This window comes from Shewanella chilikensis (assembly GCF_037953065.1).
GTDB lineage: Bacteria > Pseudomonadota > Gammaproteobacteria > Enterobacterales > Shewanellaceae > Shewanella > Shewanella chilikensis.
On record NZ_CP149966.1, the window covers coordinates 4,423,129 to 4,538,471 of the forward strand.

General features: G+C 53.1%; 96 protein-coding genes, 1 pseudogene and 1 riboswitch (2 of these 98 only partly in view). Of the genes and pseudogenes, 59 read left to right on the forward strand and 38 right to left on the reverse strand.

Features of this window, described 5'->3' with window-relative positions; all coding sequences use genetic code 11:
* Positions 1–686: the 5' portion of a GTP 3',8-cyclase MoaA gene (gene moaA, locus WKR14_RS19895; RefSeq protein ID WP_028780719.1), read on the reverse strand. The gene continues 295 nt to the left of window position 1, outside the view; 686 of the gene's 981 nt are visible here — the first part of the coding sequence; the start codon lies at positions 684–686; its stop codon lies beyond the left edge, outside the window.
* Positions 674–809, reverse strand: a riboswitch (molybdenum cofactor riboswitch). Its footprint overlaps the gene before it by 13 nt.
* Before the next feature lie 231 nt (positions 810–1,040).
* Here moaA and WKR14_RS19900 point away from each other — a divergent pair.
* From WKR14_RS19900 to WKR14_RS19910, 3 genes are all read left to right on the forward strand, one after another.
* Positions 1,041–2,690 (forward strand): electron transfer flavoprotein-ubiquinone oxidoreductase, encoded by a 1,650-nt coding sequence (locus WKR14_RS19900; RefSeq protein ID WP_165566096.1) that lies wholly within the window; start codon positions 1,041–1,043, stop codon positions 2,688–2,690.
* Between the two features lie 274 nt (positions 2,691–2,964).
* Positions 2,965–4,875 (forward strand): methyl-accepting chemotaxis protein, encoded by a 1,911-nt coding sequence (locus tag WKR14_RS19905; protein ID WP_335921950.1) that lies wholly within the window; start codon positions 2,965–2,967, stop codon positions 4,873–4,875.
* Positions 4,876–5,026: 151 nt separating this feature from the next.
* On the forward strand, positions 5,027–5,344 hold the full coding sequence (locus tag WKR14_RS19910) for a hypothetical protein (RefSeq protein WP_234555682.1): 318 nt from the start codon (positions 5,027–5,029) through the stop codon (positions 5,342–5,344).
* A 104-nt stretch (positions 5,345–5,448) separates the two neighbouring features.
* Here the strand turns inward: WKR14_RS19910 and WKR14_RS19915 are convergent, their stop codons facing one another.
* Positions 5,449–6,987, reverse strand: a complete 1,539-nt coding sequence (locus tag WKR14_RS19915; RefSeq protein WP_101055871.1) for a DUF3612 domain-containing protein — start codon at positions 6,985–6,987, stop codon at positions 5,449–5,451.
* A 94-nt stretch (positions 6,988–7,081) separates the two neighbouring features.
* Here WKR14_RS19915 and WKR14_RS19920 point away from each other — a divergent pair, with 94 nt between their 5' ends.
* On the forward strand, positions 7,082–7,687 hold the full coding sequence (locus WKR14_RS19920; protein WP_224867743.1) for a malate synthase: 606 nt from the start codon (positions 7,082–7,084) through the stop codon (positions 7,685–7,687).
* A 213-nt stretch (positions 7,688–7,900) separates the two neighbouring features.
* Positions 7,901–8,824 carry a YeiH family protein gene (locus tag WKR14_RS19925; protein WP_234555683.1) on the forward strand — a complete coding sequence of 308 codons (924 nt, stop codon included), beginning with the start codon at positions 7,901–7,903 and terminating at the stop codon, positions 8,822–8,824.
* 406 nt (positions 8,825–9,230) lie between these two features.
* On the opposite strand, the gene WKR14_RS19930 is transcribed toward WKR14_RS19925, so the two are convergent.
* A complete protein-coding gene (locus WKR14_RS19930) occupies positions 9,231–9,755 on the reverse strand; it encodes a helix-turn-helix transcriptional regulator (RefSeq protein ID WP_101055875.1) in 525 nt (174 codons plus the stop codon).
* An 84-nt stretch (positions 9,756–9,839) separates the two neighbouring features.
* Here WKR14_RS19930 and WKR14_RS19935 point away from each other — a divergent pair, with 84 nt between their 5' ends.
* The 4 genes from WKR14_RS19935 to WKR14_RS19950 are packed head-to-tail and all read left to right on the forward strand — an operon-like array spanning position 9,840 to position 15,460.
* On the forward strand, positions 9,840–11,084 hold the full coding sequence (locus tag WKR14_RS19935; RefSeq protein WP_165565927.1) for a TolC family protein: 1,245 nt from the start codon (positions 9,840–9,842) through the stop codon (positions 11,082–11,084).
* A complete protein-coding gene (locus WKR14_RS19940) occupies positions 11,081–12,103 on the forward strand; it encodes a membrane fusion-like protein (protein WP_165565926.1) in 1,023 nt (340 codons plus the stop codon). Before WKR14_RS19935 ends, WKR14_RS19940 begins: the two co-directional genes overlap by 4 nt.
* Before the next feature lies 1 nt (position 12,104).
* Positions 12,105–15,158, forward strand: a complete 3,054-nt coding sequence (locus tag WKR14_RS19945; protein WP_101055878.1) for an efflux RND transporter permease subunit — start codon at positions 12,105–12,107, stop codon at positions 15,156–15,158.
* On the forward strand, positions 15,155–15,460 hold the full coding sequence (locus tag WKR14_RS19950) for a DUF3240 family protein (RefSeq protein WP_025009174.1): 306 nt from the start codon (positions 15,155–15,157) through the stop codon (positions 15,458–15,460). The genes WKR14_RS19945 and WKR14_RS19950 overlap by 4 nt, the downstream gene beginning before the upstream one ends.
* On the opposite strand, the gene WKR14_RS19955 is transcribed toward WKR14_RS19950, so the two are convergent.
* From WKR14_RS19955 to WKR14_RS19990, 8 genes are all read right to left on the reverse strand, one after another.
* Positions 15,451–16,068 (reverse strand): paraquat-inducible protein A, encoded by a 618-nt coding sequence (locus WKR14_RS19955; protein WP_101055879.1) that lies wholly within the window; start codon positions 16,066–16,068, stop codon positions 15,451–15,453. The genes WKR14_RS19950 and WKR14_RS19955 overlap by 10 nt on opposite strands.
* Before the next feature lie 75 nt (positions 16,069–16,143).
* The gene (locus WKR14_RS19960; protein ID WP_101055880.1) at positions 16,144–17,325 is read right to left on the reverse strand and encodes an HD-GYP domain-containing protein; all 1,182 of its coding nucleotides are present in this window, start codon (positions 17,323–17,325) and stop codon (positions 16,144–16,146) included.
* Positions 17,326–17,488: 163 nt separating this feature from the next.
* On the reverse strand, positions 17,489–17,704 hold the full coding sequence (locus WKR14_RS19965; protein WP_025009171.1) for a hypothetical protein: 216 nt from the start codon (positions 17,702–17,704) through the stop codon (positions 17,489–17,491).
* Positions 17,705–18,436 carry a DNA-binding protein gene (locus tag WKR14_RS19970; RefSeq protein WP_101055881.1) on the reverse strand — a complete coding sequence of 244 codons (732 nt, stop codon included), beginning with the start codon at positions 18,434–18,436 and terminating at the stop codon, positions 17,705–17,707.
* 13 nt (positions 18,437–18,449) lie between these two features.
* Positions 18,450–19,004: a core component of ECF transporter gene (locus WKR14_RS19975; protein ID WP_234555689.1), complete on the reverse strand. Its 555-nt coding sequence runs from the start codon at positions 19,002–19,004 to the stop codon at positions 18,450–18,452.
* A complete protein-coding gene (locus WKR14_RS19980) occupies positions 18,991–19,674 on the reverse strand; it encodes an energy-coupling factor transporter transmembrane component T (RefSeq protein ID WP_101055883.1) in 684 nt (227 codons plus the stop codon). The genes WKR14_RS19975 and WKR14_RS19980 overlap by 14 nt, the downstream gene beginning before the upstream one ends.
* Complete coding sequence (locus WKR14_RS19985; protein WP_101055884.1) at positions 19,664–21,013, reverse strand: ATP-binding cassette domain-containing protein; 1,350 nt, start codon at positions 21,011–21,013, stop codon at positions 19,664–19,666. The genes WKR14_RS19980 and WKR14_RS19985 overlap by 11 nt, the downstream gene beginning before the upstream one ends.
* A gap of 2 nt (positions 21,014–21,015) precedes the next feature.
* Positions 21,016–23,151, reverse strand: coding sequence for a TonB-dependent receptor (locus WKR14_RS19990; RefSeq protein WP_335921949.1), 2,136 nt, complete (start codon positions 23,149–23,151; stop codon positions 21,016–21,018).
* Positions 23,152–23,501: 350 nt separating this feature from the next.
* Here WKR14_RS19990 and WKR14_RS19995 point away from each other — a divergent pair, with 350 nt between their 5' ends.
* A complete protein-coding gene (locus WKR14_RS19995; protein ID WP_101055886.1) occupies positions 23,502–24,860 on the forward strand; it encodes an isochorismate synthase in 1,359 nt (452 codons plus the stop codon).
* Here WKR14_RS19995 and WKR14_RS20000 read toward each other — a convergent pair.
* Positions 24,857–25,465 carry a transporter substrate-binding domain-containing protein gene (locus WKR14_RS20000; protein WP_335921948.1) on the reverse strand — a complete coding sequence of 203 codons (609 nt, stop codon included), beginning with the start codon at positions 25,463–25,465 and terminating at the stop codon, positions 24,857–24,859. The genes WKR14_RS19995 and WKR14_RS20000 overlap by 4 nt on opposite strands.
* Positions 25,466–25,840: 375 nt before the next feature.
* On the opposite strand from WKR14_RS20000, the gene WKR14_RS20005 reads away from it, so the two are divergent.
* Together WKR14_RS20005 and WKR14_RS20010 are read left to right on the forward strand one after the other, a co-directional pair.
* Positions 25,841–26,500, forward strand: a complete 660-nt coding sequence (locus tag WKR14_RS20005; RefSeq protein ID WP_165565923.1) for a 7-cyano-7-deazaguanine/7-aminomethyl-7-deazaguanine transporter — start codon at positions 25,841–25,843, stop codon at positions 26,498–26,500.
* Between the two features lie 84 nt (positions 26,501–26,584).
* Positions 26,585–27,049, forward strand: a complete 465-nt coding sequence (locus WKR14_RS20010) for a GNAT family N-acetyltransferase (protein ID WP_308427928.1) — start codon at positions 26,585–26,587, stop codon at positions 27,047–27,049.
* Between the two features lie 156 nt (positions 27,050–27,205).
* Here WKR14_RS20010 and WKR14_RS20015 read toward each other — a convergent pair whose 3' ends face one another.
* Both WKR14_RS20015 and WKR14_RS20020 read right to left on the reverse strand, forming a co-directional pair.
* Positions 27,206–27,943, reverse strand: coding sequence for a TorF family putative porin (locus WKR14_RS20015; RefSeq protein ID WP_335921947.1), 738 nt, complete (start codon positions 27,941–27,943; stop codon positions 27,206–27,208).
* A 139-nt stretch (positions 27,944–28,082) separates the two neighbouring features.
* Complete coding sequence (locus tag WKR14_RS20020) at positions 28,083–29,030, reverse strand: LysR family transcriptional regulator (protein ID WP_101055890.1); 948 nt, start codon at positions 29,028–29,030, stop codon at positions 28,083–28,085.
* Positions 29,031–29,499: 469 nt separating this feature from the next.
* Between WKR14_RS20020 and WKR14_RS20025 the strand changes: the two genes are divergently transcribed.
* From WKR14_RS20025 to WKR14_RS20060, 8 genes are all read left to right on the forward strand, one after another.
* Positions 29,500–30,642 carry an efflux RND transporter periplasmic adaptor subunit gene (locus WKR14_RS20025; RefSeq protein ID WP_101055891.1) on the forward strand — a complete coding sequence of 381 codons (1,143 nt, stop codon included), beginning with the start codon at positions 29,500–29,502 and terminating at the stop codon, positions 30,640–30,642.
* A 13-nt stretch (positions 30,643–30,655) separates the two neighbouring features.
* On the forward strand, positions 30,656–33,787 hold the full coding sequence (locus WKR14_RS20030) for an efflux RND transporter permease subunit (protein WP_339087112.1): 3,132 nt from the start codon (positions 30,656–30,658) through the stop codon (positions 33,785–33,787).
* Positions 33,788–33,905: 118 nt separating this feature from the next.
* Positions 33,906–35,243, forward strand: a complete 1,338-nt coding sequence (locus tag WKR14_RS20035; RefSeq protein WP_165564965.1) for an IS4 family transposase — start codon at positions 33,906–33,908, stop codon at positions 35,241–35,243.
* A 226-nt stretch (positions 35,244–35,469) separates the two neighbouring features.
* Complete coding sequence (gene mtnC, locus WKR14_RS20040) at positions 35,470–36,150, forward strand: acireductone synthase (RefSeq protein ID WP_101095092.1); 681 nt, start codon at positions 35,470–35,472, stop codon at positions 36,148–36,150.
* Positions 36,151–36,323: 173 nt separating this feature from the next.
* Positions 36,324–36,749 (forward strand): acyl-CoA thioesterase, encoded by a 426-nt coding sequence (locus WKR14_RS20045; RefSeq protein ID WP_039034587.1) that lies wholly within the window; start codon positions 36,324–36,326, stop codon positions 36,747–36,749.
* 74 nt (positions 36,750–36,823) lie between these two features.
* Positions 36,824–37,726: a D-alanyl-D-alanine endopeptidase gene (gene pbpG, locus WKR14_RS20050; RefSeq protein ID WP_082014298.1), complete on the forward strand. Its 903-nt coding sequence runs from the start codon at positions 36,824–36,826 to the stop codon at positions 37,724–37,726.
* A 125-nt stretch (positions 37,727–37,851) separates the two neighbouring features.
* Complete coding sequence (locus WKR14_RS20055; RefSeq protein ID WP_335921399.1) at positions 37,852–41,346, forward strand: hypothetical protein; 3,495 nt, start codon at positions 37,852–37,854, stop codon at positions 41,344–41,346.
* A gap of 161 nt (positions 41,347–41,507) precedes the next feature.
* A complete protein-coding gene (locus tag WKR14_RS20060; RefSeq protein ID WP_335921398.1) occupies positions 41,508–43,001 on the forward strand; it encodes a hypothetical protein in 1,494 nt (497 codons plus the stop codon).
* A gap of 255 nt (positions 43,002–43,256) precedes the next feature.
* Here WKR14_RS20060 and WKR14_RS20065 read toward each other — a convergent pair whose 3' ends face one another.
* The 6 genes from WKR14_RS20065 to WKR14_RS20090 all read right to left on the reverse strand — a co-directional run bounded on the left by WKR14_RS20065 (position 43,257) and on the right by WKR14_RS20090 (position 48,408).
* On the reverse strand, positions 43,257–43,655 hold the full coding sequence (locus tag WKR14_RS20065) for an acyl-CoA thioesterase (RefSeq protein WP_101095096.1): 399 nt from the start codon (positions 43,653–43,655) through the stop codon (positions 43,257–43,259).
* A 27-nt stretch (positions 43,656–43,682) separates the two neighbouring features.
* Positions 43,683–43,874, reverse strand: a complete 192-nt coding sequence (locus WKR14_RS20070; RefSeq protein WP_335908204.1) for a hypothetical protein — start codon at positions 43,872–43,874, stop codon at positions 43,683–43,685.
* Positions 43,875–44,000: 126 nt separating this feature from the next.
* Positions 44,001–45,794: an AMP-dependent synthetase/ligase gene (locus WKR14_RS20075; protein WP_039034582.1), complete on the reverse strand. Its 1,794-nt coding sequence runs from the start codon at positions 45,792–45,794 to the stop codon at positions 44,001–44,003.
* A gap of 137 nt (positions 45,795–45,931) precedes the next feature.
* Positions 45,932–47,164: a hypothetical protein gene (locus WKR14_RS20080; RefSeq protein ID WP_335921396.1), complete on the reverse strand. Its 1,233-nt coding sequence runs from the start codon at positions 47,162–47,164 to the stop codon at positions 45,932–45,934.
* Positions 47,161–48,012, reverse strand: coding sequence for an ABC transporter ATP-binding protein (locus WKR14_RS20085; RefSeq protein WP_039034580.1), 852 nt, complete (start codon positions 48,010–48,012; stop codon positions 47,161–47,163). The genes WKR14_RS20080 and WKR14_RS20085 overlap by 4 nt, the downstream gene beginning before the upstream one ends.
* Before the next feature lie 12 nt (positions 48,013–48,024).
* On the reverse strand, positions 48,025–48,408 hold the full coding sequence (locus WKR14_RS20090; protein ID WP_039034579.1) for a GntR family transcriptional regulator: 384 nt from the start codon (positions 48,406–48,408) through the stop codon (positions 48,025–48,027).
* A gap of 83 nt (positions 48,409–48,491) precedes the next feature.
* Here WKR14_RS20090 and WKR14_RS20095 point away from each other — a divergent pair, with 83 nt between their 5' ends.
* From WKR14_RS20095 to WKR14_RS20105, 3 genes are read left to right on the forward strand one after another with little or no spacing between them, the layout of a single operon-like run.
* Complete coding sequence (locus tag WKR14_RS20095) at positions 48,492–49,982, forward strand: alpha/beta hydrolase (protein WP_418351992.1); 1,491 nt, start codon at positions 48,492–48,494, stop codon at positions 49,980–49,982.
* Positions 49,979–50,713, forward strand: a complete 735-nt coding sequence (locus WKR14_RS20100) for an ATP-binding cassette domain-containing protein (protein ID WP_028780402.1) — start codon at positions 49,979–49,981, stop codon at positions 50,711–50,713. The genes WKR14_RS20095 and WKR14_RS20100 overlap by 4 nt, the downstream gene beginning before the upstream one ends.
* Entirely contained in the window at positions 50,710–51,846 is a 1,137-nt protein-coding gene (locus WKR14_RS20105) for an ABC transporter permease (RefSeq protein ID WP_372584299.1), read from the forward strand. Before WKR14_RS20100 ends, WKR14_RS20105 begins: the two co-directional genes overlap by 4 nt.
* Before the next feature lie 129 nt (positions 51,847–51,975).
* On the opposite strand, the gene mog is transcribed toward WKR14_RS20105, so the two are convergent.
* The 3 genes from mog to WKR14_RS20120 form a co-directional block, all read right to left on the reverse strand.
* A complete protein-coding gene (gene mog, locus WKR14_RS20110; RefSeq protein ID WP_025009110.1) occupies positions 51,976–52,509 on the reverse strand; it encodes a molybdopterin adenylyltransferase in 534 nt (177 codons plus the stop codon).
* 73 nt (positions 52,510–52,582) lie between these two features.
* On the reverse strand, positions 52,583–53,422 hold the full coding sequence (locus WKR14_RS20115; protein WP_224868331.1) for a hypothetical protein: 840 nt from the start codon (positions 53,420–53,422) through the stop codon (positions 52,583–52,585).
* A gap of 16 nt (positions 53,423–53,438) precedes the next feature.
* Positions 53,439–53,954, reverse strand: a complete 516-nt coding sequence (locus WKR14_RS20120; protein WP_335921395.1) for an NlpC/P60 family protein — start codon at positions 53,952–53,954, stop codon at positions 53,439–53,441.
* A gap of 237 nt (positions 53,955–54,191) precedes the next feature.
* Between WKR14_RS20120 and WKR14_RS20125 the strand changes: the two genes are divergently transcribed.
* Positions 54,192–54,464 (forward strand): DUF4242 domain-containing protein, encoded by a 273-nt coding sequence (locus tag WKR14_RS20125; RefSeq protein WP_071476313.1) that lies wholly within the window; start codon positions 54,192–54,194, stop codon positions 54,462–54,464.
* Positions 54,465–55,438: 974 nt separating this feature from the next.
* Positions 55,439–56,428, forward strand: a complete 990-nt coding sequence (locus WKR14_RS20130; RefSeq protein ID WP_339087113.1) for a transposase — start codon at positions 55,439–55,441, stop codon at positions 56,426–56,428.
* Positions 56,429–56,751: 323 nt separating this feature from the next.
* On the opposite strand, the gene WKR14_RS20135 is transcribed toward WKR14_RS20130, so the two are convergent.
* From WKR14_RS20135 to hutI, 3 genes and pseudogenes are all read right to left on the reverse strand, one after another.
* Positions 56,752–58,800, reverse strand: a complete 2,049-nt coding sequence (locus WKR14_RS20135) for a UvrD-helicase domain-containing protein (protein WP_335921393.1) — start codon at positions 58,798–58,800, stop codon at positions 56,752–56,754.
* Positions 58,801–58,861: 61 nt separating this feature from the next.
* Positions 58,862–58,960, reverse strand: a pseudogene (locus WKR14_RS20140) (integrase core domain-containing protein); the annotation flags it as partial.
* Between the two features lie 13 nt (positions 58,961–58,973).
* Positions 58,974–60,200: an imidazolonepropionase gene (gene hutI, locus WKR14_RS20145; protein WP_339087114.1), complete on the reverse strand. Its 1,227-nt coding sequence runs from the start codon at positions 60,198–60,200 to the stop codon at positions 58,974–58,976.
* Between the two features lie 146 nt (positions 60,201–60,346).
* Between hutI and hutC the strand changes: the two genes are divergently transcribed.
* The 3 genes from hutC to hutH are packed head-to-tail and all read left to right on the forward strand — an operon-like array spanning position 60,347 to position 64,328.
* Positions 60,347–61,069, forward strand: coding sequence for a histidine utilization repressor (gene hutC, locus WKR14_RS20150; protein ID WP_226685201.1), 723 nt, complete (start codon positions 60,347–60,349; stop codon positions 61,067–61,069).
* 47 nt (positions 61,070–61,116) lie between these two features.
* A complete protein-coding gene (gene hutU / locus WKR14_RS20155; protein WP_335921391.1) occupies positions 61,117–62,787 on the forward strand; it encodes a urocanate hydratase in 1,671 nt (556 codons plus the stop codon).
* A complete protein-coding gene (gene hutH, locus WKR14_RS20160) occupies positions 62,787–64,328 on the forward strand; it encodes a histidine ammonia-lyase (protein ID WP_071477099.1) in 1,542 nt (513 codons plus the stop codon). The genes hutU and hutH overlap by 1 nt, the downstream gene beginning before the upstream one ends.
* Positions 64,329–64,456: 128 nt before the next feature.
* Here hutH and WKR14_RS20165 read toward each other — a convergent pair whose 3' ends face one another.
* Entirely contained in the window at positions 64,457–65,131 is a 675-nt protein-coding gene (locus WKR14_RS20165; RefSeq protein ID WP_335921390.1) for a DUF3157 family protein, read from the reverse strand.
* A 387-nt stretch (positions 65,132–65,518) separates the two neighbouring features.
* On the opposite strand from WKR14_RS20165, the gene WKR14_RS20170 reads away from it, so the two are divergent.
* Entirely contained in the window at positions 65,519–65,953 is a 435-nt protein-coding gene (locus WKR14_RS20170; RefSeq protein ID WP_226565690.1) for a hypothetical protein, read from the forward strand.
* A gap of 129 nt (positions 65,954–66,082) precedes the next feature.
* Positions 66,083–67,363, forward strand: coding sequence for a mechanosensitive ion channel family protein (locus tag WKR14_RS20175; RefSeq protein ID WP_224867258.1), 1,281 nt, complete (start codon positions 66,083–66,085; stop codon positions 67,361–67,363).
* A 30-nt stretch (positions 67,364–67,393) separates the two neighbouring features.
* On the opposite strand, the gene WKR14_RS20180 is transcribed toward WKR14_RS20175, so the two are convergent.
* Positions 67,394–68,014: a LysE family translocator gene (locus WKR14_RS20180; RefSeq protein ID WP_101057359.1), complete on the reverse strand. Its 621-nt coding sequence runs from the start codon at positions 68,012–68,014 to the stop codon at positions 67,394–67,396.
* Positions 68,015–68,078: 64 nt separating this feature from the next.
* On the reverse strand, positions 68,079–68,636 hold the full coding sequence (locus WKR14_RS20185) for a lysophospholipid acyltransferase family protein (RefSeq protein WP_101057371.1): 558 nt from the start codon (positions 68,634–68,636) through the stop codon (positions 68,079–68,081).
* 386 nt (positions 68,637–69,022) lie between these two features.
* Here WKR14_RS20185 and WKR14_RS20190 point away from each other — a divergent pair, with 386 nt between their 5' ends.
* Both WKR14_RS20190 and WKR14_RS20195 read left to right on the forward strand, forming a co-directional pair.
* On the forward strand, positions 69,023–69,448 hold the full coding sequence (locus tag WKR14_RS20190; protein WP_101057357.1) for a YybH family protein: 426 nt from the start codon (positions 69,023–69,025) through the stop codon (positions 69,446–69,448).
* A 62-nt stretch (positions 69,449–69,510) separates the two neighbouring features.
* Positions 69,511–70,080 (forward strand): DUF3365 domain-containing protein, encoded by a 570-nt coding sequence (locus WKR14_RS20195; RefSeq protein ID WP_339087115.1) that lies wholly within the window; start codon positions 69,511–69,513, stop codon positions 70,078–70,080.
* On the opposite strand, the gene WKR14_RS20200 is transcribed toward WKR14_RS20195, so the two are convergent.
* Both WKR14_RS20200 and WKR14_RS20205 read right to left on the reverse strand, forming a co-directional pair.
* Positions 70,043–70,822, reverse strand: coding sequence for an NRDE family protein (locus tag WKR14_RS20200; protein WP_101057353.1), 780 nt, complete (start codon positions 70,820–70,822; stop codon positions 70,043–70,045). The two genes, WKR14_RS20195 and WKR14_RS20200, sit on opposite strands and share 38 nt — an antisense overlap.
* A gap of 78 nt (positions 70,823–70,900) precedes the next feature.
* On the reverse strand, positions 70,901–72,565 hold the full coding sequence (locus tag WKR14_RS20205; RefSeq protein WP_335921388.1) for a metal transporter: 1,665 nt from the start codon (positions 72,563–72,565) through the stop codon (positions 70,901–70,903).
* A 187-nt stretch (positions 72,566–72,752) separates the two neighbouring features.
* Here WKR14_RS20205 and WKR14_RS20210 point away from each other — a divergent pair, with 187 nt between their 5' ends.
* From WKR14_RS20210 to WKR14_RS20225, 4 genes are read left to right on the forward strand one after another with little or no spacing between them, the layout of a single operon-like run.
* Positions 72,753–73,340 carry a YhgN family NAAT transporter gene (locus WKR14_RS20210; protein WP_100143252.1) on the forward strand — a complete coding sequence of 196 codons (588 nt, stop codon included), beginning with the start codon at positions 72,753–72,755 and terminating at the stop codon, positions 73,338–73,340.
* Positions 73,341–73,372: 32 nt separating this feature from the next.
* Positions 73,373–75,502, forward strand: a complete 2,130-nt coding sequence (locus WKR14_RS20215) for an MGH1-like glycoside hydrolase domain-containing protein (protein ID WP_339087116.1) — start codon at positions 73,373–73,375, stop codon at positions 75,500–75,502.
* Positions 75,503–75,550: 48 nt separating this feature from the next.
* Positions 75,551–75,889 carry a hypothetical protein gene (locus WKR14_RS20220; protein WP_224867207.1) on the forward strand — a complete coding sequence of 113 codons (339 nt, stop codon included), beginning with the start codon at positions 75,551–75,553 and terminating at the stop codon, positions 75,887–75,889.
* Complete coding sequence (locus tag WKR14_RS20225) at positions 75,886–78,699, forward strand: immune inhibitor A domain-containing protein (protein WP_339087117.1); 2,814 nt, start codon at positions 75,886–75,888, stop codon at positions 78,697–78,699. Before WKR14_RS20220 ends, WKR14_RS20225 begins: the two co-directional genes overlap by 4 nt.
* 70 nt (positions 78,700–78,769) lie before the next feature.
* Here WKR14_RS20225 and WKR14_RS20230 read toward each other — a convergent pair whose 3' ends face one another.
* Positions 78,770–79,348 (reverse strand): chorismate--pyruvate lyase family protein, encoded by a 579-nt coding sequence (locus WKR14_RS20230; RefSeq protein WP_101054275.1) that lies wholly within the window; start codon positions 79,346–79,348, stop codon positions 78,770–78,772.
* 105 nt (positions 79,349–79,453) lie between these two features.
* Between WKR14_RS20230 and WKR14_RS20235 the strand changes: the two genes are divergently transcribed.
* Both WKR14_RS20235 and rlmF read left to right on the forward strand, forming a co-directional pair.
* Entirely contained in the window at positions 79,454–79,861 is a 408-nt protein-coding gene (locus tag WKR14_RS20235; RefSeq protein WP_100143257.1) for a flagellar basal body-associated protein FliL, read from the forward strand.
* The gene (gene rlmF, locus WKR14_RS20240; RefSeq protein WP_234555735.1) at positions 79,854–80,921 is read left to right on the forward strand and encodes a 23S rRNA (adenine(1618)-N(6))-methyltransferase RlmF; all 1,068 of its coding nucleotides are present in this window, start codon (positions 79,854–79,856) and stop codon (positions 80,919–80,921) included. Before WKR14_RS20235 ends, rlmF begins: the two co-directional genes overlap by 8 nt.
* A gap of 42 nt (positions 80,922–80,963) precedes the next feature.
* Here the strand turns inward: rlmF and WKR14_RS20245 are convergent, their stop codons facing one another.
* Entirely contained in the window at positions 80,964–81,869 is a 906-nt protein-coding gene (locus tag WKR14_RS20245) for a helix-turn-helix transcriptional regulator (RefSeq protein ID WP_039035141.1), read from the reverse strand.
* Positions 81,870–81,893: 24 nt separating this feature from the next.
* Positions 81,894–82,724: a formate dehydrogenase accessory sulfurtransferase FdhD gene (locus WKR14_RS20250; protein WP_339087118.1), complete on the reverse strand. Its 831-nt coding sequence runs from the start codon at positions 82,722–82,724 to the stop codon at positions 81,894–81,896.
* A 278-nt stretch (positions 82,725–83,002) separates the two neighbouring features.
* On the opposite strand from WKR14_RS20250, the gene WKR14_RS20255 reads away from it, so the two are divergent.
* The 15 genes from WKR14_RS20255 (at position 83,003) to WKR14_RS20325 (ending at position 101,513) form a co-directional block, all read left to right on the forward strand.
* Positions 83,003–83,461 carry a DUF3305 domain-containing protein gene (locus tag WKR14_RS20255; RefSeq protein ID WP_101054266.1) on the forward strand — a complete coding sequence of 153 codons (459 nt, stop codon included), beginning with the start codon at positions 83,003–83,005 and terminating at the stop codon, positions 83,459–83,461.
* Positions 83,461–84,087, forward strand: coding sequence for a DUF3306 domain-containing protein (locus WKR14_RS20260; RefSeq protein WP_101054264.1), 627 nt, complete (start codon positions 83,461–83,463; stop codon positions 84,085–84,087). The genes WKR14_RS20255 and WKR14_RS20260 overlap by 1 nt, the downstream gene beginning before the upstream one ends.
* Positions 84,088–84,237: 150 nt before the next feature.
* Positions 84,238–85,902: a 4Fe-4S binding protein gene (locus tag WKR14_RS20265; protein WP_165566094.1), complete on the forward strand. Its 1,665-nt coding sequence runs from the start codon at positions 84,238–84,240 to the stop codon at positions 85,900–85,902.
* Between the two features lie 10 nt (positions 85,903–85,912).
* A complete protein-coding gene (locus WKR14_RS20270) occupies positions 85,913–86,569 on the forward strand; it encodes a TorD/DmsD family molecular chaperone (RefSeq protein WP_146508592.1) in 657 nt (218 codons plus the stop codon).
* Positions 86,570–86,644: 75 nt separating this feature from the next.
* A complete protein-coding gene (locus tag WKR14_RS20275) occupies positions 86,645–86,842 on the forward strand; it encodes a twin-arginine translocation signal domain-containing protein (RefSeq protein ID WP_025010612.1) in 198 nt (65 codons plus the stop codon).
* An 18-nt stretch (positions 86,843–86,860) separates the two neighbouring features.
* Entirely contained in the window at positions 86,861–89,710 is a 2,850-nt protein-coding gene (locus WKR14_RS20280; protein WP_101054261.1) for a molybdopterin-dependent oxidoreductase, read from the forward strand.
* 27 nt (positions 89,711–89,737) lie between these two features.
* Entirely contained in the window at positions 89,738–90,334 is a 597-nt protein-coding gene (gene fdh3B / locus WKR14_RS20285) for a formate dehydrogenase FDH3 subunit beta (RefSeq protein ID WP_039035146.1), read from the forward strand.
* 45 nt (positions 90,335–90,379) lie between these two features.
* Complete coding sequence (locus WKR14_RS20290; RefSeq protein WP_039035147.1) at positions 90,380–91,378, forward strand: formate dehydrogenase subunit gamma; 999 nt, start codon at positions 90,380–90,382, stop codon at positions 91,376–91,378.
* Between the two features lie 372 nt (positions 91,379–91,750).
* Entirely contained in the window at positions 91,751–91,948 is a 198-nt protein-coding gene (locus tag WKR14_RS20295; protein WP_101054258.1) for a twin-arginine translocation signal domain-containing protein, read from the forward strand.
* An 18-nt stretch (positions 91,949–91,966) separates the two neighbouring features.
* Entirely contained in the window at positions 91,967–94,819 is a 2,853-nt protein-coding gene (locus WKR14_RS20300) for a molybdopterin-dependent oxidoreductase (protein WP_101054255.1), read from the forward strand.
* A 29-nt stretch (positions 94,820–94,848) separates the two neighbouring features.
* Entirely contained in the window at positions 94,849–95,418 is a 570-nt protein-coding gene (fdh3B, locus tag WKR14_RS20305) for a formate dehydrogenase FDH3 subunit beta (RefSeq protein WP_025010615.1), read from the forward strand.
* A gap of 53 nt (positions 95,419–95,471) precedes the next feature.
* The gene (locus WKR14_RS20310; protein ID WP_101054252.1) at positions 95,472–96,452 is read left to right on the forward strand and encodes a formate dehydrogenase subunit gamma; all 981 of its coding nucleotides are present in this window, start codon (positions 95,472–95,474) and stop codon (positions 96,450–96,452) included.
* A 429-nt stretch (positions 96,453–96,881) separates the two neighbouring features.
* Complete coding sequence (locus WKR14_RS20315; protein WP_165565893.1) at positions 96,882–98,468, forward strand: methyl-accepting chemotaxis protein; 1,587 nt, start codon at positions 96,882–96,884, stop codon at positions 98,466–98,468.
* Positions 98,469–98,725: 257 nt separating this feature from the next.
* On the forward strand, positions 98,726–100,063 hold the full coding sequence (locus tag WKR14_RS20320; protein ID WP_339087119.1) for a coproporphyrinogen III oxidase family protein: 1,338 nt from the start codon (positions 98,726–98,728) through the stop codon (positions 100,061–100,063).
* A 124-nt stretch (positions 100,064–100,187) separates the two neighbouring features.
* Positions 100,188–101,513 carry an IS4 family transposase gene (locus tag WKR14_RS20325; RefSeq protein WP_117200635.1) on the forward strand — a complete coding sequence of 442 codons (1,326 nt, stop codon included), beginning with the start codon at positions 100,188–100,190 and terminating at the stop codon, positions 101,511–101,513.
* 54 nt (positions 101,514–101,567) lie between these two features.
* Here WKR14_RS20325 and WKR14_RS20330 read toward each other — a convergent pair whose 3' ends face one another.
* Together WKR14_RS20330 and WKR14_RS20335 are read right to left on the reverse strand one after the other, a co-directional pair.
* On the reverse strand, positions 101,568–101,984 hold the full coding sequence (locus tag WKR14_RS20330; protein WP_101054244.1) for a GFA family protein: 417 nt from the start codon (positions 101,982–101,984) through the stop codon (positions 101,568–101,570).
* Positions 101,985–102,016: 32 nt separating this feature from the next.
* Entirely contained in the window at positions 102,017–103,837 is a 1,821-nt protein-coding gene (locus WKR14_RS20335; protein ID WP_101054241.1) for a M14 family metallopeptidase, read from the reverse strand.
* 443 nt (positions 103,838–104,280) lie between these two features.
* Here WKR14_RS20335 and WKR14_RS20340 point away from each other — a divergent pair, with 443 nt between their 5' ends.
* From WKR14_RS20340 to urdA, 6 genes are all read left to right on the forward strand, one after another.
* The gene (locus WKR14_RS20340; protein ID WP_339087121.1) at positions 104,281–105,933 is read left to right on the forward strand and encodes an aromatic amino acid ammonia-lyase; all 1,653 of its coding nucleotides are present in this window, start codon (positions 104,281–104,283) and stop codon (positions 105,931–105,933) included.
* 432 nt (positions 105,934–106,365) lie between these two features.
* Positions 106,366–107,106 carry a helix-turn-helix transcriptional regulator gene (locus tag WKR14_RS20345; protein WP_101054234.1) on the forward strand — a complete coding sequence of 247 codons (741 nt, stop codon included), beginning with the start codon at positions 106,366–106,368 and terminating at the stop codon, positions 107,104–107,106.
* Between the two features lies 1 nt (position 107,107).
* A complete protein-coding gene (locus tag WKR14_RS20350; RefSeq protein ID WP_025010621.1) occupies positions 107,108–107,770 on the forward strand; it encodes a response regulator transcription factor in 663 nt (220 codons plus the stop codon).
* A 2-nt stretch (positions 107,771–107,772) separates the two neighbouring features.
* Positions 107,773–108,984 carry a sensor histidine kinase gene (locus WKR14_RS20355; protein WP_101054231.1) on the forward strand — a complete coding sequence of 404 codons (1,212 nt, stop codon included), beginning with the start codon at positions 107,773–107,775 and terminating at the stop codon, positions 108,982–108,984.
* Positions 108,985–109,262: 278 nt separating this feature from the next.
* Positions 109,263–110,027 (forward strand): outer membrane protein OmpK, encoded by a 765-nt coding sequence (locus WKR14_RS20360; protein ID WP_339087122.1) that lies wholly within the window; start codon positions 109,263–109,265, stop codon positions 110,025–110,027.
* A gap of 42 nt (positions 110,028–110,069) precedes the next feature.
* Complete coding sequence (gene urdA / locus WKR14_RS20365) at positions 110,070–111,824, forward strand: urocanate reductase (RefSeq protein WP_101054228.1); 1,755 nt, start codon at positions 110,070–110,072, stop codon at positions 111,822–111,824.
* 119 nt (positions 111,825–111,943) lie between these two features.
* On the opposite strand, the gene WKR14_RS20370 is transcribed toward urdA, so the two are convergent.
* Together WKR14_RS20370 and WKR14_RS20375 are read right to left on the reverse strand one after the other, a co-directional pair.
* Positions 111,944–113,683, reverse strand: coding sequence for a hypothetical protein (locus WKR14_RS20370; RefSeq protein WP_165565891.1), 1,740 nt, complete (start codon positions 113,681–113,683; stop codon positions 111,944–111,946).
* A gap of 187 nt (positions 113,684–113,870) precedes the next feature.
* Positions 113,871–115,343 carry the 3' portion of a phosphoenolpyruvate carboxykinase gene (locus tag WKR14_RS20375; RefSeq protein ID WP_101054222.1) on the reverse strand. It continues 69 nt past the right edge of the window, so 1,473 of the gene's 1,542 nt are visible here — the last part of the coding sequence; its start codon lies off the right edge, out of view — the gene reads right to left on this strand; the stop codon is at positions 113,871–113,873.

The following is a 115,343-nucleotide window of genomic DNA, read 5'->3' on the forward strand; positions in this document are numbered from 1 at the left end:
CCATCTTCGGCCGCGGGCTGATCATACTGCCAACCTTCGGCCTCGAGTCTGGCCTTGATATCGGCTCCGGCCAGGTGATGCGCCTTGAAGTAGTCGTGACCCAAACCGGTTTCCATCAGCTCGATGAAACGCAGATCTATGGGGGTATGTTTGATCCAATGCAGGAAACGCGGCAGGTCCTTATCGTTGAGATCCTTGAGCAGCACAGCGTTGATCTTGACCCGCTCAAAGCCGGCTTCCAGCGCCGCATCTATACCGCGCATGACCTCATCGAACTTGTTCTCGCCGGTGATCTGATAAAACATCCTGGGGTCCAGGCTGTCCACAGACACGTTGATCCGCCTCAGCCCGGCGTCATACCACTCTTTGGCGTGCTTCTCGAGCCTATAACCATTGGTGGTAGTGGCGATAGTGTGAATTTCGCTGTTGTCGGCAACTGCGCGGATGATATCGGTAAAATCTTTGCGCAGCGTAGGCTCGCCACCTGTGATCCGTACCTTGCGGGTACCTACTTTGGCGAAGGCGGCAACCAGATTCTCAATCTCGCTGAGCGTCAGAAAAGAGGGCTTGCCCTCCGGGCGATAACCATCCGGCAGGCAGTAACTGCATTTGAAGTTACAGACGTCAGTAACTGACATCCGCAAATAGTGAAATCTTCGACCAAAATTGTCTTGTAATTGGGACATGATCACCTTTCCAAGTTAGGGAGGTGAGGGCATTTCTTTGCTCACCCCGGTGGCAAAATTGCCACGGCTAAAGGGCCATATCTTCACTGACGTAGGACCAAAAGCTCGGAGAACCGTCTGGGCCAATTATAGGACGAAAAGGGGGGTGAACCATACCCCTAAAAATGTATTTCCCGATCTGGTTCAAATCTGCGTGGACTTTTTGTGACAAGCTTCACTCATAAATTTCATCAAAACTAACCCTGCTTTCCGATCAAATACTGTGCGCTGAATAGATTTTCAGGTAAGGTTGGAGCTGGATAAAAATAAAACACCCGTTTACATCGGGGGACTTTGAAGGATAGAGGTGACATGATGGAACGCGAATCAATGGAATTCGATGTTGTTATCGTTGGTGCAGGCCCCGCCGGACTGGCTGCGGCCTGCCGTTTGATGCAGATCTCCAAAGACAGCGGCAAAGAGATCAGTGTCTGTGTGGTCGAAAAAGGCTCTGAAGTTGGCGCACATATTCTCTCCGGCGCCGTCTTTGAACCCAGCGTATTGGAAGAACTCTTCGGTGACTGGAAAGAACTGGGAGCCCCCCTGCATACCCAGGTTACAGAAGATGAAATCTATCTGCTCAAGTCGGCCGAAGATGGTAAACATCTGCCCAACAGCCTGGTACCCAAGACCATGCATAACCATGGCAACTATATTATCAGTGTCGGGAACCTCTGCCGCTGGATGGCCGAGCAAGCCGAAGGCTTGGGAGTGGAGATATTCCCCGGTTTCGCCGCCAGCGAATTGCTGTTCAATGAAGATGACAGCGTCAAAGGAATACTGATCGGCGACATGGGCATAGGCGCCGATGGCCAGCCCAAAGACAGCTATATGCCGGGCATGGAACTACACGCCAAATATACAGTGTTTGCCGAAGGCTGCCGTGGCCATCTGGGCAAGCAGCTGATAGAAAAATTCCACCTGGATAACGGTAAAACACCACAACACTATGGCATAGGCTTCAAAGAGATTTGGAAGATCCCGGCCGAACAACACCAACAGGGTAAAGTGGTTCACAGTGGCGGCTGGCCGCTGTTGGAAGGCGCCAGCGGTGGCGGTTTCCTTTACCATATGGAAGACAACCAGGTTGCCGTGGGACTGATCATCGACCTCAACTACAAGAACCCGCATCTGAGCCCTTTCGATGAATTTCAGCGTTACAAAACCCACCCTGTCATCGCCAAGACCTTAAGCGGCGGCGAGCGTTTGAGCTATGGTGCCCGGGCCATTACCAAGGGGGGTCTAAACTCTCTGCCCAAGATGAGCTTCCCCGGCGGTCTGGTAATAGGTTGTGATGCCGGGACACTCAACTTTGCCAAGATCAAGGGCACCCACACCGCCATCAAGAGCGGTATGCTGGCGGCCGAGACTCTGGCCGAAGGCCTTATCGCCGGGGTTGAAGGCGGAAAAGATCTCGACTGCTTCCAGGAGCGGCTGGAACAGAGCTGGCTCTTTGATGAACTTTACCGCTCGCGTAACTTCGGCCCGGCCATGCACAAATTCGGCACCTTCCTGGGGGGGGCCTTTAACTATATCGATCAAAACTGGTTTGGCGGCAAGTTCCCTGTGACCCTGAGGGATGAGCATCCCGACTATGCCCAGATGAGTGAGGCCAGCGCCTACAGCAAGATTGATTACCCCAAGCCGGATGGCAAGCTTAGCTTTGATAAGCTCTCTTCCGTGTATCTATCCAATACCTTCCACGAAGAAGACCAGCCCTGCCATCTGCGTTTGAAAGACGCCACTATTCCTATTGCGGTCAACCTGGTGAAATACGATGAACCGGCGCAACGCTATTGCCCTGCGGGGGTCTATGAGGTTGTTGAAGACGAGGGACAACCCAAGTTTGTGATCAACAGCCAGAACTGCATTCACTGCAAGACCTGTGACATCAAGGACCCCAGCCAGAACATCACCTGGGTGACACCCGAAGGTGGTGGTGGCCCTAACTATCCCAATATGTAATTGATGACTGTAAACCACAAAAACGCGTCTTTTAAGACGCGTTTTTTATTTACGCAAAAGCAATATTAGCACCTATTGATGCACGAGAGTTTTTTAGTCATAATCGCGGTTCTACAATAAGATCCAGCCCCATAAAACAGCTGGCCTGCCTATACTCTACAAAGACTTACGGGGAAGTCCCTGCCAATGCGTTAATTACTATGCTCAAGTGTAATTAACGTTAAATCAGTTAATGCTGTTGTCCACACTATAAGGATATGGATAGGCGGTCGCTATGAAACTCAAACTCACCATTAAACAAAAGATTCTACTGACAGTGACGCTGGCGGTACTGATGTCGACGATTTTAGTCGGTGTTCTCAGTCAGCGCAGTGCCCGTGAGGTCGTTGAACAACGTATGCTCGGTTCCGAACTGCCAAGCTTAATGCTGCAGATCCGCAATAAGTTGGATCTGGAAATCAGCACGCTGATGAATGGCGCCGAACAACTGGCCCACAGTCAAATGCTCAGACACTGGTTGGAACAGGGACGCCCGGAAGCCGAAGTCCCTTTGGTCATTTCTCAGCTCAAGGATATGACTCGTCAGTATCACTTGGCACAAGCCTCCTATGCCGATCGGGAAACAGCGGCCTATTACACCCAGGACGGCTTTCTGCGGATCCTCAACCAACAGCAGGATGGCTGGTTTTTCAACTACAGAGACAGTCGCCAGGAACGCATGTTGAATGTGTTTACCGAAGCCAACGGCGAGGTCAAACTCTTCATTAACTATCAACAGCCCAACGGTCGCGGCCTGGTGGGGCTGGCCAAGTCACTCGACGATATGGTGCGCCTGCTCAACTCCTTCAAGATAGAGCAAAGCGGCTATGTGTTCCTCACCGACAATCAGGGCAAGATCCAACTGCATCCGGACAAGAACCTGACAGGCAAGCGCAGCCTGCAGGATCTCTACCCAGGCAATCTTAGCAAGCTGCTTGATAAAAGCGACTTCCAGTTGCTTGAAACCAAAGTCGATGGTATCGATATGCTGGTTGCCAGCAGCTATATTCCGTCAATGGATTGGTATCTGGTAGCCCAGGTTCCTCAAGGGGAGATCTTTGCCCTGTTGCAAGAGGCGGCCTATCAAATTCTATTATGGACAGTATTGATTGCCGCCGCTTTTATCTTCCTGGCTGTGATAGTGGCCGGCTCTGTTAGCCGTCCCATCAGCAAGGTGGCGGAAATGTTCCGCGACATAGGCGAAGGCGAAGGCGACTTGCGCCAACGTCTGCCGGTCGAGGGTGAAGATGAAATCGCCCAACTGGCCAAGGGCTTCAACAGCTTTATCTCCAAGATCCAAGACTCTGTGGTCGAAGTGGCCGCCACCAGCGAACAGTTGGGGCTATCCGCCAAGGAAGTCTCGGCGCAGGCCCAGCAGACCATGAGCGACAGCCAGGATCAGAAAGACCGCACCATGATGGTGGTAACCGCCATCAACGAAATGGGGGCAACCGTTAATGAAATTGCCGCCAATGCGGCCCAGGCGGCGGTAACAGCCAAAGATGCCGACAGCGAATCGGCCACTGGCCAACAGGTGGTGACCCGTGCCCGCAATACCATTAACCAATTGTCACAGGATGTGGCTCAGGTCGGCGAGGTGATCGAGTCGCTGGCGACCCACACCAAGTCCATCGGCGGCATTCTGGATGTGATCCGTGCCATCTCGGAACAAACTAACCTGCTGGCATTAAATGCCGCCATTGAGGCGGCTCGAGCCGGTGAGGCCGGCCGTGGCTTTGCGGTTGTGGCCGATGAAGTTCGCAACTTGGCTTCCCGCACCGCCACCTCAACCGATGAAGTGCAGGTGATGATAGATAAGCTGCAGGCCGAAGCCGCCCGAGCCGTCAGTGCCATGGAGCTGAGTCGCAATCGCTCCCATGAAGGCGTTCAGGCCGTCGATGAGGCCAGCCAGGCACTCAGCGGTATCTCGGGACAAATTGCCCAGATAAGCGATATGAATATTCAAGTGGCAGCAGCCACTGAGGAGCAATCCACAGTCGTGGAAGATATTAATCGTAACGTCAGTGAGATCAATGAGATAGCCCAGCGCACTGCCGAGACCGCCGAAGCGGCTGCGGCGGCCAGTGACGCACTCAATAATCTGGCCCACAGGTTGGATACCTTAGTCGCCCGCTTCAAGGTTTAACCTCAGGTTCCCCAACGGCAGCCTTGTCACTGCCGTTGGGAATACTGAACCTCATTCCCGCAAAGCCTTGAGTACACATACAACTTCTGAATCTTACTTCTGATTGGTATAACATAGCCGCAACTATCTTTCGGCTAATAAAAGAGTATTCATGGAACCACAGATAGAATGGGCGCTGTCACATATCGCCTGGCTGATGTTTATTCTGGCAGGACTCTTCTTTGTTTTGCAGCTTTGGCGTTGGCAGCAGCTACTGAAACATATACGGATTCAGTATCCTGAACTGGCTCAAACAGATGAAAAAAAATCATCAAACATAGCGATAAGAGTCAAACAATCGCTGGAATCTGGCACTCTGGCCAACAGCCAGGATCCTGTGATTATTCGTTATCAAAAACAACAAAGCATTCTTAGGCTTATTATGGCTATTTTACTCACTATTGGCTTTGTAATGGCCATATTGGAGTGAACTAAAACCCAGTAATAACTGCGCCACTCAAAACAGACAATAGGTGAATATAAGTTATCTATTGTCTGTATTTACCAACCCAAGGTTGTGCTAGCGTTCCAAGGTTATTGTTTGGGCCAGGGAAAGCTCACCTCAGGCTGCTCGCCATAACAGGTTGGCCGTCTCGGGCAAACCGCACCTCTGGAGCAGATCAATCTGGCATCACCGGCAATACCGCGCTCGACCCAATTGATATTGAGTATCCGTGCCACTGTCAGCAGTTGCTGTTTTATCTTTCTGGGAATGGCACCTTCTCCGCCCTGCTCGACACAAGCCTGCTTAAGATCCTGCGCCAATGACAAGGCATCTTCCCCTTGAGCCTCAATGGCAGGATTGAGATCTATTCCAGCACAGAGCACATGGTGGTTGCCGGCCAAGTCTTTGACCTTAACCGATTCACAGCAATAGATCCTGGGTTGTTGCTCCACATCCAGGATGGAAATCTGCGCCGAACTGCCTTCCTTGGGTTCGGTGATCATCCGAAATACCGCCCAGTGCTGACAAGGATCGGCCACCGCCCGCATATTGCCCCAAGGCAGAGGTATACCGTTACCGCGATACACAGCTTTTAGCTTGCCCGGAGCATAGGCGTCGAAGTAGTGCCAGTGAGGGTAAGGTGAAACCCCGGTCATACGCCGCATCGCTACCGAAGGAGAAACCCCCGCCAATCGGTGAGCATCTATCTCGTAGCCGTATCTGTCCAGCAACTGCCTGAATGCCACCTTGGGGCAGAGCAAGGCTCCGGCAAAGAAACTGGCCTCAAAGCCACGCCAGGCCTGGAGTATATCCTGGGCATTAAGAGAAGAACTCTGGATCTGGGGATCGGTTTCACTGAAGCCACTGCGGCCCACGGTCAACACATTGCTCAGCCCATCACGGTTATGCAGCACACAGTGACCTATATGCACTGCCAGGTCGTACTTGAGCCTAGTTGGTTGAGACTTGAGGATCTCGTTGAGAAATAGCGTTCCCGGCGGCTCCATGTAGGAGGTCACCAACTCTCCGGTACATAACCCCTGGGCATCCGTCAGCTGTTTTGCCGGCCGGGCGAACCATTGGATCTTCAGTCCCTGCGCCGCGGCGAGATCCAGCATCTCTTCTACCGACAAGGGCAGACGCTTCTTACCCACCTCTTCGGCGGCCCGTTCCAGATCGGGGAAATGGTTTTGATGGTGTTCCTGATGGGCGCGGATCAACAGGTGGGCAAACTGGCGGCCGCTGATCCCCGTTTGTGACAGCATCTCGGGAATAGCTATCTGCAAAATATCATTGGAGAACAGGAAACCTGGCTCCAGCGGCATACCACTCACCCCGCCGCGTCGTCCTTTGTCCGGGGTGATAGCCTGCTCCTCCGGCGCATCGTCCAGAAACCAACTCACCTCTTTTTGAAAAACTGCAGCTATGACCGCCAGCATACCTGCACTGGGAACACGCTTGCCCCTTTCGATCATCGACAGGTATGACACGGACGGTGCCGACTCAGGATCGACCCTGACACAGCGTGCCGACAAATCTTCCATAGTTAAGTGATTGCGTTTTCTGAGGTTTCTTATTTTAGTTCCCAGAAAATGTGACTTACGGATCAGGCTTTGGTCTTGGCGCATTTTGTAAAATTCACACTGTAAAATTTTTATTGTGAAATTGTAATCAAAAAAACGCTAGCCTACAAATTAAGCAATTCACAGGAATTGTCCGGCCATGAGGCGACAGTGCCATCAGGTCAAGGAAAGCAAACACGAGGGCGAGACGATGAACATCTCCACTATGCAGCAAAAAATCAATCAAGAGCACAACCCTTTCATCGCCGAAGCCGTCTTTGCCGTGGAAGCACTCGGTGAACGCCATATCGCCGACAAGATGGCCAATGCCAAGCAACTGCTTGACCGGCTGTTCCCACTGGCAAACGGCTCACATGCCGAGGTGGTTTGTTATGTGGTTTACTATCAGCATCTCTTGGCCTGCTTTGCCGATGGCAGCCAATGTGGCCTCAAACAGCCACAACAGTTTGTCGCCCTGAGCGGCCACCGCAGCGAGCCCGAAGCCATATTGCTCAAGGATGATCGCGACTGTCACCTGGAGCTGAGTTTCGACCGCCAAGGCTGTATCGGCAGTCGTGACTGCGCCGCCATTGAAGACATTCAGCTGGAACGCTGTCTCATCGATGGTCGCTGCCAGGACAACAGACTCAAGCGTGAGTGGATTAGCCTGTTGCACAATGATGGCGGTCAGCCACGCAGCAACAAGAGTTGCAAACGCTTTACCACCAAAGATGGCCATGAATATCAGTTGTCTTCACGAGTCTAATCGCAAAAGCGTCATAGACACTTGGCCTTATTAGACACAGCAAACTTCTGCCAGAAGTGACATCGACTCAGGATCGGGGAACTGGCTTCCCTGATCCTGTTGCCTTAGCCAGAGATTCAGCAAAACTTACGCTGAACATTAAGTTAATTTTAGTTTTCCTAGCATTTTGCCTCACTTATACTAACGTCCCCGGAATCTTGCTATCTCTTGCCCATGAGCCAACTGCAGAAAAAGTGGCTGTTTTGCCTGCTTGCCATCGCCTGCCTACACCCCGCCATCTCCTCACCTCTGGCACTTTTGGTGGGATTTGTGCTGGCTAATCTCGGCTGGCTGCCATCGGACTGGGATCTTGGGAAACTAACCAAAAAACTGCTGGCCATCTCCATTGTCGGTCTGGGTTTTGGCATTCCGCTGCAACAGGCGATCGACGCCTCTGTGGGCAACTTACCGTTAATCCTGGGATCAATATTGCTGACTCTGCTGGCGGGCACGGCGTTGACTCGGGTTTTGGGATTGGATAGACGAGTCGGTCACTTGATTGCCAGTGGCACGGCCATCTGTGGTGGCAGCGCCATCGCCGCGGTGGCACCGGCTATCAATGCCCGCAACGAACAAACCGCCATTGCACTGGCCTGCGTCTTTGTACTCAACTCGGTTGCCCTGTTTGTTTTTCCCGTGATAGGTCATCTGCTGCAGTTGAGCCAACATGACTTCGGGGTTTGGAGCGCCATCGCCATTCATGACACCTCGTCCGTGGTGGGCGCCGCGTCTGCCTACGGTGAAGAAGCTCTTAAGACAGCTACCACCATCAAACTGGCACGCGCCTTGTGGATAGTGCCTCTGGCGGCAATCAGCGCCTTGTTGTTTGGTGGCAAGGGGAAACTCAATATTCCCGGGTTTATTCTGTTTTACTGCCTGGCTATCGCCATCACCAGTGTGTTGCCTCAGGGCCAATTTATCTATCAGGAGCTATTTGAACTGGCGAAGCGTACCCTGGTGGTGTGTTTGTTCCTGATTGGCTGCGGTATCACCCTCAGGAAATTAAAACAGAGTGGTAGTAAGCCCTTACTTCTCGGGGTGATCCTCTGGCTGTTTATCGGCAGCTCGTCTCTTGGCTATATTCTCTGGCAGAGTTGAAAACAGGTAACAAAAGCCTACGAAGGCGCTGAGTTCAATCAAAGCCCGCAACAAGCCTTGAGTCTGGGTCGATGCCAGTACCACCAGTAAGAGAAACAGCAGAATATAGCCAGGCTTCACCGCCACCTCCACAGTTAAATAATGCCGCTATTATTGGTGTCTGTGGAGCCTGAGTGCCAATATCGATTCTCAATAATAAAGAACCCAAAGCACTAAGAAAAAATTTTTTATTCCTTTTTATATGCATTAACTGGCAGGAAAACCACTCTCTATGAAGGCGACAGCCTAGTAGCAAGGAGGAAAATTGCCGGAGCAAATGCCTAATCCTACCCACTCAGCCGCCGCAGGATTGGCTTCAAGAAACGCGTGTCAAGTCGCTTTCAAAACGACAGATGCCACCCGCGTCTTAGGCCGCCTGTGAAGTATCGGCGCTAGCAACGGGTTGAATAAAGTCTTCCATAAACCAGGCACAGAAGGTATGGCGGCCATCAACATCCGCCTTGGCGTAAATTGCCGATGCCTGCTGTCGCACCGTCTTCTCCTTGGTGCTGCGAACACTGGCAATCTCTTTGAAACTCAAGCCTTTCAACAGTAATAAAGCCACTTCCTGCTCACTGCGGGTCAGCGACCAGAGTTCAAATTGTTGCTGTACCGCCTGGGTGTATTCCTGGCGAGCAGCTTGCATTCGGCTGGAGATATTGCAGATCCTGGCATCGGCATTGGCTAACTTTGACTTGAGTAGCTGCATCTCGCGGCTGCGGCGGAGCAGATCAAAACTGATATACAGGGCGCCACAGGCGGAAAGCGCCACCAAAATACTCTCCTGCACTATGTGATAAGTCGGCACGCCAAGTTGCATATCTGACAACACATCCAGCAAGTTCAGCGTCATGATCACGCTGAGCAGCCCTATCATCACCAGATCCTTCATTGACGCAACTCCCGATTAATAATCTTCAAAAACATGTAGTTAACTTATGGTACATATGTCCCATAAGCCCAAATATGATACAGGTTGCCGAAGACAACCAACCAAATCAATGCCAGGCTGGCGGCTGGTATTTCCCCAAGAGACACTCCCATGAAAATCCGCCCCCTATACCTGGGTTGTAGCCTACTGTTAATGGTGTTTCAGCTGAGAGCGGCCCCGGAAACAGACAGAGATGCCCTTTTGTCCCTGAGTCAAAACAGGCTGCACACCTCTTCGGCACAACTGGCTCCAATATATCACAGCTCGGACTGGCTGACAGGCTTGCCAAGCATCAGTTTGAGCCACCTGGGCAGCCTGGAAAGCCACAACAGCTATGAGCAGGAGCTCTCGCTCAACCTGCCTTTTCAGTCGCCGGCCATGCAGCGCCAGAATGCCAAGCTCAAGCCCATTAACGAACGCATGCTGGCCTTGCAAAGCCAGCTGCAGCGCCTCTATCTCTCAGGTCTGTTGCGTCAGTATTGGTGGCAACAGGCACAAGCCGAGCAGGAGCTGGCGCAACTACGCCACAAGCAACAGGTACTGCAGCAACTGCTGCAACGGCAACAGGCCCTGAGCCAAAGTGGTGAAATGCCGGCAACTTCGGTACTGCTGTTAAAACGTGAATTGCTGGAGTTGTCGCTCACTAAACTCCCACTGGAGCAACAACAACAAGAAGCCAATGAGGCACTCAAGCGCCTGACCGGGCTGCAACAGCTGCCATCACTGGATGAAAGTGACACCCCACTGCCGGATGATGCCGGTGCCGGGCATCCCATGTGGCAATTGCTGGCGCTGCAGCAGCAACGTCAGCAGCTCACCACAAACGCCCAACTCGAAGGAGATGACACTCCTTGGCTGATGTCTGTCACGGCCAAAAACACTGCAACTCTGGGACAGGATGAACAGTCTCTGGGTCTGGCACTGGAAATCCCCTTACCTGTTGGCAACGGCCTGAGCCAACAACAGCTCGGCGAACTGCAGCAACAAAGGCTGCAACTGGAGCAACAGCAACAACAGCAGCTACTGCAGAGCCAACTACAGTTACAACAACTCAAACGTCGTCAAGCCCAGCTACAACAAGAACAGCAAGGGCTGGAACAAGCCGTGCAGCTGAGCAAACAGCTCAGCGAAACCCTGCTGACCACGGCCGAACAAGGCCCAGCCCAGTATGAGTCCTGGCTGCGGCGCCACCTTGAGGCCCTGGATACCCAAGCCAGGCTGTCGCTCAACCATCTGGCACAAGCCCAGCTGCATTCCCAACAACTGCAAGCGCTCGGAGTTACCCTATGACCCCTAAAACCCTGGTTGGCACACTGGTGTCGACACTGTTCTTCTCCCCGCTGTGGGCGCAGGAAATTTCGGTTGCTGACCTAGGTAAGCTGACACTCAGCTTCACCTCAGTGAACCAAGTGCAACAGATAGAGGCCGCCCCTGTACCGGCAATATTGGCGGCTCAGCCCGGCAGCAGCTTCTATCTCACGGCCCCGGAAACCATCCAACAGCGACGCTGGTTGGTGGCCGAAGGAGAATGGGTCGATGAAGGCCAAGCACTGGTACAACTTAAGGGCGCCGAAATTGCCCACTTTCAGCTGCAATTTGCCGCCGCCGAAGCGGCATTCAAGCTCGCCAAGCAACGCTATGATCGCAACCAAAAGCTGCGAGCCAACGGTGCCATAGGTGCCGAAACCTGGTCGCAGATAAGCCGGCAGTATTTCGACACCTTGTTGCAATATGAACACCTGCAGCATTTCAGTGAATTGCTTAAACCGGGGGATAAACCTGAGACTCTGATATTGCACGCGCCCATGGCCGGACTGCTGCAATACGGCGATAGCAGTGAACCGCTGATGAGCGGCGCCCCACTGCTGGGGATACTGCCCGCCGACGAACTCAGGCTTAAGCTGCGTTTACCCCTGGCCCAGAAAGACAGTGTCAATGCCGTGATGGCCGGAGAGTGCCAACTGCAGATTAGCCGCAAGGACCAGCTGGCCAAACAGGGCTTTGTCGATGCCTGGAGCCAGGCCGTTCCCCCAAGCTGCGGCCTGCAACCCGGGCAGCAGTTGCAGGTTATTCCGCTGCAGGCCATCAATGCCTTGGTGGTGCCCAAGCAGAGTCTCTATTCCTGGGGCACTGGCAGCCAGGTGCTGAGTCACAGCCAAAACAAGCTGCGGCCAATCGACGTACAAGTGCTAGGCGCCAGCGCCGACAGCTACTTCCTGGCACCCAATGAGACTCTGGTCGGTGCCGAGGTGTTGAGCGACTCAGTGGCGGCCGTCAAAGGCATACTCCTGGGTTTGGGGGGCGAATAGCATGCTCAGTGCCATTATCCGTTTCTCCCTGACTCAAAGACTGTTTACCCTGATAACAGCGCTGCTGCTCTGTGGTGCCGGCGCCTATTCCTGGCTGGGGCTACCGCTGGACGCCTTCCCGGATATCTCGCCGACCCAGGTAAAAATCATCCTCAAGGCTCCCGGCATGACAGCCGAAGAGATAGAGGCCCAGGTGACAGTACCGGTTGAGACTGAGCTACTGGGGATCCCCAAGCAGGCGATACTGCGTTCCACCAGCAAGTATGCAATTACCGACATCACCCTGGACTTCAACGAAGGCACAGATATTTACTGGGCCAGACAACAGGTGAGTGAACGCTTGGCGGCGGTATGGGACAAGCTGCCCGCCGATCTGGAAGGCGGCGTTGCCCCCATGAGCACCCCGCTCAGTGAAATCTTTATGTTTTCGCTGGAGAATCCCTCGCTGTCGCTGCTGGAGCGCCGTCAGTTGCTGGAATGGGAAGTCAGGCCGCTGCTGCGTACCGTGCCCGGAGTCGCCGATGTCAACATTCTCGGCGGTTTTGCCAAGACACTGCAGATCACCCCGGATCCCGTCGCTCTGGCTCAGGCCGGTATCAGCCAGGAAGAACTGATAGCCCGTATCGAGAGCAACAACAGCAACACGGGTGCCGGACGCATCACGCTAGGGACAGATAACCTGACGGTTCGCACCGAAGGGCGCATCGACTCGCTGGAGGCCCTGCAACAACTGGTGATTGCCACAAATCAGGGCGGCAGCTATCGCCTGCAAGACCTTGCAAAAGTCGAAATAGGTCATCTCAGCCGCTACGGCGCCGTGACCCGTAATGGTGAAGAAACCACAGAGGCCTTGATCGTCGGCCTCAAGGATGCCAATACCGATCAGGTCATTAAACTGGTACGGGAAAAGCTGGCCCAAATAGAAAAGACCCTGCCTCCCGGCAGCCAGCTGAATGTGTTCTACGACAGGGCCAACCTGATAGACACTGCCATAGGCACCATTTCAGATGCCCTGTTTGAGGCCGTGGTGTTGGTTATTCTGTTGCTGGCGCTGTTTCTCGGCAACTTGCGGGCGGCATTGGTAGTATCACTGTCGCTGCCGCTGGCGGCGCTGGCCACCTTTATGCTGATGCGCTACTTCAATCTGTCGGCCAACCTGATGAGCCTCGGCGGCTTGGTGATCGCCATCGGCATGTTGGTGGACTCCTCCGTGGTGGTGGTGGAGAACATGGTCAACCAGATTGCCGGCGGCAAACGCCTGCCCAGGCTGCACCTCATCTACCGCGCCACCAAAGATGTGGCCGTGCCTGTAGTATCCGGCACCCTGATAGTGATCATAGTCTTCTCACCGCTACTGACTCTCAGCGGCCTCGAAGGCAAACTGTTCACCCCAGTGGCTATCACCATAGTGTTTGCCATGCTGTCGGCACTGGCACTGTCGCTGACAGTGATCCCCGTGCTGGCCTCCTATCTGGTCAATGAAAAAGCGGCCAACGAACCCAAGGCCATTGGCTGGCTCAAGGTGCGCTACCTGCTCAGTCTGCAGTGGGTGTTACAGCACGGTAAGGCTTTTTGCGCCACGGCACTGGTGGCACTGGTACTGAGCCTGGGGCTGTTTACTCAGGTGGGAAAAACCTTTATGCCGACCCTGGATGAGGGTGACATTATTCTGCAGTTGGAAAAGTCCCCATCGATTTCGCTGCAGGCCTCGCTGGCACTGGATACTCAGATAGAGCAGCACCTGCTGGCCACTGTCCCCGAGATACGCCAGTTGGTGGCCCGCACCGGCGCCGATGAACTGGGGCTGGATCCCATGGGGCTGAATGAAACCGATGTCTTCATGGAACTTAAACCCGTGGAGGAGTGGCGCTTTGCCAGCAAAGAGGAGCTTATCGATGCCATACGCACCGAAGTGCTCAAGTTTCCGGGGATCAATTTCAACTTCACCCAACCTATCCAGATGCGGGTCTCCGAGATGCTTACCGGCAGCATAGGCGATGTGGCGATTAAAATTTTCGGTGAAGATCTTGAGACGCTTTCAAGATTGGCCAGCGAGACGGCACACCTGACCAGCGCCACTCGCGGCAGCCAGGATGTCAAAACCGCCATGACCGAAGGCAGCCCCTTTATCAACCTCCGCCTCAAGGAGGGTTTGGCCCGCAGTTACAACATGAGTGCCGATGAGTTTGGCCGATATCTCAAGAGCCAACTGGAAGGCCTGGCCATAACCGAGATAATCCAGGGCAAGAAGCGAACTCCCGTGCTGATCGCCCAGGCAGCAGATGGTATCAACAGCCTGCCGCAACTGGAGCAAAGGCTATTGGTAATGCCGGATGCCAGCCTCAGGCCCCTTGGTGAACTGGCGCAAATAAGCTATCGCGAAGGGCCGATACTGATTGAACGCGAGCAAGGCAACCGTTTTGCCGTGGTCACCACCAATGTCAGCGGCCGCGATATCGTCGGCTTTGTCGAAGAACTACAGGGCAAGCTGGCCGCTGAGCTGTCTCTGCCCAGCGGTTACAGCCTGAATTTCGGCGGCGAATTCGAGAACCAGCAACGGGCGACCCGTAACCTGCTGTTGGTGGTGCCCGTGGCGCTGATGCTGATCAACCTGATCCTGTTCACCACCTTCGGCAATATCTCCAAAGCCTTGCTGATCCTGGCCAACGTCCCCTTTGCCATGATGGGCGGTATCTTCAGCCTGTTTATCTCGGGCGAATACCTGTCGGTGCCGGCCTCAGTGGGCTTTATCGCCCTGCTGGGGGTAGCCGTGCTCAACGGCGTGGTGATGGTCAGTTACTATGAACAGTCGCGGCATCTGTTTGCCAGCCTCAGTGAGCGGGTCGAACAAGGTGCCGCCCGCCGACTGCGGCCGATTTTGATGACGGCCACCACCGCCATGTTCGGCCTGATCCCGCTGGCCTTTGCCACCGGGCCCGGCGCCGAAATTCAAAGGCCGCTGGCAATCGTGGTCATAGGCGGGCTGATCACCTCCACTATCACCACCCTTTATCTGTTGCCACTGCTGTATCAAACCCTGGAGAAACGCCAATGAAACAACTCTTGGTGCTGATAGTGCAGCACAACCTAAAAGACGATGTGGTCGACACCCTGATGTCGCTGGACTACCTCTCCGGCTTCAGCCTGATCAATATCTGTGGCTTCAGCCGCGAGCACAGCCACTTCAATCTCAAGGAACAGGTGGAAGGGTATCGGGAATTCTACAAGTTCGAGGTGATGCATCCGCAAGAGTCACAGCAGGCGCTACTGCAAACCCTGGCGGAGGTCTGCCGCCACAACCCCTGCCGCTATTGGATAGTACCGATAGCGACAGACGGCGTGCTGGGTCAGGACTGACGGGGTTTAAGCCAATACTGGCCGGCGATGGCCAACAGGCAATAGCCGAGGAAAAACCAGAAGCCCGACTCCAGGCTGGCGTGGGTGTGAACCAAATCCCCCATGCCGGCCGAGGCGTTGCCGGCCATATAGGTGATGATAAGCGCCACCACAAATACATCGGCCATGGACCATTTGGCAATGGCCGCGGTAATACTGTCGATGATCTGCCGCACCTTACTGGACAGCGGTGCCTGAGCCAGCAGCATCAGCCCCAGCTTGCAGGCCGGCACTATCACGGAAAACAGCATCACCAGCGCCGCCACCAGGGTATTGCCGTGTTGATGCAGCTCGGTCACTGTGCCCCAGATACTACGGGTCTTGTTGAACACCTCCATTTCACCTTGAAGGTTGTTCAGCCCCAGCATACCGCTGATCATCGCCAGCATTCCCCTAGCACTGTCGCGCCCCGAGTCATCACTGACGGCTTCGGCAATCATGTCCAACCCGGCTTCGGTCAGTTCGGCCTTTTCCACTGTGCCACTGACACTCAAAATAGGTTGAGTCACCCCGGGGATCAGCAAGGCCAGCGACAATAACAGGGTCATGATAGGTAAAATTCGACGCATCGGGGTCACTCCACAAACTCAACAAAAAGGCCCACCACTCGGCGGGCCCATCAGTTTACCCAGTTTACCTCCAGATCAATAGAAGGGCTTGGGGTCGACATCCAATGAGCTGGGCGACACACCTCTGTCTATATTGAGATCCGACTTTAGCAAGTCCACCATGGTTACATCGGTATATCGCTTAAACTTCAAGGAATAGAAGCATTTGACTATGGGGTGCAACACATCTCTGTCTTTGGATTCCCAGACTATGCCCACTCGGCCATCGGACAGTTGCACCAAAGAACCGACCGGATAGACACCGATACAGCGAATGAATTCGTACACCAGGCTCTCATCCAGATGAAAGGGCGTCAGACTGAGCAGAATTTTAAAGGCGGCTGCCGGGCTCATCGCCTCTTTATAGCAGCGGGTGGCAGTAAGGGCATCATAAATATCTACGATACAGCTCATACGCCCATGCAGCGTCAACTCATCCCCTTTCAGGCCCCTTGGGTAACCACGGCCATCGAGTTTTTCATGGTGCATCAGACACACATCCTTGCTCACTTGAGGCAAGCCCTTGGCCTGTTCCATGATCTCGATGGCATAGGTCTGGTGCAACTTCATGTGCTCAAACTCTTCCGGCGTCAGCTTGCCCGGCTTGTGCAGTATCTTGTTGTCCACCTTAATCTTGCCGATATCATGGAGAATACCGCCGATGGCCAGCTGTCTGAGCATCTCACGATCCAGTTTGAGGTATTTACCGAAGGTGATCAGCAGGAAGGCGACATTGACCGAATGTTCCAGTAAGTAGGCATCTTTGGATCTCAACGCCGATATGCATTTCATCGCATCCGAGTCGAGCATCACCGACTCGATCATATTGTCTGCCAATGCCGCGAACGGCTCGACCTCTATCGCCTTGCCTTCGAAGGTTTCACTGAGGACTTTGCGCACCAAGCCCTTGGCCTCTGTCAGTAGCTGTTTGGCCTGACCTCTTGCCAATTCAGGGTTAACCGAGGTTTTACGAGGATGGCTATTGCAAACGGGAGGCTGCTTTTTCAGGCCGCAGCCATCGCTGGAACGCTCAACATCGACCCAGACAAAGCGAATGCCACTGTTGCTGAGTTTAGTGATCGCCTGGCGGCTTCTGATCTGGCCGGCATTGGCGACAGCTAACCGGCCATTGTTCTCAATGGCTGAGACATACATGCCTATCCCCAATCGGGTGACGGGCAACTTCAACAGGGCTGCTGTCGGAACCACATCAGTCATTCTTTCACTCCGGCAAATGCTTCTGTCCTTATCCGAAAAACGTTTGTCAGGGCTTAATAACGACTCTCCAACAAATGTCACTCGGCTTTGCCGTATTCTAGAAGCCAAATCCGGAAATGCCTATGCACCCAAGGGGGTAAAGTTTGCCTTTATGATGCCAATCTCACTCAGATATTGGGCCAAGACACTGAAACCCTTCACTCAACCAGCGGCGATACTGGCAGTTGTAACAGGAGCGGGTCACATCATCTATCTGTTCATCTTCATCATCTTCGGCAAAACAAACACACTGACCGGCTACCTCGCGGGCGGCCTGTAGATTGCTGCTGCCACCTAGAAACAGGCGTTTGCCCTGCTTGAGTTCAAACCATTGCTGCATTCAGAACTCCTTCAGCTGCTGTTTACCGGCATTGTGCCACTCGGCGCCACGTTTGCTGACCAGGAGGGCAAACTTATGCTCGGCCCAAACGGCTTTGACCTTGCCGCTGAGCCACACTGTGTCGGTTTCCTGCAACCACTCACCATCTGTGGTCAATACGCCATCGAGCTCAGAGCGCTTTAGTATGTCGGCAACGCCAAAAGGCGCCGCTTCATCTGTCTGGCCAAATTGCAGCTGGCCTTTCACTCGGCCATCATTACCTGTGAGCCTTAGCCCAAGGCCCGCCAGGGCGCCGATAACACCCTGCCCTGTGCCGCCATGCTCGCTGAGACTGATACCCAAGCGTTTGGCCAAACCGTAAGCTTGCTCCTTGGTCTTGACCTCTTGCTTGGCCTCACGACCAAAAGCCATCAGCGCTTCCTGACCGCTGAAACCGGCCAGAGACAAGAGCGCCAACCCAGGGTCGGCGGCGCTGGCAGATTCCCTGAGCAGATGAGCTATGGCCAACTCACGTATCGTCTCTAAGGTAAGCTCACCGCGATAACCAAAGCACATGGCACTATTGTGGGAAGTGTAGGGAATATCCGGATGCACATAGAGCTGATGCCGGGTCACCAAAGAGGTTTGCCCACCTTGTTGGGTCAGCAACTCAGCTATCTCAGAAGCTATCTCACCGGTGCCTTTGGTGCCGATATCATCGGTATCGTCTATACAAATCAGCCAATCTTTCATCAATAAACCTTAATCAATCTGTCTGAATATCTTTGTGGAGAAGATCGTGAGCCTTGAGGCGTCTCAAAACGGGGGGCACCAGCAGCGCCCCGACTATGGCAAAGACGCCACCTTGTAAACACTTGAGACCAAAACGCACCAAGGCCACCTGCTCACTCATACCCACCAGCAAATCCTCAACCAACCCTTTAGCGGCCCAGGCGACACAGCCCACCAAAGCCAGGGCGATGAAACGCCAACGCAAGTTAAACGCATTAGCCAGCAGCAGAAGCGCCAGGTCCATGGACACAGCCGGAACCACAAATTTGAGCAAAATAAGCGGGCCGCCTTTGCCCACCCCCAAGGTCATGGCAACCACTCCGGCCAAGGCGCCGCAAGCTGTCATGGCCCCCATGCGTCCGACGATGCCGTAACAGGTGAGATAGAAGAAGCTCATCAGCAGCATAGAATGTCCCGACAAGCCGAGCTTCAATCTGAGCATGCTCTTGACCGCCACCAATAAAGTGGCACAAAAGCCGATGAAGAGCGCATCCTGCAATTGAAATCCTTTGATGTTATTTGTTGCCATGTTCGCTCCGGGTATCCTGCCAATGGGTCGGCTTGGAAGTGTGACCAAAGTGGCGGCTCTTGGCGGCAAGCGCCATCTGTTTGGCCAACTTAAGCAGTTGGATCAAGAGGGGAAATAACACACAGTAGGCCAGTTCAGGCCAATTGCGGGGATTGAGCAGTTGTTTGGGAGCAATTCGCGCCCCCCGCAGTCGCTGCAGTTGATAGATCTCGGCGATCTCCTGAGTCATAAAGGGCAGCAGACCTATAGAAGCGGCCACCACAAAGGCCCATTTAGCCGGCATGACCAGGCATAACACTTCACCGATCCGCTCCGGACGCACGGTAACCGACAGCCACCATCCCGGCAGCAAAGCCAGAGTAATGCGGGCCACCGCCAAGGTGCCTTGTCCCAATTGCTCGCCGCCATGCATCAGTGCATACAGCCCCAAAGTAAAACCGAGTTGCAGCAGAACAAAGCGGATTACCCCACCTATGGCGCCACGCTGCAGCATGCCATGAGCCACCAAGATCAGGTTGATAGCCGCCAGCCAGGGAAGCTGAGTTTGAGGCAGGAGAAAGGCTGCCGATGACAGAGTCACTACCAAGATCAAAGCTGTGGCACTGCCCCACACACCTAGATCCAGCCTCTTGGGAGAAGCGCGGCCATGGCGCTGTCCTTTAACCCACACAGGTAACCTCCTCTGGGGAAAACTCGATTTCCAGTTGGCCTTGTTGCAACTGCCACAACTGACTACAAGGTAAATCTGGCAAGGGTCTGTGGCTGGCAATCACTATGCTGCCTCCCTGTTCACGCAAATAGTTGAGTATCTGCCAAAGCTGCCCCAGATGTTTGCCGTCCAGCCCAGCCAAGGGGTCATCCAACAGCATCAAACTGGGAGTCAAGCACGCGATAGAAGCCAGGGCAATCAAGTGCTGCTGTCCATAGGAAAGCGTATGGGGGGAACTTTGAGCCAGATGCAGCAAATCAAGCTGCTCAAGCAGGCTCTCTGCCCGAGACAGCGGCAAGTCGAAGCGGCGCAGGCTGAACTGCATCTCCTCAATCACTGTGGCCTCAAACAACTGACGGTTGGGACGCTGCATCAACAAACCCAACATGGAGCCATAGGCACCAGGCTTGGGTTTACGGCCAAAGACCCTTAGCGGCATGGACGCCACCGCGGGTTGAATACCGGCTATCGCCTTCAGCAGGCTACTCTTGCCCGAACCATTGTTACCGGTCAGAGTGACCAATTCTCCAGCGCCCAAAGACAGGCCCTGCTGACACACAAACAGGGGCGAATGCCCCTGATAACGAAATTCAAATGAAGTGGCACTGACCAGTTCCCGACTTCGGTCCGGCTCCAGGCGTTTCAAATGGTTGGCGGATTCGACCCGGTAACTGCCGGGAAACAGGCGCCCTTGGTCCAGGTACCAAAAGTGTTCAACAACCGAGGCAAAAGCCTGGGGATTATGCTCCACCAGTACCACAGCCATACCTTCAGCCCGAAGATTACGGATCACTGCCAGCAATTCATCGACACCGGTATCATCCAGTTGCGCCCAAGGTTCATCCAACAGCAAAACCGCAGGTTCACTCACCAACTGGGCTGCAATCATCAAGCGATATTTCTGTCCGAGAGACAACTTGCTGACTTGAGTTTCCAGCGAGACAAACAGCCCCACCCGGCGCAATGCATGCTGAACTCTGGAGATCATCTGGCCGCTGGGCACACCGAGGTTTTCCAAGGCAAAGGCCACCTCGGCACCAACTGTTTGACGCAATATTTGCACCTGGGGATCTTGCATCACCAGACCCACCAACAACCCTTGACGACGGAAAATACCACCTTCACAGGGACGCCGCTGCAGCCCGGCAAGCAAAGCCAGCAAACTGGACTTACCCGAACCCGTGGGGCCACTGATGCAGTGGCAGGATCCGGATTCTATTTTCAGATCCAGATCCCTCAATATCAAAGGCTGCAAACAACCATGATTGAAATTGATCCCTTCGAGTTCGAGTAAGCGCATTATCAGATCTGCCAGTTAATCCCAACAAAGACTTGTCTACCAGCCTGAGGTAAAGAATCACTCTGATAGTAGTTCTCGTCCAACAGGTTGGTGGCTCGTAAATAGAGCTCTAGATTATCTTTAAGCAAAGGTTGTACCAGATTGATGTCCACCAGGGTGTAATCATCCAAGGATTTCTCCTGCCATACCTTCTGACCGCCGATCTTCTCCTGATCGTAGTAGTTCTGATCCATGATACGTTCCACATTCAGGTGGATACGAGTCTCGGTCGGCAACTTGTAGCCCAACTGGAAACGCAGTTGATGCTTGGGACGATAGTCCAGACCATCAAAACCTGTGCTGCTGTCTCTGTCTTCAGCGTGCAGATAACTGTAGCTCAAGCTCAAATCCAGATTATCTATACTCTTGTTGGACAGCACAGTATCCAAACCCTGGAAGCGATAGTTGCCTATGTTCTGATACATACCACTGGCATCTTTGGCAATGTAATCATCAGCATCTGTGTGATAGAGATAGAGTTGCAGCTCGGTATTCATACCCAGCCCCTGCTCCAACCCTAACTCAACATGCTTGGAGATTTCAGTTTCCAGCTGCTGATTGCCGGAAGACAGGGAATAAAGGTTACGCATGGAGGGGAAACGTACCTTACGAGCCGCACTCAGGCTCAGACGGGTATCGTCAGCCACTTGCCAGAAACCTGAGGCCAGCGCCGAGTAATCATTCTCATTGCCTTCGGTCTTGTCCATGTCGTGGTATGCGCCGCCCAGAGTAAAGCCCCAATCACCGTCGGACTGGAACTGATACTCGGCCGCGGCGGTATAAACCCAGGCCGAATCATCGAAAGACTCACCGCTGCCACCACCAGTTCCAGTGCCGCCGCCGGAACCACTACCACCACCAGTTCCAGTACCGCCGCCTGAACCGCTGCCACCACCAGTTCCACTACCGCCGCCGGAACCGCTGCCACCACCTGAGCCATTACCGCCGCCAGAGCCCTTGGCTGCTGCAATCTTGCTGCTGCCGGACTTCTTCGAGGAGCCAAAGCTTTCAGCTACCGCTTCCCAGCTCTGTTTTTCAGCAATCACTGAGGTAGTCAGGATACCTGCAGTGTCGAAGTCGGTGATCAACTGCAGATTTGCGCCCTGCACTTTGGAGGTGCCATCCTGAGCTTGAGTCAGCTCGGCGTAGCTATTGTCGCCGTACACGGTTTCATAGGTATCACTCTGGTTGTGATAACCAAAGCCACGGAAAGTGAAAGTATCATTGAACTTATGTGCCAGGCCCAACTGGAAAGTCTGTGAATCATAGTCATCGACCCGCTCAAACTTCACCCGGCCACTGCCGCTGCCATCTCTTGGGGGCTTGCCCCACTCACCCGAACGCAGTGCCATATTGGCAATAAGTTGAGTATTATCGCTGAGCCAATAGCTGCCTTGGGCATACAGATTGGACAGTTCTTTATCTGCGTTGTTGCGCTGATATTTATCCTGATACTCAGTGGTTTGATAGTCAGAAGACATAGGGAAACCATCTGTGTGCTGATAACTTGCACTGATGAGTCCCTGCCAGTTATCGCCCGAACCGGCGGCACTGATATCGCCCTTGAAGGTGTCATCCTTGGCCAATTCCAGGTTGCCGGATACCGCCGGAGCGCTGTCGCCACGCTTGGTAATGATGTTGATAACACCGCCGGCGCCGCCTGGACCATAGAGAACCGAGGTTGGGCCAACGGAGACTTCAACTCTGGCAATCTGGCTGGTTGGGATCACGCTGGGATCAAACTGACCATCATCGGCACTATTGGCCGGTACACCATTGATCAACAGAGTGACATGGCGGGTCTTGAAACCACGGATATCCACCCTTGGAGTGCCCTCACCGCCGTAACGCACGTAAACGCCGGGAACATTCTTCAACACCTCATCCAGGCTCTGGGCCCCCAGAGCTTTGATTTCTTCTTCAGAAATGCTCCAGTTGGTGGTGGCAACTTCGGTGGCGTTGGCACGCTCACCGTGCACTACTATCACGTCCATGGCGTTATTGACCAAAGGGTCACGTTCAATAGAGGCCGCATTGGCCTGCATGGCACAGCCCAGCGCCAGTGCGAGGGCAGAGAGTTTTACCGGAATATGGGACATAAGGCTCTTCTGTCGTTTCTGATTGGGATTATCCGGGCTATTCTGGCGCCGCCCAAAAAAGCTACAAGCTCAGAGACGGTAAAAACCAATACAGATCGACAAATTAATACAAAGGGAGTAGATAACAGAGTCGACTACGGACAGATTGTCCCAGCAAGACAATTTGCCTAGCAAAAATGTCCACTTACATCACATTAACCTAAGCTGATTAATGGGATCATGCTATACGTCACACCGGCCCCTTCGACGGCTTGACACTCGAGGTGTGGAACTTTAGTTTGTGTTAAAGATACTGTTAGCCGGACGCTTTCTGCTTCCGGATCCCTTTGTTCGGATGTTCGGAGCTCCCCTTGTCTGCACTTACCCTGTCTCAGGCCATTTCGTCACTCAAAGACAAGCTGTGTCAATTGGCCAAGCTGACACCAGCAGAACCTATTGTCCAACTGGCCGCGGAGGTACAGGCGATCCCATTGATCTCCTGGCTGGCTTCCCAGCCCAGCTACCCAAGAATTTATTGGCAAGGAAGGGACAGACTCGAGGAGGTGGCCGCCATCGGCAGTTGCCTGGATTTCCGTTTCGAAGATGAAGTCACAGACGAGGCTCTGGCCGAAGTCTATGAGACACAACGGGCCTACTCCAGTAACCAGGAGATCCGCTACTACGGCGGCGTCGCCTTCGATCGCGAAATCGCCTCCTGGCCCGAGTTCGGCCGCGCCAGATTCCTGTTACCCCGAATTGAGCTGAGGCGCAGTTCAGATTATTTCCGGCTCTTGGTTAATCTGAATCTGGGGCAGGGAGACCAGCAGCAAGAGATAGCCCAAGCACAAGCCGCACTGGATGCACTGGTGCCGGCCCGCCCCATGACGCCACCGACCAAGACTGAACAACTGTCACGCAATGACAGGCCCGATTATCCGCGTTGGAAGACACTGGTGGAACAAGTTACCGCCCCTAGATTCAATCAGGACACTCCCAAAGTAGTATTGTCACGCCTGACTCAGCTACAGGTGAAAGACACTCCGGATCCCTGGCAAGTATTGGCCAGTTGGCAAGGACGTAACCCCAACAGTTTTCAATTCGGTTTCGAATTCAGCCCCGAACGCAGCTTTATCTCCTGCTCACCCGAACGCCTTTATCGCCGTCAGCAGCAGGAACTGTATACCGAAGCACTGGCGGGTACTACCATTCGCGGCCTGAGCCCAGAAGAAGATGAACGCCTGGCGCAGCAGCTATTGGATGACAACAAGAATAGTAATGAAAATCAGCTTGTCAGAGAGCATATTGTCAAGGCGTTGACCCCGCTGAGCCGCTATGTCGGTGCCGATGAGACACCCACCATCTTCAAACTCAACCATATTCAACACCTGCACAGATCGATTCGTGCCGAACTGCGTCACGGGGTGAAAGATTTTCAACTGCTGCAGGCCTTGCACCCAACCCCGGCCGTCGGTGGTTTACCGCGGGAATCTGCCATCAGTTTTCTGCGCCAGCGGGAAGGCTATATGCGTGGTTGGTATGCCGGAGCCTGTGGTTATCTGAATAAATATGAGAGTGAATTTGCGGTAGCCATCCGCTGCGCCCTGCTGGAACCCGGCTGTATCAACCTGTTTGCCGGTGCCGGCATAGTCGCAGGTTCAGATCCACAAGCCGAGTGGCAGGAGCTGGAAAACAAACTCGCCACCATAATGTCGATTTTGCTAGATTTTTAAGGTGATGGCTGCTCCTGTACCCTCAGTTGCAGCGACTCCAGGCTCTGCAGTTTAATCTCTGCCAATTCCCCGGAACGCTCCAACTGCTCAAAGCCTTGGTCAAACAAGGCCTTCAGCTCGAGCCCTTTGGGATTATTGGCGAAGGCAAAATAAACATCTGCCCGCAGCACATCTTCGATAAGTACCAATTTTCTTGGCTGTTCCAACTGCGACAACAGTGGCTGCATGTCGGGTTTATAATCGAGTACGGCATCGATTTTGCCTTCATTCACCTTACGCAGCATCTCCAGCAGGCTGCTGTTTTCCTGATAGAGCATGGGTACCTGGGTCAAGGTAAAAAAACGATAAGCGATCAAAGCCTGAACCTTTCTATGGGTCAAAGACACCATACCTTGCCAAACACTGGCCAGTTCAGGAGTTACTGCAGCATCTATCACCTCGGTTTCTACTTTGTGAGCACTGTAAATTCCCTTGGAGATATCCCCCAGATAAAGCCCTAACACCATATCAACCTGTTCGCGCTCCAACATATACAGAGAGCGAGGGAAAGGAACAAACTGAATTTCCAGTTGCCATTCCGGCTCGGGGAATACCCTTCGCAACAACTCAAAATAATAACCTTCACCATTGGTTTCGGTATAACCGCCCCAACTGGCGGTAGCTATCTGGATCTTGGTCGGTTCGGCAATGGCCGGTCAGACAAACGTCAATAAGGCCAGCAGCAGGCAGCAGATTCGATTCATTTAACTCTCCTGTCTTCCCTTTCAGTGTAGAGTAGCTTTAAGGGAGGTGCGAACAAGTCCCATGCCTGCCCTGCATAGACTTAAAGGTCCAAATATAGGAACTTCCTTAGATGGGTTGGACATTTTTTACGCTTCCCTCTTGTCAGCTGAATTTTGGGCTCTATAATGTGCGCCCTTTCGGTCAAACCGAAGATGCGGGTTCCCTCACCCCGCCCAGCCAACTAAAAAGGTCACAATATGTTAATGTTAACCGGCGCGCAGCTCAAACGCGCACTGATCCTCTTGGTCAGTTTTCACATCCTTATTATCAGTGCCAGTAACTATCTGGTGCAGCTCCCATTTCAGCTATTCGGCTTCCACACAACCTGGGGCGCCTTCAGCTTTCCTTTTGTCTATCTGGCAACCGATCTGACGGTACGGATATTCGGCCAAGCTACCGCCCGGCAGATCATCTTCAAGGCCATGCTACCGGCCTTGCTAATCTCCTATGCCATGGGCGTACTGTTTCATCAGGGCAACTTTCAGGGGCTGAGTGCCCTGTCGGACTTCAATACCTTTGTATTCCGTATCGCTTTTGCCAGTTTTGCCGCCTATCTGGTGGGCCAGTTGATGGATATCGCAGTGTTTGCCAGAATTCGCCGCCAGTGTGCCTGGTGGGTCGCTCCGGCGGCCTCTACCCTGGTGGGCAACCTGGTGGATACTCTGGTGTTCTTCAGTATCGCCTTCTTCGCCTCCAGTGACCCCTTTATGGCCGCCAACTGGCCGGAAATTGCCGCAGTGGATTACAGCTTCAAGCTGTTGGTTAGTCTGGGGCTGTTCCTGCCGGCTTATGGTGTGCTGCTGCGGGTACTACAGGACAAGATCTTGCAGACAGAAAACCAGCAGCAATTCTCCTGATGCATTCAACTGGCCAGACCTGTTATAATTTTGGCCAGTTTTTATCCCGCAATCTGTGACATTTTGCGGCCCGTTGAGAGAATAATGATGTACTCCATTGAAATCAAAGCTATTACTGAAATAGATCAGCAACAGATCGACGAGATCATGGCCTTGAGTGCTCAGATCCCCGAGTTTGATTCCGGCTACCAACAGCAAGAGTTCGAACGTCGACTGACAGGCAATGCCTGTTTATTGTTGTTGGCCTTTGTGGAAGGTGAATTGGCGGGATTCAAGCTGGGTTATGCTCTGGACGAGCATTGTTTTTACAGTTGGTTAGGCGGTGTATTACCCGATTATCGCAGTCTGGGGCTGGCGCGCAGTATGCTGGAAGCACAGGAGCGTTGGGCCACTCAAGCCGGTTACAAACAGATCCAAGTTAAGACCCGCAACCAGTTCCGCTCTATGTTGAATATGCTGATCAGCCATAAGTATCAGGTGGTGGATTTCCGCGCCGAGCCTGGGCATATTGCCGACAACCGCCTCTATCTTGAAAAGAGCATGTACTAAGGAAGTCTTGCAAAGGACTAGGGGGATTTGCTGCGAACCACGCCTTACATCCAGGCCTGTTAGCCGACGCAGAGCACAGATAGGGCTTGTTCGCACCTTACCTAAAAAAAGAGTACGCCAAATGGCGTACTCACAAAGACTGCAGGGAAGCAGTTCTTAAAACGCTTTGCTGATTCCTATCACCAACCTATCATCGAAGATCTCTGTCTGGGTACCATAGACCTTGTGATCTGCTTCAACCGTACTGCCGTGGTAGCGCAGATCCAGGTTGAAACCATAAAATTCTTTGCTTACCCCCAGGTTCCAGTGTCCCCATCCTTCGGCACCATTACCGTTCAAGTCCTGATAACCGACAGAGCCAGAAACCTTGATACCATTCTCGAAAACATAGCTGGGGTGCAAGGCATAGTTGACCCCGTGCCAACCATCGACACCGAACCAGTCATCCACAGTTGGCGTCACTTCCAGTTGCAGATTGGCCCGACCGAAAGACTTGCCGAGTTTAAGCCACAGCTCTGTGTAGTTAGAGTAAGACGCGCCGGGATAGAGATATGAGAACAGCATGACATCATAGGTGAAACCTGAATCACCCAACTCACCGCTCTTGCCGATGAAAGGCGCTGTGACTATCTCAAGATTGGGGTCGGCAAACTTGATGTTGGAGGCAAATACCCCGGCATACCAACCGGCGTCATGGTTCCAGCTGAATGTTCCCTGGACTACGGGCACATCACCATCCAGGGTTTCCGATTCGCCGCGGAACACATAGTCAGAGGCAAAGGTTAGATTGCCGGCAAAACTACCACCGGCGAAACGGGGAGCTTCGTCAGCCAGAGTCGTGGAACTGCTGCACAGCAGCAAACCTGATAAAAACAGCTTATGAGTTGGGTTCATCTTTATCCACCAGAGCTTGAGAATTGTTAGCCCGGATAGTAAGAAGAAGTTATGAACAGGGTTATCTAGGTGAATGAACCGTGAAGGAATGAATGTGAACAATTATGAATGACTGCGGCAGCGCCGCAGTCATAGCGGCTTATTCGAAACCCTCGGGATGCTTCACATACTCGGGGATCTCCAGCAGCATGTTACCCCAGTAACCGAACAAGGCCTGATAGATAAAATCAATAAAGATTATGTATTTACGAGGCAAATAGGCCCGTTTTGGATAAGACAGCAACAGGGTGTTATGTTCCATAGGAAAGTCTTCCAGCACGGCCACCAACTCCCCTTTTTGTAAGGCTTCATCGGCGATCATCGGCGGCAGACAAGTGATCCCCAAACCGGCAATGGCCGCTTCCCGGGCCAAGGTAATATTATTGACCTTGAGTTGAACCTCAGGAGTGATCACCTGCCATTCATTGCCATCAAAAATCTTCCAGCAACCGTCATTGATAAGCTGGATCCCCCCCTGCTCTATGCCCTTGTGATGCCAAAGATCATCCGGGGTCTGCGGAGTGCCGTGGCGTTTAAGATACTCAGGGCTGGCCATCAGGGTGGTGCTGGTCTTCACCAGTTGATAATGCTGCAGGCGTGAATCTTCGATGCCGCACAGATGGAACAGTATATCTATCCCTTCTTCAACCATATCCACCTTGCGATTAGTCAATTCAGCTTCTATGGTAATATCCGGGTAAGCCTCAAGAAAACGGGCAAATACCGGGCCGAGAAATAGCTGTCCCATCTCGATAGGGCAGACTACCCTCAGATTGCCCTTAACCCGCTGCTGGTTGGCACTGAGCTGGGCTTCGGCATTTTCCAGATCCACCAGAATCTTGGTGATCTTGTTGTAATATTCGGCACCGGCCTCGGTTAGCCTCAATGCCCTAGTGGTTCTGAACAGTAGTTGAACACCGGTCGCCTTCTCCAACTCGGCGACTTTGCGACTAACTGTAGTCTTGGTTAGCCCCAACGCCTTGGCGGCGCCGGTAAAGCTACCTTGTTCAACAACTTGAGCAAATATTTGTACCCTGTTTAGATCCATTTATTGTTGCACCTGTGGGACAGTGGGTTTATTTCTATATGACTAATCAAATTATAGTGACAGTAGTAGAATACTCGCCTCGCGGTGGAGGATCCAGCATGGTGCAGAGAAATTTCTGCGGTTTAGCCATGGGTCACTCAACCTTAAAACGCTTGCTGCAGTTGGGAAAGGTGTCTTTGTCTCCAGGGCAAAAACAGAATCTTTTCCAAACGGGCAGAAACGGGATTTGGATACATAAGTTGTTGAATTCATAAATCTCACAACTAAATGTAAATAAATGGCAATAGTGTCGTTTATTGATTAAAAAATTTTCATTCATTTACACTTTTCGCTTATCCTGTAGCTTGTTGATACAGAATGCTTGTGCGATAAATATGGGTTCGAAAATTTTGCTGGCGAACTGCGCCAGGAAGCCTGTCGTACAAGACACTTTCCCTTCCCGGCAAGCAGATACTGATTAGGAGTTATCATGCGGCATGTACTAAAAGTTGCCTCAGTTGTAAGTATGGCGTTATGGATGACGGCCTGTGGGTCGGAAGCTGAACAAGCCAAAAGCAATCAGGCGGCCCCCGCTATGGAAGTCAGTGTCCTGGAAGTCAAGTCGGCTCCGCAGGCACTGCAAGTGCAACTGCCTGGGCGCAGCATAGCTTTCCTTGAAGCCGAAGTTCGGCCTCAGGTTAATGGCATCATTCTGAAACGTAGCTTCACCGAGGGCGGTGATGTGAAACAGGGTGAGTCACTGTATCAAATTGACCCTTCCACCTATAAGGCCTCTCTACAGAGCGCCAAGGCGGATCTGGCCCGCGCCGAAGCGGCTCTGGCTTCTGCCAAGGCAACTCAGGCCCGGTATCAGGAACTGGTCAAAACCAAGTACATAAGTAAAGAAGAGTACGACAAGGCAGATGCTTCCTATAAAGAAGCGCTGGCAGCAGTGGAAGTGGCCAAGGCGGCCATCAATACTGCAACCATTAACGTCAACTATACCGAAGTACAGGCACCTATCTCCGGTCGTATCGGTAAGTCCAGCGTTACTGCCGGTGCTCTGGTGACTGCTAACCAGGCTCAGCCACTGGCGACCATCCAACAACTGGATCCCATCAATGTGGATATAGTGCAGTCCAGTACCCAGATGCTACGTCTCAAGAGCATGTTGAAAGCCGGTAAACTACAGGCTTCCGATGACGCCGAAGTGACTCTGCTGCTGGAAGATGGCTCGACTTATGATCATAAGGGTCGCTTACAGTTTGCCGAAGTCAGTGTCGATCAGAGCACAGGTTCTGTGACGCTGAGAGCCGAGTTCCCTAACCCGGACCATACGCTGCTGCCTGGTATGTATGTGCGCGCCATTCTCAACACAGGTGTCGATCCTCAAGCGATTCTGGTACCACAAAAAGCCATCACCCGTAGTCCCAAGGGTGAAGCTGTGGCCATGTTGGTGAATGCCGAAAACAAGGTTGAAGCAAGGGTGATCAAGACTGCCGATGTCATCAATCACCAGTGGCGGGTAACAGAAGGACTCAAGCCAGGTGACAAACTGATTGTCGAAGGGCTGCAAAAAATCCGTCCCGGCATGGCTGTGACGGCCAAACCCATGACAGCAAACCAGCAATAACAGGGCGGAAGTTATGGCACGTTTCTTTATCGATCGCCCCATCTTCGCATGGGTGATCGCGATTATTATCATGCTGGCAGGTGTCTTGGCCATTAAGGCCCTGCCGGTTTCCCAGTACCCGGATATTGCGCCACCAACCATTGTGGTTGCGGCCAACTATCCAGGTGCGTCGGCCAAAACTGTTGAAGATTCTGTGACCCAGGTGATTGAGCAGCGCATGACAGGTCTCGACCACCTGCGCTATATCAAGTCCACCAGTGACAGCTTCGGTAACGCCGAAATCACTCTGACCTTTAACGCCGAGGCGGATCCCGACATCGCCCAGGTTCAGGTACAGAACAAGCTGCAGGCCGCCATGGCTTTGCTGCCTCAGGAAGTAACGGCTCAAGGTGTCAGGGTTAACAAGTCCAGCTCAGGCTTCTTGATGGTGGTCGCCTTTATTTCAGATGATGGCTCCATGACCAACGCCGACCTCGCCGACTACGTGGGTTCCAACGTTCAGGATCCCATGAGTCGGGTACCAGGTGTGGGTGAAACCACCCTATTCGGTGCCCAGTACTCAATGCGTATCTGGGTCGACCCACTGAAGCTGACCAACTACAACCTGACCACTCTGGATGTAATCGCTGCGATTAAAGAACAGAACGCTCAGGTTTCTGCCGGTCAGTTGGGTGGTGCCCCTGCGGTTCAAGGTCAGGAGTTGAATGCGACTATCTCGGCTCAGAGCCGTCTGCAAACGCCTGAGGAATTCAGCAACATCATCCTCAAATCGAATCCCTCGGGTGCCAATGTCTATCTGAGTGATGTCGCCAAGGTTGAACTGGGCTCTGAGAGTTATTCCATCGAATCACTCTACAATGGACGCCCTGCTACAGGTCTGGCGATCAAGCTGGCCACTGGTGCCAACGCACTGGATACCGCCGAAGCCGTGCGCGCCAAGGTAGAAGAGATGCGTCCCTTCTTCCCGGCCAGCATGCAGGTGGTGTATCCCTATGACACTACCCCCTTCGTAAAGAACTCCATCGAAGGTGTAGTTCATACTCTGCTGGAAGCCGTGGTACTGGTGTTCGTCATCATGTATCTGTTCCTGCAAAACTTCCGCGCAACCTTGATCCCAACGATTGCGGTGCCGGTAGTATTGCTGGGTACCTTCGCTATCCTGTCTTTCACCGGGTTTTCGATTAACACCCTAACCATGTTCGCCATGGTACTGGCCATCGGTCTCTTGGTGGATGATGCCATCGTGGTGGTGGAAAACGTTGAGCGGGTAATGTCCGAAGAGGGACTCAGCCCCAAAGAAGCGACCAAGAAGTCCATGGGGCAGATCACCGGAGCCCTGGTAGGTATTGGTCTGACGCTGTCGGCCGTATTTGTTCCCATGGCCTTCATGTCAGGCTCTACCGGGGTGATTTACCGTCAGTTCTCCATCACTATCGTATCGGCGATGGCGCTGTCGGTATTGGTGGCCATCATTCTGACTCCGGCACTTTGTGCCACTATGCTTAAGCCACTGAAGAAGGGGCATACCCATGCCGAAACCGGCTTCTTCGGCTGGTTTAACCGTAACTTCGATCGCATGACTGGCAAGTACGAAAGTACTGTTGCCAGCATCATCAAACGTTCAGTACGTATGAGTGCCGTCTATCTGGCGCTGGTTGTGGCCGTAGGCTGGATCTTTATCCGTATGCCAACCGCCTTCTTGCCGGACGAAGATCAGGGCATGCTGTTTACCCAGACTATACTGCCAACCAACGCGACTCAGGAAAGTACCATGAAAGTACTGGAAAAAGTCTCGGATCAATTCCTGGCAGACGAAAACGTCAAATCGGTTCTGAGTGTGGCGGGCTTCAGTTTTGCCGGTCAGGGGCAGAACATGGGTATCGCCTTCGTCGGACTGAAAGACTGGTCTGAACGTACGGCTCCAGGCAGTGATGTTCAAGCGGTTGCCGGCCGTGCCATGGCGGTGTTCAGCCAGATGAAAGAAGCCTTCGTGTTTGCCTTCGTACCGCCTGCGGTAATTGAGCTGGGTACGGCCAACGGTTTTGACCTCTTCCTGCAGGACAAAAATGGCCAAGGACACGAAAAGCTGGTTCAGGCCCGTAACCAACTGCTGGGCATGGCGGCTCAGAATCCCAACCTGGTGGGTGTACGCCCCAATGGTCAGGAAGATGCGCCCATGTATCAGCTGCATATAGATCATGCCAAGCTACGGGCGCTGAGCGTCAACATAGGTGATGTCAACAACGTGCTTTCTGCCGCTTGGGGTGGCTCCTATGTCAACGACTTCATTGACCGTGGTCGGGTGAAGAAGGTTTATGTTCAGGCCGATGCCAAATACCGGATGCAACCTGAAGATCTGGACTCCTGGTATGTGCGTAACACCCAGGGAGACATGGTGCCCTTCTCAGCCTTTGCCACCGGCAGCTGGGAGTATGGTTCACCACGTCTGGAACGCTTCAACGGTCTGCCGGCGATGAACATCCAGGGTGCGACTGTCCCCGGTTTCAGTACCGGTGAAGCGATGAACATCATGGAAGACATGGTTAACCAGCTACCGCCAGGCTTTGGTATCGAATGGAACGGCCTCTCCTACGAGGAACGTCTGTCAGGCAACCAGGCGCCTGCGCTCTACGCGCTATCGATTCTGGTGGTATTCCTGGTATTGGCGGCCCTGTATGAAAGCTGGTCTGTGCCTTTCGCGGTTATTCTGGTAGTGCCTCTGGGTATTATCGGTGCTCTAATCGCCATGAATGGTCGTGGCCTGCCAAACGACGTGTTCTTCCAGGTGGGTCTGTTGACCACTGTGGGTCTGGCAACCAAGAACGCCATTCTGATTGTGGAGTTCGCCAAGGAATACTATGAGCAGGGCTCCAAACTTGTCGACGCCACCCTGCACGCGGTGCGGGTACGTTTGCGGCCGATTCTGATGACCTCGCTGGCATTCGGTCTCGGGGTTGTGCCTCTGGCCGTCAGTACAGGTGTGGGTTCAGGCAGTCAGAACGCCATTGGTACCGGGGTACTGGGTGGTATGATCAGCTCAACCTTCCTGGGTATCTTCTTTATCCCACTCTTTTTCGTGGTGGTAGAGCGCATGTTCAGTAAGCGTGAGCGTGAAGAGCGTAAACTGCGAAAACAGGCCAAATAATTCGCCTGTCACCTCAAAGCCCGGCCGATATGCCGCAATGTAGATCAGATAAGGATCGGTTGACCGATCCTTCTGATGAGAGACAATCGGAAACCTGTTTGTAGGTTTCCGATTTTTTATGTCTATTCAAAACTGCTTTGCCGACTTTCTTGAAGAGAGTCCTGTTGATGTCGCTCAGCTAACCACCTTCTCCGAGCATATTCCTGACGAGTGGATTGCTAAAGCGGTAACACTTTCCGATAAAGCGACGATTCGTCGACGTCGCTTACCGAGTGATATGGTTCTTTGGCTTATTGTTGGAATGGCGTTTTTCCGCAACGAACCGATTGCCGAAGTTGCACGGCGAATGAATGTCTGTGCCGAGGGGTTGGCTAATGAGGAGCTGTTAGCAAAAAGTGCTTTAACGCAAGCAAGGCAACGCCTTGGCAAAGCAGCCCCAGAATGGTTGTTTAGGCAATGCAGCCATAGGTGGGGGTTAGAGCGTTACCCTGAGGATACATGGCAAGGTTTGCAAGTCTTTGCTGTGGATGGCGCGCTTTTTCGAACCGCTGACACACCGGAACTAAGAGACCATTTTGGGTCAGGTAATACATCCAGCGACAGACAGACGCCTCATCCAGTATTAAGGGTGGTGACCATGATGAATGTTCGCTCTCATGTCATTGTCGATGCCGCTATAAGCCCTTATCGTCGAGGCGAAATTCCTCTTGCTATGCCCTTTATTGACTCCTTACCGGATAATTCCGTGACCTTATTGGATAAGGGTTTTTATGGAGCAGGCTTACTTCTTTCTCTCCAAAATAGTGGTGCTAACAGACATTGGTTGTTACCGGCGAAGAAAGGGGTGAAATACACCCTGCTGGACGATGAAGAGAGTGACGACATGCGAGTCGAAATGAAAGTCTCTCCACAAGCACGCAAGAAAAATCCTAACCTACCTGAAACATGGCAAGTGAGAGCCGTGACTTATCAGGTACAAGGTAAGCCAAAAACCGTATTTACGTCTCTTCCCAGAGAGCAGTACGATGCGGGAGCAGTCGCGGCGCTTTACCACGAGCGATGGGAAATTGAATTAGGGTATCGAGACATAAAAAGTTCGATGCAACACAATGCGTTAGTGCTGAGGAGTAAGACAGTCGAACTTGTCTATCAAGAGTTATGGGGGCTGCTGCTTGGTTATAACTTGGTGAGACGAGAAGCGAGCCAAGCGGCAGTAGAGCATGGTCGAATGCCCAATGAAATCAGCTTTAAGTACGCTTGTCAGTTCATCGCAAGTCAGCTCAAAGTCATGAGCAAAGCGGTGTCACCAGGTAATACGCCGAAGCGTCTAAACAGTCTGCGAGGAGACTTGTCCATCCTTTTTATAGACAAACGCCCTAAGCCAAATCGGCCTAGGGCGGTAAAAATATCAAAGACCCGATATCCTGTTAATCACAAGGCAGCTCCACTTAAGTGAACTACGTTGGGCCGATATGCCGGGCTTTTTGTTGCCTGTTGCAAACCACTTCTATATGGAGCTTCAAAGACTTAACACCTGTTAGGTTCGCATCCGGCTTTAGGACTTGTCATTCCGCCCAAAATGTAAAATTGGTGGGCAACAAAGGGTTAAAGAAGCTGGTCAAGCGCGCCAATAAAGCTTAGGATCTGCACAGAAAACAGCACTTTTTGGAGTAATTCACCTTATGGGTATCAGAGCCATAGTCGTCGACACCGCCGGCACTACGACAGATCTTAACTTTATTCAGGATGTGCTTTTCCCCTATTCGGCCAAGGCATTGCCGGAGTTTTTAGAACGTTATCAAGATAATATTCTGGTAGAAAACTGTATCAGCGACACCAAGGAGATGGCATTGGAACCTGATGCCGATCTGCCGCGGGTAATAGAAATACTCCAGCAGTGGGTTGCAGAAGATCGCAAAGCCACTCCGTTGAAGACGCTGCAGGGCCTGATCTGGAAACAGGGCTATGCCAAGAACGAGTTCACCGGTCACATCTATCCTGACTTCATTGAAGCCATCAAGGAATACAAGGCTCAGGGACTCAGAGTATACAGCTTCTCTTCCGGCTCAGTGGAAGCCCAGAAGCTACTATTCAGCCACAGTGATGGCGGCGATCTGACCGAACTGTTCAACGGTCATTTTGATACCCGCACCGGCGGCAAACTGGACAAGCAAGCCTACTGCAACATTATTAACACTATAAGTCTGAGCCCGAAGCAGATACTGTTTGTCTCGGACATGTTGGACGAACTCAAGGCCGCTGCCGCTGCCGGGCTGATCACCTGTCAGATGGTACGTGAAGCCGGGCAACGCACAGGTGATTTCCGGCAGGTAAAGAGCTTCGCCGAGCTGAAGATTGACTGATAACCGCCTAAGTTAACTGATGAATCAAGGGGAGCCAATGGCTCCCCTTATTGTTTACAACACCTATTCCTTATCCCGGAAAATCAACACCTGTACGGAATGTTGTTCCCCTCTTGAGACAGAGAGGCGCTGTTGTTATCCTGAGCCAACCAAAATAAAACGGTCGTTTAAATATGGAAGATTTTACTCAGCGTTACCCACAGCACTCGCAAATCCCGGTGGCCTGGGGCGAAATGGATGCCCTGCAACACGTCAACAATGTAGTCTATTTCCGCTACTTTGAGAGCGCCAGAATCGACTTCTTCAACCGCCACTTTCCCTTGGGAGAGATGTACAAACAGGGAATGGGGCCGGTAATAAGCGAAAACCAGGCCAGGTACAAGCGCCCGGTTACCTACCCGGATACCCTGTTGATAGGGGTCAAAATCAGCGATATAGGTGAAGACAGGTTTACCATGCATTACGAGGCGTACAGTAAGGCACAGCGAGCCATTACCACTACAGGTAGCTCTGTCGCCGTCATGTACGATTTCAAGAAAGGCACCAAGGCCAAATTACCGCAGGAATTGCTGGCAGTTCTCAAGGAATACCAAGAATAAAGTTGGTGTTCGAGCGAGTCTCTATTACACTTTTTTCCTATTAATAAACACAATAATAAGAGAAAAGCCCCTCAATGAGACTCTTTCTGCTGCTCTTCATGACTTGCTTTATGTGCTTCCAGGTCAAATCTGCACCCGGAGCCACTTCTTCTCCTGAACAGCAACTGGCCTCGGCCAGCGCTATCTTGGTGGACATGAAAACCGGTGAAATCCTCTATGAGGACAACCCGCAGCAGGTACAACCCATCGCCTCCATCACCAAATTGATGACGGCGCTGGTGACGCTGGATGCCAAGTTGCCGCTCAACGAGCGGATTGCAGTGGATGTCAGCCAAACCCAAGTCATGCAAAATGTGGTATCTCGTATCCGTATCGGCAGCGAGCTAAAACGCAAAGAAGCACTGGCGCTGGCATTGATGTCTTCGGAAAATCGCGCCGCCGCGACCCTGGCGCATCACTATCCCGGCGGCTATCCGGCCTTTATCCAGGCGATGAATGCCAAGGCGGAAGAGTTGGGGATGACAGACAGTCACTTTGTTGAACCAACGGGGCTGTCGGAACAAAATGTCTCCAGTGCCAGGGACTTGGTCAAACTGCTGCAAGAGACTAAAAAGTATCCCTTGATAGGCGAGCTGAGCTCGGCCCCCAATCGCAGCGTCACCTTTCGTAAACCCAGATATAACCTGGCGTTTTACAACACTAATCGGCTGGTGAATAAACCAAACTGGCAAATTTCGCTTTCCAAGACGGGTTATACCGATGACGCCGGCCGCTGTCTGGTGATGCTGACCCAAATGGCCAAGCGGGAAGTCGCCTTTGTGGTGCTGGACGCCTTCGGCAAGCTAAGCCATCTGGCCGATGCCAACCGCTTAAAGAAGTGGCTGGAAACCGGCAAAATCAGTCAGGTTCCCCAAGAAGCTCTGGACTATAAACAACAAAAGCAAACAGAGCGTCAATCATTGCTCTCTGCCCGTTAATATTCAAAACCGCCGGTGACCCCGCGCAGATTTTTACTTTTGCGCGGTCGCCCCCATGTCAGTATTTGTTATCATCCCGCCACCTTTTAAAGGCCTTTTGCCTTAGCAGTAACTGAGTCAGGAAGATGCAGTCATTTAAAAAGCACACTCTTATCCCGCTGGATCCCCAAGATCCCCTCTCTATAGCTCAAGCCCTGACTCAATACCAACATCAATTGCAGCAAAGCACTATTCTGCGTAAAGGGATGTTCGATATCGAATTTGTCGCCGAGACAGACAGCGGCAACCGCCGCCTGCAGATCGATGATCTGCAAGACTCAGGACTGCGCGCCCTACTGCAGGAAGCCCTGAGCCTGGGACCGGATGGCGAAGGGTTCATGCTGCCGCCACTCATCAGTGACGAGTGTGACCTCTACCTCTCTGAACCTTTGCTGTTCGCCATTGCCATGCAACACTCTCGCCTGACAGCCGAACTGCTGGCCACCGCCGAGGCCATGATAGCCTTCGCCCGCAGGCACAATGATCTGCAGCGCATGTGGCTGGACGACAGCCGCATTTTCGGGGTCGAGGCCCTGTTTCTGCTGGCCCGGCGCACACCCGAACTGGCCTGGCTATTGGCACGCTTTCTGATCCCCGCCTGGGACAATGTCTACAGCAATGGCTATGAGCAATATATGGCACGGCTGCTCGAGCTCAATGGCTGGAGCCCGGATATGCTGCGGGCCTTTGTCTGGTGCGACAGTGACCATCTGCGCCAGGGCTTCTTCTACAGTGGCGAAACCGGCATTCAGAGTCATCAGCCTCTGGCCGACTTCCTCAAGCAAAATTCACAGCAATATCCTCTGTTCAAACAGCTGTTGAGCGAGCGTTTACTCAATAGCCCGAAACTGCTCGCCGCCGAAGACCGCCCACTCGGCAGAGTCGATGCCGTGCTGCATTTCTTTGTCAGCATGTATCCGATTGAGTTTGCCTGGTTTGAAGTTGAACAGAGCGAGGGGCTGGATACCCTGCTTGAAAGCCAGTTTATCCGCGCCAGCCTCGAAGAGGAGATAAGCGACCTGCGCGCCGCCATAGAGAGCCAGGCCAGTGGCGCGCTGGCCTGTTACAGATGCGGCATAACCGGGAGCGCCGAAACCGACGCAGATGAACAAGAAGGCAGCTATCAGGATGAGGACGATGAGCGGCCGGGCAGGCTGCTGCGTCTGTTAAAGCCATTGGTACTGGCGCAACCCCAAGGCGCGGCATTGTGGCAATATCTGCATGATGGCAGCCAACCCCAGGCGCTGGCGGCTCAGCAACCAATAGCATTAATTCCCGCCTGTAAGGCCAAAGCCCTGGGGCTCTATCACTATATAGTCGACTACTGCGTTACGGCAGAATCCAATCGACATATTGCCGAAGAGCTGAGCAGTATTCTCAGCGATAGCCGCTATGAACTGCTCTATGGTGATGAAGAAGATGTCGAAGCCTTTGCCGATATTTTGCCATCAAAGAGTCTACCGCAAAGGCAACAGCAGTATTTACGCCTGCTGGATATCTGGTTCGCTTGGCTTGGCAAACCCGAGCTGGAAGAGATCCGCGAAAACCTGGTCGACGATGAAGGGCTGCTCGATGATGTCCCATATCTGCAGCGCTACGGCAACCTCAGCGATACCAGTGAGCAGGCGCTGCTCGAGGCGCAACTGGCTAAACTGCTGCAGCAATGGAACGACAAGCGCCAGGTCTACAACCGCCCCTTGTTGAACAAGACCCTGGCCTTATTCCGGCAACACCGCCAGCTTGCCAACCCGGATAACTGGCCGCTGAGCCAAATGGAGCTCGGCCACTATGTGTTGCTGGCCTTCCTTTGGCAACAGGACTGTCTGGCCGGGTGCCATGACGCCACCAGCCGGGCGCTGAGCGAGAGATTAAACGCTAATAGCCCTTGGGAACTGCTTGCCGGGCAAGTGCTCAAGCAGGCCGCAGACGATGCCAAGCCGCTCAAGGCGTTTATCTGTCGGCCCGAGCCCTCTCTTTGTGAGCTTGAGGCGCTGCAACTGGCACAAGACCAGCTCTATCGAAGAGGGCGTGATGATGTTGGCCGCCAATTGACCCTGGAACCCATCAGTGACTTCCAGCCCAAATACCTATTGTTCGACAAACAAGACGGTTTTCGCCGCGGTGCCATGCTGTGCTATTTCCTGCTGGCCTCGCAGCAGGCTTTCACTCACTCCTCGGCTCAGCCAAATGAGCCGCAAGCGCCGGCTCTCATACTGGCCCGGCGCCTATGGCAATGGCTGCTGGAACTAGCGCCACTCAAGCTCTTGCATTATGCCGCCATGCCTTACAGTGACGATAATTTCGACCCTGAGTTTGACTCTGATACCGAGCGCCAGGGCTTTGTCGGTAGCATGCGAACACTCGGCGTCAGTGAAGCCCTACTGACAGTGTTTGACTTCCAACTGTCGCTGAGCAGCAGCGATGGCGCCAACACCCTGCGCGCGCTAGCGCAGCTGAGCCAGTTGGCCCAGGCCTCATCGAGCCAGGCAGATCCACTGCTGCAGGCACTGAGACGACTGCCGGATAGAGAGAAGCTCAATGCCTTCGAACTGCTGGAGCTGCAATACCCCGGACAAGGCTTTATCCAACACCCCGAGCTGCAGCGGGAGTGGTCACTCTGCCTCGAGTATTTTATTCGCGACAACCTCAAGAGTTGGCAGCGGGTACTGGCTCAAGACTTTGATGGTCGCTGTCAGTTGCTGGAGCGGGGCATAAAGCAGCCTGTGGTTGCCGCGCCGCAACTTGTGGTTTGCGAGCAGGCCCAAGATGACAGATATGACTGGCTCAACGTCAGCCTGCTTCGGCGTCAGGGTGAAGAGTTGCAGGCATTATTGCTGACCCAAGCGATACCGCCGGAGGGCTTGCCCCAAGGTGTTGCGGGCGAGGTGCTGCTGTTTGACGAGAGTGTCAGCGCCGAGGAGATCTTGGCGGCATTCAAGGCCCTGTACTCGGTCGATGTCAGGATCGCCTTGGTCAATGCTCGACTGCAAGCATACCTGAGTGGTGAACTGCCGCTGGCAGCCATTCAAGCCTGCCTGCAACGCCTGTTCGCCCTTGATGAGCTGAGTATCTACTCATCCTGCGAGCGTTATGACCTCAAGCAGTGCCTGTGGCTGCTTCCCACCCCAACCCGGCAGCGACTGCTGCAGCTCCTGCTTGGCTACCAATTAGGGTTTGAACTGTTCGATAAGCAGCTATTGCGGGCCTTTATGGCCGACAAGGTGCGCCGCGGCGACTGGCCAGCGGCGCGATACATAGACAGGAGATACCAGGACAGCGATGAGCTGCAGGAAGCCGCGCTGAGCTGGCTGCTGCAAACCTTGGAGCCGCTGCGGCTTGAGCCGATGAAACTGCTGCGTTTTTGCCTCGGCAAGGGGGAATATGAGGCTCCCTGTGACTGGCTAGTCGCTCAACTGAGAAACGGCACGCTGACGCCCCTTATTACTCAGTTGACTGTCAATGAGAAAATCGAGCTGATCGATTGCCTGGAAGGCGACTATCCCGACGCGGCCGAGTTGCTCTCGGCGCTAGCCAACGATGGCTCCCGCCGGGTCAGAGATGCCATGGCAGGACTAGTCTAACTGTCTAAACAGTGAAGGGCGCGCAGAGACTCTGCATCGAATGGTCTCTGCCGCTCCCCTTCAAACTTCTGAATATGAGAGCATGTATCCGGTAAACAGGCTTGTTATCATCGCCGCCACTATTTCAAGGGTCTAGCCCGCACAGTAACTGAGTCAGGAAGATGCAGTCATTTAAAAAGCACACAATTATCCCGCTGGATCCCCAAGATCCCCTCTCCATAGCGCAAGCCCTGACTCAATACCGACATCAATTGCAGCAAAGCACTATTCTGCGTAAAGGGATGTTCGATATCGAATTTGTCGCCGCGACAGACAGCGGCAACCGCCGCCTGCAGATCGATGATCTGCAAGATTCAGGACTGCGCAGCCTGCTGCAGGAAGCCCTGAGTCTGGGCCCGGATGGCGAAGTATTCACGCTGCCGCCACTCATCAGTGACGAGTGTGACCTCTACCTCTCTGAACCTTTGCTGTTCGCCATTGCCATGCAACACCCTCACCTGACCCCCGAACTGCTGGCCACCGCCGATGCCATGATAGCCTTCGCCCGTTGTCACAACGATGTGCACAACATGTGGTTGGATGAAACTCGGATCTTTGGCGTTGAGGCCCTATTCCTGCTGGCTCGGCGAGCCCCTGAACAGGCCTGGCGGTTGGCGCACTTTCTGGTTGCCAACTGGGATAATGAAGACAGCAATGGTTATGAGCAATTCATGGCGAGGCTACTCAACCTCAATGGCTGGAGTGAGGAGATGTTACGAGCCTTTGTCTGGTGTGACAGTGACCGTTTGCGCCAGGGCTTTTTCTACTCGGATGAAACCGGCATACAAAGCCATCAGGCTCTGGCCGACTTCCTCAAGCAAAATCCGCAGCGATATCTCCAATTCAAACAACTGCTGAGTGAACGTTTACTGAGTTGTCCCAAACTGCTGGTAACCGAGTGGCGCACAACGGAGACTGACGATCCGGTGCAACTCTTTTTTATCAGCATGTTCCCTGCCGCTATCGACTGGTTTGACGTCCAGGAGAGTGAAGGTCTGGAGACGCTATTACAGAGCCACTTTATTCAGGCTCGGCTCAAAGATGAAATAGATACGCTACGCGCATCACTTGAACGCCAGGCAGATGGCCCTCTGGCTTGCCCGGCCGAGGGGTGGCAGCAAGATGCCGACGACAATGAGGATTATCGCCCCGGACAGATGCTACGCCAATTCAAGCCTCTGGTATTGGCGCAACCCCAGGGAGAAGCCTTGTGGCAATATCTGCAAGATGGTAGTCACCCTCAGGCTCTGGAGGCACAACGGCCGCTGGAGATACTCGCCGCCAGTCAGGCCCATGCCCCTCTGTTACATCAGCATATAGTGGATTACTGCGTTTGGGTTGAATCCAACCAACAGATAATCCATGACTTTTGGTTACTGACTTATGAAATGGCCAACGAGCTACTCGACAGTGATGACGAAGACGCCGCCGACTTTGCCGATATTTTGCCATCAGCGACCCCACAGCAAAGACAACAGCAGTACTTACGCTGGTTGGATATCTGGTTTACTTGGCTTGGCAAACCAGAGCTGGAGGATATACGTGAGCAAGTGGTCGATAAACTGCAACTGCTCGACCAACAGCAGTATTTCCAACGCTTCGGCAATCATTCTTAGCAAAGCGCTTGAGCGTTCCTCTTGAGGGACGCTGAGCTTAAAACTAACTCCCGGTGATAGCGGCGCCGGGCTCACTCCCGCAGCAAAGGCTGCAGACGCTGACGGATCTCTTCCGGGGTATCAGTTCGACTCTTCCTTACTTGTTCCCTCAAAGGACTCTTTAACCAAACACCTCACCAATACCGCAGCCAGAATAGGCCAACGCAGAAGACGCTGGCCTAATGGCAATAGTGGCTGAGCTCGAAAAGTGCTGGTTCACTCATGCAGCAAAGGCAGCAGACGCTGACGGATCTCATCAGGAATAGGTCGACTCTGCTCACAGCTGTAGTCGTAGTGCACCAGGGTGGTCTTGGCTTCGGCGGTCAGCAGCTCTCCCTGCCAACTCTGTTGCAATACTTCGAACGAGCTGTTGCCTATGCGGCTGACCGAGGTCAATACTCTGACTGTCTTACCGTAATAGGTGGGCGCCTTAAAGGCGATGGTGAATCCGGCCACAATCAGGTTCCAGTTAGCCAGATCCAGACCTGGGTTGAAGATTTCGAACACAGGCTCTCTGGCGGCTTCAAACCACACGGGCAGCACAGTGTTATTGATATGGCCCAGGCCATCGGTTTCATTGAATCTGGGTTGAATATCCAGGCTTAACGCTTCCATAGGGTATCCTATTGTTATTATTGTTGATTAAAACTCGCACTTGTCTTTGCCGACCTTCAGCTTACCATTCATGGCACCTGGCTCAACCATCTTGCCGGTCGCCGTCATCCACTTGAGGTGTCCACGGGGGGCGTAAGCCAGTTCAGAGGCGAGTGAAAATGATGAGAACATCAGGAGAAACAAGCCTGTGAGCCAGCCCTGTTGGAATAGTCCTTCCATATACTGCGTCCTTGAGAAATGGCCTCGGCAACAAGGTCAATCTTGGGCGCCAATACTACAACAGCCAAGATTGAACCTAAAGGAATCAGGATATTAAAAAGGCTGCCCAAGCAGCCTTCTTCGGACTTAACCGCCATACATGGCGTTAATTTCACGGGAATACTTGTGATAGATCATCTTGCGTCTGAGCTTGAGGGTCGGGGTGATTAAACCCGCCTCCATAGAGAAGGCCTCAGGCAACAGGGTAAACTTTTTAATCTGCTCAAAACCCGCCAGTTCCTGTTGCAGGTGTTTGAGCCGTTCTTCAAAATGCTCCACCACATGGCTGTGACGTATCAACTCCAGCGGTGACTCATAACGGATCCCCTTCTGTCTAGCCCAAACCTCCAGAGCTTCAAAGGCAGGAACGATTAGTGCCGTCACATAGTTACGGGCATCGGCGACTACCGCCACCTGTTCGATGAAGGGGCAGCAACCTACTTTGCCTTCGACCCGCTGTGGCGCAATATACTTGCCATTGGAGGTCTTCATCAGCTCTTTGATCCTGTCGGTGATAAACAGATTACCCTGTTCATCCAGGTAACCGGCATCCCCGGTCTTGAGCCAACCATCCTCGAAGGCTTCAGCGGTGTCTTCGGGACGGTTAAAATAACCGCGCATCACGGTATCGCCGCGAACCAAAATCTCATTCTCGGCCCCGAGACGAATTTCCACTTCGGGCATACAGCGACCATTGGAACCTGTCACCCTATTGTCCAATGTATTACAGGTGACGGTTGCCGTGGTTTCTGTCATACCGTAACCACAAAGCACCGGCAGGTTAATGGCAGCAAAGAATGCACTCACTTTAGCATCCAAGGCGGCACCACCACAGGGCATCAACCGCAGACGACCGCCAAGAGCCGCTCTGAGCCGGCGATAAACCAACTTGTCAGCCAAATACCACTGCAATGACAATTTTTTACTGGGTTGAGCCCGGCCCTGCATCACTTCAAACTGGCGTTCGCCCACAGCCAGTGCCCAAGCAAATAACTTGCGATTGCCATTCCCGGCCCGGGTCACTTTATCCTGTACTGCGCTGTAAACCTTCTCCAGGAATCTGGGCACCACACACAAGGTGTGAGGACGCACAGCGGCAATGGCTTCCTTTACCCTATGAGTGTCAGCCAGGTAGACATTTCTGCCACCACGACTGAGTACATAGAAGGTCCAACCGCGCTCATAAACATGGCTCAGAGGCAGGAATACCAAGGAAACCTGATCCGCTTCAAAGGGGATCAATTGGAAATGTTGGCGCATAGCCGAAGCAAAGTTACGTTGATCCAGCATCACCCCCTTGGGATCGCCGGTGGTGCCTGAGGTGTAGATCAGAGTCAGCAGGTCATCCAGAGTGGCATTCTGTTCACGGACAGCCAACTCAGTGCGTGCTTCTTCGGATACAACTTGGTTCAGTAATACATCCAGATGATGATGATGCAGTTTTTCCAAAGTAACATGTTTGTCAAACACCACCACAAGTTCCAATGTCGGACACATTGCTTCTAACTGACAAGCCAGTCGATACTGCGCCTTATTGGCCACAAATAAAACTTTTGCGCCGGCATCATTGATGATATAGGCAGCTTGCTTCAGGGTGGAGGTAGGGTAAACCGGCACCACAACGCCACGGGCACGAACGACGCCGACATCGGCGCAAGTCCACTGCGGGCAGTTATGGGACAGGATCACGGCGCGATCCTGAACCTCAAAGCCATTGGCAATCAGGATTCCGGCAATAGCCGCACTGATGCGGTCAAATTCGTTCCAGCTGACCTTATCCCAAGGCGCAGCTATTTCGAAGCCTTCCAGGGCGATATCCTCTGCACGCGCTTCAAGCTGCTGACGCAAGAGATGGGTGATTCTGTACTGCTCTAGAGACATAACTCGGTTTACCTTTTTAGCTTACAGCTGTTCCGCTTTTTGCGATTCTACCCCAAGGCTCAAGTAAACATAAGAGCTTTTGCTCTAGTTTCGTACAGTATCACGCTTCCCCCATAGAGATCAGACCAGTTGTGGTATCAAGGTTCAACGACTCCTGTACGCCATAATCTACGGCTACAACGATGAAACACTACTAGCGCCAATACCAGCATAATCAGGTCAAGGCTCAGCCAAACAACGCTGCCCGAACCTTGTTGTAACCCCCGTGCCAGGCCGGAACTCCAAGTAGAATTGACAATAAACAGCAGCATGACGCCAGCCAGATAGCCTTTCTGGTGGCTGATACTTCCCAGCGCCAGGAGCAGCGCCGAGCCCCAGAGAGCCGCCAGCAATTGGTGCACTCCAGCTAAGCCTTGGGTTTCGCCGACGAACCAATCCAACATCAGGATCAAGGTTAACATCAGCCCCAACAACGCCAGCAATCGGGTTTGGCCGCGGGCAAATGCGGCCGTCAACCCAGCAAGTCCAGTATGCCCGGGCAGCAACAGCAATAACTCAGCCCCTCGCCAGCGTTGCAGCCGACTCCAGTGCACCAGGGAGCAGATGAGCATGGCTAACTGGCCGGCGATATAAATCACCGGCAATTGTTTATGCCAACCTAAATTAACAAGTATCAACAGCAGACTGCTGCCCGGCAGCAGGATCAGCAACCAGCTCAAGGTGGGGCCGATGAAAAAATTGACCGGATGCAGCCAGGCTTCCAACCTCAGCAGCGGCTGCCATATCCCCAGCCTTGGGCCTAAAACCCAACCCGCCTCCAGCCCATTGAGATAGATGCTACGCGCCTGTGGGTGCCAGCAAAACAAGCGTAACTGTCTGGCGAGCATGACCAATAACACTGTCGTTGCCAACCACCAGCTCCAGGCGGGTAACAGACGGGCAATGGACTCGCTGATTGGCAAGACCAAGAACAGCAGTACCGACCAGTAAAAGCACTTGGGATAGCGCAAACATGCCAGTACAAACGCCAGCCCCAGACTCCAGGCAACACCTTGAATAGCCAAATTCGCAGGTGAAATCACCAAACAAATAAGCTGAACCAGTATCGCCAGCACTGTGGCCTGCAGCAGTAGCGCCTTTTTAAAACCCGGCACCAATACCAGCCATTCACAGGCGGCCAGACGATTGGATTGCCAGGCAAAGGCGGCACATCCAGAAAGAATTGCCATTGCCTGGAACATCCCGGTCTTGTCGCTATCCCCACTCAACTGTATCACCAGGGCCAAAAACAAGCCCAGTCCGGCCGTTATCAGGAAGCTGACACTGCCGATATCTTTAAGCCATAAGGCAGGGAAAAAAGCCAGCCTCATGGATGCAGCTCCATAAACAGCTGCTCCAGATTCAGGCGGCGGGCATCTATCATGCCGGGCAAGGCCTGCCCCCGATAACCATCCACCACACAGCCGGCACGGGTTGTCGCCAACAGCCGCATGGATTCAGGCAACTGGATGTCACTGTCTGCAGCGAACTTCAGCAAACGCACCTCCTCCCTGAGCGCATCTATCTCCTTAAACAGCAGTAATTCCCCTGCTTTCAGCAACGCCAGATGACTGGCGACCCGTTCCAGATCTGAAGTGATATGTGATGAAAACAGTACGGCGGAACCTGATTCCAACGCCAGCTCGAACAGATCAGCCATAAAACGACGTCTGGCAACGGGATCCAGACTGGCCACAGGCTCATCCAACACCAGCAACTGGGGTCGATAGGCCATTGCCATAATGAGCGCCAGAGACTGACGTTGTCCCCCTGAAAGCCGTTGCACCTGAGCTTTGAGATCCAGACCGAAACGCTGCAACCATTGTTGCTGCAACTCCATGTCCCACTGAGGATAGAAACTGCTGTGCATGGCCAGCGCCCGCTCGACACTGAACCCCTCATAGCCGAAGGGCTGCTGCGGCACATAGCCCAAACGCTGCTTATGGCCTGAATCCAGCTGCTGCGGCGCCTGTCCCAGAGTCGTCACCAGGCCACTGTCACAGGGAATGATCCCAAGCGCAATACGCATCAGGGTCGATTTACCGGCGCCATTGGCACCAAGCAGCCCTACCACCATCCCTGGCTCCAACTGCAGATCTACCGCGGTTAACACAGATTTGCCGTCGAAGCTCTTGTCGACCTTAGTGAAACACAATAATGACCCGGCTGGCTGTTCCATACTTTTTCCCTGTTATTCCTTGGTTTGGGGCCAATATTTGACTACCAGCTGCTGCAGCCCCTGCTGCGACAACCCCAACTGTTGCGCCGTCACCAACAAATCTTCAAGCTGCGGCGTTATTATGGCCTCGGCCGATAGACTCTGATGAGCCTGACGCAGGGCTACCCGGGTTGCCTGGCCGCGTCGCCGCTCCAGCCATCCCTGCTCCACCAACTGCTGCACCGCCCTGGAAACTGTCATGGGGTTTACAGCCAGATGCTCAGCCATCTGCCGCACCGAGGGCAATACGGTTTCCTCGGGCAGCTGACCGCCGACGATCAGATGAATAATCTGCTCGCTCAATTGGCGGTAGATGGGGTCGCCGCTGCTGGGGTTGACATTCAATAGTTCTAACATTAGCCTTGAAACACTGTATTAATACATTGATACAGTAATTAAACTAACACAATCCGGCAGGAATGCCAAAAAGGGACACAAGCATGAAGCAAAGGAACTTTGGCCAACAATACTGGCCTGCCGTAACCAGCATGCTGTTGTTGGCACTGGGGCTCTGTTGGACGCCGCTGAGTCAGGCACAGACAGCTTCCGAAAGCACGGGCTGTTATATCGACGGTCTATCTGAGCGTCTGCGTTGCGGCACAATTCGAGTCGCGGAGGATCCGCAAAAACCCGATGGCCGCCAGTTGGCAATCCACTATGCCGTCTTGCCGGCCATCAAGAATACCGCCCCCGATGAAGCCGTATTGGCCATTTCAGGTGGGCCGGGACAGTCGGCCATCGAAAATGCCGCCACCTTCAACCTGATCTTAAGCAAAGTGCGTCAAAACCGGGACATATTGCTGATAGATCAGCGCGGCACCGGCCAGTCCAACGCCCTTGAATGTGCAGCGTTGGATTTGGAACAAACCCTGGCCTATAACGACGAAGCACTGGATGTCGAACAGGAAACCCGTAACTGCCTGAGCAAGTTGGATGCCGATATCAGCCAATACGGCAGCGAGCAAGCATTGCACGACTTCGAAGCGGTTCGCCGGCATCTGGGTTATCAGAAACTGCACCTTTATGGCATCTCCTACGGCAGCCGCATGGCCCAGCTCTATATGCGCCACTATCCAGAGGTCCTTGAGACAGTGACCCTGGATGGCGTCGTGCCTATGCAGCAGAGTGTGCTGGCCATAGGCGCCGCCATTGGCCGAGCCCAGGATCTGCTGCTGAGCGATTGTGAGCAGGACGCTTTGTGCGCTCAAACCTACCCACAGTTGCGTCAGGAACTGAACCAACTGGCCGAGCGCCTGGGGCAACATGCGGTGATGAAGAAGGTGCCTCATCCGGTAACCGGCGATATCGCCATGCTGACCCTGACCCGTAGCAAGCTGCTCGGCAGCCTGAGAATGGCGCTCTACAGCCCATCGGTCAGAGCCTTGCTGCCCTACGCCATCCACCGAGCGGCAATGGAGGAATACCAACCCCTGCTGGGGCTGATGGCTCTCAGTGTCGATAGCACAGGTATCGCCATGGGCATGCACGCCGCCGTGGTTTGCGGTGAAGATTGGCCCAGATTGACCGCCGCCGAGCGTCAACAGGCCGAGGCCAGCGTCATAGGCAAAGAGATGCTCAGCAGCCTGGACAGAAGCTGCCCTATCTGGAATGTCCCTGCCGCGGCGGCCACCTTTGCCGAGCCGATAACCAGCGATATCCCCACCCTGCTGCTTTCCGGAGCCAAGGACCCCGCCACGCCGCCATCCTGGGGCGAGCTGGCCATGGCCCAGTTGAGCAACGCCAGACACTTGATCTCCCCCTATGCCACCCATGGTGTTGCCGCCCAGTCCTGCGCCAATGAGTTGATCGCCGAGCTGGTCAAGGGCACGGCGCCGGACAAGTTGGATGGCGAGTGTCTCAACAAAGATGTGCGTCGCAGTTTCTATCTTAACGCCAGCACAGTGGAAGCCATTCCAGGAGGAACAAAATGATCAAGGTAACCAATCTGAGTAAGCGCATCGGCAAGGTTCAAGCCCTGGATGGCCTGAGTTTCAGCGCCGAAGATGGCATGATTACCGGCCTGCTCGGCCCCAATGGCGCTGGCAAGACTACCTGCCTGCGCACTGTGTTTGGCCTGCTGAAACCGGACGAAGGCATAGCCGAAGTCGACGGCATAGATGTCGGCCGCAATCCTCTGGCGGCCAAGCAGCAACTGGGGTTGTTTCCGGATCCCTTCGGCCTCTATGAACGCCTGAGTCCGAGGGAATATATTCGTTTCTTCGCCGAACTCAGCGGCATGCCGAGCAAGGCCGCCAAGCAGGCAACCGCCGACGTGCTCGGCAAACTCAAGATGGACGATATTGCCGACCGCCACTGCAAGGGCTTTTCCCAGGGGCAGCGGATGAAGACGGCACTGGCTCAGGCCATAGTGCATCAACCGACCAATATTATTCTCGACGAACCCACCCGCGGGCTGGATGTAATGAGTACCCGGGTACTGCGGGAGCTGCTGTTGGATCTCAAACGCCAGGGCCACTGTGTGCTGTTCTCCAGCCATGTGATGCAGGAGGTCGCAGCCCTCTGTGACAAGGTGATTGTCATGACCCAGGGACGCGTGGTAGCCGTTGGCAGCCCGGCCGATCTATGCCGTCAAACCGGTAAGGAGTCATTGGAAGATGCCTTTATACAACTGATAGGCACGGATGAGGGGATAGCCGCATGATGAGTCGACTCTTGACACTGGTTCGCAAGGAACTGCTGGATGCCGCCCGCGACAAGCGCTCTGTAATGGCCGGTCTCTACTATGCCATAGGCACGCCGCTGATCATGTGCGGTCTGTTTGTGGTGCTGATTGGTCAGCTCTCCAGCCCGGATGATCTGCAAATTCGCATAGACAACGCCGAACAGGCGCCGGATCTGGTGCGCTATCTCGGCCAGAAGGGGATCAATCAGGACAGCGGCGAGCAGGCAGGCGCTCTGATACTGCAGATAAGCGAGCAATATCGGGCGCAGATGGCCAAAGGCGAAAGGGCCGAGGTGATCCTGATAGCCGACAACTCGGATGAAAAGCTGCAGAAATCGATTCGCCGTCTGGAGCGGGCACTGCAAGGTTATTCCTCCGAAATGGGCAGCCTGCGCCTACTGGCCCGCGGCATAGACCCCAGGATAATGCAGCCGATTAAGGTGCAATTGCAGGATCAGGCCACGCCAGACTCCAAGGGCGGAATGATCCTCGGAATCGCCATCTTCACCATGATCTACTCGGTATTTATTTCCGGGATGAATCTGGCGATAGATACCAGTGCCGGCGAACGTGAACGCAACTCATTGGCGCTGCTACTGAGTCACCCTGTCACCCCGAGGCAATTGGTTATCTCCAAACTGCTGGCGGTAACTGTGTTTGCCATGCTGGGCTTGATGCTGATTTTGCTGATCTCCAAGTTTGCCTATCCCATGGTGCCCTGGCAGGAGCTCGGCTTCAGCATCAGTATCAGCGCCGAGTTTATTGCCCTGATGCTGTTGATAGGCTTGCCGGTCGCCCTGCTGGCCGCCAGCATGCAACTGTTTGTGTCCTTCCTGGCCAAGACCTTCAAGGAAGCCCAGTCCTATCTGACCATAGTGCTGTTCGTGCCCTTGGCCCTGGCAATGACCGCCAGTTACGACATAGCGCCGGACACCTTGCAGTGGTTGCCGGTTTCGGGGCAGCAACAGGCATTGATGGCCTTTATCAAGGGTAAGGAGTTGCCGCTGCTGCAGCTGTTGGTATCCAGCTTGCTGACGTTGGCCATCGCCGCCGCCCTGGTGCTGGGACTGGAACGCTCACTCAAGAGCGAAAAGGTGGTGTTCGGCCTCTGATTCCCTCCCAAGCCGCAAAAGAAAAGGCAAGCCGAGATTCAATATTGGCTTGCCTTTTCGATTGCCGAAACCCCGAAACCCGTCCCCCGAAACCCAAGGGTATCGGCAGGATAAAAACCGGGGTGGCGCTTATTTCGCCTTGGGACGAAACGGCTTGATCACTGTCTCGTCGCATTCGAGGAAGGGGCCTTCCATCAAATCTATGCAGTAAGGAATCGCCGGGAATACCGCATCCAGGCACTCACGAATCGACTTGGGCTTACCCGGTAAGTTGACTATCAGGGTGTCGTCTCTCAGCCCGGCGGTTTGCCGTGACAGAATCGCCGTTGGAACAAACTTGAGTGACTCGGCGCGCATCAGCTCGCCAAAGCCAGGCATCATACGGTCGCACACGGCTTCGGTCGCCTCGGGCGTAACATCGCGCTTGGCCGGCCCTGTTCCCCCAGTGGTCACCACCAGACAACAGCCGTCTTCATCGGCCATCCGCTTGAGGGTGGCTTCAATCACCGCCCTCTCGTCCGGGATCACTTCATAAACACTTTCCCACTCACTGGTGAGATAAGCATTGAGAGTCTCTATGATCGCCTTACCGGAAATGTCTTCATAGACTCCGGCGCTGGCACGGTCACTAACGGTTACTATCCCGATTTTGGCTTTGGCCATGCTGTTCCCCTTGGCAAAAATGCTTGTGTTGCAGTGGCGCCTAACATACCACAATTAGGCTTTCCTGCCCCCATCAGCGGGAGCATTTTGTCGTCTCGGGGGCGGGAGTCTCAAGAGGCTTGGTTCTCAAGCGGTGCCAGGCGCTCAATACCAGCAGATACAGGGTTGCCACCACAAACGCCAGCACAGTTCCCCAGGCAATGCCGAGCAGCGGATAGAGCCAGCTCACCGCAATCACATAACACATGAGCGACCCCAGGCCTCTGGGATAATGCTTGATAATGGTTTGCGCCTGCGGCGCACCATAGGCCAGATGAATGATTAACAAAAACGGATAAAGCGTAATGGGGAAGGCAGCCAGAATACCGGCCTGAGCCGGCGTCAGCAGTTTGGCCGCTGCCGTGACCAACAGCACTATCATGGCGGCCGCCGCGGCCCTAAGCAGCAATACCAGCGGGCTGAGGCGAACGGGCTTGGCTACTGTGGCATCCGGTATTTTGGCAAGCACCAAACCCACAAGCACAATCGCCAGCAGCAGCGCCAGGCTTCCGCCGAGGAGATTAAGATTCAACAGACTCAGAAGATAGCCACTGAGGCCAAAGGCCAGCAATCCCAGCCCTGATCCCAGCAGTGCCACTAACGGCAGTGGCCGCTCGCCGCCGAGACGAATACCCAGGGCATAACCACAAATCAGCAGCAACGAAGCGATAAAACCGGACAAGGCCGCGGTGGCACTGGCGGCAGCAAAGGGCTCACCCAATTCAATGCCGATAAAAAACAGTGCGATAGCCGTACCAAGCGGATAGCCGGACAAAATACCCGCCACTCTGGGGCTGACCCGCTCAGCCACCAGCGACAGGCCCACCACGGCTATGATGGCGGTAGCTATTTTGGCGAGTAACAGGCTATCCATCTCCCTTCTCCCGACACTAGAGCAGGCGCCTGGCCTGCCAATACTTTTGCTTCCAGTAGCTGTTATCCAGCGATGAAATCATCACCCCCTGACTGGTAGAGGCGTGCATAAACTCATTGTTGCCTATATAGATCCCCACATGGCGGCTACTCCAGCCAGTCTTGAAGAACAGGAGATCGCCCACCTTGAGCTGGCTTTTCTTGACCGCGAACCCCAGCTTGCGCTGTTCCTCCACTGTGCGCGGCAGCATGATGTCGCTCAATCGCCGGTAAGTCAGGCTGACAAAGCCCGAACAGTCGACACCTCGCTTGCTCATGCCTCCCAAACGATAGGGAACCCCATGCCATTCTCGCTGCATCGTCAGCAGCCGCTGCTGTGATAGGGGCGCTTGCTCAAAGCGCTTGGCTTCGGACTCTGTGCCCACTTGGGGCTTAGCCACTGTAGCCGGAGCGGAAACAGGATCGGGACGACCGGAACAGCCACTCAGGGCGCCCAACAACAGGAATGTCGCCAATATCTGCCACAGCTGCATGCACTTTCCAACTCAGATGCCATTGAAGAACCCCTAATGTGCAATAAGCCGCCGCTATTTGCAAAATCTGTGGTTAACATTGAGTTTTCCTCGGCCAATAAAGCAGATATATCAACTGAGCTAAGATGTTTTCATTTAAACCGGCATGCCAAAGAATCACAGCGACCAGAGCTCTAGCCAAGCGGAAGAGCTTCCCTTCAGGAACTATACTCAGCAAGATCCCGTAAGGAGGTTGTTATGCCTAAATTCATCATTGAAAGAGACTTACCCGGAGCCGGAGGTTTATCCACGGCAGAGTTTCGTGAAATCTCACAAAAGTCCTGTGCCGTGTTGGAAGATATGGGGCCGAAGGTCCAGTGGGTAGAGAGCTTTGTGACCCCAGATAAGATCTACTGCGTTTACATAGCCCCCAATGAGACACTGGTGCGTGAACATGCAGAAAGGGGCGGTTTTCCTATCAATGCCGTCAATGAGGTGAAACGTTCAATCGACCCAACGACGGCGGAGTAACTCAAAAGGGACTTTGCTTATTCAAAGTCCCTTGTATCCTCAAGGACACCCCAACGTAGCCGAAATCCCCGCTGGCTTATTAATTGGAAGTCGGTGTGATTCTGCAATCATAGCGTTGCTTGAAATTGCTTATAGACCCACAGACATACGCCTATTTCCAGGCACAGGCGGGACTGTGGCCTTCCGAGCCAGGGATGGCGAGGCAGAGCTTACACGGACGTACTTGAACAACGTCCCTGTTTAACTGCCAGCTCGTCATCCATGACTTGCGCTCGAAAGCATGTTGCTGCGCAACTCTCGCCATGTCACAGGATCGCCTGTGCATAAGCCTGCGGCAGGCAAAGAGAAACATCCGTCGACGGAGGCCCAGCCAATACTAATTAGCGACTTTTAGCTGGAAGCTATGCTAGCCGCTGTGCCAGCGGCCTAAAGTCGTGGAGCTTCGCCCCACACCCGAGGAAAGGGGGCTGTATCGACTCGCCCCCTTTCCAAACCCCCTGCGACCCGCGGCGCAGCGGAAAACCCCTTGTGCTTATGATGCCAATTCGCTGTCGCGCCAGACGCTCATCCCTGATTCGACTGGCACTGCTTCGGCATCCATGCCTCGCTACGCAACTGTCATCAACACCCTGCGGCCGCTTCGAGCGGGAGTTGGTGCAATTCTGTTAGCACTGAGTAGCTTGAAACATCTGAAGTGTTTGCAGACATACACCCATTTTCTAGGCACAGGCGGAACTGTGACCTTCCGAGCCAGGGATGGCGAGGCAGAGCTTACAAGGACGTACTCGCAGCGAGTCCCAGGATCGCCTGTGCGAAAAGCGCACCGCAGGTGATGGGCTACACCGTGGCCGGAAGCTAGGCCAGCACTAACTTAAAAAAGACATAAAAAAGACAGGACAGCCATATCTTTTTGATGTTTCGCCCAGGCTTGACTAGGCTTTGAAATACCCATCAAAGCTCAGTCGAGGTTGGTTATGACCACAGCTCGTCGTCAGTTGATAGATGCTGAAAGTACGCCCTTTTACCACGTGATTAACCGCTGCGTCCGAAGGGCATTTTTGTGTGGTGAAGATGCACTGTCGGGGCGCAGTTACCAGCATAGACGTGGCTGGATAGTGGATAAAATCAGGCAGTTGTCGTCAATATTCTGCATCGACGTTTGCGCTTATGCGGTCATGAATAATCACTACCATTTGGTGCTCAAAATCGACCTGGCTGCACAACAATCGTTGTCGCCATTTGAAGTCATTGAACGTTGGACAGGGCTCTTTAGTGGCAATCCTGTGGCGGCAAAGTTCCTCAAGGGCGATAGTCTCTCAGACGGTGAGCGAATACTGTTGGATACGCTGATTGGTACTTGGCAGGAACGCCTTGGCAGTATCAGTTGGTTTATGCGCTGTTTAAACGAAGATATCGCCCGCAAGGCCAATCGAGAAGATGGTTGCAAGGGCGTATTCTGGGAAGGACGTTTTAAGTCGCAGGCACTGCTCGATGAACAGGCGCTGCTGGCCTGCATGATGTATGTGGATTTAAATCCCATTCGCGCAGGTATTGCAGATTCGCTGCAAACTTCTGATTACACATCCATTCAGGAGCGCATAGAAGAAGTTGCAGAGCCAGCAACTGCCAACACTTCACTTAAGCCGCTGCTGCAATTTGATGGTGCAGCCACTACCGCCGAACAAAGCAGCATTCCGTTTCACTTTGCCGACTATCTGGAACTGATTGATTGGACTGGCCGGGCGGTGCGGGAAGACAAGCGTGGCTATATTGCCTGTTCCAGGCCCAAACTACTGCTTGAGCTTGGTATCAGCGACGATGCCTGGATAACTTCTGCCAAGGAGTTTCGCCGTCAGTACAGTGGCATGAGTGGTCGATGGGATGCAATGTGTGCCATGAAGGCCAAATATGGTGGTAAATGGTGCCGGGGTAAGCAACAAAGCCAAGCAATACACCCCTATTAACCTTAAACCCTTGGTGATTTTGCATAAACAGGCTTAAGCCTGCCGTTGGCATGCTTGGCAACCGCTGTTTTTGCATGAATCTCGCAGATTACTCATCTCAGAGAGCCTACTTCCAAAAATCCGTCGTTATTTATCAGAGACTGGCCCCTGCAACGAGCTTCCTTGCAGCCCAGAAAGTGTTTAGGATGTCCTGTATGTTTGGCTCGTAAAGTGTTTAGGATGTCCTGTATGTTTGGTCAGGATGTCCTGTATGTTTGTCTAAATTATCTCTGTTAATCAAAAATGCAATATTTTGGCTATACCTTGTTTTATTTGTTTTAAATTCATTTGTTAATTAAACCATGTTGGCACAGCAGCAATATGTATGGGTCTATAGTTTTTCCCGCACCTGTGAAAAACGTCAAATCAAATTTGGCTCGACTCAACATAATATAAATTGTGTTAGCGCTAGTGGATTCAGTCAGAGGGGCAAGAACCACTGGGAACTCTCGCCCAGCGATTTCCCAGATATTTACAAATAAAATATCGCTTGCATACTCCAAGTTCTCATCATTGCATATGGTGAAATTTTCCCCTTGTAGTAGCGTTTTGAATCGCTGAAGGCTCGACGAATTCTCATAAAAAATAACTAAAGGAAATGAACTGGAAAACGTCTCCTTAATGTAATCAATTCGGGCCTTTACCAAGTGAACAAAGTCTTCTTCCGCTGATATAAGTCTTAAGCTTGGCTTATTAAAGCCAATTTGATCCTCGAAATAATCTGACTTTATATCTTCAATGCCTCGCCCAAGTATAAGCTGACGATAATTATAACTGACGCTCCCTAGTTCATAGGTTTGTCTGAAGTTATGCCTAAGTTGATAAATATTCAGGTTATCGTTTTTAGTAAAAGTATTTTCAATTGCAAGGTTGTCCCACAAACCAATACCATCAGGGTTTTCAGTTTGAGACTCATCTCCAGCCAAAATACTGTTTTGCGTGCAAAGCCTTATTAACTCAATATCAACTGATGAAACATCCTGAGCTTCATCAACAATAATTGTGTGGAATGGATAATTTCCGAAAAGATTTTTATTGAAGTAAAGTCTTAATATTTCCGCTTCATTTCGATCTCTTGTGGTTTTTACAACAGCTTTAACGAATACCTCTTTGATACTCTCAAGTTCCTTGACTAAAGACTGTTCTGCCAAATGAATCTGCTCATCGAAACGTAACTTAAATTTTTCTATAACTTCATGATGCCTGTTTTTATATTTACTAAGTTGCTCTCGAATATTAGCCTCATCACCTAATGACAAAGCGGATTCATTACTTGTTGCATTAAAACCAATTCTTTTGCCCAACCTTCTTAACAAGGACTTTTCGTTTTTCTTAATTATGGCTCTGGTAAGTTTTTCTTTTTCAATAGCTGTATTTTTTCTAAGCTCAGCCTGCTTGTCAGCAATACTTTTTGAATTAACTTTTTTACTTTCTCTTACTTCTTCGGCTTTTTCTAGAAAACTCTTAGCAGCAGAAATAAAGGATGTGTCATTTTTCGTAACCTCACACATTTGATCCCAATAGTTTTGGTTAAGTTGATAACCTAAAGCAAAAAGAGTTTTCGTATCAAAAACGAAATTGAGAATGTCGGAAGCGTTAACAGCTAATTTATTAAGAAAAGATAATTCATCAACGCCCACGCTTGGTGTATTTGAATAGTTTCTTGCGATAAAATCACCAACTGGCAATATAGAAATATCGAAAATATCAATTGCAGCTAATAACTCTTTGAATCGAGGCACCACTTTAGAGTTTTTCACAATCACTTGTATTCTTGTAGGATTTATCTTTTCTTGAACCTCTAGTAACTTGATTTTTTGTAGTACAGTAGTTGATTTACCAGTACCCGCAGGCCCATCTATAATGTAGTCGCCATCGCCATAAATAGCTTTACCTTGCGCTCCTGTTGGTATTATTTCCTTCATTTTCATGAAGTTTTCAGCGTCAACCTTTTCGGAGCTTTCTTCTTCAATATTCTTGCCCTCTAGCTCTGCGAGCGCACTTTTAAAGTATGCTTTACCCTCACCAGAGACATACTTAACATCTCTTAAATCGTCTTTCAAGGGAGTGAAACTACCTATTACACTTGCAATACCCAACGCTGGGCTTTCTTGTCCTAGTTCAAAACCAAGAAACGCTTTTGCTCTAGCATCTGACCAAGAAAAAAGTCTATAGTTCCCAAAATGATTCTTGCCCGTATTAGGTATACCACTTTCATAGAAAAATGATTTGGTTAGATAAATACTGGTTTCATCAAATTTTATTTTATGAAATACAGGCGTATCACTTTTTTGTGAAAAGGTTTCAAAATCTACGGCTAATTCTTTTTTCATTTACAACTCCTTGTGACCTTTCCCCGAGATTAGTACCAATCTCTTGATGAGATTTTCCAGCTTATGCTGCTTGCTTGGCATACGCAACAGGCGGCATATAGTTCAGTGAACTATGAGGGCGAACATGGTTGTAGTGTTCACGCCATAGCTCGATTTCGTATCACTTGCCAAACTTATTGATGAATAAGTTTGCCCCCCTTGATGACATCCACCAACGGATTTACGCCGTAGCTGTAGGCGAGTTCCGCTGGGGTTGAGATCCGCCACAGGCAGAAGTCGGCATCCATTCCTTGGCGCAGCATGCCTATGCGCTGTTCACGACCCAGGGCGCGGGCGGCGTTGCGGGTGACACCGGCCAAGGCCTCTTCCGGCGTCAGGCGGAACAGGGTGCAGCCCAGGTTGAGCATCAACAGGGTTGAGCAGATGGGGGAAGTCCCCGGGTTGAAGTCGCTGGCCAGCACCATGGGCACCTGATATTGGCGCAGCAAGGCTATCGGTGGCAGCTGGGTTTCCCGCAGGAAGTAAAAGGCGCCGGGCAACAAGGTGGCGCAGGTGCCACTCTCGGCCAGGGCCTTGACCCCGGCTTCATCCAGATACTCGATATGATCCACAGACTTGGCCCCCAGACGGGCGGCCAGCATTGAGCCGCCCATGTTGGAGAGCTGCTCGGCATGCAGCTTGATATCCAGCCCTTTGGCCTTGGCGGCGCTGAGAATGGCTTCTGTCTGCTGCAGGTCGAAAGCGATATTTTCACAAAACACATCCACGGCATCGGCGAGATCTTCCGCCAATACTTGAGGCAGCATCTCCTCAATCACCATTTGCACATATTCCTGCTCCCGGCCTTGATATTCGGCCGGGAAGGCGTGGGCGCCCAGGAAGGTTGTGACCACATCCACATGGTGGTGTTTGCCCAGCTCGCGGGCGACCCTGAGCAACTTGAGTTCGGTCGCGGTTTCCAGCCCGTAGCCCGACTTTATCTCCACCGTAGTAACCCCTTCCTTGGCCAGGGCGTTGAGGCGGCGGCGAGCCTCGTCGAACAGTTCGGCCTCGCTGGCCTCACGGCAGGCCTTAACCGTGCTGATAATGCCGCCACCGGCACGGGAGATTTCTTCATAGCTGGCGCCCTTGAGACGCAGCTCGAACTCGTTGGCGCGGTTACCGGCAAACACCAGATGGGTATGGGCATCTATCAACCCGGGCGTCAGCCAGCCGCCTTTGCCCTTGTAAACCGGAGTTGCCAGCACGTCGAAGGCAGGCAGTTCGCTGCGCTTGCCAATCCAGGCTATTTTGCCGTCTTTGACTGCCAGGGCTGCGTCGGTGATGGCGCCATAAGTCTCTGATAAAGAAGGGTCCATAGTGGCAATATTGATATCTATCCAAACCTGATCCCAGGACATGCTTGCTCCTTGTTGTTTGCCTTAAAGCCGGTCGCGGTGGCGGCAACCGCCGTGATTTTGTGAGCTAACTTGTATTTACTTGTATATACAAGCTAGGATTATAGCCGAGTTTTTCAGCAGATTGAAACCAACACAGAGTCGATTCGATGAGCACAGCCAAGTTCGCCCGCATTAAACAGTACATCTCAGACCGCATTGAGTCGGGTGAATGGGTCGAGCACTCCAGGGTGCCTTCCGAAAACCAACTGGCGGAGCTGTTTGAGTGCAGCAGGATGACGGCCAGACGGGCATTGACCGAGCTGGTGGACAACGGCGTGCTGGAGCGCAGTCAGGGGCTGGGTACCTTTGTGGCCGAGTTCAAGTCGCAGTCATCCATGTTGTCTATCCGTAATATCGCCGATGAGATCAAGGCCCGCGGCCATGGTTACAGCGTGCAGGTGCTGGAGCTGACCGCCATAGAGGCCCTGGCGCCTATCGCCATCGCCCTGGGGCTGGAGACCGGCAGCCGGGTGTTTTACTCGGTGCTGGTGCACTGTGAAGAGAGGCTGCCGCTACAGCTCGAGGAGCGCTTCGTAAACCCCCAGTTAATCCCCGACTATCTGCAGCAGGATTTCAATTTGCAGACCCCTCATGAATATCTGTCGCAGGTGGCGCCTTTGACCGAGGCACGCCATACCATAGAGGCGATAGTCGCCAATGAACAGATACGCGCTCGCTTGGCGATCCCCGCCAGCGAGCCCTGTTTACAGATACTGCGCCGCACTTGGTCACGCCAGGGGGTGGTGAGTTTTGCCCGGCTGATCCATCCCGGCAGCCGCTTCCGTCTCGGAGGGCATTTGACCTTCAGAGGCGAACATAAAGCTAAATAAAAACAACAAAATAAACCACAAGACAAGCAACAGAGGAATGGAAGTTTATGGATAAGAGACATGATCCGGCGCGCAAAATCATTGCGCCGACCGGCACTACTCTGAACTGCAAGAGCTGGCAGACCGAAGCGCCGCTCAGAATGCTGATGAACAACCTGCATCCGGATGTGGCCGAGCGCCCCGAGGAGCTGGTGGTTTACGGCGGCATAGGCCGCGCCGCCCGCGATTGGCAGTGTTTCGACAAAATCGTCGAGGTGCTCAAGCGTCTGGAAGAGGATGAAACCTTGCTGGTGCAATCCGGCAAGCCGGTGGGAGTATTCAAAACCCACAGCGATGCCCCCAGGGTACTGATCGCCAACTCCAACCTGGTACCCCACTGGGCCAACTGGGAACACTTCAACGAGCTGGATAAGCAAGGGTTGGCTATGTATGGCCAGATGACCGCCGGCTCCTGGATCTACATAGGCACCCAAGGCATAGTCCAGGGCACTTATGAAACCTTTGTGGCCGTGGCCAAGCAGCATTTCGACGGTGAAGCCAAGGGCCGCTGGATCCTGACCGGTGGCCTGGGCGGTATGGGCGGTGCCCAGCCTCTGGCTGGTACCATGGCCGGCTTCTCTGTGCTGGCCTGTGAAGTGGACGAGACCCGTATCGATTTTCGTCTGCGTACCCGTTATCTGGACAAGAAGGCCCACAGCCTGGACGAGGCACTGGCGATGCTGCAAGCAGCCAAGGCCGAGGGCAAGCCGGTTTCCGTGGGTTTGCTGGGCAATGCCGCCGATATCTTCAGTGAGCTGGTTGAGCGCGGCATTACTCCGGATGTGGTGACAGACCAAACTTCGGCGCACGATCCGCTGAATGGCTATCTGCCTCAGGGGTGGACGCTGGAGCAGGCCAAGGAGATGCGCCTCAAAGACGAGGCCGCTGTGGTCAAGGCCGCCAAGGCTTCCATGGCGGTGCAGGTTCAGGCCATGCTGGCGCTGCAAAGCCGCGGCGCCGCGACCCTGGACTATGGCAATAACATCCGCCAGATGGCGTTTGACGAAGGCGTGGCCAACGCCTTCGATTTCCCCGGTTTTGTTCCCGCCTATATCAGGCCGCTGTTCTGTGAAGGCATTGGCCCGTTCCGCTGGGCGGCGCTCAGTGGTGACCCTGAGGATATTTACAAGACAGATCAGAAGGTGAAAGAGCTTATTCCGGACGACCCACACCTGCACAACTGGCTGGATATGGCCCGTGAACGTATCGCCTTCCAGGGGCTGCCGGCCCGTATCTGCTGGGTTGGCCTCAAAGACCGCGCCCGTCTGGCGCTGGCCTTCAACGAAATGGTGAAAAACGGCGAGCTGTCGGCGCCTGTGGTCATAGGCAGGGATCACCTGGATTCCGGCTCTGTGGCCAGTCCCAACCGGGAAACCGAATCCATGCTCGATGGCTCGGATGCCGTCTCCGACTGGCCGCTGCTCAATGCACTGCTCAATACTGCCGGTGGCGCCACCTGGGTGTCGCTGCACCATGGTGGGGGTGTCGGCATGGGCTTCAGTCAGCACTCTGGGGTTGTGATCCTCTGTGACGGCAGCGACGCCGCCGCCAAGCGGGTCTCCCGGGTATTGTGGAACGATCCGGCCACGGGCGTGATGCGTCACGCCGATGCCGGCTATGAGATTGCCAAGCGCTGCGCCAAAGAGCAGGGCCTGGATCTGCCTATGTTGGAGGACTGATGATGACCACTCAAATCACTCTGACACCGGGAAGCCTGACCCTGTCTGAACTGCGCAGCATCAGCCGCGCGCCAACCCAGCTGCAATTGCACCCGGAATCGCTGGCGGCCATCAACAGCAGCGCCGCCGTGGTGCAAAAAGTATTGGATGAGGGCCGCACGGTTTACGGCATCAACACCGGCTTTGGCCTGTTGGCCAACACCAAGATTGCCCCGGCGGATCTGGAACTGTTGCAGCGCTCTATCGTGTTGTCCCACGCCGCCGGTACCGGCCAATTGATGCGCGATGAAACCGTGCGGCTGATGATGGTGTTGAAGATCAACTCACTGTCCCGCGGGTTTTCCGGGATCCGTCTCGAGGTGATCAACTTCCTGATCGCCCTGGTCAATGCCGGTGTCTACCCTTGCGTACCCGAGAAGGGCTCAGTGGGGGCCTCGGGCGACTTGGCGCCGCTGTCGCACATGTGTCTGCCGATCATCGGCGAGGGCGAAGTGCGTTATCAGGGGCGTATCATGCCCGCCATTGAGGGCTTGAGTATCGCCGGGCTGAAACCGATTGAATTGGCTGCCAAAGAGGGCCTGGCCCTGCTCAACGGCACCCAGGCATCGACGGCGCTGGCACTGGAGGGCTTGTTCCATGCCGAGGACCTGTTTGCTGCCGGCTCTGTGGTCGGCGCCATGAGTGTCGAGGCGGCCATGGGCAGTCGCAGCCCGTTCGACCCGAGAATTCATGCGGTGCGCGGTCAAAAGGGCCAAATAGACTCGGCGGCAGTATTCCGTCATCTGCTGGGGAGCGGCTCCGAGATTGCCGAGTCACACGCCAATTGTGAAAAGGTGCAGGATCCCTACTCTCTGCGCTGTCAGCCACAGGTGATGGGCGCTTGCCTGACGCAGATCCGTCAGGCGGCCGAAGTGCTGGAAATTGAAGCCAACGGCGTAACAGATAACCCACTGGTGTTTGAAGATACCGGCGAGATCATCTCAGGCGGTAACTTCCATGCCGAACCTGTGGCCATGGCGGCGGATAATCTGGCACTGGCGATTGCCGAGCTGGGGGCCATCAGTGAGCGCCGCATTGCGCTGCTGATCGACTCCAATCTTTCCAAGCTGCCGCCATTCTTGGTGGAAAACGGTGGGGTTAACTCGGGCTTTATGATTGCCCAGGTGACAGCCGCGGCACTGGCCAGTGAAAACAAGACCTTTGCTCATCCGGCCTCTGTCGACAGCTTGCCGACCTCGGCCAACCAGGAAGATCATGTTTCCATGGCGACCTTTGCCGCCCGCAGGCTCAAGGATATGGCGGAAAACACCCGCGGCGTGCTGGCAGTGGAACTGCTGGCTGCGGCCCAAGGGTTGGATTTCCGGGCGCCGCTGCAGCCAAGCCAGGCAGTAGCCAAGGCCAAGGCTGAACTGCGCGAGCGGGTTACCTTCTATGACAAGGACAGATACTTCGGTCCGGATATCACCAAGGCCACTGAGCTGCTGGCGAGTGGGCGCTATAACGCCTATCTGCCAAAGGAGTTGCTGCCAAGCAGCCTCTGAGCCGGGAATCGCTGGAAGGGTCTGAGGGCCCTTGGGCACCTTAGGGACAAAAGTCCGTATATGAAATACAAAGAGCGCCAACTGGCGCTCTTTATTTATTTTACTAAATCAATGCCGAGAGACAGATGTTACCAGGCATCCAGTTCTGTGATCTTTAGATTCAACAGCTGCTTCTGCCACTGGTTTTTATCTACCCCTTCAATCCAGATCACCGAGGATTGCCGCTGCTGGCCCTTGCGCAGATAGGTTTCCGGCATACGCTTGATGGCACGCCAAACCTGTAGCTCCTCTTCTTTCATCTTGCGCCCCTGATCGTTATAAAAGCTGACACTGATCAGTACGCCAACCATATCTTCACTGCTGTTACTGCCGAGTTCGAAGGTCAGGCCCAGTTTGTCACCTTGCCACTGCGTCTGCAGCAGAGAAACGCTGACCCCTTCCCTGGCAGTCTTGCCAAGCAGTCCGGGAGTGGTCATGGCGCTCTGGGTCAACTGCTCAGCCGTGGCGGCTGGGTTTACCTCGGACTTGGGCGCCACTGCGACAGTATGGGTGCCGGTATTGGCTGCGGTATTCGATATCTCGGCCACCACGTCTTCAGTCACAGTTTCGGGTTCGGCGGCGCTGATCACCGCCTCTGTGAGCACATATTCCCAGGTAAAATCATCTTTGAGTATGACTCTGGCGCCATTTTCCAGAGTGACTTCAGCCACATGGGCCGGCTCGGCGATGGCAAAGCTTGAGCTCAGTATCAGTGCCAGGGCGCTGACGGCAAAGCTGGGTTTGAAAAGATTTTGTTTCGACATGAAAAAATTCGCTTGGCTGAATCCTGCGTCAACAATAACCGGGCTAACCTGGGCTGGCAATGACGAAAAACACAAACTTAGCCCGGCATGCAGCAAGCCGGTATATTCAGATGCCTTTACCTCAGATGAGGATGTTGCCCGGCATAGTGTAAGCCTTGGCGACAAAGAGGGTCAGAACCGGTCCGCGTTCAGTTGCAGCACAAAAGTAATGCTCTCTTATACTTTAACTACGGTAGAGCATTCTATGACACCGCCACCCAGCTTTTCGTCGAATTAAACCATTCAATGAAACAATCGCCGAGTTTGTAACTCATTGGTCAGCGTTTACTTACAACATACCCCACTATATGATCCCGCTCTTAGTCTATCTGATAGTTTGGAGAGGGTATGCCGTCGAATACCAAGGCCTGGTTGTCGAAGGCTCTGCAATTTGGCGGAGGATGCTTTTACCTGTTGCTGGCCTCATGGAGTCTATTCCATGTGGCAGGTTGGGTGGGCACACTACCTGATCATAGTGAGCACTGTCAGGAATCGATAGTGCTCAGCAGCTGGTCGCCGAATAAAGATTGGCAGGCCGACGTCAGCTTTTCCAACTGCAGTCTGCATGGACGTAGGCACTGGCAGAGCCACTTAAGCTTGACCGATCTGGAATCGGGACGTCAATTCCCCGGTCTGCTGGTGGTATCCGGTCGCCACGATGAGTTGAAACTCGACTGGTACAATCACAGACAATTATCCATTTCCGGGCTTCCCATAGATCACCTTGAACACTTCCAACAGCCGCTGGGAACCGAAATAGTCCTCACCTTGAAAGGTGATTGAACGCACACTTTCCAACAAGGATGAGATCGACTGTTCAGCCAAAGTTAACACCTGTATGTTACTCTGCAACCTGGCCTAGGTTGTAGGTCGGGATGAGTGATTTTCTCTGAGAGGTTAATTTTGGATAACTTGGACAAAGACTTGAGATTCGAACTGTCACACTGGTTGTCACAGCTGGGGATCAACAGCCAACCAGCCGATGGTTTGTCCACTTCGCTCATGGTGCTCGCCTGCCTGCTGCTGGCAGGGCTGGCATATTTCATTGTTCGTCGCGGTGTGGTGCGGGCGATGAACCTGGTGATTCAACGTTCCAAAGTCACCTGGGACGATATCTTTATGCGCCACAAAGTGCTGGAAAAGCTGGCCATGCTGGTGCCGGCTCTGGTGCTCAACCTGCTTATCCCCATAGCACTGACAGAACATAAACTATTGGCCGGACTGGTCGATAGGCTGCTCAGTATCTGGCTGGTCGTCTTACTGATCCGCGCCGCCTATTCGGCATTGGATGCGGTCAACGAGGTAGCTGACGTTAAGCTGATTAGCCGTCGTCTACCGGTGAAGAGCTTTGTGCAGCTGATCAAGCTGTTCCTGTTCTTTGTTGCCATCATTATTTCTATTTCTGTGCTCGCCAACCAGTCTCCTGTCTACTTCCTCAGCGGCCTGGGTGTCGCCACAGGTTTGGTGATGTTGGTGTTCAAGGACACCATACTGGGGTTTGTCGCCGGTATTCAGCTAGCGGCTAACCGCATGGTCAGCACAGGTGACTGGATCCAGATGGATAAATACGGTGCCGATGGCGCGGTGGAAGAGGTATCTCTGACAACGGTCAAGGTTCGCAACTGGGACAAAACCATCACCATGATCCCGGCCTATGCGCTGGTATCAGATGCCTTCCGCAACTGGCGTGGTATGTCTGAGTCCGGCGGACGCCGAATCAAGCGCTCGGTCAACATAGATATCAACAGCATACGTTTCCTGACCGAAGAGGACAGGAAGAAACTGGAAAAGATTAACCTGTTGAAAGAGTACCTGCCGAAGAAGATCCATGAGATTACCGAGTCCAATGCCAAGGTGTCGGATATCGAAATGCCGGTCAATGGCCGCAGGCTGACCAATGTGGGGACTTTCAGAGCCTATCTGCTGGAGTATCTCAAGCACCACGACAAGGTGCATAAGGAGATGACCCTGATGGTGCGGCAGTTGGCGCCCACTACCGAAGGGCTGCCGATAGAACTGTATATCTTCACCAATGATACCCGCTGGGCATATTATGAAGATATTCAGTCAGATATCTTCGATCATATCTTTGCCATCTTGCCACAATTCGATCTGCGTGCCTTCCAGGGCCCAACCGGCAATGATATTCGCAGCTTAAAAGATAATGGAGCCGGTGCAAATAAACCCACGTAGGCTTATTTGCACCGTCCTTAAAGCCCTTCCTTAATCTTTAACGGCCAATACAGTGGCGAGGGTGACAAACACCCCGCCACTGACACGGTCCAACCAATGTAGCCGTTGGCTGCGCTTAAGCCATGAGGCCAGCACACTGGCCATAGAGGCGTAAATCATCACAAAGCTGAAGTCTACCAAGGCCCAGGTGGAAGCCAATACCGCCAGTTGTGGCCCCTGCGGCGCAGTCACATCGATAAACTGCGGAAATAGAGCGGCGAAAAACAGCAGATCCTTGGGATTGCTGATCCCCACCAGAAACGCCTGCCTAAACAGACTGAGAGGATGGCCGTGTCCCTTGGGGCCGACACTCTGCTCAGGCGCATGGGGCTTGGTAAGCAGCAATTTAATCCCCAGATACATAAGGTAGGCGGCACCGCACCATTTGAGCAAGGTAAAGCCGTATTCGCTGGCATGCAGCAGGGCGCTCAGCCCGGCGATGGAAGCCAACATCAACAGCAGAGCCGCACTGACACTCCCCAAGGCCGTGGCCAGACTGCGGCGTTTACCAAAATGGATCCCGTGAGAGATAGACAACATGGCGATCGGGCCGGGGGAGATGGCTATCAGTAAGATCGCAAACAGGTACAGCAGGAAGGTCTGGTGATCCATAATTTTGTATACAAAGTTTCCGGGTAAGCGTCACTATAGTCCTGTGACACCTGCCGGACAAGACTCACTTGTCCGCTGAATAGTCCGGAATAGCCTTGGGGAAGCGACCACGAATGCCACGATAGAAGGCGATAAGCTGATCCATGTCTTGTTGCATGTCCGCACTCGGCATCAAGGGTTGATTGATCACCACCGCCTTCTGGCTGAAGTCCAACCCCACTGCCACAATCGGTACCCCTGCCTTGGAGGCGATATGGTAGAAGCCTGTCTTCCAGCGTTTTACCGGGCTGCGGGTGCCCTCAGGCGCCAGTGCCAACTTGAAGTTGGGATCCTGACGATACAACTCGCTTACCGCATCGACCAGATTATTGTTCTTGCGTCTGTCTACCGGCCTGCCGCCTATGGCCCTGAAAAACCAGCCCCAGGGTGGAATAAAGAGTTGATGCTTACCGAGAAAGTGGATCTTGACCGCCAGAGCCCCACGGGCGAGCACGCCGATAATAAAGTCCCAGTTACTGGTATGGGGCGCCACTATCACCAGGTATTGCGGGGAATCGGGCAGTTGTCCGCGAATTTGCCAACCAAACAGAGCCAGCAGCCATTGGCAGATTTTTTTAAACATAGAGAGTTGCCAAACCTTGAGTTGATTAAAGGTATAGTTCAAAAGTGTTTGGGGTGGGCCAACAGTCCAACCTTGATTAGCTTAGGAGTCTGAACATAGGCAGCACTTCCCCAAGCAGAGGCCTTAAGGAAAATATAATTTCAGTAATATCTCGTTTGTGCAAGCCTGGGTTCTACATCTTGCCAAGGAGTCGTCATTAGCTATGAATCCCTGTAGCGTAAGTTTGTTCAAAACGCGCGGTGGATTTGCTTACAATCTACTAAGACAATGTGTTTACCCAGATCTTTCCTTATCTAGAGCCAAATAGGTTAGTATCAGTATAGAAGCTCAACGCCTGTGTCGGCACGGTTTCCTGGCCTGGTTCCGGGAGAGTGCAAGGAGGGAATATGAAAAAGTTAATCTTTGGACTCCTGTCTGTACTGCTACTTGCAATCGCTCCGGCTAAAGCGGTACCGACAGATGAAATCACCGAGCTGATCAATCGTCAGCAACAAGCCTGGAATCAGGGAAATATCGATGCCTATATGTTGGGTTACTGGCACGATCCCAAGCTGAGATTTGTCTCCAAAGGCGAGTTCAAATATGGCTGGGACAAGATGCTGGCCGCCTATAAACGCAGCTATCCGGATCGCGCGGCAATGGGCCAGCTCAAGCTGGAGCTCAAGGATGTGCAGATGTTGAGTAACTATTCTGCCTTGGTGGCCGGTCGCTGGGTCTTGCTCAGGCAAAAGGATAGTCCATCCGGGGTCTTTACCCTATTGCTGGAGAAGAAAGACGACCACTGGGTAATCACTCACGATCACTCATCCTGACTTGCATAGGGAATTAGATTTATCTAATATCAATCCATTAAAAAAATCTAATGGAGCACCCTATGTTAAAACCCACACTGACCGCCTTGCTGGCATTTGCCTTGGTTAATCAAGCCATAGCCGAGCCAGCTGCCGCAGAATTCAAAACCGAAGCGGCCACGCTGGCCAAGCGCTTTGCCCAAACACTCAAGCCGCAACTGCAGCAAGCCCTGGCCGAAGGTGGCCCTGTGGCAGCTATCGAGGTTTGTTCCCAGAAGGCGCCGGAAATCGCCCACCAACTCTCCGCCGAGAGTGATTGGCAGGTAAAACGTGTCAGCTTGAAACCCCGTAATCCGGAGGCCGAGCCAGAAGTTTGGCAGCGACAGGTTTTGTTGTCATTCGATGAGCGGGCCGCAGCCGGTGAAGACCCGCAGAGTTTGAGTCATATTGATGAGACTGAGTCACAGCTGCGCTTTATGAAGGCCCAGGGTGTAGCGCCGCTTTGCCTCACCTGTCACGGTAGCCAATTGGCGCCCGAGGTCAAAACCGCATTGGATGAGCACTACCCGGATGACAGCGCCAAAGGTTATCAGCCGGGGCAGATCCGCGGCGCTATCAGCATAGTGGCTCCGCGTTTGTCAGCGCAAAACTGAACTGCTCCAATCCCAGTTGCCGCCCCTTGCCATCATACCTGGCTTCGTAAAAGTTCAGCTGACCTTCGCGGGAGATGAATATCAGGCTGGTGGCCCGGGTGCCGTATTCCGGGTGGCGAATATAAATGGATGACAGGCGCCGCTCCCATTCCAGACTGACTCCTGTGGTTGGCAAGCTGGTGTCCGGCGCAGGAGTCTCATCACGCATTATTGCCAGCAGCTTATCTATATCCGGCTTGGCCGATTGACTAATCAATCGCTCCAACGCCTGCTCGCCGCGGGCCATCTTGGGCCAGATATCATCCAAGGCACCATTGCTGATGGCGTGAAAGCCTTTGTTCAAGCACCGCAATGACTTATCCGGACTGTGATAACACCAAAAGTGCTTGCCCTGGCCGAAAACCAGATTGAAAGGATTATAGTTGTCGCTGTGCTCGCTGAGCCATTGTGGCTCTATTGGCGTTTGGCTATCGAGCGCCTTGAGCACCAACTCTCCGCGGCTGCGCATACCTTCCGGCTGCGTGATTAGCTGGCGGATATTGGTGAGACCGGCCACCATTCCCAGGCGATTACAGCCAAGCCAGGTACCACCTGCCTGCAGATCCTTACCCGCCAGCAGTTGCTGCTGTGGTGGCCAAAAGTGTGCCGGAGCCGTGGGCCTGTGATGAAACTCATCGCGGTTGGCGCAAAGGATCAACGGATAATCCGGATGCTGATCCAGCGCCAGAAACAGAATGCACATGGGCTGTCCTTATGCCGGGTCTAAATTTAGGCTTATCCCACAAGTTAGCCAACAAAGGCACCCATTGACAGGGTTAAATCAGTGAGAGCCTTTGTCTTGATGCTCATGGCCATTATGGTGAGCATGGCCGTGTGAGTCATGGCTGCTCGAACCGTGACTATGTGAACCATGGTTATGTGAACCGTGACTATGTGAACCATGGTTGTGGCCTGAGTCATTGTGCTGCCCCGAGCCGTGGTCATGGCTATGGCCTTTGGCCAGCCACATCCCCCGTAAAAACTTGCGTGGCCCCTGACGCAGCAAGCTGCTGGAGTAGAGCAGACACAGCAGCGTCAGCGCCGGGTAGCTTATCTCTTTCGGTAGCTCTCCCAGCTCACGCCACTGTGGTTGCCACCAGGCAATGCCGCTAAGCAGAATGGATAGCAGCAGCAACATGCCGAGCCTTTGACTCCAGCTCATCAACTTGAGTTGTGACAGATTAAGCACAGGTGCGGCAATCAGGGTCAAGGCTACTGCCAAGGGGCTCCAGCCGCTGTAGGCCAGCGACATCGCCAACACGGCGGCGCCCAGATTACAGAAACGCAACGGCAGAAACAGTAAGGCCAGCACCAGCACTTGTGCCACCGGGTGCGACAGCGGCACTGACGGATGGCCTATCAGATTAGCGAGGATCAAACTGAGCAAGATCCAGGGCGCGCTTCTATCCACCAGATGAGTGAAACCGAAATGCCAGGCGGACTGCGGCACCTTGGCGTGGGGATCGGTCAATTCGATGCGGGCATAACTCAAAAACAATCCCAGTGCGGCGAGTGCGAGGGTCTGCAGCAGAGCAAACTGCCAGCCCAGCAGCACCAAGGTCAGTAATAAGGCTTCAGGGCCGGCGAGACGTTGTAACCAACGTCCCGGCAGCGAGGCTTGAGTGGGAGACAAACCTGCGGCAAAACGTATGCTGGCCAAGGCGTAGGCCGCCAGCAATACCGGGGCCAGTAACAACAACCAGTGCAGCAGTTGATCTGTGCTGTGGTCATGGTGAGCGTGCTGGTGGCCGCCGGAATCCATCATCAGCAGCAATGCCAGCAGGCCTATCCCCAGCAGGCTGCCTATGCCGGCCTGGTATTCATATTTGCTGCTTGGGGTCTGCTGCCCATGGCCATGGGGCTGATGCAGCACCACATGCAAAATAGAGCCTGTGACAAAGGCTTGCAGGTACACGGTATTATCCAGGCTCAGATGGCTGAGCAGCTGCTCTCCGGCGAAGTAGCCCACAGATGTCAGCGCCATCATGGCCAGCAACACCAGACTGGCCCAACGGGTGCCGACCTGGGGTTTGAGCAACCACCAAATCGCCAGGCCCACGGGTAGCCTGTGCATGATCACCCCAAGCGCCAGCAGGCTGGAGTTGCCTTCCTGTTGTGCCAGCACCATGGCGCCGCCATCTGTGATGGTGTGCAACAACAAGCCGCCGATCCCCAGCGTGAGGGTCAAATTATGGGTGATCTCTGAGTAGCGATGAAACAGCTTCTCGCTGGCACTGGGGCCCCAAAGGCCGAGGATCACGAAGATGATCGCCAGTATGCCGCCGTGCTCCAGCAGTTCAGGCAGGATATGGATCAGTACCAGGCCGCCGAGAGAAACAAAAATAAAGCCGTCCAAGCCCTTCTGCAAACCGCTACCTGATGAGAAATAGCGGTAAAACAGCGGGCCCAGGAGCAGGGCGATAAAACTGGCGACGAGATAGAGCATGTATTTCACGGCTGAAGTTTAGAGAACGCCATAGTATACCAGTAGCCGGGCAAATGAGCAGTGCCGTTACCTGGAATTTACCTTGAAGGATTTTCCCCTCCGAGACCACAGATAAAAGTCCACAGCCGGTGACTAAAAAGTTATACAATAGTCGACTCTATGTTGTTGTATTGGTGAATGGATATTTATGGATACTCTGTCGGCTGCCGTAATGCTGTTTCTTATTATGGATCCCTTGGGCAACTTGCCTATCTTTGCCTCTATATTGCGTCATATCGAGCCCAAGAAACGCCGTCGAGTGCTGATCCGAGAGCTTATTTTTGCCTTGTTGATCATGCTGTTATTTCTATACGCCGGTGAAGCCATCCTGAGTTTCCTCAACCTCAAGTCAGAATCGGTCAGCATTGCCGGCGGCATTATTCTGTTCCTGATCGCCATCAGGATGATCTTCCCCCAACCCGGTGGGGTGGTGGGCCTGGCCGCCGGTGAAGAGCCCTTCATTGTGCCGATGGCGATTCCCTTGATGGCCGGTCCTTCAATTTTGGCGGCACTGATACTGCTGGCCCATACGGATAGCAGCCGTATGGCCGACTGGACCATAGCTCTGGTAGCGGCCTGGGGCGCCAGCGTGGTTATCTTGATGTTTTATAAGTTATTTACCAAGGTTTTGGGCGACAAGGGGCTCACTGCGGTCGAGCGCTTGATGGGTATGGTGCTGGTGATGATCTCGGTGCAGATGTTCCTCGATGGTGTCTCTCGATATTTGAATCCCTGAGTTGTTAATCGTTATGTTGAGTCGAGGTAAAAGTGCTTAGTTGTGCCCTGATCTGTGCTTTGAGTCTGACCGCCGGAGATTATGACAATCTCTTGCCCTATCAAGGCACGCCGCAGCAAGCGCAGGAGCGGGACGCCGCCGGGAATCAGAAGATCCCCGCGGTGTACATGGATATGGGCGCCTGGCATGGATATCACCTGCCGGATGATCCTGCATTTTATGGCAGCTTCACCGGTCCTATGATCATCGCCCAGGAATACAGCCTGCATCTGGCGCCCAGCTTGCAGCACCTCAGCGTATTGGATTTGAGCACAGGGCAGGCTAAGAATTTTGCCGAGGCGGAAAGACGTCTGTTCAGTCGCCCGGATGGCCTGTATCAGGAATATCGCTGGCAAGATCTCAGCCTCAGCACCAAACTCTATTTTGCCGATGAGCGCAGCTCACTGATTGAGACTGTGCTGGAAAATACCGGCTCCCAAGCCGGCCAGTGGCAGTTGCAATGGCAAGGAGAACCCTTCGATAAGGCGGTAGGCAAACCCTGGATTGCCGGCAGACAGTTTGCGACCAATCAACTGGAGTGGCAGTTTCGGCCACTGAGAAAAACTTGGTCGCTAATGCTCGATGATGCCAAATTCCGCATAAGCTTCCGTGAACCCACCTTCCTGGAAGAACGGGGCGCTCGGGGCTACCGAGCCAGTTCTGAAGTGCTGAACCTGGCTCCCTCTGAGCGGCGCAGTTTTCTCAGTGCTCAGCAATATTTTCACACCGCAGCAGAGGTAAAGCCGCTGCAGTGGCCTAAGTTGTTGCAGAGCGCCGAGCGCAACCATAGTCGCTGGGGTTGGCGTCTGGCCAAGTTGGCCGATGGCGACTTGGGGCAAAAGCGTATGGCTGCCCGGGCCATCAGCACCCTGACACACAACTGGCGCAGCCCGGCCGGGGCATTGCGTCACCACGGGGTAACACCTTCGGTCACCTATCAATGGTTCAATGGCATCTGGGCCTGGGATAGCTGGAAACAGGCGGTGGCCCTGGCGCGTGTCGAGCCTTGGCTTGCCAAGTCCAATGTACGGGCGATGTTTGACTATCAATTTGATGCGCAGGATCCCGTCAGACCCCAGGATGCCGGCAGCATGCCGGATGCGGTGTTTTACAACCAAGATGCGGCCCGCGGCGGTGACGGCGGCAACTGGAATGAGCGGAATGGCAAACCGCCGCTGGCGGCCTGGGCCGTATGGGAGATCTACCTTCAAGACGCTGACAAGGCATTTGTCGCCGAGCTCTATCCACGATTGATGGCCCTGCATGCCTGGTGGTATCGCAACCGGGATCATGACGGCAATGGTTTGGCAGAATATGGCGCCAATCTGCATCCGCTGCACGGTGAGCCTGGGGCACTTAATCGTGATGCCATCATTCAGGCGGCGGCCTGGGAGTCCGGCATGGACAATGCACCCAGATTCGATGCCGATAACAGCCTGCAGGTACTGGAAAATAGTGACGCCAAGGGGCGTTTGCTCGGCTACTCACTCAATCAGGAGAGTGTCGATCTCAATGCATTTCTCTATGCCGATAAACAGTATCTGGCGCAAATGGCCAGTCTGCTGGGACGGGAAGCCGAGGCAATGCAACTGCGGCAACAGGCCCAGCGGTTGGGACAAGCGATTCGGCAGGCCTTTTACGACCCTGCCAGCGATTTCTTCTACGATGTACGTTTCGATGCCGAGGGCAAGCGGCGATTGCTCAGCGACAATAAGGGCACTGAAGGTTGGATCCCGCTGTGGGCCAGTGTCGCTTCGCCTGAACAGGCCGAAGCGTTGGTAACACAACAACTTAAACCAGAAAGCTTCGGTACCCAGGTGCCATTTCCGAGCGTGAGCGGCGACAGCCCAGCGTTTGCCCCCGACAGATACTGGCGCGGGCCGGTATGGTTGGATCAGGCTTTCTTCGCCATTAAGGGATTGCAGCATTACGGTTACCGGCAACAGGCAAGTGCAATGTCGCGGCGCTTGCTGACGGCCATCGCCGCCGATAGCCGGGATCTGCCGATACGGGAAAACTACCATCCACTCAGCGGTGAAGGACAGCATGGCACCAACTTCAGCTGGTCGGCCTCGGTCTTATTGTTACTTTATAGTGAAGGTTTGTTGTCTGAGGCTGAATAATCGCTGAATGAGGCGAATTGGCCGCGATTTTCTGCTGTGCAATCTCATGTGCTGCTGTTAATCTTCTGTACCATCTCTGTTAAAAACAAGGCGCTGCCGGTGCGACTGCCCTCAACTCTTGCTATCTGCTTGCTTCTTGGTGCCTGTCAGGCAGGGAGCGATGGCGGAGTCGATACCATTACGGATAAAAACCGCGCGGTTAAACCCTTATTGCCCTGTGGTAATGGGGCACCTGTGGTAAATCGAGCTAAAATTAAAACCAGTCTTATCGAGCGCAACATCATCACTCCGCAAATGAGCGAACAAGAGGCCGAAGCCAAGGTCTCTGAGTATATTCAGCAACGCAATCAGAAGTTTGAAAAGTGTATCAAGGAGCCCAAGTCATGAGTTTAAAGCCGGTATTTGCCCTGGGGGCGGCTTGTCTCTTTGGCATATCCAATGCTCTGGCCGCCACGGCTCCGGCGGATCCCGGGGTGATCAACAAAGAGCAGATCCTCTACTGGCTGGAGAAACGCGGTGAACTTGATGCCGACGCCTCAGAAGAGGAGCGGCAGCAAGCGCTGGCGGCTTATACGGCCAAAGCTACTGGTGCAGACAGCAAGGCCGCACAAGTGCTCAAGGCCAGAGAACAGCAACTGCTGCAACAGGCACGAAGTAATAGCCTGCGTCAAAGCAAGTTAATGCGGGCACAGTCGCGGGTAGCCGATACCGATGTGACCAAGCGGGTCAAGGTGTTGGCCGTGCTGGTGGATTTTCCCGACTTGCCCTATAACAACAATCGCCTGAGTCCCGGCGATACCGAAATGTATTACGCCAACTACTCGGTAGCCCATTACCGTGATCTGCTGTTTTCCGATGCAGGTTTCCCTGGGCCCCAGGGGCAAGTACTGCCCTCAGCCTATCAGTACTATCAAGCAGTTTCCGGTCAGAGCTTTTTCTTCAATGGTGATGTGAAAGGCTGGTTCAGAGCCAGCCAAAATGCTGCCTACTATGGTGCCAACGACCCGAATAACAACAATGACGACACAGCCGCCACCGAATTGGTAGAAGAAGCGGTAGCAGCTGCAGTAGCCAGCATGAGTACCGCTGAGCTGGCACTGTATGATATTGAAGATCCTTATGATATCGACGCTGACGGCAACCTGGATGAAGCCGATGGGATTTTGGATCATGTGATGATCTTCCATTCCAGCATAGGCGAAGAGGCCGGTGGCGGCGTGCTCGGTGATGATGCCATCTGGTCACACAGATTCTTTGTTCCCTCGGCGCCAGGTCAATACGGCCAGGCTATCCCTGGCAGTAATATGCGTCTGTTCGGTTATACCATTCAGCCGCTGGATGCCGGAACCGGTGTCTGTACCCATGAGTTTGGTCACGATCTCGGTTTACCGGATGAGTATGACACCAGTGCCGAAGCCAGCGATGGCTCGCCTGTAGGTCTCTGGTCTCTGATGTCCGGCGGCAGCTGGGCAGGTTCTCCGAGAGGCTCACAGCCCAGTGGTTTCAGCCCCTATGCCCGCTCGTTTCTGCAGGACAGATACAAGGGCCGCTGGGTCAACGAACAATCCCTGGATTATCAGGCGCTGGATAGCAACGGCACTCAGGTGTCGCTTACGCATGCCAATAGCAGTAGCGTAAACCAGTTGGCCATCAAGCTGCCGTCCGACTCCATCGCCTTTACTCAGGCTTACCAGGGGCAATACCAGTACTATTCGAATCAGGGCGATCAGCTCAACAACGCCATGTCGTTCGAACTGCAGCTACCCATGAGTACCAGTCTGACGCTGAAAATGAAGGCCCATTGGCAGATAGAACAGGACTACGACTATATGCAGCTGCTGGTGGATGGGGTGCCATTGGCGGGAAGCCATACCAAAAGCAGCAACAGTATCAACAATGCCGCCAATATTATCAGTGGTGACTCGGCGGCCTTATCCGGCGGTGAGGGAGAGCAAGGCTGGCAAGAATTGAGCTTCGACCTTAGCGCCTACGCCGGTATGAACAAGCAGATAAGCCTGGTGTATCGTACCGATGAAGCTGTCGGTGGCTATGGCTTTGTGGTGGATGACATACGTATAGAGAGTGACGGCAACCTAGTCTACAGCGATAATGCCGAGACGGCTCTCGAGGCGGTAAATCTTTCGGGTTTTGTTCGCACCGATGATACTCGCCCAGGCGCGCCGCGGCGTTATCTGCTGCAACTGCGCAACTATCAGGGCGTGGATAGCGGACTGCAACAAGACAGTTATGAGCCGGGACTCTTGGTGTGGTTTGAAAACTTAGCCTACAGCGACAACAAGGTGGCCGAGCATCCGGGATACGGGCTCATTGGGGTGGTGGATGCGGATCAAAACCTGATCGGCAACCGTGATACCGATGTGCAGGTTCGTGATGCCAGCTTCAGCCTCTATCCGCAGTCGGCGTTTTTCGGTGACCCCCATCTTGGCAACAATAGCCTGTTTGATGACAGCGACGACTACAGTGCGCCGCTCAAGCCTCAGGCCGGTCTGGTGCTGCCCCAACTGGGTCTTATGGTGCAGCTTTTGACCCAGGAGCAAGACAGCAGCCAGGCGCAGCTGCTGGTGAGTAAACGCAGCGACAGCAACGGCACAGAACTCAGCGCCAGCATTTCGGCCCAGCAGGAAGGTGGCAATGTCAGTTTCAGCGCCAATCTCAGTGGCGGTACTGCACCTTACACTTACCAGTGGGACTTTGGTGTCGGCGGCGTTGGCAGCACTCAAGCGACGCCTCAGTACAGCTACAGTGAGTCCGGCACCTACACAGTCACACTGACGGTGACAGACGCCAATAACCGGCAGACCGTGACCAGCTTGCAACTGACTGTCAGCATTCCTCTGTCGGCGCTGTTCGATATCAGTGGTACAGGTTTAACCGTGCAGTTCAATAATCTCAGCCGCGGTGGCAGCGGAGAACTCAGTTATCAGTGGGACTTTGGTGATGGCCAGAGCAGCACAGTTGCTTCTCCCTCGCATACCTACAGTGCGGCGGGCAGCTACAGTGTGCGCCTGACAGTGACTGACTCACAGAATAATCAGAGCAGTAATAGTCGCACCTTGGTGGTCTCCAACCTGGTTGTACCCAATACGACTGAAAGCAGTTCCGGCGGCGGTGGCGGTAGTCTCGGCAGCCTGAGCCTATTGGGGCTGGCGCTGATCGCCTGGCGGCGCAGGCGTTGACAGAATAAGGGACGCTTTGGCGTCCCTTGTATGTTTTGGGGAATTCAAGAGAGGGATTACAAGCCCTTGTTCAAGGCGTAAGTTGGCCTTGATGGATGGCGGCAACCGCCGCCGGCAGGAAGATTTCACCGACAATCAGTTGCTGCTCCTGAAAGTGAAAATAACGTCTTCTGCCCCAGATAGCCTCTGTGGTAGGTTGCGACAGTGAATCTGCGAGGGAAGCGACCCGTGAATGGTTATCGAAGCAGGCAACCTCTATAGCGCCGGGTTCAAAGCCGATATCACCAAATAACAATTCTCCCAAGGGGCGAGTACCCAACTTACCCAGTCTCTGCTGTTGCTCCAGCAGCTTTGCCGGGATCAGGGTGCGGCCAAAGACCCAGGGAGTCCCGTCCAGGCAGAGCAGCACTTCTCTGATCCAGATGGCTTTGTGCTCCTTACCCTGCCATTCCTGAGCTGCGGTGGGCAGCATGGCTTCGCCGAGCAGTTTGACCTCAAAGTGATTGCAGCAACTTTTGAGTCTCTTGGTGAGACTGCCGGTCGCCAGTAGCCAATCATGCAATGGCGCTGCGGGGAGTTGTTGTAATTGCTCTGGCGAAAACCACTGAATTGATTCACCATAAGGAAAGCTTAAACTGGTCACACTCATCGGATACCCGGTACAATATTACAACTCGGGAGTCTATCACGCTTGCCCACAAGCAGATAGATCGCAAGGGGCGTCTGCACAAGTCACGGGAGCTGGAAACTCAATATGAAACGCATTTTGACACTGTTGTTTTTTATGCTGGCCGGCATGTTGCAGCCTGTGATGGCGGCCGATGAAAAGCCTGCCGAAGATACCTATGCCTATTATGGCTTTGAACCTGAAATAGTGACCAACTATATCTCCAACCGCAAGAAGTTGGGGTTTGTACGCATCAGTGTTGAGCTGATGGTGAAAGATCCCCAGGACTTGGTAGCCTTGCAACACCATGATCCCCTGCTGCGAGCCGCGATAGTGGAGATTCTCGGTAATCAACCCGAGGACAGGGTCAAGTCGCTTACCGGCAGAGAAGAGATCCGCCGTGAATGTTACGACACAGTCAATCGTTTGCTGGAGCAGGAAACCGGTCGGGCACTGGTGGTGAATCTGCTGTTTACCAAGTACCTGTATGACTGAGGTAACAAAGCGTCGGCTCAACGCTCCGAAAGGCAAGGCCTGGGCCGAGGTAAAGAAAAAGCCGCAAAAGACGACTCAAAAAGCCGGCAAAACCTTGGTTAAAACGGGCGGAAAAGCCAAGAACAAGGGCTTGCACCCGCGCAACCTGCACCGCCAGGGCTATGACTTTGCTGCTCTGGCCGCCAGTTACCCTGCGCTCGCGCCTCACCTTATCACCACAGACTATGGCCAGGTTTCGATTCCCTTTGCCGAACCGCAAGCTGTCTTGGCCCTCAATGCCGCCCTATTGCAGCACCATTACCATATCCAGGACTGGCAGTTGCCTGAGGGCTATCTGTGCCCGCCAATTCCCGGACGAGTAGACTATTTGCACCATATCGCCGATCTGCTGGCCGAAGGCGGTAAAATCCCCCAAGGCCGGCGTATTCGCGGCCTGGATATAGGCACGGGAGCCAATGGCATCTACCCCTTGCTTGGCTCAAGTGTCTACGGCTGGCAGTTTGTCGGCGCCGATATCAACCCTGTGGCGCTGGACAATGTCGCCGGCGTTTTGCAGCACAATCCCAAGCTGACTGGTGCCATTGAACTGCGACTGCAACCCGAACCGGAACAGATATTTCATGGTCTTTTGCAGGCGGGGGAGTGTTTTGACTTCAGCCTCTGTAATCCGCCGTTTCATGCCTCGGCCGCCGATGCCCGCAGTGGCAGCGAACGCAAGCAGCGCAATCTGGCGGCAAGTCGCGGCGAGCAACATCAGCGTCAGGAGCATAAACTGAACTTTGGCGGCTGTCAGGCCGAGCTTTGGTGCGATGGCGGCGAGTTGGGCTTCTTACTGAGGATGATTCACGAAAGTCGCGAATATGGTGGACAAGTGCTGTGGTTTTCTTCCTTGGTGTCCAAGAGTGACAACCTCAAACCCTGTCAACAGGCGTTAACGCGGCTTGGCGCCAAAGAGGTCAAGATATTGGAGATGCAACAGGGCAATAAGCAAACCCGGGTGTTAGCCTGGAGTTTCTTCGATGCAGCCGCCAGACTTCAGTGGTGGAAGTTCAAGGCTTGAGGCCCGCCAAAGGCAGACCTCAAATTGGATTGAAAATCCGATCTACTCCGGACTCCACAGCAACCGGCCGCAATCGGTGAGATCGTAACCACCGAGCAGAGCGGCCATCTGCCGGGTGTGGCTACCGCCGAGCATCTTGAACAGCTGCTGTAATTGACGGCGGAAATAGATCCCCTGCGGCATGACAAAGTCGAAGGACTCTGTCACCAAGGGCACAAAGCTCAAGCCACTTTCCATGGCGACCGCCTGACAACCAAAGCCGATATCGGCATCACCCCGGGCAATATACCCGGCCAACTCCCTTTCACTGAAGGCGGTGAGTACTGAGTTGAGCTGCTCAAGCTTGGCACCCTGCTTCAACAGCCAATGTTCCAGATGTTGCTGGCTGCCGGCACCGCCCTGGCGGGTGACCCAGCGCCAGGAGAGTTGCAACACCTTGCTCTCTTCCTGACACCTGTGGTGCATATCCGGCCGCACTATCAACCCCTGCTGGCGGTTATAGCCGTGAACCATGATCCATTGCTGGTGGTTGGGATACCCCTTCAGCAACGCCGTATGACGAATATTACGCTCTTCCAAACTGCCCCAATGTAAGGTACAGACATCGGCATAGCCCTTGGACAAGAGCTCCAGCCCCAGGCGGGAACCTGTAGCGCTGTAGCTAATAAGTTCTCGACTGCCAACCTGGGCCATCAGCCTGGCCACCTGCATCGATAACAAGGGGTCATCACTGCCGGTGATCAGCAAGCGATCGGTCAACATGCCACTGTGGCAGGAGTCCATGATCCAACGGTCGATTAGTATCTTTGGAAACAGCCACTTACCTGTGATTTTGGTCGCCGGTAGCATACGCTCATTGGCCATGGCATAGACCTTTTTTTCATTGAGGTCCAGATACTCGGCCACCTGCTTGGCGCTCATATAGACAAGTTCACTGGGCTCCGTCATCACTTCTCCTTGGTATCTTGGGTATCAGCGTGGATTGCTGGCATCAAACTCAATATTATCGGCGCCATTGTACACCAGGAAATGGCGTCCCTTGGCACGGGCGACCATGGTGATCCCCAGCTTCTGCGCCAATTCCAGGCCCATCTGGGTAACACCGCTGCGGGACAAAAGCACAGGGATCCCCATCTTGGCAACCTTGATAACCATCTCGGAAGTAAGCCGTCCCGTGGTGTAGAAAATCTTGTTGTCGCCTCTGTCCTGCTCCAGCCACATCTCCCCGGCCAGAGTATCCACCGCATTGTGGCGGCCAACATCTTCGACAAAGGACTTTATCTTATCCGCTTCACACAGACCACAGCCGTGAACAGCACCGGCATTCTTGTAAGTCTGATTGTATTCACTGATGTTTTTCAACAGGGAGTAGAGCATGCTCTGCTTCAGTTTCGGCTGCGGCAGGACTATGTCGCCCAACCCTTCCATAAAGCCGCCGAATACCGTGCCCTGGCCGCAGCCTGTGGTGACCGTCTTGTCGGCCAGTTTGGCATCCAGATCCTCAGTCTGCTCCCGGGTGATCACGGCCGCGGAAGCCACATCCCAGTCAACAATCACAGATTCCAGTTGCGAAACATCATTAATAAAACCTTGATTCTTAAGGTAACCCAGTGCCAGAGCCTCGGCTCTTGCGCCCAAGGTCATCAGGGTGACTATTGGTCGCCAGTTGAGGTAAACCGTCAGCGGCCTTTCACAGGCGACATACTTCTCCTGCAGTTGGCCATTTTCATCGACCGCAGTTACGGCAATGGTCAAAGGTACCTGGGTATTGGTCTTGATCAATTGGGGTTTGGCACGGGTCATTATTAAACCTTCATAGAGAGCATGGGCCACAGCATAGCAATATTTATACCGTCACAGGGTTCAGGCTGCAAAATGCGTGATCCGCAGCAAGCGTCGACAATACCCAGGTCATGAATGTCCCAAACCAGATTACATATTGGACAAAATGTCCTACTTTTAGCCTTAAATAGATGATCAAGTTCAAACTTATTTCTCATATGGCAACTGGCACTAAAATTGCAATGTCATAGAGGTCTTACTTATGCCCGAAAATAATCCCATCGGGAGGGAGAGTCAGTATGCAACATTCCGAAAGCGTATGGCCCATGTACGTTTCACTGAAAAAAGTGGAGAAACAGGTCGGTCGTTGGACATCCATCAGCTGGGAGCTGGACCAAATCGTGCCCGCCACTCATGAGGCGCCGCCCGGATCCAAGCTGGTTCTACTGGAGTTATTTCGTGATGAGCGTGCCAGTTACCGCCTTAATCTGGATATGGACAATCCCATGCTTTACATCGTCTGTGACGAAGATGTCGAGGGCAACTGGATCCCGGCCGCCATCTCCGCCGACCAAAATGTCGCAGCCGGCTGTCTCGAAGGGGATACCCCAGTGCTGAACATGCCGATGCCGGAGGCGATTGCCTGCTGGATTGAAGCCTTTATAACCCGTCACGGTGAAGTGGAAATCACCGCCCACAGACGCAAACATGTTAACCGCCGCAAGGAATTGGCCGAAGACAACATTCGGAGGCACTAATGGCCGAAAAGAGTGGATTCCTGAGCCGTTGGGCACTGCGCAAACAACAGGTACTGGACGGTGAAACTCCTGTCGATGAACCGCTGCAAGAAACACCTCCCCAAGCGGAAATTGTGGCAGAGGCAGAGCCGGAAACTCAGGCTGCGCTCGAAACTCTGTCAGAGCCTGAGTCGCAGGAAGAAAAACTGCTGACCGCCGAAGACTTGCCCGACCCCAACGGTATCGAGGTTGGCGGCAGTTTCGCCAGCTTTATGGCCAAAAATGTCGACCCGGCTGTCAAGACCGCTGCACTGCGCACCCTGTGGAAGCAACCTCACTTCAATGAAATCGACGGCTTACTCGAGTACGCACTCGATTACAGCAACCAGCCCAAGCTAACCGCTGAAGCCTCTGCAGAATTGGCCAAGAAAGTTTTCCGTCACGTACTGGAAAAAGAGGAGCCGGAAGAAGCAGAAGAAGCCTTAGCCGAAGCCGATGCTTCCCTAGAAGATGCCGAGGTCGACACGCCACAGTTAGCCGAGCAATCTGCGCCACAGTCGCCGGCGGACAATTTGGACGGGGAAATGACGGCAGAAGCCCAAAATGCCTCAGATACAGTGGCAGAAACTCATAAGCCGGTTGTTTGACGTCAGTTTAACAGCCTTTAATGCCCATAAATTTGGTATGTGAATTGCTGTATTCAGGCTATAGCAAGCTGTAAATCAATAATAAAAGCAGCAAGATAAAGAATACGGCCACCGCCATAAACTGTTCAGGAACGCAAAGTGAACAATAGTGTGAGCAATAATCCCGCCCAGCAAGCGCTGCGGCAGGTGCGTCGTGAGGTCAGCCAGCAGACTCAGATTCTGCAAAACCTGATCCCACCGACCGTAAGTTACACCACAGAGGGGAATGTCCTGGTGATAGGCCCTGAAGATCTGGCCCGGCTGGCGGCAGACAAACTGTCTGCCATGGCCGGCAGAGTGATCTTGGCCAATGAGCCGATCACCAGCCAGGAAGAGGCCCACCTCGAAGCCGTAATGGCTGCCGCCGAAGAGGTTGAGAGCTACTACAACAAGCTGATTGGCATCAAAGGCTTCCTCGGTCAATTCCAGGTGAGTGTCGAACATGACAACGGCGCCGCCGAGCTCAGTGTGGTTGCTCTGCGCAAGCCGCATTTTGACCTGATCCTCGACCTGAGCCGGGAGCCGCAAATTCAGTTGGAAATGCTGCCACCCGGCTATTTCTATGTGGGTCAGGACCCGCAGAAACTGGCCGAAGCCTTGCAAGAGTTGCCCCAGATGATCGGCCAGTTTGACAAGCCGCGCTATGTCAAGGTCAACGCCGATCTCTGTGCCCACAATCGCAACGGCAATAATGGTTGTAACCGCTGTCTCAACTTCTGTCCGGCCGATGCTATCAAGAGCGTGGCCAAGCAGATTGAGATAGACCCTTATCTGTGCCACGGCGCCGGCAGTTGCACCAATGCCTGTCCAACCGGGGCCATTGCCTACGACCAGCCAACCCCTCAGGCGCTGCATTCATACCTGAATAAGTTGATTTCCCGCTTCCGCGAACAGGCACAAACCGCGCCTGTAGTTCTGTTCCACGACATGGGACAGGGCGGCGCCTTGATCAATGACGAGTTGCCGGGCGAGGTTCTTCCTGTGGCACTGGAAGAAGTCACTGTGGCCAGCATGGATCACTGGATGGCTTCTCTGGCTTGGGGCGCACGCCAGGTGTTGATCCTCAACACCAGCGCTACGGCCCCTACCCTGACCCAAATGCTCAAGGGCGAACTGGGATTGGCCAACGCCATTTTGGATGAGATGGGACAGCCTCAAAGGATTCGGGTTATCGACGAAGCCGAGCTTGCCAATCTCTGGCCTATACTGGATGTAAGTCTGGACTGGCCCGTGATAGTACCTGCTGTGCTCTCTGAGGGTAACAAGCGCACCCAGCTGTATGCCGCTATCGATCATCTCAATGAGCAAGCAGCCAATGTCGATACTCAACTGGCCATGGGTAATATCCCCTATGGCCTGGTGAATATCAATGCCGACAAGTGCACCTTGTGTATGTCCTGTGTCGCGACCTGCCCTACCCAGGCATTGACCGACGGTGGCGACACCCCGGCACTTTATTTTGTCGAGCAGGATTGTGTGCAGTGTGGCCTGTGTGAAGCTGCCTGCCCGGAGAAAGTGATCAGCCTGACTCCTCAGGTCAATCTGGATAAGGCTGCACGGCAGCAGCGCCGGATCCTGAAAGAAGAAGCTCCGTTCGAATGTATTCGTTGTGGAGCGCCGTTCGCGACCCAGTCTATGGTGCACCGGATGCTGGATATGGTCGGAAGCCACAGCGCCTTCAGCGCCAACATAGAGCGCTTGAAGATGTGTGGTGATTGCCGGGTGAAGGATATGTTTGAAGACATACTCCAGGATCCGGAAAAGCAACTGAGATAAGAGATCCGCTATGACCGAAACAGTAAGAGAAGTATCAGAAAACGATCAGCTTAGAGCAGATATCTATCAGCTGCTGGCGGCACTGCTAAGGCGCCACCCCAGCCCGGAATTGCTGAGTTTTCTTGGCGACCTCGAAGTCGACGCCAATGACGACAGTGAGATGACCAAGGCCTGGTTGGCGCTTAAGTTGGCGGCCGTCCAGTTCGACAGTAATCAGTTGGAAGATGAGTATTTCAACATCTTCCTCGGTGTGGGCTCAGGGGAAATCCTGCCCTATGGCAGCTGGTTTATGACAGGTTCGCTGATGGACAAGCCCTTGGCTCTGCTGCGTCAGGACCTGATGCAACTGGGCTTCGAGCGCGAAGAAAATGTCAAGGAACCGGAAGATCATGTCGCCGCTCTGTGCGAGGTAATGGGCGTATTGCTGCTGGAGGCGCCGGCTCACCAGCAACTGGCCTTCTACCGCCGCCATATCGGCAGCTGGATCATACGTTTCTTCGATACCCTGTCCCGTTGTCCCTCCGCTGCGTTTTACGCCGTGGTGGCACAACTCGGCCGGGCCTTCTTTGAAACCGAAATCAATGAGTTTGAACAGCTGGTGCTGAGCACGCCTGTGGTGGAAACCCCGGCGGTACAGATCCAGCCCAAAGCCAGCGAGCTGGCCTGAGAATTTGTCCGTGGCAACACGGGCTAAAGCATGCGGGGGAGTTTCCCCCGTCTACCTTCAACACGAGGAGACACTATGAAGAAGCAAGCTTCCGACATGGGTCGTCGTCAACTGCTCAAGGCATTGGCGATCGGCAGTGCGGCAGGCGCGGTTGCGACTGTCAGTGGTCAAGCCTTGGCGGCCAAGCCTGAAGCACCAGAAGTGCCAAAGGGTGAGGGCTACCGTGAGACTGACCATGTGCGCAATTATTACGCCTCACTGCGTAACAAATAACGATAAGGAGAGTATGTGATGCGATTAACCCGCAAAACAGACCAGGCCGCGGTGGCTGCAAAGCCCGCTCTGGGTCTGAATCGTCGTCAGTTCCTTAAGTCTGCCGGTTTGGCTACCGGTGGGATTGCCGCAGCATCTATGCTGGGCGCAGGAATGATGCGTAAAGCCGAAGCCAAAGATATTCCTCACGATGCCCCAACCGAAGTGAAGCGTACTATCTGCTCTCACTGTTCAGTAGGTTGTGGTATTTACGCCGAAGTGCAAAACGGTGTTTGGACCGGGCAGGAACCTGCCGTGGACCATCCATTCAACCGCGGTGGTCACTGTGCCAAGGGCGCGTCACTGCGTGAGCACGGCCATGGTGAGAAACGTCTCAAGTATCCAATGAAACTCGAAGGCGGTAAGTGGAAACGTCTCAGCTGGGAGCAGGCTATCAATGAAGTCGGCGACAAGATGCTGAAGATCCGCGAAGAATCCGGCCCTGACTCTGTGTACTTCATGGGTAGTGCCAAGTTCTCCAACGAACAGTCTTACCTGTACCGCAAACTCGCAGCCATGTGGGGCACCAACAACGTCGACCACTCGGCGCGTATTTGTCACTCTACCACTGTAGCCGGTGTGGCCAACACCTGGGGCTATGGTGCGCAAACCAACTCCTTCAACGATATGCACAATGCCAAGTGCATGCTGTTTATCGGCTCCAACCCCAGTGAAGCTCACCCTGTGGCAATGCAACACATTCTGGTAGGTAAAGAGCGCGGTGCCAAAGTCATAGTGGTTGATCCACGTTTCACCCGTACTGCAGCTAAGTCTGACGAGTACGTGCATATCCGTCCCGGTACCGACATTCCTTTCATCTACGGTCTGCTGTGGCATATCTTCGAAAACGGCTGGGAAGATCAGAGCTTTATCGATCAGCGTGTGTACGGCATGGAACGTATCCGCGAAGAGGTGAAGAAGTACAACCCTGCCGAGGTTGAGCATGTTGCCGGTGTCGGTGAAGCTCAAATGCGTCGCGTCGCCAAGATGATGGCCGAGCACAAGCCCGGCACTATCGTTTGGTGTATGGGTGGTACTCAGCACCACGTGGGTAACGCCAATACCCGTGCTTACTGTATCCTGCAGTTGGCCCTGGGTAACATGGGTGTTTCCGGTGGTGGTACCAACATCTTCCGTGGTCACGACAACGTACAGGGCGCCACTGACTTTGGTCTGCTGTTCGATAACCTACCTGGCTACTATGGTCTGACTTCCGGCGCCTGGGCGCATTGGTGCAATGTGTGGGATCTGGATCCTGCCTGGGTCAACAGCCGTTTCGATCAGGGCGAGTATCTGGGCCAGAAGCCACAGACTTCAGCCGGTATCCCTTGTTCCCGCTGGCACGACGGTGTGCTGGAAGACAAGAACAAGATTGCCCAGAAAGACAATATCCGTCTGGCCTTCTTCTGGGGTCAGTCAGTCAACACCGAAACCCGTGGCCGTGAGGTGCGTGAAGCACTGAACAAGATGGACACTGTGGTAGTCGTTGACCCATTCCCAACCATGGCCGGTGTTATGCACCAGCGTAAAGATGGCGTCTACCTGCTGCCGGCAGCGACTCAGTTCGAAACCTATGGTTCTGTGTCAGCTTCCAACCGTTCACTGCAGTGGCGTTCTCAGGTCATCGACCCTCTGTTCGAGTCGCTGCCTGACCATGTGATCATGTACAAGTTGGCCAAAAAGTGGGGCGTTGAGAAAGAGTTCTGTAAGCACATCAAGGTCAACGGTGAAGAGCCGTTGGTTGAAGATGTCACCCGCGAGTTCAACCGCGGTATGTGGACCATAGGTTACACAGGTCAGAGCCCTGAGCGTCTGAAGATGCACCAAGAAAACTGGGGTACCTTCGACTTCGATACCCTCGAAGCACCCGGCGGCCCGGCCAAGGGCGAAACTTATGGTCTGCCATGGCCATGTTGGGGCACACCTGAGATGAAGCATCCAGGTACTCAAATCCTCTATCGTACCGACCGTGAAGTCCGCAACGGCGGTGGTAACTTCCGTGCCCGTTACGGTGTTGAGCACAATGGCAACAACATACTTGCCGAAGGTTCCTTCTCCAAAGGCAGTGAGATTCAGGACGGTTACCCTGAGTTCACCGACAAGATGCTCAAGCAGCTGGGTTGGTGGGATGACCTGACCGAAGAAGAGAAGAAACACGCCGAAGGCAAAAACTGGAAAACCGATATTTCCGGTGGTATTCAGCGTGTGGCCATAGCTCACGGCTGTATCCCTTATGGTAACGCCAAGGCTCGTTGTATCGTATGGAACTTCCCGGACGACATTCCGTTGCACCGTGAACCTCTATACACGCCTCGTCGTGACCTGGTCGCCAAGTACCCCACCTACGAAGACCGTATGGTGGCGCGTCTGCCGACCCTGTACAAGTCAATTCAGGACAAGGACTTCTCCAAAGACTTCCCGCTGGCACTGACCTCTGGTCGTCTGGTGGAATATGAAGGCGGTGGTGAAGAAACCCGTTCCAACCCTTGGTTGGCCGAGTTGCAGCAGGAGATGTTTATCGAGATCAGCCCAGGAGATGCTGCCGACCGCGGTCTACGCGATGGCGACGATGTTTGGGTACACAGCCCAGAAGGCGCCAAGATCAAGGTCAAGGCCATGGTAACGCCACGGGTGATCAACGGTGAATGTTTCATGCCGTACCACTTCGCCGGTATCTTCGAAGGCGAGAGCCTGGTGAAGAATTATCCGGAAGGTACAGTTCCTTACGTTCAGGGTGAATCGGCCAACACGGTTCTGACTTATGGCTATGATGTGGTGACACAGATGCAGGAAACCAAATCCAGCCTGTGCCAGATCACCAAAGCCTAACCGTACTTGATGAGGAGATAAGCCATTATGGCAGTCATGAAATTCTTATGTGACACCAAGCGCTGCATCGAGTGTAACGGTTGCGTCACAGCCTGTAAAAACGAAAACGACTCCGCGCTCGAGTGGGGTATCCAGCGTCGCCGCGTGGTAACCATCAATGATGGCCAGCCCGGTGAAGCGTCCATTTCAGTTGCCTGTATGCATTGTACCGACGCGCCTTGTATGGCCGTGTGTCCTGCAGACTGCTTCTACCGCACTGACGATGGCATAGTGCTGCACAACAAAGATACCTGTATCGGTTGTGGTTACTGCTTCTATGCCTGTCCTTTCGGGGCGCCTCAGTTCCCGAAAAAGACCGCCTTCGGCAGTCGCGGCAAGATGGATAAATGTACATTCTGTGCCGGTGGTCCAGAGGAAAACTTCTCTGAAGCCGAGCGCAAGAAGTACGGTGCCAACCGTATCGCCGAAGGTAAGCTGCCTATGTGTGCCGAGCTTTGCTCCACCAAGGCGCTGCTGGCCGGTGACGCGGAAGTGGTATCCAACATCTATCGTGAGCGGATGGCCGCCCGGGGTAACCCTGATGTAATTTGGGGCTACAATCCCAAGACCGGTGAGATCAACTGAGACAGAGCGAGGGTGGGCTAAGGCCCACCCTGACGAGGAGTGACTATGTTAATCAAATCACTGCGCAGTCTGTTCGCTCTGCTGGTATTGGTTGCCGGGCTGGGGTTTGCTTCCACAGCCATGGCCGCCGATGAACAGTCGAGCCAGCAACAGGCGCAAACCAGTGAGGCCGATCTTTGGCGCGCGGTAAAATCCGGTGAATCCGGCTATACCACAGCTAAAGGCGTTGAAACCGGCGTGCTGATCAACGTGGCCGGCAATCAGGGCAAGGAGCTGCGCAATCAGTACCTGACACCCGTTATGGCAATAGCCGTAGTCGGCGTGTTTGGGGCGTTCGTGCTCTTTTACCTGGTGAATGGCCCATCCAAGCTGCATCACGGCTTTTCCGGTAAGTTGGTGTTCCGCTGGAGTAAGGCAGACCTGATTATCCACTGGGTAGTGGCGATCAGCTGTCTTATCCTGATCTTCACCGGGCTCAACATCATGTTGGGCAAGCATGTGCTGCAACCCTATGTCAGTGGCGATATTTGGGCAGCACTGATCTATGGCTCCAAGACGATCCACGACTGGGTCGGGCCACTGTTTATCGTCTCCTGGGCGGTACTGGTGGTGAAATGGATGCCGGATCAGCTGTTCAAGAGCTATGACCTCAAGTGGTTCATGCTGGTGGGAGGCTACATCAACTTCGGCCCCTTCAAGGGTAAGCACCCGGATTCGGGTTTTGCCAACGCCGGTGAGAAGATGTGGTTCTGGACCCTGGCCATTTTCGGTCTTTTTATCAGCATTTCCGGCATCATGATGGTGTTGCCCAACCTGGATTTGCCCCGCGAAGCCTCGATGGCGGCGCTGTTGGTGCATGGTATCAGTGCAATTCTGATCATCGCCTTCACCATAGTGCATATCTGGATGGCGACCGTACTGTCCGAGGGCGGTATGGAGTGTATGAAGTCCGGTTACTGTGATGAAAACTGGGCGATGCAGCACCACAATGTCTGGTACGACGAAATCAAGGCCAACGGTACGCTCAAATATCGAGAGAATTGAGCCCCTGAGCTGATTTAAGACTGCAAACACCCCGGCCTGCCGGGGTGTTTTTTTATGATCTGTTTTTTAACATTATTTACTTCAGAATCCACACTCTCCTGATACTTTCGCTATTTTCCTTTTATTGAAAGTTTGAAGCAGTTAACGCTTTGAACAGCCGCTCCCATGGGGCTTACATTCAAACTGTCCCAGATCAAAACCCATACTCTTGCAAAGCCTTATATTGCCCATGCTTAAAGAAGGACTCCATTCATATATAACGGATTTTTTACCTTTTTTGTACATAAGCGCAGCTTGAGTTGTTAATAGGCTGGAGTGCACAAAAAAGAGTCGAGTCACCCGCAGTGCGGGGGAAAATTATCAGGAGCGAAGATGAAAGACCAGAAGCCAGATCTGAACCGCAGATCCCTGCTGAAGGCTATCACCATAGGCAGTGCCGCGGGTGCCGCGATTGCTGCAACAGGGGTGAGCGCCGCTCAGGCCAATGAGCCTGTTGAAGCGAAGTCCGCGACAAAGGGCTATCACGAAACAGCGCATATCCGCAGCTATTACAACAGCCTGCGTAGCTAATCCAGGAGATCTCAAGCGATGAAGTTAACTCGCACATCCAATGTCGCCCCTAAGGCCGACAAACCCAAACTGGGGATCAGCCGTCGTCAGTTTATGAAAAATGCCGGTATTACTGCCGGCGGTATTGCTGCCGCCTCTATGCTGGGTACCGGCATGATACGTCGTGCCGAAGCCAAAGATGTACCTCATGATGCGCCTATCGAAGTCAAACGCACTATTTGTAGTGCCTGTGCCGTAGGTTGTGGTTTGTATGCCGAAGTACAAAACGGTGTTTGGACTGGTCAGGAGCCTGCCTTCGATCACCCGTTCAACGCCGGTGGTCACTGTGCCAAAGGTGCTGCACTGCGCGAGCACGGCCATGGTGAGAAGCGTCTCAAGTATCCAATGAAGCTTGAAGGCGGTAAGTGGAAGCGTATCAGCTGGGATCAGGCCATCAACGAAGTTGGTGACAAGATGCTGAAGATCCGCCAGGAATCGGGTCCGGATTCTGTTTACTTTATGGGTAGTGCAAAGTTCTCCAACGAAGGCTGCTACATGTATCGTAAGCTGGCCGCCATGTGGGGTACCAACAACGTCGACCACTCTGCCCGTATTTGTCACTCTACCACTGTAGCCGGTGTGGCCAACACCTGGGGCTATGGTGCGCAAACCAACTCTTTCAACGACATTCAGAATGCCCGCGCCATCTTCTTCATTGGTGCCAACCCTGCAGAAGCACACCCTGTTTCCATGCAGCACATTCTGATCGCCAAAGAGAAGAACAATGCCAAGCTGATCGTGGTTGATCCACGCTTCTCCCGCACCGCGGCTCATGCCGATCTGCATTGCTCTATCCGTCCGGGTACCGACATTCCATTTATCTACGGTATGTTGTGGCATATCTTCGAAAACGGCTGGGAAGACAAGACCTTCATCAAAGAACGTGTGTTCGAGATGGAAACCATCCGTGCAGAAGCCAAGAAGTTCCCACCTAAAGAAGTGGCCAACATCACTGGCTGTAGCGAAGAATACCTGTACCAGGCCGCCAAGATGATGGCCGATAACCGTCCAGGCACTGTAGTTTGGTGTATGGGTGGTACCCAGCACCACGTAGGTAATGCCAACACCCGTGCTTACTGTATCCTGCAGCTGGCTCTGGGTAACATGGGTGTTTCCGGTGGTGGTACCAACATTTTCCGTGGTCACGATAACGTACAGGGCGCTACCGACCTGGGTCTGCTGTTCGATAACCTGCCAGGTTACTACGGCCTGACCACTGCGGCATGGCAACACTGGACCCACGTATGGGATCTGGATATGGAGTGGATGAAGAGCCGCTTCGACCAGGGTACTTACCTGGGCCGCGAACCTATGACGACTCCGGGTATTCCTTGTTCCCGTTGGCACGACGGTGTGTTGGAAGACAAGCAGAAGCTGGCACAGAAAGACAACGTGCGTTTGGCCTTCTTCTGGGGTCAGTCTGTCAACACTGAAACCCGTCAGCGCGACGTGCGTGATGCACTGGACAAGATGGATACAGTCGTTGTTGTTGACCCATTCCCAACTATGGCCGGTGTTATGCACCGTCGTAAAGATGGCGTCTACCTGCTGCCTGCCGCGACTCAGTTTGAAACCCGTGGTTCCATCTCCAACTCAGGCCGTTCTATCCAATGGCGTGAGCAGGTTATTGAGCCGTTGTTTGAGTCCAAGACAGATATTGAAATCATGTATCGTCTGGCACAGAAACTGGGCTTCGCCGAGCAGTACACCAAGCGTATCAAGAAAGAAAATGGTCTGCCTCTGATTGAAGACATCACCCGCGAAATCAACCGCGGTATGTGGACTATCGGTATGTCCGGCCAGAGCCCTGAGCGTATTAAGGCTCACACCATGAACTGGGGCACTTTCTCCAACAAAACTTTGGAAGCCGAAGGTGGCCCATGCAAGGGCGAAACCTATGGTCTGCCTTGGCCATGTTGGGGTACACCTGAGATGAAGCACCCAGGTACCCAGATCCTCTATAACACAAGCAAGCACGTCAAAGACGGTGGCGGTAACTTCCGTGCCCGTTACGGTGTGGAATATCAAGGCAAGAACCTGCTGGCCGAAGGCTCCTTCTCCAAAGGTGCTGAAATCCAGGACGGTTATCCTGAGTTCTCCGACAAGCTGCTCAAGCAATTGGGCTGGTGGGACGAGCTGACTGCTGAAGAGAAAGCCGAAGCCGAAGGCAAGAACTGGAAGACCGACCTTTCCGGCGGTATTGTCCGGGTTGCCGTCAAGCACGGTTGTATCCCATTCGGTAACGCCAAGGCCCGTTGTATCGTGTGGACCTTCCCTGATCAGGTGCCAGTACACCGCGAGCCGCTGTACACAGCCCGTCGCGATCTGGTAGCCAAGTATCCAACCTACGATGATATGCAAGTACATCGTCTACCGACTCTGTACAAGTCTATCCAGGAGAAAGATGTCAGTGGCAAGTACCCACTGGTACTGACTTCCGGTCGTCTGGTGGAATACGAGGGTGGTGGTGAAGAATCACGTGCCAACCCATGGCTGGCAGAGCTGCAGCAGGAGATGTTCGTTGAGATCAACCCTGGTGACGCTGCCGACCGCGGTATCCGTGACGGTGAGAAGGTATGGCTGGAAGGCGCCGAAGGCGGCCGCATTCTGGTTCAAGCCATGGTGACCCCAAGGGTTAAACCTGGTGTGACCTGGATGCCTTACCACTTTGCCGGGATCATGCACGGCGAGAGCCTGGAGCCCAACTATCCGGAAGGCACAGTGCCTTACGTATTGGGCGAATCCTGTAACACTGCGCTGACCTATGGTTATGACCCAGTGACTCAGATGCAGGAAACCAAGGCGTCGCTTTGTCAGATCGTCAAAGCATAAGTGCAGCTTAAGCGAGGAGAATTGCCACTATGGCTACAATGAAATTTCTGTGTGATACCAAGCGCTGCATTGAATGTAATGGCTGTGTCACCGCTTGTAAAAACGAAAACGACTCCGCTCTCGAGTGGGGTATCCAACGTCGCCGCGTGGTGACCATCAAGGATGGTCAGCCCGGCGAGGCCTCTATCTCTGTGGCTTGTATGCATTGCAGCGACGCGCCTTGTATGGCCGTATGTCCTGCCAACTGCTTCTACCGCACCGAAGACGGCATAGTGCTGCACAACAAAGATACTTGTATCGGTTGTGGTTACTGTCTCTATGCTTGTCCATTCGGCGCACCTCAGTTCCCGAAATCAGGTGCCTTCGGCTCCCGCGGCAAGATGGACAAATGTACCTTCTGTGCCGGTGGTCCAGAAGAAAACCATTCGGACGCCGAGCGTCAGAAATACGGTGCCAACCGTATTGCGGAAGGCAAGTTGCCTATGTGCGCCGAGCTCTGTGCAACCAAGGCCCTGCTGGCCGGTGATGCGGAAGTGGTTTCCGGCATCTACCGTGAGCGTGTGGCTTATCGCGGTGCCGAAAACGGCGCCTGGAAGTAACAGACGGCACGAATATCCGGCCCGGCTTAGCTGGGCCGGTGAGAGAGGTTAATATGAACAAATGGTTCAAACACATAGGCTTGGCTATTGCGCTCATGTTCAGCGCCATATGCTTCGCCAATGGTGCTGATGCACCAGTGGAACCACAAGCGAGCGATGCCCAGATCTGGGCTCAGCTCAAGGATGGGGCAACGGGTTATACGACATCCGACAGTCAGTTCCACAACCAGCCGATCAACACCTATGATCTGCGGGTACTGGAACTGCGCAGCGACTGGCTGGCTCCCGGGTTGATGCTGGCCCTGTTCGGTATGATCATCATCTTTGCCCTGTTTATCATGGTTAACGGTATTTCCAAACTGCACCATGGTTTCTCCGGCAAGATGGTACATCGCTGGTCCAAGTTTGATGTGAGCATTCACTGGCTGGGGGCGATTCCCTGCTTACTGCTGATCCTCACCGGCTTGGTGCTGCTGGCAGGGCGTTTCTTCTTCCAGCCGTATCTGGGTGAAGGCTTCTGGGCTTCTCTGGTGAATGGCGCCAAGCAAGTGCACGACGTGATGGCGATTCCCTTCATGTTCGGTTGGGCGCTGATGACGCTGTTGTGGGCCAAGAACCAGTTGCCCAAGATGTATGACGTCAAGTGGTTCATGGTAGTGGGTGGTTACATCAACTTCGGGCCTTTCAAGGGCAAACACCCTGATGCCGGCTTTGCCAACGCCGGTGAGAAGATGTGGTTCTGGGCCTTTGCTTTCTTTGGGCTGATCATCTCTGCTTCAGGCATGCTGCTGTTGTTCCCCAACCTGTTTGAACCCAGCCGTACCCTGAGCCTGATAGCTCTGATATTGCACTCAATCAGTGCCATCATCATCTGTGCCTTCTCCATAGTGCATATCTTCATGGCGACTGTTATGTCTGAGGGTGGTATGGAGTGTATGATTTCCGGTTACTGTGATGAAAACTGGGCAACTCAACACCACAACCTGTGGTATGACGAGATCAAGGCCAACGGTACTCTGAAATACAGAGACTAAGGTCAGCACTCACTCTACTGAAAAGCCGTGTCAACAGACACGGCTTTTTTATCAAAAATGAAAAATATCAAGGTGATTTTTTTATATTCTGTACTTATGCCAGCTAAAGAGAAATATAAAGTTACTTTGTTGGCTTAAATCTTTAATTAACTGTTTTTTAAGATTAATTTATTTTAATCCAGCGCTTATTTTCCCAGCGGCAAACAGCGAAAAGTAACATAATTACACAACAATACAAAAAAGTGATTAACCGATATCCCCTTCAGACGCAAAAAATACACCCAAAACAAAACAAAAAGCTTTAAAGATAATTGCTTGAAAGCAATTTCGCTGTTTGTGGAAAATTGATTATTTAATCACCCACATGTAAAATACTTCTACAAACGTAACAAACTTACACAAACTCCCTTCACTCAATCAGATACCATCATGATCAATAATACTCGAACCAGCATGCTATCCATGCTGCCGTCTTTGCTGTCCAGTGTGCTACTGATAGTGATCGGCATCTTTGCTTATCGTGCATTTTTTCAACTCAATGACGTCAGTGAACGTCTGGTGAACAACAACAATCTGACCGAAACTTTCGCCGGGATCCGCGAAGAGTTCTATCAACTGCGACTGGCTTCCCTGGTGCACAACACTCAAGGGGTACGCATGCATCAGGATAAGGTGCATGACCTGATAGCCCGACTGAGCCAATTTGACACTGCCTTTATGAACGATGCCGGCGCGCGAATTGCCATCCTCAAACCAGGGATCGACAGATACACCCGCCTCTACTTCGATGAGTTGGCATTGGCCGAGCGAACCGACACAGAGCCGGTCCTGACGCCGATAAGGCGAGATCTGGGCCCTGAAGTAAGTGCCGAGATCAATCAACTGGTGGCGCAGATAACCAAGCGTAACCAGGAATTAGGTGAAATGACGGTTTCCGAGGTAGATAATGCCGAAGCCATTTTGCTCGGACTTATCCTGTTTGCCATAGTGACCTCCCTGCTGATGGCACTCTTAATGAGCCGCCATCTGGTGGCTATTGTCAGCCGGATCCAGCAATCTGTCGCCAGACTGGCGGTAGGGGATCTGACCCATAAGATAGGGATCCAGGGCAAGAATGAACTCTGCACTCTGGCGGCCGATCTGGATCAGCTCAGTGACAGATTACAAGCCATGATCCGCGAAATTGCCCAAGCTTCTGAACATATGGCGCAACAGGTCGGTGAGCTCAATGTGCAGTCTGAGTCCAACTCGGCCGCGTTGCAGGCCCACGCCTTGGAAACTGACCAGGTCGTCACTGCAGTTGAAGAAATGAGCGCTACCGCCCAAGGGGTTGCCAACGATGCTGCTTCAGCAGCGCAGTTGACCGATAAGGCCAGAGCTCAAGGAGATGAATCTCGTCAGGCGGTCGAACAGGCTTCCAACAATGTGATGGCGCTGGTCAGCGAGGTCGACTGTGCCTCCCAGACCATAGCCGAGATGGATGAGAGCACCCGCAGAATAGCCGGCGTACTGGACGTAATAGGTGAGATTGCCGAGCAAACCAACCTGTTGGCACTGAATGCGGCCATTGAAGCGGCCCGTGCTGGTGAACAAGGGCGCGGCTTTGCCGTAGTGGCCGATGAAGTCAGGGCATTGGCAGCACGCACCCAGGCCAGTACTTCAGAGATCAACAATATGTTGGAGCAGCTGCGTCAAGGCGCCGATTCTGCAGTCAATGCCATGAATCGTACCCGCCAAAGCTGTCAGGCAACGGCCGATACCACGACACTGGTGGCCGAAAGTCTGCAGGGGCTGACCGAGCATGTGTTTGATATCAATGGCCTCAGCACTCAGATAGCTACGGCCGCCGAAGAGCAGAGTTCTGTTTCTGAAGAGATTACCCGCAACCTCAGCGTTATTCGCGAAATGGTTGAGGAGCTGAATCAGAGCGGTAAAGCGACACTCGGCAGCACAGCGGCGCTGGCAGCCGCCAAAGATCAGCTCACCAGCGTGGTCAGACAGTTTAAGCTCAACTGAATATAAGGGGTCTAAGGACCCCTTTTTGTTGCCTGATGTAAAGACACCCCTCGAAAGGTTGATTTTTCATACGTTAATGCTAAAACATGATCTGCTTAACAAAACATCACTTCCGATACTGATAGGTATTGTTATCTTCTAGCCAGTTCACGTTTTGACTACTCCACAGGAGGTAGTCTACAAACAGCTGGCAGTACCTTGGAAATAATCTAACTGATTGTGGTATCTAAGGATTAGCAAAACTAACAGGAAGCCTTATGTCGTCAATTATCCAAACTCTCGATCGCAAACTGGTCACCCCATACCAAGCCAATATCACAGTACCCAACTGGATGCTGGGGGCTATGGAGCGGGTGATGCAGTACTATGTTGATAAGAACCTGAGGCTGGACACTATTTCTGCGGATGTGATGCCGGCACCGGTAGAGGGCAAGAAATACATGCTCTATGCCCATATCCCTTTCTGTCACACGCTTTGCTCTTACTGTACCTTCCATCGTTTCCTGTTCAAGGAAGACAAGGCCCGCGCTTATTTTGTGGCGCTACGTAAAGAGATGGATATGGTCAAGCAGTTGGGCTATGACTTCGAGTCCATGTACATAGGCGGCGGCACTACGACTGTGCTGGAAGATGAACTGGCGCGCACTATCGAGTATGCCAAGACCCTGTTCCCTTCCATCAAGGAAGTCTCCTGTGAATCGGACCCTCAGCACCTGGACAGCCCTGGTTTTAAACAACTCAAGGGCTTGGTTGACCGCATGTCCATCGGGGTGCAGAGCTTTAATGATGACATCCTCAAGATGACAGACAGGTTGGAAAAGTTCGGTACCGGCCAGCAGACATTCGACAAGATCATGGCCGCCAAAGAGCTGTTTCCTATTATCAATGTCGATCTGATCTTCGGTTTCCGCGGTCAGACAGACGAAGTGATCCAGCATGACTTGGATATGGCTTCCAGACTGGATCCACGCCAGATCACCACTTATCCCCTGATGATCACCCACCAGACCCGCAAGAGCGTCAAAGGGAAACTGGCTGCGCCGCAGGCCGATATGGCCAACCAGTACCGGATGATCCTCAATACCCTCAATGGCCAGTACAACCAGTTGTCGGCCTGGGCCTTTGGTAAGGCCAACGATGAGGGCTTTGACGAGTACGTTATCGACTACGACGAATATCTGGGTGTGGGTTCAGGCTCATTCAGTTTCCTCAACGATACCCTGCATGTGAATACTTTCTCGCTGCGCAAGTATCAGGAGCGGATCGCCAGCGGCAAAATGGGTGTTGAGCAGCAAAAGCAGTACAGCAAGAAAGATGTGATGCAGTATCGTTTCCTGCTGGGGATGTTCTCTGGCCGTCTATCACGCAAGTATTTCCGCGATACCTTTGGCGTTAATCTGGACACGGCGCTGTTCAAAGAGATGAGCTCAATGAAGCTGATTGGCGCCATCAAGAATGACCCTAAAAATCCGGATGAGCTGATCATTACCGATAACGGCAAGATGATGGGTCTGCTGATGATGAAAGAGTTTTACTCCGGTATGGATAATGTCCGGGCGCAGCTGCGTAAACCGCTGAAGCCTTGTGATATGTAAGCTTTGACTCAATCAATGATAAAAAATCCGCCACAGAGCGTAATGCCGATCAGTTAAGACAGATCGCTTGACGATCTCACTGAAAGGATCAAAATCCGATGACCCCATGTCATCGGATTTTTTTATGCAACTTTCAGAAGCTTTGGCGCGTACTCATATCAATCGTCTTACCGAATTCACCTGTCTGGCCGATGTGCTTGAGCCTGAGTTAATTCAGTCGTGCCTTGATTCACATGGTGTTGCCAGTTTAAGGCGACGTAAGTTACCTATGGATGCCATGATTTGGGCGGTGATTGGTATGGCTCTGTTCAGAGGCGAGTCCGTCCGTTCACTCATCAATAAGCTTGATATCGTCTTACCTCAAGAGGTGGATTACGTTGCTCGCAGTGCTGTCACGCAAGCGCGCAAACGGCTGGGCTCTGATGTTGTTCGGGATGTGTTTAAGCGAAGTGCCAAGACCTGGCATGAAAGAGCAGAGCATCCTCATTGGTGTGGGCTTAACCTCTATGGGGTCGATGGTGTCGTGTGGCGAACACCTGATAGCGAGCAAAACAATCAGGCCTTTGCCAAAACTGCCAACGCTTCTGGTGATGCAGCCTATCCGCAAATTCGCATGGTTTGCATGATGGAGCTAAGCAGCCACTTGGTATTGAACAGTGCCTTTGATTCTGTTGCTGTCAGTGAAATGAATTTAGCCGCCGAATTGATATCAAGCATCCCCAATAACAGCCTGACGCTGTTTGACAGAGGCTTTTATTCGTTGGGACTTTTGCACGCCTGGCAACAGGCTCAACCTAACAGTCACTGGCTGCTGCCGTTGAAGAAAGGGACACAATATGAAGTGGTACGCTCTTTAGGAAAACACGACCAACTGGTGCGGTTAACCACCACGCCTCAAGCCAGAAAGAAGTGGCCTATGCTGCCTGACAATATTGAAGCTCGCTTACTGACGAAGACGATAAAAGGTAAGTCGGTTTCCATTTTGACGTCATTAACGGACCCATTGCGTTATCCGGGGGCAGAGATAGCGGATTTATATGCCCATCGATGGGAGATAGAAGTGGGCTATCGGGAGATGAAGCAGCATCTTCTGGAGAGTCGCTTTACGTTACGCAGTCAATTGCCAGAGCTGGTTATCCAAGAATTGTGGGGAGTACTGTTGGCCTATAACCTCATCAGATACAAGATGGTGTTGATGGCTAAAAGCTTACCGTCGTTACATCCGAACCAATTAAGCTTTAGAGATGCATCGAGTTATATCATTTTTAAACTGACTCAGCTGTCATCTCAAACGCCTGGGAATGTCCCGAGAGATGTCTTGGACATAGTGCGTAATGCGAGGCAGTTCAAGCTTGATGGGAAACGGGATAGAGCCTATCCACGTGCGTTAAAAATGAGTAAAAACAAGTATCCCATTAAGCCTAAGAAAAATGCCGTTCACACTAAGTGAACGGCATTACCACAGAGCGGATTTTTTATTGCGCCATTACGCTTCTGCCGACGGCTAGCCGCCTTGACTGCGATTGCCGGGATAACGGGGGCAGTCGTCAGTAATCTGCAGCCAGGCGGGTTTGTCGGCGCAGTAGATATGATATCTGGGTGCCACCCTGTCTGGGTCATCCAAAGAAGCAATACTCAAGCTGATAAATTCGGGATGGTCGAGACTGCGATAACTCAGGCTGGTGCCACAATTCGGACAAAAGCCGCGGCAGATCTTGGCCGAAGAGGCATATTCCCGCACGGCTTCCCCCTGCCAAGTGAGTTGCTCCAGCCTGAAGTCCATCCAACTGCCCACCACAGCCCCTGTGCTCTTACGGCATTGACTGCAGTAACAGTGGTCGGCATCGAACGGTTCACCCTCGAGCCGATAACGTATGGCGCCGCACAGGCAGCCTCCCTGTAACTCATTCTGCTGCTTCATCGCTCGACTCCTGGATAGCTTATTGTCAGGGCCTATCTGGCGCGATAGACGGGATAAGCCTGGTAAGCCTTGTCATAGTAAGGGCTGCGCTCGTAGAACCAACGCAGTCTGGCCTTGGCATCGGCGGCAAAAGCCGGGTCTTTGAGCGCCTGGTCAAATTCAGCCTGGAGCGCTTTGGAGTTGGCCAGCATCTGTTGTGCCAAAGGTTCAACCGCGTAGTCCTCAATATATTCGGTGCGGGTGAATATGGTGTTGAACAGACCCCACTGCAGCAGTGAGTCGGGCGATTGCGGCTCCAGCAGTATCATCGCCAGATCGCCAAGCGGCTGCTCAGTGCTTATTTTGACGGTACCGACGGGTAAGGTGAGTTCAACCTTTTCCAGTTTGGCTTTGGCACTGACTCTTTGGCGGCCTTCATAGTCACTGGCGGCGAACTGGGGTTCGCTGAGGCGATACTGTTGCAGCTTCAGTGTTTGAGGTTGTTCCAGGCGGCTCATACGAATGCCGTGCAGCGATAGCTTGGCAATCGCCTCTTGCCACTGAGGCGGAATATAGTAAGCGGCCGGGCGACTGACCCTAATATCTGCCTCTGTGTTGCCTATTACCGGCAGGTTGGGATAAAGCTTAGGCTCACCAGTCCAGCGCACCACTTGTTTGCCCGAAACAGAGCTCTGTTCCAGTTGATAGTCTATGCCTTTGAAATCCCAGCCCTGCGGCTGCTTTTGTGACTTCCAGGTCAGGGTCACCAGTCGTGGATAGCGGTACTTATCTTTCTCTATCGCCGCGCGCAACTTGGTCGCTTTGGCGCCCACCGTCTTGAGGGTTTGCTCCAGCATCACATAAGTGCCCAGTACCCGTTGCCGGAACGGTTTGAGGCTGTGATTTTCAATCAATATTGTCGGCAGGTGTCTGGCATCGCCATAGCCGTTGGAGTAGCGGGCCGAAGCATTCCACAGTGACATGCCCTTGCTCAAATCGGTATTGTCCAAGGCGAAGACCAAGGGCCCCGGGATATGACCTGCCTGGGTCAGAGCCTGTTCTATCGCCGGGCGATATTCCTGTTGTAGCCAGTTGTAGCCGGCGGGACTCAGCCCCTGAGACAGGTTGTAACCAAAGGTCACATCATATTGGTAGTCGATACCGTCGGTGACATGCACATCGATATACAGCTGCGGCTGCCAGTCGTTGATGGCGGTCAGCATGTGTTGCATCTCTATGCTATCGGCCTTGGCGTAGTCACGATTGAGGTTGATGTTTTGGCTGGTGGTTCGCCAGCCCATGTTCAGCGGGCCGCGTTGGTTAACCCGGTTGCTTTGGCTGGAGCGCTCGTGCGCATCGACACTGAAAATCGGCACAAACAGCAGGTTGACCTGTTCCAACAGCTCGGCCTTGTCGCCGACTATGATATCCCGCAATAACATCATGCCGGCATCTTTGCCATCAATTTCACCCGAGTGGATCCCGGCTTGCACCAGAACATTGGGCTTGTGGTTGCGTCTCAGCTGTGCCGGGGTGGCGGCACCTTCGGCGCTGGCCACTATCATCCAGATATCCCGGCCTTGGGGGCTCTTGCCCAGGCTCACCTTGTTAAGCTTGTTGCTCTGGGTCATCAGCCTATCCAGCCAGGCAAAGGTTTGCTGATAACTTGGGCTTTCAATACCGCCGGATTGCTCAAACGGCGTGGCCCAGCTGTCGTCGGCTGGGCGCATTAAGGCCTCGCTGGCACCACTCCAGGGTTTGAGCGGCGGCAAAATGGCATCATTGATGTAGGTGTTGGCTTGGGTGGCTGGTTCGGCAAGTGCGGCGCCGGGTAACGTCGCGACAGCGAGCCAGAGCAGGGACAGCATGCGCATGAAAGGCTCCGGGTACAGGATAATTGTTATTGTTGAAGCGCTCTATCTTTCACCAATTTACTCAGCCCTGCAAGTCACCCGGAGTGACTCTCCCTTTCTGTTGTGGTTATAACAATGAAAGCAAACTGCACCTCCCTAAATTTTGTTTCGTCAAAGTAATGTCAAAAAATGGCATGCAATAGCAGTAATTTACATATTTGCAGTCCAGTCTGAATAAATATCCAATCTCGCTTCTTTAGTTATTTCCTGTGTTGTAATTTCTTAACTGAGAAAATTAAAAAAGAATCTTATATTTATACCAGCATTTATTAGCGGCTGGATAAATAACTTATATAAGTAAAGTAGTGATTTAATGTGGCAGCCATTTAAATTATCAATAGCGTTTTTGGCGTTCACATTAATAAGTTCTGATAAAGTCATTTAATTCTTGGAGAACAGTATTGATGAGAGGCTTATCCAATATATTGATAGTTTCGGCAGTGGCTTTACCCCTGGGGTGCGCTTCTGCGGCAGAGGTGATTACCCTGGATGGTCAGTCACTCAAAATAGAGCAGCTACTGCAGCTGAAAGATAAACAAGTACAGGTGGCTCTGAGCAAAGAAGCGCAAAAGACAATTCATGCCAGTCATGAACTCCTGATAGATTCTGCCCGTCAAGGCACGCCGGTCTACGGACTCACCGTTGGGGTAGGCAAGAACAAGGACACCCCGGTATTCGGCAAAGACGGTTCTTTGAGTGCCGAAGCCCGCAAACTATCGGAAGATTTTAACCGTAACATGCTGTTTACCCACTCGGCGGCCAGCGGCCAACCCATAGCGCCGGAAACCGTGAAAATGGCGATGATGATTCGTTTGAATCAGATAGCCACGGGACATGTTGGTGTACAGCCGGACGTGGCCGGCATCTACCAGGAGTTTATCAACGAAGACATTATTCCCGTTGTGCCGGAAGATGGCTCTGTGGGACTGAGTGATATTCTGCTGGCCTCACACATAGGTGCCGCCATGATGGGCGAGTGGGATGTGTTCTACAAAGGTCAGCGGATGTCTGCCGCCAAAGCGATGAAACAAGCCGGCATCAAGCCGTTGGTACCTTTCGGTAAGGATTCACTCTCGATTCTGTCCAATAATGCTCTGGCAACGGCACAGGTAGTCAATGCTATTGGTGATGCCCGCCAGATCATCCAATTCTCTCCGAGACTCATTGCTGCAGCCCTTGAAGGGATCAACGGCAATATCAGCCCTCTGTTGCCTCATACCCTGGCGGCCAGACCTATGCCTAATGTCGAGAAAGTAGGTCAAGAGATTTTGGCCAATCTGGAGGGTGGATATCTATTCCAGCGCGACGAAAAGCGGCCGTTGCAGGATGCGCTATCCTATCGCGGTGCTCACTGGCCTGTGGCCCATGCCATGTCGCAGCTGCAACAGTTGGAAACCTTGGTGAATATTCAGATCAACAGCTCTGATGATAATCCTACGGTTTACATCAATGCCAAACCCGGACGTTACGCCGATACCCCACAAGTGGCACAGTATTTTACCCAAGGGCCGGTATCAGGAGCAGTTAACTCCTCTGCCAACTTCGATACTATCCAATTGGCGTCCCAGACCGAGGCCTTTATCAATGCCATGGCGCAGTTGGGCAAATACTCCAGCAACCGCCAGATCAAGTTGATTGACCCTTACTTCACAGGTTTACCAAGAGCCCTAGTCGACCCTGATGATGCCAATGGGCAAGCTTTCTATACTTTACAAAATGGTTTCACCGCCCTGTTTGTCGAAATAGCCCATGCGGCCAACCCCGTGTCCTTCTATGGTATAGCCAACCAAGGCGGCATTGAGGATAACTTCAGCAACTACTTCCAGGCCGGCAAGAATCTCAGCAAGGTGGTGGATGGTGTGGCACGCATCTATGGCTTTGAGCTGATGCAGGTGGCCCAGGCGATGGACCTGCAGAAGAAAGTTAACCACAGGCAGTTGTCACCCCAGAATGAGCAACTGTTAAAGGCGCTGCGCAAACAGGTGGCTTACTACGACAAGGACAGGTTGTTTACCCCAGATGTCGAGGCCTCGACGCAATTCCTGATGAAGTTCTAAGAAAACCAAGCCCCGGTAGGATTGACCTCCGGGGCTCGTATATTGAGAGAACCGGAAATAGCCTTTGCTCAATGGGTTTTTGAGCACTGAATTTCAGATGTCTTGGATTCAGACATAATGAGCCACCTTGGTGGTGGAATACTCATGGGGACCTGATGCGGACTGCTGCTAGGCAGTTTAACCAATACGAGAAGATGTTTAGCGTTCTTGAGGCCATAGCAGTCGCCTTAGAGTCAAGCGTACGCTATATCCAACTTGCTGCTTGTTTTGGCACCATAGAACAATCGATGTCAAAATAACGTCAAAATAACCGACGAATTTACATAGAGTTACATTTTTGTAGCCTAGCCTATATATCTGTTTCAACTATCTTTGTTCACTTCATAGCCTAGGTTATTTTAGCTTTGATTCTTGTTCTTGAGGAGTAATCGCATGAGTACAGTATTGAACAAGACTGCACTCACAGAAGCAGAGAGCAGTTTAAAGCAAGTGCTGCAAACCGTCGGTCCTTTGATTGCCGCGCAGGGATTCCAGGGATTTTGGTTTCAAGGGCTACCAAGCAACGCCAGGGAGTATTTGGAACACCCGGGAAATCAAGGCCTATTCGCCCCCGTGTGGCTACGCCGGCCAATCGCGTCATTGGCGTCCTCCTGTCGGATAGCAACCCTGCAACAGTACTATCTGGAACACTATGCCCGCAGCGACAATAATTTCGCCGAGTCTTTAAGCGCCGATAAAGCCTGGTGTTACCGCTGGCAAGAGGATGACCCGGTAAAAATCCTGTTCGCCAAACATGGTTATGACACTGTTCTGAGCTTCCCCGTGCCCAGCTATGCCAACCCGACTTGGTTTGGTCGTTTCACACTACTGGCGTCGGGCCATCCCAAACCGGCCACTGAACGCTTACAGCAAACCTTGATCTTGGCCCAAAGCCTGCTGTTTGAACATGACAGACAGAGATTCAACCCGTTTCTGCAAAGCAGGATCTTCAAGGCCAATGCCAGAAAAGTGCTGCGAATGGCGGCAACCGGACTGCAAAATCATGAGATCTCTGATCGACTGCACATTAGTGTCCGTGGGGTTGAATACCATATGGAGTCAATGCGTAAAAAACTGGGTGCCAGCAACAGGGCAAATCTGATCCATCTGGCCCATCAATTTGAGTTGATCTGACATGTTAATACTGCTGGTCGAAGATAATCGTCTGTTGGCAAACAATATCATTCAGTACCTGGCGATAAAGGGCATTGAATGTGACTATGCCGAAACCCTGGCTCAAGCCAATGAACTGCTGAGACAGCAGCATTTCGATGTGGTGGTGCTGGATCTCAACTTGCCCGACGGGGACGGTGTGCGAGCATGTCAGGGCTGGAAGGCCCAGTGTATGACTACTCCGGTGATCATGCTCACCGCCCGCAGTGGTCTGGATGACAGGTTGAGCGGCTTTGATGCCGGCGCCGATGATTATCTGATCAAACCCTTCGCCATGGAGGAGCTGGTGGCCCGCCTAAGAGTCGTGGCTCAGCGCCGTCCGGCACCTCCAAGATTACAACTGGGTGAGCTAGAGATGGACTTTGGCAAACACGAGGCCTATCGCCAAGGGCAGTTGTTGTCCCTGAGCCGCACCGGCTGGCAGATACTGGCCTTACTGGCTCGCCGCAGCCCGGAAACCGTGGAGCGGGAAGAGATAGAGCGTATGCTCTGGCCCGATTGCCCTCCTGACAGCGACAGCTTGCGCAGCCATTTGCATCTGCTGCGGCGGGTGGTGGATAAACCGTTCGACAGCCAGTTAATCCACACTATTCGCGGGGTAGGACTCTGCCTGAGGAGTGACTGAAGATGATGCCCAAGTTCAGCCTCAAGCGCAGCTATCAAATTTATGGGCTTATTTTTCTGGCGGTCACTCTGGCCATCAATAGCATCATTCCCCTTTGCATGATGTGCACCGGCATGTTTTCCATGCATGAAATCACCTTGCATAACGCAGGCCAGGCAGCCGAGGCGGTATTTACCCAAGGCAGTACCGAGCTGGATACCGACAACATCAGTGTGTTTGCCGACTGGCAGCGGGTACCGGATAAGATAAAAGCCATCAATGACTTTCAGCCTCCCACTGCAGAAACGGGTATCCGCTACCAGCATCTTGATGGCCCCTATATCGATGCCTTGAGTGTCCACTACACGGCTTCAGGCCAGCCGCTGTATCTATGGCTGCATTATGATGCCACCCATGATCTTGTTTTTGCGCCCAAGAACATGACCGCCATTTTATTGCTGATAGTGATGACCTTCGGGGTGGTGGCCAGCTTGGCGTTTCATATGCAAAAGCAAGTGATCACCCCGGTGCACAAAATCAGTCAGGCGATCAAGCAACACGACTGGCAAAGCATGAATGGCTTCAGTTTTCCCAAACAAGGCTATGCCGAGCTGCAATCGATAGTGGATGCTCTCAATACTTCGTTGCAGCAATTACAAAAAGCGCAACAGAGGGAGCTCAACTTCCTGCGCTTTGCCAGCCACGAACTGCGTACTCCTGTGGCTATCTGCCAGTCATCCTTTGAGCTGCTCACCCTGCAGTGGGGCAAGCTGACCGGGCCTGTATTGGCCGCCAGCCAGGCGACTGCGCAGATGAAATCCATCATAGAAACTCTGCTTTGGCTCACCAACAAGAGCAGCACTCAGCTGGAGAAACAATCTTTGATGCCGGCTGAATTGCTGCAACAGTTGGCCACCGAGCAGGAACATGCTCAGGGCAAGCAGGGCGTGATTCAGTTGGACTGCGACGATACCCAACTTCAGGCGTTAAAAGAGCCTCTGTCCATCATGCTCAATAATCTGCTGCGTAACGCACTCGAACATGGCACAGGTGAGGTAAAGGTGGAGCAGAGAGGTAAACGTATCAGGGTCAGTAACTCGACCTTACAAGATGGTCTTAGGGGCTTTGGTCTGGGACTTATGTTGGTCAAACGGCTGGCTAAACAGCTGGGCTGGCAATTCAAGGAATATAGATCTCCACAAATGTTTATTGCCGAGATAGAAATTACAGACTAAAGGAAAGTGTGAACTAAGCCCTACATTTATAGATTGGCTATTATTATTTTAAAAAGAGATGGCTTTGGCTGTCTCTTTTTAATTTATTTGACGGAATTTTCACTTAATTTATGTTCTCTTATCACCTACTTCCTTAAACCACATAGTTTATTTTTTTAAGGATTGTAATCGACCAAGATCACAGCAGTTATTGGTAACAATTAATTATTATTTTCTCGTCTAATTCATGTGTTTAAATTTTTCAATTGCTTGGCATTGTATTTGTCTGAGGAAATATTATGAACTCAAAATGGTTGTTGAGTGGAGTGGCACTGGCTATGGCATTTTCTGCCAATGTGCAGGCCGATGTGACCAAAACCAGCCTGGATCTTGGTTATAAATTTTATACCAGTGATACCGAAGATGATAACCCTGGCGTCTTTAACCAGCCCTTTCTCAAGCTGAATCATTTGGGTTTGGCCGATTGGGGTAGTTATTTCGCTAATATCAAGCTGGAGAATCCGGGGGAAGTCGCAGAAAACCAGAAGAATGAAGATGGTAAAACCACTCTAAAGGCATTGGCAATCATAGAGCACAAACTGGGTGAAAGCAGCTTTAACTTTTGGGCCCAGAACTTTATCTCTGCCAGTGAGACTCTGGTCGAAGACAACCTTTATCTGGGGGTTACGCACAACAGTAAGTTTGGCAATTTGGCACTGAACTATGGGGTTGGCTTCAACTATACCTTTGGTCATTTCTCACCAACAGATGAGAACTTCAATGACATTTCAGGTTACGCCCTGGTGCTCAACGCCAAATACCCGCTGAGTTTTGCCGGATTGAAGCATAACTTATCCGTCAACTACGAAGCGCAGATAGACAGGGACGAAGAGCACCAAAAGCTGTTTAGTTACGACAGCTATGGGCACCAGATCATTCTGGGATGGCAGACCCACTTTACCGATGCCTTCTACGGCAAATTGCACCTGACTCAGTACGATAGCTGGGGCGCACAGTACAACGACGGTATCGAGTATGGGTTGGCTTTCGGATACCAGTTTTAACAATGGAGCCAGGCTCCCTTTTTTAATCGACAGGAACTGAATATGCAGTTGAACAAATCCGTTTTGGGCGTGGCCGTATCCACTGCCGTGGTGATTACCGGCTGTCAGGTGACCCATGAGATCATCAAGAGTCAGGGGACTGCCCAGGGCAAGCATGGTGAGATCCAGGTTGAAACCAGCATTCAGGATGGCCGTATTGTGGCTATCGACGTGCTGAAGCAAAAAGAAAACCCTGTGTTGGCCGCAGCCGCGTTCAAGGATGTGAAGCAAGCCATCATAGATAACAACTCTGTAGATGTTGACGGGGTTACCGGTGCAACCGTGACCTCGGATGCTCTCAAGAAAGCCGTAGCCGCCAGTATTGAAGCTGCCGGGGTGACCCTGGTAGCTGCAAGTGCCACTGCCAAGCATAATGAAGCTTTGACACCAGCCGAATACACCTATGACGTGGTCGTGATAGGTTCAGGCGGTGCCGGTTTCAGTGCTGGTCTGGAGGCCATGGAAGCCGGTGCTTCTGCCGTTATCATTGAAAAAATGCCCATCATAGGTGGTAACTCGCTGATCTCCGGCGCCGAAATGAACGTAGCCGGTAGCTGGGTACAGAAAAACATGGAGATTACCGACTCCAAAGAGCTATTTATCCAGGACACACTCAAAGGGGGCGACTTCAAGGGTGACCCCGAGATGGTCAAGGTGATGGTGGACAATGCTGTCGATGCCGCCGAGTGGCTGCGTGACTATGTTAAGGTTGAGTTCTATCCCAACCAGTTGTTCCAGTTTGGTGGTCACAGCGTCAAGCGTGCCCTGATCCCCAAAGGCCACACAGGCGCCGAAGTGATCGGCAAATTTGCCAAGAAAGCCGAAGAAGTCGGTCTGCCTATTCACACCAACACTACCGCCGACCGTCTGCTGATGGACAACAACGGCCGTGTGGTCGGTGTTGAGGCGACCAAAAACGGCAAGAAGATCACTTATCATGCCAAGCGCGGTGTTGTCGTCGCTACCGGTGGTTTCTCTGCCAACGTAGCCATGCGCAAGCAATACAACCCAGAGCTGGATGAGCGTTACGGTACAACAGGTATTTCAGGTGGTACAGGTGACGGTATTGTCATGGGTGAAAAGATCCATGCCGATACCCGCAACCTGGGCTATATCCAAACCTACCCTATCTGTAACCCAGAGACTGGCGCCATTGCCCTGATCGCCGACTCCCGTTTCTTTGGCGCGATTCTGGTCAACCAAAACGGTGAGCGCTTTGTGGAAGAGCTGGAACGTCGCGACGTGATCTCCCATGCGATTCTGGAACAACCCGGTCGTTACACCTATGTGTTGTGGAACAAAGACATCGACGATGTGGCCGGTACCATTGGTATGCACCAGGGTGAATACAAAGACTTCACCAGCCGTGGTCTGATGTATGAAGTGGACAGCATCGAGGAAGCCGCCAAGGTATTCAACATTCCGCTGGAAAACCTCAAGAAGACCATCAAGGATGTGAACCACTATGCGAAAACCGGTAAGGATGAAGCCTTCAACCACAGAGCCGGGTTGGTGGACTTGAGCAAGGGCCCATACTGGATCCTGAAAGCCACGCCATCAGTACACCACACCATGGGTGGTCTGGTAACAGATACCAAGACCCACGTGCTGAATGAACAAGGCAAGGTAATCCCAGGTCTGTTTGCCGCCGGTGAAGTAACAGGTTTGACTCACGGTACCAACCGCCTGGGTGGCAACGCCTATACAGACATCATTGTCTTTGGCCGTATCGCCGGTCAGCAGGCTGCCGCCAACTAAGCCGCCAAACAACTCATCTATCTCCCCAGAACTCAAAACGGCCCGTAAGGGCCGTTTTTTTATCGCGATTCCTTCATTGAAGGCGATAGCAACAAACATTCACTTCCATCACACCGTATTCAATTGGCCTGCGCCAATTGCTTCAAATGTTGATACAAGGGCTCGCTGAAGCTTTGCTCGTAGGTGAGTCGTAACTGCTGCCTGCCGGCATCGAAATCAAAGGCGCGGTAGATATCCACTTCAATGAGTTGGCCACCTTGGATCAAATATGCACTGGGCAAAACCTTGTCGGCCAGCTCTGGATTGTCCAGTAGCTCAGTGAGCTGCAACAAAGGTGCGCCGCTTGGGCTTTGGAGCAGCTGCCACTCATAGCTTTCAGGACCATAGCCAAAGTTCAGCGTAAAACGCTGCTCACCATCCAGGGTAATCTCATCCTCTGTTGCTATAGGCCAGAAGAGGGCTATCAGCGCCCTGGAGTCGAGAGCTTCGGCGTTGGCAACCGGCATCTCCCAAGCAACAAACTCCTCATTGCGACACATCACATCGGCTTGCTGCGCTGTCCAGATGCGGTAAACCTGTCCAGGCCATTCGAGCTTGGCCAACTGCAGGGCAGCCGGGGTAGCTGCCAGCAAGCTTTGCCAGTCTTCATCGCTGGTCTGGTACTTGTCCACCTGCATAGTGATTGGCACCTGAGTACCATCATAAAAAGTATGCAGTTGATTGCCTTCGATAACCGGCGCACTTGGGCGATAGCCTTGATCCTTGCGTTCGGCATTTATCCAGCGCTCCATTTGGGTATTCCAGCACTCGTTGGCGACCTCATCTCCCGGAGTGATATCCTGAGCCAAGACCTTGCCTTGGTTGACACTACCGATCAAAAATTTTGAAAGGTCACCATATTGCAGGGAGAAAAACTCCGGCGCGCCAGTCAGCCCCAGATCCAACAGATGAACTTGCTCATCATCTTCCATCAAGCCATTAAGCACTATCACCCAGTCATTGTCGTTCATGGTTTTATCATCAAGAGGTTCCAGATAACCCAGGGCCACCATGGCGTTGTTTACCTTGTTACGCACCTCTTGAGGATCTGTGGCCAGGAATGTCGCCGCTGTCTGACCACTGGCGGCAATCAAGTGTCGCAACTCATTCAGGGTCATAGCCAGAGTCTGTTCGGCCGCCAGAATTGCCTCTTGATTGCCTTCACCGAGAAGCTTTTCTATCTGAGCTGCAGTCAAAGCGTGAATATGTTGCAGTAGCCAAAATGCCTCGGCAAAGGTCGGCGTAGCTGTGACCTCGGCTGGGAGCTGGTAGGGGTTCTCGCCTTCAGAGGCAAACAACAGAGAATATAACTGCCTGAGTTCCTGAAGCAGGGAATCGCGCCGGGCATCACTAATGCCCACCTGCAGCATCTGCTGGAAACGACTGAATTCCAAATGGGTCACCAGGTTGATGGCGCCTGTATGCTGGTTCTGGGCAAAAAGCACCAGACTGCCATCATCTGCGGTCCGGGCAGCGACACTCTGCTTATTGTGCTGCCGTTTGACTGAGGAATTGTCACTAACCTGCGCTATCCAGCTGGCCAGCAGATAATAGTTGGCCGTAGGATCATCGCTGCGCCAATCAAGCTGATACTTGCCGTCGCTGTCGGTTGTTGTTGTGGGCTCATCGGCATCACAAGACAAGTTACGATTGAGATCGGCGCAGACATCGGCACCAGGTACAGCCCCCAAATAACTGACCTGCCCCAGAACACTGATATCCTTGGTCACAGGTGGTTGGTTGTCATCTGAGTCGGAATTACCGCAGGCGGAGAGCAGCGTGGCGCTAAGGAGTACTGCGAGATACTTTGGTTTAACCATTTGATCGTCCGTGATTAATTAAATTTGAAGATGCATTTTCCTTAGCCTTTGGGGTGATCACAACCCCCCGAAAGCACTAAGTCTTTGCGAGTCCATTGAATAGACTAAATCCCTTTTATGACAAGAGCAGGAATTGGCCAATAAAAACGGCTCCATTGAGGAGCCGCTTAAGTGACATCTGTTGTTATCAGGCTTTGGGGCCTGCGGCCTTGATGGCATCAGACACCTGATACTTGGCGAAGTTGCTCTGGAAGGATTCGGCCAGCTGTTTGGCATACTTGGCGTATTCTTCCTTGTCAGCCCAAGTGTTGACCGGATTGAGCAGCGCGCTGTCGACGCCGGGAATAGCAACCGGGACATCCAGGTTCAATTGCTCGATATGTTCGGTCGGCACTTCTTTGAGTTCACCACTGACGATGGCATCCACTATGGCGCGGGTGACGGGAATATCGAAACGTTTGCCCACGCCGTAAGGGCCACCAGTCCAACCTGTATTCACCAGGTAAACCTGGCTGCCGAAGGCTTGAATACGCTTCATCAGCAGCTCGGCGTAAACCCCGGCAGGACGAGGGAAGAAGGGAGCACCGAAACAGGTGGAGAAGGTTGACTGAATCGCGGCGGTTGAACCCACTTCGGTGGAACCCACCTTGGCGGTATAACCTGAGAGGAAGTGATAAGCCGCCTGTTCCTTACTGAGTTTGGCTACCGGGGGCAGGACGCCGGAAACGTCACAGGTGAGGAACACAACGGCGTGTGGCTCGTTGCCACGGTTGTCTTCCTTGCGCTGGGCTATGTGCTCCAGCGGGTAAGCGGCGCGGGTGTTCTCGGTCAGGCTGGCATCCTTATAGTCGGGCACGCGCTGCGCGTCCAGTACCACGTTTTCCAGCACAGTGCCGAAGCGAATCGCATCCCAGATCACCGGCTCATTTTTCTGGCTGAGGTCGATACACTTGGCATAGCAGCCACCTTCAATATTGAAGACGCCACCTTCGGCCCAGCCGTGCTCGTCATCACCGATAAGGAAACGCTTGGGATCGGCAGACAGTGTGGTCTTGCCTGTACCTGAAAGACCAAAGAAGAGAGTTGTGTCACCGTCTTTGCCGACGTTGGCCGAGCAGTGCATCGGCAGTACATCTTTAGCCGGCAGCAGGAAGTTTTGTACCGAAAACATGGATTTTTTCATTTCACCGGCATAGCGCATACCGGCCAGCAATACCTTACGTTCGGCGAAGTTGATGATCACTGTACCGTCCGAGTTAGTGCCATCGCGCTCGGGTGAGCAAACAAAGCCTGGCGCGTTGATGATCTGCCACTCGGGTTTGTGGCTCTGGTTATAGTGCTCAGGTACGATAAACAGATTACGGGCAAACAATTGGTGCCAGGCGTATTCAGTTGTAACTCTGATAGGCAAATAGTGATCAGCATCGGCGCCGACTTCCAGTTCAGAGACAAATACTTGCTTGTCGGCCAGATAGGCTTCGACTTGCTCCCACAGTGCGGCAAACTTCTGAGGTTCAAACGCCTGGTTGACCGCGCCCCACTCGATATCTGCCTCGGTACCCGGCTCCTTGACAATAAAACGATCCGCGGGTGAACGGCCTGTGCGCTCGCCGGTCTGGGCCACCAGGGCGCCGTTGGCTGTCAGAGTGCCCTCGCCGCG

What these genes read in the sequence shown, in the direction of transcription:
- WKR14_RS20030 (WP_339087112.1), top strand. Translation starts at nt 30,656, where the DNA reads ATGGCACGTTTCTTTATCGATCGCCCCATCTTCGCATGGGTGATCGCG.
- WKR14_RS20010 (WP_308427928.1), top strand. Translation starts at nt 26,585, where the DNA reads ATGATGTACTCCATTGAAATCAAAGCTATTACTGAAATAGATCAGCAA.
- WKR14_RS20270 (WP_146508592.1), top strand. Translation starts at nt 85,913, where the DNA reads ATGACCGAAACAGTAAGAGAAGTATCAGAAAACGATCAGCTTAGAGCA.
- WKR14_RS20200 (WP_101057353.1), bottom strand. Translation starts at nt 70,822, where the DNA reads ATGTGCATTCTGTTTCTGGCGCTGGATCAGCATCCGGATTATCCGTTG.
- WKR14_RS19910 (WP_234555682.1), top strand. Translation starts at nt 5,027, where the DNA reads ATGGAACCACAGATAGAATGGGCGCTGTCACATATCGCCTGGCTGATG.
- WKR14_RS20100 (WP_028780402.1), top strand. Translation starts at nt 49,979, where the DNA reads ATGATCAAGGTAACCAATCTGAGTAAGCGCATCGGCAAGGTTCAAGCC.
- WKR14_RS20065 (WP_101095096.1), bottom strand. Translation starts at nt 43,655, where the DNA reads ATGGAAGCGTTAAGCCTGGATATTCAACCCAGATTCAATGAAACCGAT.
- WKR14_RS20355 (WP_101054231.1), top strand. Translation starts at nt 107,773, where the DNA reads ATGATGCCCAAGTTCAGCCTCAAGCGCAGCTATCAAATTTATGGGCTT.
- WKR14_RS20060 (WP_335921398.1), top strand. Translation starts at nt 41,508, where the DNA reads ATGCAGTCATTTAAAAAGCACACAATTATCCCGCTGGATCCCCAAGAT.
- WKR14_RS20260 (WP_101054264.1), top strand. Translation starts at nt 83,461, where the DNA reads ATGGCCGAAAAGAGTGGATTCCTGAGCCGTTGGGCACTGCGCAAACAA.
- WKR14_RS20330 (WP_101054244.1), bottom strand. Translation starts at nt 101,984, where the DNA reads ATGAAGCAGCAGAATGAGTTACAGGGAGGCTGCCTGTGCGGCGCCATA.
- WKR14_RS20195 (WP_339087115.1), top strand. Translation starts at nt 69,511, where the DNA reads ATGTTAAAACCCACACTGACCGCCTTGCTGGCATTTGCCTTGGTTAAT.
- rlmF (WP_234555735.1), top strand. Translation starts at nt 79,854, where the DNA reads ATGACTGAGGTAACAAAGCGTCGGCTCAACGCTCCGAAAGGCAAGGCC.
- WKR14_RS20245 (WP_039035141.1), bottom strand. Translation starts at nt 81,869, where the DNA reads ATGACGGAGCCCAGTGAACTTGTCTATATGAGCGCCAAGCAGGTGGCC.
- WKR14_RS20055 (WP_335921399.1), top strand. Translation starts at nt 37,852, where the DNA reads ATGCAGTCATTTAAAAAGCACACTCTTATCCCGCTGGATCCCCAAGAT.
- WKR14_RS20290 (WP_039035147.1), top strand. Translation starts at nt 90,380, where the DNA reads ATGTTAATCAAATCACTGCGCAGTCTGTTCGCTCTGCTGGTATTGGTT.
- WKR14_RS19915 (WP_101055871.1), bottom strand. Translation starts at nt 6,987, where the DNA reads ATGCGCCAAGACCAAAGCCTGATCCGTAAGTCACATTTTCTGGGAACT.
- WKR14_RS19905 (WP_335921950.1), top strand. Translation starts at nt 2,965, where the DNA reads ATGAAACTCAAACTCACCATTAAACAAAAGATTCTACTGACAGTGACG.
- WKR14_RS20170 (WP_226565690.1), top strand. Translation starts at nt 65,519, where the DNA reads ATGCCGTCGAATACCAAGGCCTGGTTGTCGAAGGCTCTGCAATTTGGC.
- hutH (WP_071477099.1), top strand. Translation starts at nt 62,787, where the DNA reads ATGATGACCACTCAAATCACTCTGACACCGGGAAGCCTGACCCTGTCT.
- WKR14_RS19940 (WP_165565926.1), top strand. Translation starts at nt 11,081, where the DNA reads ATGACCCCTAAAACCCTGGTTGGCACACTGGTGTCGACACTGTTCTTC.
- WKR14_RS20235 (WP_100143257.1), top strand. Translation starts at nt 79,454, where the DNA reads ATGAAACGCATTTTGACACTGTTGTTTTTTATGCTGGCCGGCATGTTG.
- WKR14_RS20275 (WP_025010612.1), top strand. Translation starts at nt 86,645, where the DNA reads ATGAAGAAGCAAGCTTCCGACATGGGTCGTCGTCAACTGCTCAAGGCA.
- WKR14_RS19900 (WP_165566096.1), top strand. Translation starts at nt 1,041, where the DNA reads ATGGAACGCGAATCAATGGAATTCGATGTTGTTATCGTTGGTGCAGGC.
- WKR14_RS20190 (WP_101057357.1), top strand. Translation starts at nt 69,023, where the DNA reads ATGAAAAAGTTAATCTTTGGACTCCTGTCTGTACTGCTACTTGCAATC.
- WKR14_RS20185 (WP_101057371.1), bottom strand. Translation starts at nt 68,636, where the DNA reads ATGTTTAAAAAAATCTGCCAATGGCTGCTGGCTCTGTTTGGTTGGCAA.
- WKR14_RS20165 (WP_335921390.1), bottom strand. Translation starts at nt 65,131, where the DNA reads ATGTCGAAACAAAATCTTTTCAAACCCAGCTTTGCCGTCAGCGCCCTG.
- WKR14_RS20295 (WP_101054258.1), top strand. Translation starts at nt 91,751, where the DNA reads ATGAAAGACCAGAAGCCAGATCTGAACCGCAGATCCCTGCTGAAGGCT.
- WKR14_RS19975 (WP_234555689.1), bottom strand. Translation starts at nt 19,004, where the DNA reads ATGGCAACAAATAACATCAAAGGATTTCAATTGCAGGATGCGCTCTTC.
- WKR14_RS19945 (WP_101055878.1), top strand. Translation starts at nt 12,105, where the DNA reads ATGCTCAGTGCCATTATCCGTTTCTCCCTGACTCAAAGACTGTTTACC.
- WKR14_RS20320 (WP_339087119.1), top strand. Translation starts at nt 98,726, where the DNA reads ATGTCGTCAATTATCCAAACTCTCGATCGCAAACTGGTCACCCCATAC.
- WKR14_RS20250 (WP_339087118.1), bottom strand. Translation starts at nt 82,724, where the DNA reads ATGACCCGTGCCAAACCCCAATTGATCAAGACCAATACCCAGGTACCT.
- WKR14_RS20350 (WP_025010621.1), top strand. Translation starts at nt 107,108, where the DNA reads ATGTTAATACTGCTGGTCGAAGATAATCGTCTGTTGGCAAACAATATC.
- WKR14_RS20310 (WP_101054252.1), top strand. Translation starts at nt 95,472, where the DNA reads ATGAACAAATGGTTCAAACACATAGGCTTGGCTATTGCGCTCATGTTC.
- hutU (WP_335921391.1), top strand. Translation starts at nt 61,117, where the DNA reads ATGGATAAGAGACATGATCCGGCGCGCAAAATCATTGCGCCGACCGGC.
- WKR14_RS20020 (WP_101055890.1), bottom strand. Translation starts at nt 29,030, where the DNA reads ATGGATCTAAACAGGGTACAAATATTTGCTCAAGTTGTTGAACAAGGT.
- WKR14_RS19925 (WP_234555683.1), top strand. Translation starts at nt 7,901, where the DNA reads ATGAGCCAACTGCAGAAAAAGTGGCTGTTTTGCCTGCTTGCCATCGCC.
- WKR14_RS20085 (WP_039034580.1), bottom strand. Translation starts at nt 48,012, where the DNA reads ATGGAACAGCCAGCCGGGTCATTATTGTGTTTCACTAAGGTCGACAAG.
- WKR14_RS19990 (WP_335921949.1), bottom strand. Translation starts at nt 23,151, where the DNA reads ATGTCCCATATTCCGGTAAAACTCTCTGCCCTCGCACTGGCGCTGGGC.
- fdh3B (WP_039035146.1), top strand. Translation starts at nt 89,738, where the DNA reads ATGGCAGTCATGAAATTCTTATGTGACACCAAGCGCTGCATCGAGTGT.
- urdA (WP_101054228.1), top strand. Translation starts at nt 110,070, where the DNA reads ATGCAGTTGAACAAATCCGTTTTGGGCGTGGCCGTATCCACTGCCGTG.
- WKR14_RS20105 (WP_372584299.1), top strand. Translation starts at nt 50,710, where the DNA reads ATGATGAGTCGACTCTTGACACTGGTTCGCAAGGAACTGCTGGATGCC.
- WKR14_RS20360 (WP_339087122.1), top strand. Translation starts at nt 109,263, where the DNA reads ATGAACTCAAAATGGTTGTTGAGTGGAGTGGCACTGGCTATGGCATTT.
- mog (WP_025009110.1), bottom strand. Translation starts at nt 52,509, where the DNA reads ATGGCCAAAGCCAAAATCGGGATAGTAACCGTTAGTGACCGTGCCAGC.
- mtnC (WP_101095092.1), top strand. Translation starts at nt 35,470, where the DNA reads ATGGGTATCAGAGCCATAGTCGTCGACACCGCCGGCACTACGACAGAT.
- WKR14_RS20335 (WP_101054241.1), bottom strand. Translation starts at nt 103,837, where the DNA reads ATGCGCATGCTGTCCCTGCTCTGGCTCGCTGTCGCGACGTTACCCGGC.
- WKR14_RS20370 (WP_165565891.1), bottom strand. Translation starts at nt 113,683, where the DNA reads ATGGTTAAACCAAAGTATCTCGCAGTACTCCTTAGCGCCACGCTGCTC.
- WKR14_RS20115 (WP_224868331.1), bottom strand. Translation starts at nt 53,422, where the DNA reads ATGGATAGCCTGTTACTCGCCAAAATAGCTACCGCCATCATAGCCGTG.
- WKR14_RS20080 (WP_335921396.1), bottom strand. Translation starts at nt 47,164, where the DNA reads ATGAGGCTGGCTTTTTTCCCTGCCTTATGGCTTAAAGATATCGGCAGT.
- WKR14_RS20300 (WP_101054255.1), top strand. Translation starts at nt 91,967, where the DNA reads ATGAAGTTAACTCGCACATCCAATGTCGCCCCTAAGGCCGACAAACCC.
- WKR14_RS20340 (WP_339087121.1), top strand. Translation starts at nt 104,281, where the DNA reads ATGAGAGGCTTATCCAATATATTGATAGTTTCGGCAGTGGCTTTACCC.
- WKR14_RS20045 (WP_039034587.1), top strand. Translation starts at nt 36,324, where the DNA reads ATGGAAGATTTTACTCAGCGTTACCCACAGCACTCGCAAATCCCGGTG.
- WKR14_RS20075 (WP_039034582.1), bottom strand. Translation starts at nt 45,794, where the DNA reads ATGTCTCTAGAGCAGTACAGAATCACCCATCTCTTGCGTCAGCAGCTT.
- hutC (WP_226685201.1), top strand. Translation starts at nt 60,347, where the DNA reads ATGAGCACAGCCAAGTTCGCCCGCATTAAACAGTACATCTCAGACCGC.
- WKR14_RS20070 (WP_335908204.1), bottom strand. Translation starts at nt 43,874, where the DNA reads ATGGAAGGACTATTCCAACAGGGCTGGCTCACAGGCTTGTTTCTCCTG.
- pbpG (WP_082014298.1), top strand. Translation starts at nt 36,824, where the DNA reads ATGAGACTCTTTCTGCTGCTCTTCATGACTTGCTTTATGTGCTTCCAG.
- WKR14_RS20135 (WP_335921393.1), bottom strand. Translation starts at nt 58,800, where the DNA reads ATGAAAAAAGAATTAGCCGTAGATTTTGAAACCTTTTCACAAAAAAGT.
- WKR14_RS20015 (WP_335921947.1), bottom strand. Translation starts at nt 27,943, where the DNA reads ATGAACCCAACTCATAAGCTGTTTTTATCAGGTTTGCTGCTGTGCAGC.
- WKR14_RS20325 (WP_117200635.1), top strand. Translation starts at nt 100,188, where the DNA reads ATGCAACTTTCAGAAGCTTTGGCGCGTACTCATATCAATCGTCTTACC.
- WKR14_RS20180 (WP_101057359.1), bottom strand. Translation starts at nt 68,014, where the DNA reads ATGGATCACCAGACCTTCCTGCTGTACCTGTTTGCGATCTTACTGATA.
- WKR14_RS19955 (WP_101055879.1), bottom strand. Translation starts at nt 16,068, where the DNA reads ATGCGTCGAATTTTACCTATCATGACCCTGTTATTGTCGCTGGCCTTG.
- WKR14_RS20120 (WP_335921395.1), bottom strand. Translation starts at nt 53,954, where the DNA reads ATGCAGCTGTGGCAGATATTGGCGACATTCCTGTTGTTGGGCGCCCTG.
- WKR14_RS19985 (WP_101055884.1), bottom strand. Translation starts at nt 21,013, where the DNA reads ATGCGCTTACTCGAACTCGAAGGGATCAATTTCAATCATGGTTGTTTG.
- WKR14_RS20255 (WP_101054266.1), top strand. Translation starts at nt 83,003, where the DNA reads ATGCAACATTCCGAAAGCGTATGGCCCATGTACGTTTCACTGAAAAAA.
- WKR14_RS19950 (WP_025009174.1), top strand. Translation starts at nt 15,155, where the DNA reads ATGAAACAACTCTTGGTGCTGATAGTGCAGCACAACCTAAAAGACGAT.
- WKR14_RS19920 (WP_224867743.1), top strand. Translation starts at nt 7,082, where the DNA reads ATGAGGCGACAGTGCCATCAGGTCAAGGAAAGCAAACACGAGGGCGAG.
- WKR14_RS20025 (WP_101055891.1), top strand. Translation starts at nt 29,500, where the DNA reads ATGCGGCATGTACTAAAAGTTGCCTCAGTTGTAAGTATGGCGTTATGG.
- WKR14_RS20090 (WP_039034579.1), bottom strand. Translation starts at nt 48,408, where the DNA reads ATGTTAGAACTATTGAATGTCAACCCCAGCAGCGGCGACCCCATCTAC.
- WKR14_RS20095 (WP_418351992.1), top strand. Translation starts at nt 48,492, where the DNA reads ATGAAGCAAAGGAACTTTGGCCAACAATACTGGCCTGCCGTAACCAGC.
- WKR14_RS19970 (WP_101055881.1), bottom strand. Translation starts at nt 18,436, where the DNA reads ATGAAAGATTGGCTGATTTGTATAGACGATACCGATGATATCGGCACC.
- fdh3B (WP_025010615.1), top strand. Translation starts at nt 94,849, where the DNA reads ATGGCTACAATGAAATTTCTGTGTGATACCAAGCGCTGCATTGAATGT.
- WKR14_RS20280 (WP_101054261.1), top strand. Translation starts at nt 86,861, where the DNA reads ATGCGATTAACCCGCAAAACAGACCAGGCCGCGGTGGCTGCAAAGCCC.
- WKR14_RS20005 (WP_165565923.1), top strand. Translation starts at nt 25,841, where the DNA reads ATGTTAATGTTAACCGGCGCGCAGCTCAAACGCGCACTGATCCTCTTG.
- WKR14_RS19960 (WP_101055880.1), bottom strand. Translation starts at nt 17,325, where the DNA reads ATGACTGATGTGGTTCCGACAGCAGCCCTGTTGAAGTTGCCCGTCACC.
- WKR14_RS19930 (WP_101055875.1), bottom strand. Translation starts at nt 9,755, where the DNA reads ATGAAGGATCTGGTGATGATAGGGCTGCTCAGCGTGATCATGACGCTG.
- WKR14_RS20315 (WP_165565893.1), top strand. Translation starts at nt 96,882, where the DNA reads ATGATCAATAATACTCGAACCAGCATGCTATCCATGCTGCCGTCTTTG.
- WKR14_RS19965 (WP_025009171.1), bottom strand. Translation starts at nt 17,704, where the DNA reads ATGCAGCAATGGTTTGAACTCAAGCAGGGCAAACGCCTGTTTCTAGGT.
- WKR14_RS20130 (WP_339087113.1), top strand. Translation starts at nt 55,439, where the DNA reads ATGACCACAGCTCGTCGTCAGTTGATAGATGCTGAAAGTACGCCCTTT.
- WKR14_RS20125 (WP_071476313.1), top strand. Translation starts at nt 54,192, where the DNA reads ATGCCTAAATTCATCATTGAAAGAGACTTACCCGGAGCCGGAGGTTTA.
- WKR14_RS20230 (WP_101054275.1), bottom strand. Translation starts at nt 79,348, where the DNA reads ATGAGTGTGACCAGTTTAAGCTTTCCTTATGGTGAATCAATTCAGTGG.
- hutI (WP_339087114.1), bottom strand. Translation starts at nt 60,200, where the DNA reads ATGTCCTGGGATCAGGTTTGGATAGATATCAATATTGCCACTATGGAC.
- WKR14_RS20210 (WP_100143252.1), top strand. Translation starts at nt 72,753, where the DNA reads ATGGATACTCTGTCGGCTGCCGTAATGCTGTTTCTTATTATGGATCCC.
- WKR14_RS20035 (WP_165564965.1), top strand. Translation starts at nt 33,906, where the DNA reads ATGTCTATTCAAAACTGCTTTGCCGACTTTCTTGAAGAGAGTCCTGTT.
- WKR14_RS20345 (WP_101054234.1), top strand. Translation starts at nt 106,366, where the DNA reads ATGAGTACAGTATTGAACAAGACTGCACTCACAGAAGCAGAGAGCAGT.
- WKR14_RS20205 (WP_335921388.1), bottom strand. Translation starts at nt 72,565, where the DNA reads ATGCTCTATCTCGTCGCCAGTTTTATCGCCCTGCTCCTGGGCCCGCTG.
- WKR14_RS20225 (WP_339087117.1), top strand. Translation starts at nt 75,886, where the DNA reads ATGAGTTTAAAGCCGGTATTTGCCCTGGGGGCGGCTTGTCTCTTTGGC.